Origin of the sequence: Sphingomonas sp. S2M10 (assembly GCF_012650175.1) — a bacterium.
GTDB lineage: Bacteria > Pseudomonadota > Alphaproteobacteria > Sphingomonadales > Sphingomonadaceae > Sphingomonas.
Genome location: NZ_JAAILI010000008.1, coordinates 564,282 through 677,953 on the forward strand (window position 1 = coordinate 564,282; position 113,672 = coordinate 677,953).

The 113,672-nt window shown below is 67.1% G+C and carries 101 protein-coding genes (1 of these 101 only partly in view); 48 read left to right on the forward strand and 53 right to left on the reverse strand.

The genetic code is table 11. From position 1 onward, the window contains the following. From ppdK to S2M10_RS04145, 3 genes are all read right to left on the reverse strand, one after another. Window positions 1-1,668 carry the 5' portion of a pyruvate, phosphate dikinase gene (gene ppdK / locus S2M10_RS04135; RefSeq protein WP_168844981.1) on the reverse strand. It extends 996 nt beyond the left edge of the window, so only the first 1,668 of its 2,664 coding nucleotides appear in the window; its start codon is at window positions 1,666-1,668; the stop codon falls past the left edge of the window. A 161-nt stretch (window positions 1,669-1,829) separates the two neighbouring features. Next, on the reverse strand, window positions 1,830-4,193 hold the full coding sequence (gene glyS, locus S2M10_RS04140; RefSeq protein WP_168844982.1) for a glycine--tRNA ligase subunit beta: 2,364 nt from the start codon (window positions 4,191-4,193) through the stop codon (window positions 1,830-1,832). A 114-nt stretch (window positions 4,194-4,307) separates the two neighbouring features. Continuing rightward, window positions 4,308-5,174 carry a glycine--tRNA ligase subunit alpha gene (locus S2M10_RS04145; RefSeq protein WP_168845117.1) on the reverse strand — a complete coding sequence of 289 codons (867 nt, stop codon included), beginning with the start codon at window positions 5,172-5,174 and terminating at the stop codon, window positions 4,308-4,310. A 317-nt stretch (window positions 5,175-5,491) separates the two neighbouring features. Here S2M10_RS04145 and S2M10_RS04150 point away from each other — a divergent pair, with 317 nt between their 5' ends. Next, complete coding sequence (locus S2M10_RS04150; RefSeq protein ID WP_168844983.1) at window positions 5,492-6,355, forward strand: TraB/GumN family protein; 864 nt, start codon at window positions 5,492-5,494, stop codon at window positions 6,353-6,355. 31 nt (window positions 6,356-6,386) lie between these two features. Here the strand turns inward: S2M10_RS04150 and S2M10_RS04155 are convergent, their stop codons facing one another. The 6 genes from S2M10_RS04155 to S2M10_RS22905 all read right to left on the reverse strand — a co-directional run bounded on the left by S2M10_RS04155 (window position 6,387) and on the right by S2M10_RS22905 (window position 11,585). Next, window positions 6,387-7,607, reverse strand: a complete 1,221-nt coding sequence (locus S2M10_RS04155) for an acyl-CoA reductase (RefSeq protein WP_168844984.1) — start codon at window positions 7,605-7,607, stop codon at window positions 6,387-6,389. A 32-nt stretch (window positions 7,608-7,639) separates the two neighbouring features. Then, the gene (locus tag S2M10_RS04160; RefSeq protein WP_168844985.1) at window positions 7,640-8,713 is read right to left on the reverse strand and encodes an acyl-protein synthetase; all 1,074 of its coding nucleotides are present in this window, start codon (window positions 8,711-8,713) and stop codon (window positions 7,640-7,642) included. An 83-nt stretch (window positions 8,714-8,796) separates the two neighbouring features. After that, entirely contained in the window at window positions 8,797-10,170 is a 1,374-nt protein-coding gene (locus tag S2M10_RS04165; RefSeq protein WP_168844986.1) for an AMP-binding protein, read from the reverse strand. A gap of 4 nt (window positions 10,171-10,174) precedes the next feature. Then, window positions 10,175-10,933 (reverse strand): SDR family NAD(P)-dependent oxidoreductase, encoded by a 759-nt coding sequence (locus S2M10_RS04170; RefSeq protein WP_211090833.1) that lies wholly within the window; start codon window positions 10,931-10,933, stop codon window positions 10,175-10,177. Then, entirely contained in the window at window positions 10,917-11,150 is a 234-nt protein-coding gene (locus tag S2M10_RS04175) for an acyl carrier protein (protein WP_093294009.1), read from the reverse strand. Before S2M10_RS04175 ends, S2M10_RS04170 begins: the two co-directional genes overlap by 17 nt. A 30-nt stretch (window positions 11,151-11,180) precedes the next feature. Then, a complete protein-coding gene (locus tag S2M10_RS22905; protein ID WP_282098012.1) occupies window positions 11,181-11,585 on the reverse strand; it encodes an acyltransferase in 405 nt (134 codons plus the stop codon). A 556-nt stretch (window positions 11,586-12,141) separates the two neighbouring features. Here S2M10_RS22905 and S2M10_RS04185 point away from each other — a divergent pair. From S2M10_RS04185 to S2M10_RS04200, 4 genes are all read left to right on the forward strand, one after another. Beyond that, window positions 12,142-12,744: a 50S ribosomal protein L25/general stress protein Ctc gene (locus S2M10_RS04185; RefSeq protein ID WP_168844989.1), complete on the forward strand. Its 603-nt coding sequence runs from the start codon at window positions 12,142-12,144 to the stop codon at window positions 12,742-12,744. A gap of 80 nt (window positions 12,745-12,824) precedes the next feature. Then, window positions 12,825-13,394, forward strand: a complete 570-nt coding sequence (pth, locus tag S2M10_RS04190; RefSeq protein WP_168844990.1) for an aminoacyl-tRNA hydrolase — start codon at window positions 12,825-12,827, stop codon at window positions 13,392-13,394. A gap of 80 nt (window positions 13,395-13,474) precedes the next feature. Continuing rightward, a complete protein-coding gene (locus S2M10_RS04195) occupies window positions 13,475-13,903 on the forward strand; it encodes an NIPSNAP family protein (RefSeq protein ID WP_168844991.1) in 429 nt (142 codons plus the stop codon). A 34-nt stretch (window positions 13,904-13,937) separates the two neighbouring features. After that, window positions 13,938-14,279 (forward strand): hypothetical protein, encoded by a 342-nt coding sequence (locus S2M10_RS04200; protein WP_168844992.1) that lies wholly within the window; start codon window positions 13,938-13,940, stop codon window positions 14,277-14,279. Window positions 14,280-14,333: 54 nt separating this feature from the next. Here the strand turns inward: S2M10_RS04200 and S2M10_RS04205 are convergent, their stop codons facing one another. Then, complete coding sequence (locus tag S2M10_RS04205; RefSeq protein ID WP_168844993.1) at window positions 14,334-15,371, reverse strand: transferrin-binding protein-like solute binding protein; 1,038 nt, start codon at window positions 15,369-15,371, stop codon at window positions 14,334-14,336. Window positions 15,372-15,562: 191 nt separating this feature from the next. Here S2M10_RS04205 and ychF point away from each other — a divergent pair, with 191 nt between their 5' ends. Then, on the forward strand, window positions 15,563-16,660 hold the full coding sequence (gene ychF / locus S2M10_RS04210; protein WP_168844994.1) for a redox-regulated ATPase YchF: 1,098 nt from the start codon (window positions 15,563-15,565) through the stop codon (window positions 16,658-16,660). A 130-nt stretch (window positions 16,661-16,790) separates the two neighbouring features. On the opposite strand, the gene S2M10_RS04215 is transcribed toward ychF, so the two are convergent. Both S2M10_RS04215 and S2M10_RS04220 read right to left on the reverse strand, forming a co-directional pair. Beyond that, the gene (locus S2M10_RS04215; protein WP_168844995.1) at window positions 16,791-17,132 is read right to left on the reverse strand and encodes a response regulator; all 342 of its coding nucleotides are present in this window, start codon (window positions 17,130-17,132) and stop codon (window positions 16,791-16,793) included. Between the two features lie 9 nt (window positions 17,133-17,141). Then, window positions 17,142-18,581: a PAS domain-containing sensor histidine kinase gene (locus S2M10_RS04220; protein ID WP_247650601.1), complete on the reverse strand. Its 1,440-nt coding sequence runs from the start codon at window positions 18,579-18,581 to the stop codon at window positions 17,142-17,144. A gap of 218 nt (window positions 18,582-18,799) precedes the next feature. Between S2M10_RS04220 and S2M10_RS04225 the strand changes: the two genes are divergently transcribed. Further along, window positions 18,800-20,563, forward strand: coding sequence for a methyl-accepting chemotaxis protein (locus S2M10_RS04225; protein ID WP_168844996.1), 1,764 nt, complete (start codon window positions 18,800-18,802; stop codon window positions 20,561-20,563). Between the two features lie 19 nt (window positions 20,564-20,582). On the opposite strand, the gene S2M10_RS04230 is transcribed toward S2M10_RS04225, so the two are convergent. After that, a complete protein-coding gene (locus tag S2M10_RS04230; protein WP_168844997.1) occupies window positions 20,583-20,981 on the reverse strand; it encodes a MerR family DNA-binding protein in 399 nt (132 codons plus the stop codon). Between the two features lie 58 nt (window positions 20,982-21,039). Between S2M10_RS04230 and S2M10_RS04235 the strand changes: the two genes are divergently transcribed. From S2M10_RS04235 to S2M10_RS04260, 6 genes are all read left to right on the forward strand, one after another. Next, the gene (locus S2M10_RS04235; RefSeq protein ID WP_168844998.1) at window positions 21,040-21,798 is read left to right on the forward strand and encodes a glutaredoxin; all 759 of its coding nucleotides are present in this window, start codon (window positions 21,040-21,042) and stop codon (window positions 21,796-21,798) included. 3 nt (window positions 21,799-21,801) lie between these two features. Beyond that, window positions 21,802-23,124, forward strand: coding sequence for a hypothetical protein (locus tag S2M10_RS04240; RefSeq protein WP_247650602.1), 1,323 nt, complete (start codon window positions 21,802-21,804; stop codon window positions 23,122-23,124). A 48-nt stretch (window positions 23,125-23,172) separates the two neighbouring features. Further along, window positions 23,173-24,441 (forward strand): ectonucleotide pyrophosphatase/phosphodiesterase, encoded by a 1,269-nt coding sequence (locus S2M10_RS04245; RefSeq protein ID WP_168844999.1) that lies wholly within the window; start codon window positions 23,173-23,175, stop codon window positions 24,439-24,441. A gap of 42 nt (window positions 24,442-24,483) precedes the next feature. Further along, window positions 24,484-24,933, forward strand: a complete 450-nt coding sequence (locus tag S2M10_RS04250) for a MaoC family dehydratase (RefSeq protein WP_168845000.1) — start codon at window positions 24,484-24,486, stop codon at window positions 24,931-24,933. A 222-nt stretch (window positions 24,934-25,155) separates the two neighbouring features. After that, window positions 25,156-26,370, forward strand: coding sequence for a hypothetical protein (locus tag S2M10_RS04255; protein ID WP_168844539.1), 1,215 nt, complete (start codon window positions 25,156-25,158; stop codon window positions 26,368-26,370). A gap of 37 nt (window positions 26,371-26,407) precedes the next feature. Continuing rightward, window positions 26,408-27,112, forward strand: coding sequence for a hypothetical protein (locus tag S2M10_RS04260; RefSeq protein ID WP_168845001.1), 705 nt, complete (start codon window positions 26,408-26,410; stop codon window positions 27,110-27,112). Between the two features lie 111 nt (window positions 27,113-27,223). Here S2M10_RS04260 and S2M10_RS04265 read toward each other — a convergent pair whose 3' ends face one another. The 5 genes from S2M10_RS04265 to petA all read right to left on the reverse strand — a co-directional run bounded on the left by S2M10_RS04265 (window position 27,224) and on the right by petA (window position 30,933). Beyond that, entirely contained in the window at window positions 27,224-27,559 is a 336-nt protein-coding gene (locus S2M10_RS04265; protein WP_168845002.1) for a hypothetical protein, read from the reverse strand. Between the two features lie 94 nt (window positions 27,560-27,653). After that, the gene (locus S2M10_RS04270; protein WP_168845003.1) at window positions 27,654-28,196 is read right to left on the reverse strand and encodes an adenine phosphoribosyltransferase; all 543 of its coding nucleotides are present in this window, start codon (window positions 28,194-28,196) and stop codon (window positions 27,654-27,656) included. Beyond that, window positions 28,196-29,032: a cytochrome c1 gene (locus tag S2M10_RS04275; RefSeq protein ID WP_168845004.1), complete on the reverse strand. Its 837-nt coding sequence runs from the start codon at window positions 29,030-29,032 to the stop codon at window positions 28,196-28,198. Before S2M10_RS04275 ends, S2M10_RS04270 begins: the two co-directional genes overlap by 1 nt. A 14-nt stretch (window positions 29,033-29,046) precedes the next feature. Further along, window positions 29,047-30,336 (reverse strand): cytochrome b/b6, encoded by a 1,290-nt coding sequence (locus S2M10_RS04280; protein WP_168845005.1) that lies wholly within the window; start codon window positions 30,334-30,336, stop codon window positions 29,047-29,049. 12 nt (window positions 30,337-30,348) lie between these two features. Beyond that, window positions 30,349-30,933 carry a ubiquinol-cytochrome c reductase iron-sulfur subunit gene (gene petA, locus S2M10_RS04285; protein WP_211090834.1) on the reverse strand — a complete coding sequence of 195 codons (585 nt, stop codon included), beginning with the start codon at window positions 30,931-30,933 and terminating at the stop codon, window positions 30,349-30,351. A gap of 204 nt (window positions 30,934-31,137) precedes the next feature. Between petA and S2M10_RS04290 the strand changes: the two genes are divergently transcribed. Genes S2M10_RS04290 through S2M10_RS04300 form a run of 3 tightly spaced genes read left to right on the forward strand, consistent with a single transcriptional unit; the run spans window position 31,138 to window position 33,021 of the window. Further along, window positions 31,138-31,581, forward strand: coding sequence for a tRNA (cytidine(34)-2'-O)-methyltransferase (locus S2M10_RS04290; RefSeq protein WP_348770532.1), 444 nt, complete (start codon window positions 31,138-31,140; stop codon window positions 31,579-31,581). Then, complete coding sequence (gene hemF, locus S2M10_RS04295) at window positions 31,578-32,420, forward strand: oxygen-dependent coproporphyrinogen oxidase (RefSeq protein ID WP_168845007.1); 843 nt, start codon at window positions 31,578-31,580, stop codon at window positions 32,418-32,420. The genes S2M10_RS04290 and hemF overlap by 4 nt, the downstream gene beginning before the upstream one ends. A gap of 4 nt (window positions 32,421-32,424) precedes the next feature. After that, window positions 32,425-33,021, forward strand: coding sequence for a GNAT family N-acetyltransferase (locus S2M10_RS04300; RefSeq protein ID WP_168845008.1), 597 nt, complete (start codon window positions 32,425-32,427; stop codon window positions 33,019-33,021). On the opposite strand, the gene S2M10_RS04305 is transcribed toward S2M10_RS04300, so the two are convergent. After that, window positions 32,988-33,731: a hypothetical protein gene (locus S2M10_RS04305; protein ID WP_168845009.1), complete on the reverse strand. Its 744-nt coding sequence runs from the start codon at window positions 33,729-33,731 to the stop codon at window positions 32,988-32,990. The genes S2M10_RS04300 and S2M10_RS04305 overlap by 34 nt on opposite strands. Then, window positions 33,728-34,552, reverse strand: a complete 825-nt coding sequence (locus S2M10_RS04310) for a glycerophosphoryl diester phosphodiesterase membrane domain-containing protein (RefSeq protein ID WP_168845010.1) — start codon at window positions 34,550-34,552, stop codon at window positions 33,728-33,730. Before S2M10_RS04310 ends, S2M10_RS04305 begins: the two co-directional genes overlap by 4 nt. 100 nt (window positions 34,553-34,652) lie before the next feature. On the opposite strand from S2M10_RS04310, the gene lipB reads away from it, so the two are divergent. The 3 genes from lipB (at window position 34,653) to S2M10_RS04325 (ending at window position 36,487) form a co-directional block, all read left to right on the forward strand. Beyond that, entirely contained in the window at window positions 34,653-35,297 is a 645-nt protein-coding gene (gene lipB, locus S2M10_RS04315) for a lipoyl(octanoyl) transferase LipB (RefSeq protein WP_168845011.1), read from the forward strand. Between the two features lie 104 nt (window positions 35,298-35,401). Then, window positions 35,402-35,629: a hypothetical protein gene (locus S2M10_RS04320; RefSeq protein WP_168845012.1), complete on the forward strand. Its 228-nt coding sequence runs from the start codon at window positions 35,402-35,404 to the stop codon at window positions 35,627-35,629. 207 nt (window positions 35,630-35,836) lie between these two features. Then, entirely contained in the window at window positions 35,837-36,487 is a 651-nt protein-coding gene (locus S2M10_RS04325) for a hypothetical protein (RefSeq protein ID WP_247650604.1), read from the forward strand. A 40-nt stretch (window positions 36,488-36,527) separates the two neighbouring features. On the opposite strand, the gene queE is transcribed toward S2M10_RS04325, so the two are convergent. The 8 genes from queE to S2M10_RS04365 form a co-directional block, all read right to left on the reverse strand. Next, a complete protein-coding gene (queE, locus tag S2M10_RS04330) occupies window positions 36,528-37,160 on the reverse strand; it encodes a 7-carboxy-7-deazaguanine synthase (protein WP_168845014.1) in 633 nt (210 codons plus the stop codon). Further along, a complete protein-coding gene (gene queC, locus S2M10_RS04335; RefSeq protein ID WP_168845015.1) occupies window positions 37,157-37,849 on the reverse strand; it encodes a 7-cyano-7-deazaguanine synthase QueC in 693 nt (230 codons plus the stop codon). Before queC ends, queE begins: the two co-directional genes overlap by 4 nt. Window positions 37,850-37,995: 146 nt before the next feature. Beyond that, window positions 37,996-38,424: a hypothetical protein gene (locus tag S2M10_RS04340; protein ID WP_348770528.1), complete on the reverse strand. Its 429-nt coding sequence runs from the start codon at window positions 38,422-38,424 to the stop codon at window positions 37,996-37,998. An 80-nt stretch (window positions 38,425-38,504) separates the two neighbouring features. Continuing rightward, window positions 38,505-39,431 (reverse strand): Hsp33 family molecular chaperone HslO, encoded by a 927-nt coding sequence (locus S2M10_RS04345; RefSeq protein WP_168845016.1) that lies wholly within the window; start codon window positions 39,429-39,431, stop codon window positions 38,505-38,507. Between the two features lie 598 nt (window positions 39,432-40,029). Then, a complete protein-coding gene (gene argF / locus S2M10_RS04350) occupies window positions 40,030-40,947 on the reverse strand; it encodes an ornithine carbamoyltransferase (protein WP_168845017.1) in 918 nt (305 codons plus the stop codon). A 148-nt stretch (window positions 40,948-41,095) separates the two neighbouring features. Next, window positions 41,096-42,292, reverse strand: a complete 1,197-nt coding sequence (locus S2M10_RS04355) for an aspartate aminotransferase family protein (RefSeq protein ID WP_168845018.1) — start codon at window positions 42,290-42,292, stop codon at window positions 41,096-41,098. 119 nt (window positions 42,293-42,411) lie between these two features. After that, window positions 42,412-43,827: a patatin-like phospholipase family protein gene (locus S2M10_RS04360; RefSeq protein WP_168845019.1), complete on the reverse strand. Its 1,416-nt coding sequence runs from the start codon at window positions 43,825-43,827 to the stop codon at window positions 42,412-42,414. Window positions 43,828-43,931: 104 nt separating this feature from the next. Continuing rightward, on the reverse strand, window positions 43,932-44,771 hold the full coding sequence (locus tag S2M10_RS04365) for an ABC transporter permease (RefSeq protein WP_168845020.1): 840 nt from the start codon (window positions 44,769-44,771) through the stop codon (window positions 43,932-43,934). A gap of 52 nt (window positions 44,772-44,823) precedes the next feature. Here S2M10_RS04365 and S2M10_RS04370 point away from each other — a divergent pair, with 52 nt between their 5' ends. Further along, window positions 44,824-45,543, forward strand: coding sequence for a GcrA family cell cycle regulator (locus tag S2M10_RS04370; RefSeq protein ID WP_168845021.1), 720 nt, complete (start codon window positions 44,824-44,826; stop codon window positions 45,541-45,543). 77 nt (window positions 45,544-45,620) lie between these two features. Here the strand turns inward: S2M10_RS04370 and S2M10_RS04375 are convergent, their stop codons facing one another. Together S2M10_RS04375 and S2M10_RS04380 are read right to left on the reverse strand one after the other, a co-directional pair. Continuing rightward, window positions 45,621-46,190 (reverse strand): ankyrin repeat domain-containing protein, encoded by a 570-nt coding sequence (locus S2M10_RS04375; RefSeq protein WP_168845022.1) that lies wholly within the window; start codon window positions 46,188-46,190, stop codon window positions 45,621-45,623. A gap of 64 nt (window positions 46,191-46,254) precedes the next feature. Then, a complete protein-coding gene (locus S2M10_RS04380) occupies window positions 46,255-47,871 on the reverse strand; it encodes a catalase (protein ID WP_282098022.1) in 1,617 nt (538 codons plus the stop codon). Between the two features lie 215 nt (window positions 47,872-48,086). Here S2M10_RS04380 and parE point away from each other — a divergent pair, with 215 nt between their 5' ends. Further along, window positions 48,087-50,063 (forward strand): DNA topoisomerase IV subunit B, encoded by a 1,977-nt coding sequence (gene parE, locus S2M10_RS04385; RefSeq protein ID WP_168845023.1) that lies wholly within the window; start codon window positions 48,087-48,089, stop codon window positions 50,061-50,063. Window positions 50,064-50,121: 58 nt separating this feature from the next. Then, window positions 50,122-51,399 (forward strand): hypothetical protein, encoded by a 1,278-nt coding sequence (locus S2M10_RS04390; RefSeq protein WP_348770529.1) that lies wholly within the window; start codon window positions 50,122-50,124, stop codon window positions 51,397-51,399. Between the two features lie 9 nt (window positions 51,400-51,408). On the opposite strand, the gene S2M10_RS04395 is transcribed toward S2M10_RS04390, so the two are convergent. Beyond that, the gene (locus tag S2M10_RS04395; protein ID WP_348770530.1) at window positions 51,409-53,361 is read right to left on the reverse strand and encodes a TonB-dependent siderophore receptor; all 1,953 of its coding nucleotides are present in this window, start codon (window positions 53,359-53,361) and stop codon (window positions 51,409-51,411) included. Between the two features lie 151 nt (window positions 53,362-53,512). On the opposite strand from S2M10_RS04395, the gene S2M10_RS04400 reads away from it, so the two are divergent. Further along, complete coding sequence (locus S2M10_RS04400) at window positions 53,513-54,670, forward strand: heparan-alpha-glucosaminide N-acetyltransferase domain-containing protein (protein WP_168845025.1); 1,158 nt, start codon at window positions 53,513-53,515, stop codon at window positions 54,668-54,670. Here S2M10_RS04400 and S2M10_RS04405 read toward each other — a convergent pair. The 3 genes from S2M10_RS04405 to S2M10_RS04415 are packed head-to-tail and all read right to left on the reverse strand — an operon-like array spanning window position 54,665 to window position 56,275. Further along, the gene (locus S2M10_RS04405; protein WP_168845026.1) at window positions 54,665-54,925 is read right to left on the reverse strand and encodes a hypothetical protein; all 261 of its coding nucleotides are present in this window, start codon (window positions 54,923-54,925) and stop codon (window positions 54,665-54,667) included. The two genes, S2M10_RS04400 and S2M10_RS04405, sit on opposite strands and share 6 nt — an antisense overlap. Continuing rightward, a complete protein-coding gene (locus S2M10_RS04410; protein ID WP_168845027.1) occupies window positions 54,904-55,443 on the reverse strand; it encodes a GNAT family protein in 540 nt (179 codons plus the stop codon). The genes S2M10_RS04405 and S2M10_RS04410 overlap by 22 nt, the downstream gene beginning before the upstream one ends. 1 nt (window position 55,444) lies before the next feature. Continuing rightward, window positions 55,445-56,275: a TIGR00266 family protein gene (locus S2M10_RS04415; RefSeq protein ID WP_168845028.1), complete on the reverse strand. Its 831-nt coding sequence runs from the start codon at window positions 56,273-56,275 to the stop codon at window positions 55,445-55,447. 287 nt (window positions 56,276-56,562) lie between these two features. Here S2M10_RS04415 and S2M10_RS04420 point away from each other — a divergent pair, with 287 nt between their 5' ends. The 5 genes from S2M10_RS04420 (at window position 56,563) to mmsB (ending at window position 62,485) form a co-directional block, all read left to right on the forward strand. Further along, on the forward strand, window positions 56,563-58,059 hold the full coding sequence (locus S2M10_RS04420; RefSeq protein ID WP_168845029.1) for a CoA-acylating methylmalonate-semialdehyde dehydrogenase: 1,497 nt from the start codon (window positions 56,563-56,565) through the stop codon (window positions 58,057-58,059). Between the two features lie 185 nt (window positions 58,060-58,244). Next, window positions 58,245-59,390, forward strand: coding sequence for an acyl-CoA dehydrogenase family protein (locus S2M10_RS04430; protein ID WP_168845030.1), 1,146 nt, complete (start codon window positions 58,245-58,247; stop codon window positions 59,388-59,390). A gap of 259 nt (window positions 59,391-59,649) precedes the next feature. Further along, complete coding sequence (locus tag S2M10_RS04435; RefSeq protein ID WP_211090872.1) at window positions 59,650-60,687, forward strand: enoyl-CoA hydratase/isomerase family protein; 1,038 nt, start codon at window positions 59,650-59,652, stop codon at window positions 60,685-60,687. Window positions 60,688-60,699: 12 nt separating this feature from the next. Further along, entirely contained in the window at window positions 60,700-61,476 is a 777-nt protein-coding gene (locus S2M10_RS04440) for an enoyl-CoA hydratase (protein WP_168845031.1), read from the forward strand. A 133-nt stretch (window positions 61,477-61,609) separates the two neighbouring features. After that, the gene (gene mmsB, locus S2M10_RS04445) at window positions 61,610-62,485 is read left to right on the forward strand and encodes a 3-hydroxyisobutyrate dehydrogenase (protein WP_168845032.1); all 876 of its coding nucleotides are present in this window, start codon (window positions 61,610-61,612) and stop codon (window positions 62,483-62,485) included. Window positions 62,486-62,641: 156 nt separating this feature from the next. Here mmsB and S2M10_RS04450 read toward each other — a convergent pair whose 3' ends face one another. Beyond that, window positions 62,642-64,660, reverse strand: coding sequence for a thioredoxin family protein (locus tag S2M10_RS04450; RefSeq protein WP_168845033.1), 2,019 nt, complete (start codon window positions 64,658-64,660; stop codon window positions 62,642-62,644). Window positions 64,661-64,739: 79 nt separating this feature from the next. On the opposite strand from S2M10_RS04450, the gene S2M10_RS04455 reads away from it, so the two are divergent. Next, the gene (locus tag S2M10_RS04455; RefSeq protein ID WP_168845034.1) at window positions 64,740-66,377 is read left to right on the forward strand and encodes an alkaline phosphatase family protein; all 1,638 of its coding nucleotides are present in this window, start codon (window positions 64,740-64,742) and stop codon (window positions 66,375-66,377) included. 142 nt (window positions 66,378-66,519) lie between these two features. Here the strand turns inward: S2M10_RS04455 and S2M10_RS04460 are convergent, their stop codons facing one another. Continuing rightward, window positions 66,520-67,431: a right-handed parallel beta-helix repeat-containing protein gene (locus tag S2M10_RS04460; protein WP_247650605.1), complete on the reverse strand. Its 912-nt coding sequence runs from the start codon at window positions 67,429-67,431 to the stop codon at window positions 66,520-66,522. A 116-nt stretch (window positions 67,432-67,547) separates the two neighbouring features. Here S2M10_RS04460 and S2M10_RS04465 point away from each other — a divergent pair, with 116 nt between their 5' ends. From S2M10_RS04465 to S2M10_RS04475, 3 genes are all read left to right on the forward strand, one after another. Further along, window positions 67,548-68,984 (forward strand): circularly permuted type 2 ATP-grasp protein, encoded by a 1,437-nt coding sequence (locus tag S2M10_RS04465; protein WP_168845035.1) that lies wholly within the window; start codon window positions 67,548-67,550, stop codon window positions 68,982-68,984. Between the two features lie 184 nt (window positions 68,985-69,168). Then, a complete protein-coding gene (locus tag S2M10_RS04470; RefSeq protein WP_211090873.1) occupies window positions 69,169-70,104 on the forward strand; it encodes an alpha-E domain-containing protein in 936 nt (311 codons plus the stop codon). Continuing rightward, window positions 70,104-70,913: a transglutaminase family protein gene (locus S2M10_RS04475; RefSeq protein ID WP_168845037.1), complete on the forward strand. Its 810-nt coding sequence runs from the start codon at window positions 70,104-70,106 to the stop codon at window positions 70,911-70,913. The genes S2M10_RS04470 and S2M10_RS04475 overlap by 1 nt, the downstream gene beginning before the upstream one ends. 115 nt (window positions 70,914-71,028) lie before the next feature. Here S2M10_RS04475 and S2M10_RS04480 read toward each other — a convergent pair whose 3' ends face one another. Next, window positions 71,029-71,811, reverse strand: coding sequence for an arginyltransferase (locus S2M10_RS04480; RefSeq protein ID WP_168845038.1), 783 nt, complete (start codon window positions 71,809-71,811; stop codon window positions 71,029-71,031). Window positions 71,812-72,070: 259 nt separating this feature from the next. Beyond that, window positions 72,071-73,357: a glycosyltransferase gene (locus S2M10_RS04485; RefSeq protein WP_168845039.1), complete on the reverse strand. Its 1,287-nt coding sequence runs from the start codon at window positions 73,355-73,357 to the stop codon at window positions 72,071-72,073. Between the two features lie 136 nt (window positions 73,358-73,493). On the opposite strand from S2M10_RS04485, the gene S2M10_RS22910 reads away from it, so the two are divergent. Continuing rightward, window positions 73,494-74,357 carry a class I SAM-dependent methyltransferase gene (locus S2M10_RS22910; RefSeq protein WP_168845040.1) on the forward strand — a complete coding sequence of 288 codons (864 nt, stop codon included), beginning with the start codon at window positions 73,494-73,496 and terminating at the stop codon, window positions 74,355-74,357. 10 nt (window positions 74,358-74,367) lie between these two features. On the opposite strand, the gene proS is transcribed toward S2M10_RS22910, so the two are convergent. The 5 genes from proS to S2M10_RS04515 all read right to left on the reverse strand — a co-directional run bounded on the left by proS (window position 74,368) and on the right by S2M10_RS04515 (window position 83,356). Then, entirely contained in the window at window positions 74,368-75,900 is a 1,533-nt protein-coding gene (proS, locus tag S2M10_RS04495; protein ID WP_168845041.1) for a proline--tRNA ligase, read from the reverse strand. A 55-nt stretch (window positions 75,901-75,955) separates the two neighbouring features. Further along, window positions 75,956-78,253 carry a hypothetical protein gene (locus S2M10_RS04500; protein WP_168845042.1) on the reverse strand — a complete coding sequence of 766 codons (2,298 nt, stop codon included), beginning with the start codon at window positions 78,251-78,253 and terminating at the stop codon, window positions 75,956-75,958. Window positions 78,254-78,323: 70 nt separating this feature from the next. After that, entirely contained in the window at window positions 78,324-79,988 is a 1,665-nt protein-coding gene (locus tag S2M10_RS04505) for an O-antigen ligase family protein (RefSeq protein WP_168845043.1), read from the reverse strand. Between the two features lie 10 nt (window positions 79,989-79,998). Continuing rightward, entirely contained in the window at window positions 79,999-81,297 is a 1,299-nt protein-coding gene (locus S2M10_RS04510) for an oligosaccharide flippase family protein (protein ID WP_247650606.1), read from the reverse strand. 61 nt (window positions 81,298-81,358) lie between these two features. Then, entirely contained in the window at window positions 81,359-83,356 is a 1,998-nt protein-coding gene (locus S2M10_RS04515) for a LamG-like jellyroll fold domain-containing protein (RefSeq protein ID WP_168845044.1), read from the reverse strand. Between the two features lie 263 nt (window positions 83,357-83,619). Here S2M10_RS04515 and S2M10_RS04520 point away from each other — a divergent pair, with 263 nt between their 5' ends. Beyond that, entirely contained in the window at window positions 83,620-84,573 is a 954-nt protein-coding gene (locus tag S2M10_RS04520) for a glycosyltransferase family 2 protein (protein ID WP_168845045.1), read from the forward strand. A 69-nt stretch (window positions 84,574-84,642) separates the two neighbouring features. Here S2M10_RS04520 and S2M10_RS04525 read toward each other — a convergent pair whose 3' ends face one another. After that, window positions 84,643-85,575 carry an EpsD family peptidyl-prolyl cis-trans isomerase gene (locus tag S2M10_RS04525; protein ID WP_168845046.1) on the reverse strand — a complete coding sequence of 311 codons (933 nt, stop codon included), beginning with the start codon at window positions 85,573-85,575 and terminating at the stop codon, window positions 84,643-84,645. A 136-nt stretch (window positions 85,576-85,711) separates the two neighbouring features. On the opposite strand from S2M10_RS04525, the gene S2M10_RS04530 reads away from it, so the two are divergent. Next, on the forward strand, window positions 85,712-86,758 hold the full coding sequence (locus S2M10_RS04530; protein WP_168845047.1) for a glycosyltransferase: 1,047 nt from the start codon (window positions 85,712-85,714) through the stop codon (window positions 86,756-86,758). Further along, complete coding sequence (locus tag S2M10_RS04535) at window positions 86,755-87,621, forward strand: glycosyltransferase (protein ID WP_168845048.1); 867 nt, start codon at window positions 86,755-86,757, stop codon at window positions 87,619-87,621. Before S2M10_RS04530 ends, S2M10_RS04535 begins: the two co-directional genes overlap by 4 nt. A gap of 54 nt (window positions 87,622-87,675) precedes the next feature. Here S2M10_RS04535 and S2M10_RS04540 read toward each other — a convergent pair whose 3' ends face one another. Next, window positions 87,676-89,016: an ATP-binding protein gene (locus S2M10_RS04540; RefSeq protein WP_211090835.1), complete on the reverse strand. Its 1,341-nt coding sequence runs from the start codon at window positions 89,014-89,016 to the stop codon at window positions 87,676-87,678. A gap of 145 nt (window positions 89,017-89,161) precedes the next feature. Continuing rightward, complete coding sequence (locus S2M10_RS04545; RefSeq protein ID WP_066719595.1) at window positions 89,162-89,413, reverse strand: XrtV sorting system accessory protein; 252 nt, start codon at window positions 89,411-89,413, stop codon at window positions 89,162-89,164. A gap of 393 nt (window positions 89,414-89,806) precedes the next feature. On the opposite strand from S2M10_RS04545, the gene S2M10_RS04550 reads away from it, so the two are divergent. From S2M10_RS04550 to epsI, 6 genes are read left to right on the forward strand one after another with little or no spacing between them, the layout of a single operon-like run. Beyond that, the gene (locus tag S2M10_RS04550; protein ID WP_168845050.1) at window positions 89,807-90,973 is read left to right on the forward strand and encodes an outer membrane beta-barrel protein; all 1,167 of its coding nucleotides are present in this window, start codon (window positions 89,807-89,809) and stop codon (window positions 90,971-90,973) included. Window positions 90,974-91,032: 59 nt separating this feature from the next. Then, the gene (locus tag S2M10_RS04555; protein WP_247650607.1) at window positions 91,033-91,887 is read left to right on the forward strand and encodes an SLBB domain-containing protein; all 855 of its coding nucleotides are present in this window, start codon (window positions 91,033-91,035) and stop codon (window positions 91,885-91,887) included. Window positions 91,888-91,921: 34 nt separating this feature from the next. Further along, the gene (locus tag S2M10_RS23070; protein WP_168845052.1) at window positions 91,922-93,262 is read left to right on the forward strand and encodes a Wzz/FepE/Etk N-terminal domain-containing protein; all 1,341 of its coding nucleotides are present in this window, start codon (window positions 91,922-91,924) and stop codon (window positions 93,260-93,262) included. Continuing rightward, window positions 93,262-93,972: a CpsD/CapB family tyrosine-protein kinase gene (locus S2M10_RS04565; RefSeq protein WP_168845053.1), complete on the forward strand. Its 711-nt coding sequence runs from the start codon at window positions 93,262-93,264 to the stop codon at window positions 93,970-93,972. Before S2M10_RS23070 ends, S2M10_RS04565 begins: the two co-directional genes overlap by 1 nt. A gap of 10 nt (window positions 93,973-93,982) precedes the next feature. Continuing rightward, entirely contained in the window at window positions 93,983-94,867 is an 885-nt protein-coding gene (gene xrtV, locus S2M10_RS04570) for an exosortase V (protein ID WP_168845054.1), read from the forward strand. Continuing rightward, a complete protein-coding gene (gene epsI / locus S2M10_RS04575; RefSeq protein ID WP_168845055.1) occupies window positions 94,851-95,561 on the forward strand; it encodes an exosortase-associated protein EpsI, V-type in 711 nt (236 codons plus the stop codon). The genes xrtV and epsI overlap by 17 nt, the downstream gene beginning before the upstream one ends. A 131-nt stretch (window positions 95,562-95,692) precedes the next feature. Here the strand turns inward: epsI and S2M10_RS04580 are convergent, their stop codons facing one another. The 3 genes from S2M10_RS04580 to S2M10_RS04590 form a co-directional block, all read right to left on the reverse strand. After that, window positions 95,693-96,814, reverse strand: coding sequence for a collagen-binding domain-containing protein (locus tag S2M10_RS04580; RefSeq protein WP_168845056.1), 1,122 nt, complete (start codon window positions 96,812-96,814; stop codon window positions 95,693-95,695). A gap of 218 nt (window positions 96,815-97,032) precedes the next feature. Continuing rightward, complete coding sequence (locus tag S2M10_RS04585) at window positions 97,033-98,427, reverse strand: HlyD family type I secretion periplasmic adaptor subunit (protein WP_168845057.1); 1,395 nt, start codon at window positions 98,425-98,427, stop codon at window positions 97,033-97,035. Continuing rightward, complete coding sequence (locus S2M10_RS04590) at window positions 98,424-100,610, reverse strand: type I secretion system permease/ATPase (protein ID WP_168845058.1); 2,187 nt, start codon at window positions 100,608-100,610, stop codon at window positions 98,424-98,426. The genes S2M10_RS04585 and S2M10_RS04590 overlap by 4 nt, the downstream gene beginning before the upstream one ends. A gap of 613 nt (window positions 100,611-101,223) precedes the next feature. Here S2M10_RS04590 and S2M10_RS04595 point away from each other — a divergent pair. The 6 genes from S2M10_RS04595 (at window position 101,224) to S2M10_RS04620 (ending at window position 107,252) form a co-directional block, all read left to right on the forward strand. Next, the gene (locus S2M10_RS04595) at window positions 101,224-102,636 is read left to right on the forward strand and encodes an exopolysaccharide biosynthesis polyprenyl glycosylphosphotransferase (RefSeq protein ID WP_168845059.1); all 1,413 of its coding nucleotides are present in this window, start codon (window positions 101,224-101,226) and stop codon (window positions 102,634-102,636) included. A 108-nt stretch (window positions 102,637-102,744) separates the two neighbouring features. Continuing rightward, the gene (gene rfbA, locus S2M10_RS04600) at window positions 102,745-103,623 is read left to right on the forward strand and encodes a glucose-1-phosphate thymidylyltransferase RfbA (RefSeq protein ID WP_168845060.1); all 879 of its coding nucleotides are present in this window, start codon (window positions 102,745-102,747) and stop codon (window positions 103,621-103,623) included. After that, the gene (gene rfbC / locus S2M10_RS04605) at window positions 103,620-104,186 is read left to right on the forward strand and encodes a dTDP-4-dehydrorhamnose 3,5-epimerase (RefSeq protein WP_168845061.1); all 567 of its coding nucleotides are present in this window, start codon (window positions 103,620-103,622) and stop codon (window positions 104,184-104,186) included. Before rfbA ends, rfbC begins: the two co-directional genes overlap by 4 nt. Window positions 104,187-104,189: 3 nt before the next feature. Further along, on the forward strand, window positions 104,190-105,254 hold the full coding sequence (gene rfbB, locus S2M10_RS04610) for a dTDP-glucose 4,6-dehydratase (protein WP_168845062.1): 1,065 nt from the start codon (window positions 104,190-104,192) through the stop codon (window positions 105,252-105,254). Beyond that, window positions 105,254-106,120 carry a dTDP-4-dehydrorhamnose reductase gene (gene rfbD, locus S2M10_RS04615; protein WP_168845063.1) on the forward strand — a complete coding sequence of 289 codons (867 nt, stop codon included), beginning with the start codon at window positions 105,254-105,256 and terminating at the stop codon, window positions 106,118-106,120. The genes rfbB and rfbD overlap by 1 nt, the downstream gene beginning before the upstream one ends. A gap of 223 nt (window positions 106,121-106,343) precedes the next feature. Beyond that, the gene (locus tag S2M10_RS04620; protein WP_168845064.1) at window positions 106,344-107,252 is read left to right on the forward strand and encodes a DMT family transporter; all 909 of its coding nucleotides are present in this window, start codon (window positions 106,344-106,346) and stop codon (window positions 107,250-107,252) included. On the opposite strand, the gene S2M10_RS04625 is transcribed toward S2M10_RS04620, so the two are convergent. From S2M10_RS04625 to gcvPA, 4 genes are all read right to left on the reverse strand, one after another. Next, a complete protein-coding gene (locus S2M10_RS04625) occupies window positions 107,227-107,856 on the reverse strand; it encodes a DUF938 domain-containing protein (protein ID WP_168845065.1) in 630 nt (209 codons plus the stop codon). The two genes, S2M10_RS04620 and S2M10_RS04625, sit on opposite strands and share 26 nt — an antisense overlap. Window positions 107,857-108,025: 169 nt before the next feature. Next, a complete protein-coding gene (locus S2M10_RS04630; RefSeq protein WP_168845066.1) occupies window positions 108,026-110,371 on the reverse strand; it encodes a DPP IV N-terminal domain-containing protein in 2,346 nt (781 codons plus the stop codon). Between the two features lie 232 nt (window positions 110,372-110,603). Further along, window positions 110,604-112,175, reverse strand: a complete 1,572-nt coding sequence (gene gcvPB / locus S2M10_RS04635; RefSeq protein WP_168845067.1) for an aminomethyl-transferring glycine dehydrogenase subunit GcvPB — start codon at window positions 112,173-112,175, stop codon at window positions 110,604-110,606. After that, a complete protein-coding gene (gene gcvPA, locus S2M10_RS04640; RefSeq protein WP_168845068.1) occupies window positions 112,172-113,530 on the reverse strand; it encodes an aminomethyl-transferring glycine dehydrogenase subunit GcvPA in 1,359 nt (452 codons plus the stop codon). The genes gcvPB and gcvPA overlap by 4 nt, the downstream gene beginning before the upstream one ends. Window positions 113,531-113,672: the final 142 nt, after the last annotated feature.

Sequence of the window (113,672 nt, forward strand, 5' to 3'; positions counted from 1 at the left end):
CGGCGTCTCGGCATTGGCGCGGACCTTGAGGCGGCGGACCTCGTCGGCCCAGGTCATCAGCGTGCCGAAATCGCCCGACAGCTCGGGCTGCACGGTCGGCACCTGGCCGGCCATGACTTCGCCGGTCGCGCCGTCGATGGTGACCATGTCGCCCTCGCGAACTTCCCGGTCGCCGACGCGCATCACCTTCTCGCGCGCGTTGATCGACAGGCTGCCCGCGCCCGATACGCAAGGGCGCCCCATGCCACGCGCGACGACCGCCGCATGGCTGGTCATGCCGCCGCGCGCCGTCAGGATGCCGCGCGCCGCGTGCATACCGTGGATGTCCTCCGGGCTGGTCTCCACGCGGATCAGGATCACCGAATCGCCGGCATTGGCGCGCTTTTCGGCCGTGTCGCTGTCGAACACCGCGAGGCCCGAGGCGGCGCCCGGCGACGCCGGCAGGCCCTTGGTCAGCACGTCGCGCGGCGCCTTGGGATCGAGCGTCGGGTGGAGCAGCTGGTCGAGCGCCGCCGGATCGACGCGCAGGATCGCCTCCTCGCGGGTGATCAGCCCCTCATTCGCCATGTCGACCGCGATCTTGAGCGCCGCCTTGGCGGTGCGCTTGCCGCTGCGGGTCTGCAGCATCCACAGCTTGGCGCGCTCGACGGTGAACTCGATGTCCTGCATGTCGCGGTAATGGGTTTCGAGCCGGTCGAACACCGCCGCCAGTTCGGCGTACACTTCCGGCATCGCCTCTTCCATCGAGGCGGGCTTGGCCCCTGCTGCCTCGCGCGCGGTCCGGGTCAGGTACTGCGGCGTGCGGATGCCGGCGACGACGTCCTCGCCCTGCGCGTTGATCAGGAACTCGCCATAATAGGCGCGCTCGCCGGTGGAAGGGTCGCGGGTGAAGGCCACGCCCGTCGCCGAGGTGTCGCCCATATTGCCGAACACCATCGCCTGCACGTTCACCGCCGTACCCCAGTCGGCGGGAATGTCGTTGAGGCGGCGATAGACCTTGGCCCGCTCCGACTGCCACGAACCGAACACCGCGCCGATCGCGCCCCAGAGCTGGTCGTGCACGTCCTGCGGAAAGGGCTTGTTCCACAGCTCCTCGACGATGCTCTTATACTCGGCGACCAGCGCCTGAAGGTCGCCGGCCGACAGCTCGGTATCCAGCGTGAAGCCGCGATCTTCCTTGGCGATCTCCAGCGCTTCCTCGAACCGGCCGTGGTCGAGGCCGAGCACCACATCGGCATACATCTGGATGAAGCGGCGATAGCTGTCCCAGGCGAAGCGGTCGTCGCCGCTGGTCGCGGCCAGGCCCTGCACCGTCTGGTCGTTGAGGCCGAGGTTGAGGACGGTGTCCATCATCCCCGGCATCGACACGCGCGCGCCCGAGCGGACCGAGACCAGGAGCGGATCGCCCGCATCGCCGAACTGCTTGCCGGTGATCGCGGCGATATGCGCGATGCCGTTGGCGACCTCGGCCTTCACGCTCTCGGGGAAGGTCTCGCCTTCCTCATAATAACGCGTGCACATCGCGGTGGAGATGGTGAAGCCCGGCGGCACCGGCAGCCCGATCGATGCCATCTCGGCAAGGTTCGCACCCTTGCCGCCGAGCAGATTCTTGTCGCCCGCACCACCGTCCGAAACACCACCGCCGAAGCGGTACACATATTGCGTCATTCTGATCCCCTTCCGATCGAAGCGCCCCGTCAAGACAGAAAGGGCGCTACCGCAGGTGCGAAGAAGGCGGAACCGCTGACTACGTTGTCGGTATCCGATTATTTCGGGACGATGGCAGTTTCAAGCCAATTCACGGGATATTAATCGTACAATTAAGCCCCTCAACCTTCGATCTTGGCGAAGTCCGCCACCTTGTGCACTGCGTCACGCATGCGCGCCAGCAGGGCCAGGCGCGCGGCGCGCTTGGCGGGATCGGCGTCGTTGACGGTCACCTGGTCGAAGAAGGCGTCGATCGGCGCGCGCAGGATGGCGAGCGCGGCCATGGCATCCTCGAACTTCTCGGCTTCGATCGCGGCGGTTGCCTTGGGCTCGGCCGCGTCGAGCGCTGCGGCGAGCGCCGCCTCGGCGGGTTCGGGGGCGGGGTTGACGGCGCCGGCTTCCCATTCCTCCTTCTTGAGGATGTTGGCCGCGCGCTTGTAGCCGGCGAGCAGGTTGGCGCCGTCCTCGGTGCCGACGAACGCCTGCAGCGCCTTCACCCGCGCGAGCAGCCGAACGAGATCGTCCTCCCCGCCGAGCGCGAACACCGCGTCGATCAGGTCGTGGCGGACACCCGCTTCGCGCTGCTGGACCTTGAGGCGGTCGGCGAAGAAGTCGAGGAGCGAGATCGCTACTCGCTTGTTCCTGATCGCTGCGCGAATGAAACCCTTCTCCCAAAGCTCAGCCGCCTCCTGCCCGTAAGCAGAACGAACCTCGTCGCTTGTCTTTTTGTCCACTGTTCCAGAAGCTTCGAGGAAAGCAGCTATTTCATCCCGCCGCGCATAAGCCTCCGAAGAGGGCCATTTGGCTTGCACCATGGTAAATTGACGGGCGTGAACCATAATCGCGTTTCGGAGATTAAGCCGCACACCGTTATCAAGAAGTATTGCAATGATCGCTATACTCGCCCGGCGTAGAGCAAACGGATCCTTAGACCCGGTCGGGAGGAGATCCTCTAAGAAAAATCCGACCAGCGTATCCAGCTTGTCCGCCAGCGCCACCGCCACCGTCACCGGATCGGTGGGGACGTCGTCGCCCTGCCCGACCGGCTTGTAGTGGTCGCGGATCGCCGCGGCGACCGCCGGGTGCTCCCCTTGCGCGGCGGCGTAATAGCCGCCCATCAGGCCCTGCAGCTCGGGGAACTCGCCGACCATGCCGGTGACGAGGTCCGCCTTGGCAAGCCGCGCGGCACGTTCGGCGAGGGAAGCAAGATCCTCCCCGGCACGGGGAGGGGGACCGCCAGCCGCAGGCTGGTGGTGGAGGGGGGGCTCAGCAGAGGACGCCGCCTGTGGGAGCCCCCCTCCACCATCGGCTGGCGCCGATGGTCCCCCTCCCCGTTCCGGGGAGGATCGAACCACCCCACTCTCCACCAGCCACCTTGCCAGCTTGGCCACGCGTGCGACCTTGTCGGCCACCGTGCCCAGCTTCTCGTGGAAGACGATCTTCTCGAGTTTCCCCGCCTGATCGGCGAGCGGCACCTTCAGATCGGTCTCGTAGAAGAACCGCGCATCGCTCAGCCGGGCCGCCAGCACCTTCTGGTTGCCCGCGACGATCTTATCACCGCCATCGGCCGCGTCGATGTTCGCCACGCAGACGAAGGCATTGGCGAGCTTGCCCTCGGAATCGCGGCAGACGAAATATTTCTGGTTCACCCGCGCGGTGAGCTGGATCACCTCGGGCGGCACCGCCAGGAAGGCCTCGTCGAACCGGCCGAGCAGCGGCATCGGCCATTCGGTCAGCCCGGCATTCTCGAACAGCAGGCCCTCATCCTCGATCAGGCTGAGACCGGCCTTCTGCGCCGCCATCTTGGCGCCCAGCGCGATGATGTTGCGCCGCTCGGCACCGTCGACGATGACATGGCACGCCCGCAGCTTCTCGACATAATCGTCGGCCGAGCCGATCGTGATCGTACCCGGATGGTGGAAGCGATGTCCCACCGTCGCCGCACCGCTCGTCACGCCGGCGATCTCGCAGGGCACCACGTCGCTGCCGAACAGCGCGACGATGCCCTGCAGCGGGCGCACCCAGCGCGGGCTTTCGGTGGAGAGCGACGGCGCGCCCCAGCGCATCGACTTGGGCCAGGGGAAGGCGCGGATGATCCGAGGCAGAATAGCCGCGAGCACGTCCTTTGTCGGACGGCTGGGTTTCTGCCGCTGTACAAAGTACGTGTTCACACCCTTGGCATCTGGGCGCTCGAATAGCTCCTGACGCGTGGCGCCCGTTTTCTTCAGAAATCCTTCGATCGCAGCATCGGGAGCGCCGACTTTCGGCCCCTTGTGTTCTTCGAATTCGGCTTCCGTGGCCGCCGCAAGCCCGCGTGCGATAAGCACGAGGCGCCGGGGCGTCGCATAAGTCGTCACTTCGCCTTGGTGAAGACTGCCTTCGGCACGTATCTCGGTTTCATACAGCCAGCGAAGATCCTCCCGCGCCTTTTCCTGCATGCGCGCCGGGATTTCCTCCGAGCGGAGTTCGAGAAGAAAGTCAGTCATGGGCAATTCCAAGTGCACCGGCGTTGCCAAGTGCGCAGTGTTGGAGAGCGAGCCGCTTGGGGCTCTGGGCTCCTGCTTCCGCAGGAGCACGAAGGGGGAAGCGGCGGCTAGGCATCACGCCGTCCAGCCGGGGTACGCGGCTTCCCATTCGGGAGTCTTCTTCTCGATCCACGCCGCACAAGCCCCCTTCGCCAGATCGCGCACCCGGCCGATATAGGCCTGGCGCTCCGCCACCGAGATCACGCCGCGCGCGTTCAGCAGGTTGAAGATGTGGCTCGCCTCGATCGCCTGTTCATAGGCCGGGATCGGCAGCTTGGCCTCCAGCGAGCGCTCGCACTCGGCCGCGGCCTTGCGGAACAGGTCGAACAGCGCGTCGGTATCGGCGATCTCGAAGTTCCACGTCGACATCTCGCGCTCATTCTCCAGAAACACGTCGCCATACGTCACGCCCGCGTCGTTGAAGGCGAGGTCGTACACGCTGTCCTTGTTCTGGATGTACATGGCGAGGCGCTCGAGCCCGTAGGTCAGCTCGCCCGCGACCGGCTTGCAGTCATAGCCGCCCATCTGCTGGAAATAGGTGAACTGGGTGACTTCCATCCCGTCGCACCACACTTCCCAGCCCAGGCCCCAGGCGCCGAGCGTCGGCGATTCCCAATCGTCCTCGACGAAGCGGATGTCGTGCTTGGTAAAGTCGATGCCGATCGCGGCGAGGCTGCCGAGGTACAGCTCCTGCAAGTCGGGCGGGCTCGGCTTCAGGATCACCTGATACTGGTAATAATGCTGGAGCCGGTTGGGGTTCTCGCCATAGCGGCCGTCGGTGGGGCGGCGGCAGGGCTGGACGAAGGCGGCGTTCCACGGTTCCGGCCCCAGCGCGCGCAGCGTGGTGGCGGGGTGGAAGGTGCCGGCACCCATGCGCATGTCATAGGGCTGCAGGATCAGGCAGCCGCGCGTGCTCCAATAGTCATGGAGCGTCAGGATCATGCGCTGGAAGCTGAGAGGTTCGGACAAAGCTGGTCACCCTGTAAGGTTTGGGCGTCGCTTTGGCGCAGGCCGCGGAGGGGGTCAACCGGGGGCCATGGCGATCCCCTGCGGAGCAGACAACGCCGTCGCTCTCGTCCCAATCCACCGTCATCCCCGCGAAGGCGAGGATCCATTGGCGCTGAAGCCGAAGTTCCTGCCCCCAGCGTCCTGGCGAATGGATTCCCGCCTTCGCGGGAAGGACGATGGAATGTAAGACGCCACCGCAGACCCGAACGCAGGATCGTTGAACTTGGCCGCGCCCTCGCCCACAAGGCCGCATGTTCCGCGCGCTCCTCCTCGCCGCCCTGTTCCTCCTCGGCAGCTGCGGCGCAGCCCCCCGCGAGGCAAAGCCCGCGCTGTGGGCGGTGCGCGACGGCGACACGACCGTCTATCTGTTCGGCACCGTCCATCTGCTCCGCCCGGACCTGCGCTGGTTCGACGGCCCGGTGCGCACTGCGTTCGATGCCAGCGACACGCTCGTCCTCGAACTGGTGATGCCGCCCGAGGCGGAAACCCAGGCGCTGCTCGACAAGCTCGGCCGCACGCCCGGCGACCCGACCGTCGCCGCCCTGCCCGCCCCCGAGCATGCCAGGCTGGAAGGCGCGCTCCGCCAGGCCGGGCTCTCGCCGCAGTCGCTCGACCGCGACGAGCCATGGCTGGCCGCGCTCACCCTGTCGCTGCTGCCGCTCCAGAAGCTAGGCTATGACGATGCGAGCGGGGTCGAGCAGGTGCTGCAGGCCGCGGCGACGAAGACGGGCAAGCAGGTGGCGGGGCTGGAGACCGCCGAAGAGCAGTTCGGCTATTTCGACCACCTCTCCGCCGCCGCGCAGGGCCGCCTGCTCGGCGACACGCTGACCGGGCTGCCGGAGACCGGCGCCAATATCGACGCCGCGGTCGCCGCCTGGAGCAAGGGGGATGCCGATGCGCTGGCCCAACTACTGAACGCCGATCTCGCGCCCAATCCGGAGCTGCGCGACACGCTGCTGCTCCGCCGTAACCAGCGCTGGGCGGCGTGGATTCAAGGCCGCATGCAGCGCCCCGGCACCGTGTTCGTCGCGGTGGGCGCAGGCCATCTCGCCGGCAGCGAGAGCGTGCTGGCGATGCTCGCCAAGGCCGGGCTGAAGGTCGAGCGGCTCCAGTAAGCAGCAGCCCGCCTGCCGCCCGCCCCGGCGCTCAGTCCTGCGGCGCGTCGATCACCACGATGCGGGTGAGCGAGGTCAGGAAGTCGATCCCGTCCCAGATCGCGTTGAAGTTCAGCGCGTGGCCGAACGGCACGATCCGGTCGATCCCCTGCGGCTGCGCACCCAGCAGGAACGTCTGCCAGTCGCCCTTGGGCACGCCGAAGCTGGCGACCGTCTGCCAGTTGCGGCGCGCGCTGGCCCCGAGTTCCTCCAGCGCCGCGACATGGAATTCGCGGAAGAAGCCGCCGCCGGTGCCGTTGGGCTCGCCCAGCAGCGAAATCGGGCAGCGGACGACGCTGATGAAGTTGGTCTCCAGCGGCACCACGCTGGCACGGACGCTCACCGCATTGTCCTGCTCGGCGAGCAGCTTGGCGACCGCGCCGGCATCTTCCCAGCCGAGATTCGCCTCGCGCGCGCCGGCTTCGACATGGTGCCAGAAATCGGTGCTCGCCGCCGCGATATCGTCCGCAGACCCGCGCCAGACCAGCGCGCGGGGGGACGAGCAGGCCATCTGGCCGAACCACAGCGAGTCGTTGACGAAGTCGCGGGCGAGCGTAGCCTTGGTATCGCTGCCCAGCCAGGCCTTGGCGTCGACCACCGCGAGCGAATATTTGTTCGGGAAGGTAAGCTCGGTGCCGCCTGGCGAGAGCGGGCTCTTGCGGATCAGCTCCACCGTGCCGTCGCCGCCCCACACGACGCGGACGTCGCAGTGGCGCGAAAAGGCATCGGTGATCGACTGGTCATGCTCGTAGCGGACGATACCGATGATCCCGCGCAGCCGCTCGCTCGACGCCTCGACCACCTGCTTGAGGATGTCGTTGAGCAGGTCCGACTGCTGCGCCGCGCGCGACGACATGCGCACCAGGTTCACATTGCCGGCGAGCATCGACAGCAGCAGCGAATAGACGAAGATCGTGTCGACATTGGACGGTGCGATGTGGAACGCCAGCCCTCGGGCGAGCCGCAGCGCGTCCGGGTACTGCGCGTCGAATCGGTCCTTCATCCGCTTGATGTTGGCGCCGCGTGCCCAGAAGCCGAGCGCGACCAGCTCCGGATGGCGGCGGGCCTGCGGGCTGGCCATCAGCGCCTTGCCCAGCCGCTCGATGAACTCGATCACCGCCGGATCGAACGGGGCGAGCGGGCGCTGCGCCAGCAAAGCGTCGATGTTCGCGCCCTCGGGAACGACGAACCGCACTTTGTCGAGACTGTTCATAGCTTGGCACTCACTCGCATGGTTCGATCGGGTCACTGGTTGCTGGCGAAGGTGTCGCTGCAGCCGCGCACTTCGGCCTTGGGCAGGCGGCCATGGACCGCGAAATACTTCCCCTTGCGGCCACAGGCGCAATCGTCCTCGCCGAGCAGCGTGCCCTGGTCCTCGGTCAGCAGCGAATGGCCGGGATAGCTGCGCGGCAGCACCGAGACGACCTGGATCACCCCGGTTTCGCCGATGTCGCATTCGCTCCAGTCGACCGGACGGCGGATCACCACGTCGGCGAAGACCGGCGCATGGAGATGCCCCGCCTCGCACTCCACGAAGATCGAGCCGGTCTGCTCGACCATGCCGTAGAAATTATGGACGCGGCCGAACCCGGCCAGCTCGCTCGCGCGCTGCTTGAAGTGCTCGTTGGAGACCTTCTCGGCCTCCAGCTTCTTCCAGCCACCCGAATGGATCAGGATCGCGTTGTCGAACGGCAGCTTGCGGCCCGACTGCTCGAGCTGCTGGATGAAATAGCGCCACACCATGAAGGTGAAGCCGAAGGCGAAGATCGGCTGGCCGGCATTGGCGGCGGCGAAGGTCTCCAGCGCCTCCCAGTCCAGCTCCATCGTCTCGTCCTTCAGCGCGAAGACGTGCTGGCGGCCGAAGGTCATCATGCCCAGGATGCCGGCACCCCGCGCGCTGAAGGTCCGGCGATCCTTCACCACGCTGGGATGATCGATGATCAGCATCGGCAGCCGCTTCGGCCCGATGAACGAGGTCATGATCTTGGTCAGCGCGCGGGTCTGCAGCCGGGCAGTATCGGCGTCGAGGAAGATCCGCGAGGGGCGCTGGCCGGTGGTGCCCGACGAGGTCATCGTCTTGAACACCTGGTCCTGCGGCACCGAGGACAAGTCGTGCAGCTTGAACATGCTCACCGGGATCAGCGGCGCATCGGCCCCGCCCGGCAGGTCGCCCGGGCCATAGGCGTCAAGGATCGCGCGATAGCCTTCGCATTCGGTGCCGTGGAACGCCGTCAGCTCGCGCAGCTCGGCCTGAAGCAGCGCATGCTTCTCCGCCTTGGGGAGGTCGTAGACGGGAACCTCGAAAAAGGACTCAATCATCGCTTCAACTCCTTTTTCCGCACCGACAACGCTATCGGCCCCGACACCCGGCCGATATCTGGCGTCGGCCAGGGCTGTTCAAGTCACGCAGGCTTCGACGCCTGCTCCCATGCCGCCTGCAGCGCCGCCGCCGTCACCTTGCCGGAGGCGGTGCGTTCGACAAGACCGCCGCTGCGCACCTCGATGCCGCGCGGGGGCAGCGAGAAGGCATCGACGATCGCCTTGCGCACCTCGACCGGATCGAGGCTGCCATGAATCAGCACCTGCAGCTTGTCGTCGGCGCCGAAGCAGAACACCTCGGCCTCGGGCGTGGCGATGCGGCGCTCGACCTCGTCGAGGTTCACGCGCAGGCCGAACACCTTGAGGATCCGCGAGCTGCGCCCGACGATCCGGAGGAGGCCATCCTCGCCCCGCTGCGCCAGATCGCCGGTGGACAGCACGCCGCCCAGCTCGTCACCCTTGGCGAGATCGGCGCGGTCGAGCGCATAGCCCATCATCACCGCGGGACTGTGGATCCGCATCTCGCCGGTCTCGCCCGGTGCGGCCGACGTCCCGTCGTCCTTGACCAGATCGATCGTCACGCCGGGGATGGCGACGCCGATCGCATCCGGATGCGCCGCGGCATGTTCGGGCGGCAGATAGGCGACGCGCGGGCCGGCCTCGGTCTGCCCGTACATCACGAAGAACTTGCGATCGGTCCGCGCCGCCCAGTCACCGAAGAAGGACACGACGCGCGGATCGAGCCGTCCGCCTGCCTGGGTTAGCGTCTTGAGGCTCGGCAGGCTCAGCTTCTCCTCGCCGAAGCGGCGGAGCGTCGTATAGTGGAACGGCACCCCGGCGATCGAGGTCGCTGCGTGCTGGCGCAGATCGTCCCAATAGCCGGGCTCCATCACCGTCTTGCGGGTGACGCAGATGCAGGCGCCGACGGAGAGGTGCGAATGGATCACCGACAGGCCGTAGGAATAGCTCATCGGCAGATGGAGCAGCGGCCGCTCGTCGGCGGTCAGCGCCAGATACTCGGCGATGCTCTCGGCATTGGCGGTGATGCCGGCGAGGCGCTGGCGCACCAGCTTGGGCGAGCCGGTGCTGCCCGAGGTGGTGAGCAGCAGCGCGAGATCGGCATGGAGCTCGGCCGGAGGCGCATCGGTGACGGTCACGCTGCCCGCCACCGGATCGACGATCGCGTTGGGCTGGTAGACCGCATAGAGCTGCTCCGACAGCAGCTCGGAAAGATCGGCTTCCAGGAGCAGCGGCACATGGCCCGCGTGGAGCAGCGCCACATAGGCGGCGATCGATTCGGCCGAGACGCTGCACCGAAGCACGACCAGCGACCGCGCCGCGGGCAGGCCCGCGATCAGCCGCTGCCCGAGCGCGAGCGTCTCCGCATAGCTGAGCACCCGATCGCCATCGGCGATGCAGGGATTGCCGGCAAATTGCTGGAAGACCCGATCGAACATGCGCCTAGACCATCATCCCGCCGTCGACGCCGATCACCTGGCCGGTGATATAGGCAGCGGCATCGCTGGCGAGGAACACGCTGAGGCCGGCCACATCCTCGGGGGTACCGAGGCGGCCCATGCCGATCGACGACACGGTCTCCTGGCGCTTCTCCTCCGACAGCCCCTCGATCAGCGCCGTGTCGATCGCGCCCGGCGCGATGGCGTTGACGCGGATCTGGCGAGCGGCGAATTCCTTGGCGAGGCTCTTGGTCACGCCGATCACGCCGGCCTTGCTGGCGGCATAGACCGCCTGGCCGGCAAAGCCCTGCGCGCCCATGATCGAGGTGAGGTTGATGATCGACCCGCCGCCGTTGCGCGCCATCAGCCGCGCCGCATATTGCGAGGCGACCAGCACCGAGCGCAGATTCACCTGATAGGTCTCGTCCATCATCTCGACCGAGGCCATCTCGATCATCGAGGCCTTGAGGATGCCGGCATTGTTGACCAGCACGTCGAGGCGGCGATCGGCCTTTTGGATGGTCCCGAAGGCCTGCTTGATCGCCGCCGGATCGGCGACGTCGAAGTACAGCGCGCGCGCCTCGCCCGCGCCGAGCGCGTTGAGCGTGGCGAGGGTCGCATCCAGTGACCCTTCGGTCCGCGCCGCGAGCAACACGGTGGCGCCGGCCTCGACCATGCTCTTGGCGATCGCCGCGCCGATGCCGCGCGACGCCCCGGTGACCAGGGCGACGCGGCCGGCGAGCAGGTCAGGCCTCGACATCATATTTCTTGAGGATTTCGCGAATGGTGCCGACGCTCGACATCGCGACGATGTCGTCGGTGTCCAGCATCACGTCATAAGCGGCTTCCAGCTCCGCGATCAGCGCCATGTGCGCCACCGAGTCCCACTCGGGGATCGAGTTGTACTTCAGATCGTCGGTGATGGCGGAGCGATCGAGCATCAGCGCGCGCGCAACGATTTCGTGCAGGTCTTCGGCCATATTTAAATCCTTGGTGCGTAGAGAATGAAATTATGCCGCGGCGCCAGGCGCCGCGGCTGTGGCCGGAGCGGCAGCAGCATCGGCGCTCGCGCGCGACAGGATGAGGCCCCACTGCCCGGTAACGATGCCTTTTTCCATCACGCGCGCGGGATTGCCGCCGGCGAGGCAGCCATCGGGGATGTCGCGCATCACCACGCTGCCGGCGGCGATGATGCAGCCGTCGCCGATCTTTACGCCCGGGAAGATGATCGAATGCGCGCCGATCTGGCACCGCTCGCCGATCACCGTCTTGAGATGCATCCGGCGCACGAAATCGTGCGTCAGGATGGCCGCGCCGAAGCTGACCGCCGTATCCTTACCGATCCAGACGCCGTCCGGATGGGCCTTGTCCAGCTTCGAGGACAGTGAGATCGCGCAGCCCTCGGCGATGTGCATGCCCCAGAAGTTGTTCAGATATAGCCGGTAGATCTCAACCGCATAGCGCCTGAGCTTCCGCCGGATGAGAGCCGCAGCCCCGAATTTTGCCATCTTAATCCCCCGAGCGCCATGTCACCCAATCAACCCTCGCTGCCGTCGATCGATTGGCCCAGATCACCACAAAACCGTTCAAGCCGCCCCCACGCCACAACGCACATGCACAAGGACTGCAAACGACCGCGCCTCGCCGCTCTTTTAGTCAGCGACCTTCCACTGCCGCAAGCGCCCATGTTGATCAATTGGTATCTACTTGCGCATTTACCCTTGGAATGTGACCGTTCGTCGTAACGGTTCAGCACGCCACCTGGGGGCAGCGGGCGGCGTGATATAACACCTGAAACCTTCTTCGGCTCCCGGAAAATGCTGCGTCGCACCATTAGCACTTCCCGGGGTGGGACGATATTGCGATTTCTCCGCACTTCCGTTATAGGCGCGCGCTTGCCGTGGCAGGGTCATCCCTGGAGGCCTGCCGCTGCATGCACGTTGAAACATTTAGCGCATTGGAAATCGACACATGAGCGACACGCTTACGCTGTCGGCCGAAACGCGCGACCGGGCTGGCAAGGGAGCCTCCCGGGCGCTGCGTCGTGAAGGCCGCGTCCCCGCCGTCATCTATGGCAACAAGCAGGATCCGCTGAGCATCCACGTCAACGAGCGTGAGCTGCAGAAGCTGCTGAACACCGGCCACTTCTTCAATTCGGTGATCATGGTCAACGGCGAGCGCACGCTGGCCAAGGACGTCGCCTTCGACGTCGTCACCGATCGTCCGCTGCACGTCGATTTCCTGCGCATCTCCGAGCACGCGACCGTCACCGTCGAAGTGCCGATCGTGTTCGTCGACGAAGACGAGGCCCCCGGCCTGAAGCGCGGCGGCGTGCTCAACGTCGTTCGCCACGAGCTGGAGCTGGTGGTCGACGCGGCAGAGATCCCTGACCAGATCGAGATCTCGGTCAAGGGCCTCGAAGTCGGCGATTCGCTGCACATCTCGGCCGTGACCCTGCCCAAGGGCGCGACCCCCGCGATCACCGATCGCGACTTCACCATCGCCACCGTCGTCGCGCCGTCGGCGCTGAAGTCGAGCGAAGGCGAAGCGGAAGCCGAGTCGGCCGAGGGCTGATCGGCCTTCCCTTCACAGGTTCAAAAGATCGCCTCCGCACCCTAGGTGCGGGGGCGATTTTCTTTTTGGGAGTGTAGGTGATGCAGCTATGGGTGGGTCTCGGCAATCCGGGGCCGCAATATGCGATGCACCGCCACAATGTCGGGTTCATGGCGCTGGACGCGCTGGCCGAGGTGCACGGCTTCTCCGCGCCCAAGAAGCAGTTCCAGGGCTGGACCCAGGAAGGCCGGATCGGCACCGACAAGGTCGTGCTGCTCAAGCCCGGCACCTTCATGAACGAAAGCGGCCGGGCGGTGCGCGCGGCGATTGATTTCTACAAGCTCGCCCCGGAGGACGTCACCGTATTCCACGACGAGCTCGACCTGTTGCCGATGAAGGTCAAGGTGAAGCGCGGCGGCGGCACGGCCGGGCATAACGGCCTGCGCTCGACCGACGCGCATCTCGGGCCCGATTTCCGCCGGGTGCGGCTGGGCATCGGCCATCCGGGGCACAAGGACCGGGTGACCGGCTATGTGCTGGGCAACTACGCCAAGACCGAGATCGAGCCGCTCACCGACATGCTGGGCGCGATCGCGGCGGAGGCGTCGTGGCTGGCGGCCGGCGACGATGTCCGCTTCATGAACGAAGTGGCGCGGCGGATGCAGGACTGAGCGGGCACGCCTGTCACGTCGCGGTGGAGCGGGCGCGGCCTTCGTGGCATCCTGGACCGACCTCGATGAAGGAATATCCGATGCGCCTCGCCCTCCCCGCCCTGCTCGCCCTCCTGCCCATCGCCGCGCCCGGGGCGGCGCAGACCGCCACCCCGGCGCAGCAGCCGGTGTACGAGCTGCGCATCTACTATCCGGCGCCGGGCAAGGCCGAGGCGCTCAACGCCCGCTTCCGCAACCACACGCTAAAGCTGTTCGCCAAGCACGGGATGCGCAACATCGCCTATTGGAACGAGCTGCCCCGCGCCGACGCGCCGGACGGCCGCGTGGTCTATGTCCTCGCCTATCCCAGTCGCGCAGCGCGCGAGGCGGACTGGAAGGCATTCGGCGCCGATCCCGAATGGCAGAAGGTGGTCGCCGAGTCCGAGGCGAACGGCAAGATCGTCACCAAGGTCGAGAGCATCTTCATGACGATGGCCGATTATTCGCCGCCACTCGCCGCTCTCCGGTGAGCGGCCCCCACCCCGTCGATGCGTTGATGGCGCGGTGAGGCCGGGCGAGGCCTTCGGCACGATCGCGGCGCTGGCGCTCGCCGGCTGTGGAGGCGCGCAGATGCCGTTCGACAGGGCGGCCTGGGCGGCCGAGCGGGGCAACTATGATGGCGAAAGCCGCCGGGGCGCGATGGTACTGCAGCTCGGCGGTGCCGGTATCGTGACCGGCGCATCGCGCAAAGCCGTGCACACGCTGCTGGGCAACCCCGATTCGACGGGCTCGGCAGCCGACATCTATTATCTCGGCCGCAGCGCGACCGGGCCAAGCTTCGAAATTTACCGCATAGACTATGACGCCGCAGACAAAGTGCAGTCTGCACAGATCCGGCGCGGCTGATCACCGCATGAACGGAAAAGGGGCCCGGTTTCCCGCGCCCCTCTTCGTCTGGGCTTATTGCTGCTTCACGCCGACGACTTCACCGACGATGCGGGTATCCGCTCCGTTGATCGTGCCCGCGGCACCGAAGACCATGCCCATGTTCACGCCCTTCGAGCCGTAGAAGGAACCGGCAACCGTGCCGGTCACGCCGTTGCCGCCCGAAAGGCTGCCGCTGAACTGGTTCTGGCTGATCGGAATGCCACCCTGTACGGTCAGCGTCACATAAGCCGTCGCCGCGCCGCTGGTGGGCACCGTCGTCACGTTGAGCGTCGTGGTCACCAGGCCTGTGGCAAAGTTCACCGTCACCGTTGCCGTGCCGCCGACGCGGTTCAGCGTGGTGGCGTTATTGGCGACGCTCACCGCGCGGCCGACAATGCGGGTGGTGTAGGTAGCCGTGCCCGTGGTCGGCATGTCGTAGGACAGCGTCGGATAGCCCCAGACCGAATAGGTCAGGCGCTTCTGACCGGTGGTCGAATCGCCGCGCCACCAGTTGGCATAGCTCAGCACGGTCAGCTGGCTGAGCAGGCTGTCGCTGGTCACCACCGCAGGCGTGGTGCTGGTAGCGGTACGCACGCCAAGGTTGTTGAGCACCTCGAGCTGGGTGAAATTGCCCGGAAGTGCGCCGGTGGCGGTGCTCACGCTGCGATAGACGAACTCGGTGACCGTCGGGGAGGCCGTCGTCACCACGTTGGTGCTGGTGAAGCGCGATTCCTCAGAGGCCTCGTCCATCACGAAGGTGCCGGCGGAAAGATCCGCGGTGGCGGCAAGCTTCACGCGACCCGTCGGGGTCTGCGTTTCGGTCGCGACAGCGCTGAGCGTCACCGCCGAGGTGGCCGGATCGCCGGTATAGTTGGTCGTCGCGTTCAGCGTGTTGAACTCGGTCGCGGTCGTCAGCGGGAAGGCGGTATAAGTCGGCGTCGGCGACGGAGTGGGCGTCGGCGAGCTGGTCGGCGTCGGCGTGGGCGTCGACGAGGAGTCGTCGCCGCCGCTGCAGCTTGCCAGCGCGGCCGCAGCCGCGGCAGTGCCCAGAATGACATAACGGCGAATCATACGAAAACTCCTCGAGAACCTGCGCGCGACAGGAAATGACTTGGCCCCCTGTACCGCAGGTGAACGGGCCTGCGTCAAGGCTAGACGCGCGGATGGTTGCGTCGCACTGGAAAAAGCCGCCGCCTACGCGTATCGAGCGCCGCATATCGCCGGCGCGCCCGCCGGCCCCTTCACGACAGGATCGAAATACAATGGGTTTCCGTTGCGGCATCGTCGGCCTGCCCAATGTCGGCAAGTCCACGCTTTTCAATGCGCTGACCGAGACGGCCGCGGCGCAGGCGGCCAATTATCCGTTCTGCACGATCGAGCCGAACGTGGGCAACGTGGCAGTCCCCGACCCGCGCCTCAACAAGCTGGCGGATATCGCCGGCTCGCAGAAGATCATCGAGACCCAGCTCGGCTTCGTCGACATCGCAGGCCTGGTGCGCGGCGCCAGCAAGGGCGAAGGGCTGGGCAACCAGTTCCTCGGCAACATCCGCGAGGTGGACGCGGTGGTCCATGTGCTGCGCTGCTTCGAGAATGACGACATCCAGCATGTCGACAACAAGGTCGATCCGATCGCGGATGCCGAGACGGTCGAGACCGAGCTGATGCTCTCCGACCTCGAAAGCCTCGAGAAGCGCGTGCCCAACCTCGCCAAGAAGGCGGCGCAGGGCGACAAGGAGGCCAAGGCGGCCGCCTCGGTGCTCGGCCAGGCGCTCGACCTGCTGCGCGACGGCAAGCCCGCGCGGCTGACCGTCCCCAAGGACGAGGACGAAGCCCGCCATCTGCGCCTCGCCCAGCTGCTCACCGCCAAGCCGGTCCTGTACGTCTGCAACGTCAACGAGGAAGACGCGGCGAACGGCAACGATCTCTCTGCAAAGGTGTTCGCCAAGGCGGCGGCCGAGGGCGCGCAGGCGGTGGTCGTCTCGGCGGCGATCGAGGCCGAGATCGCGACGATGCCGCTCGACGAGCGCGGCGAGTTCTTGGGCGAACTCGGGCTGGAGGAGACCGGGCTCGCCCGCGTGATCCGCGCCGGCTACACGCTGCTCGACCTGCTGACCTTCTTCACCGTCGACCCCAAGGAAGCGCGCGCCTGGACCGTCCATCGCGGCGCCACCGCGCCCAATGCGGCGGGCGAGATCCACAGCGATTTCGAAAAGGGCTTCATCCGCGCCGAGACGATCGCCTATGACGATTTCGTCGCGCTGGGCGGCGAAGCCAAGGCGCGCGAGGCCGGCAAATTGCGCGCGGAAGGCAAGGCCTATGTCGTCCAGGATGGCGACGTAATGCACTTCCTGCACAGCTGAGGACATTCATAAGCCCCTCCTCCTTGGAGGAGGGGTTGGGGGTGGAGGTATTCCAGAACGGCTGCTGGTCTCGGTGAGACACTGCCCCACCCCAACCCCTCCCCTGAAGGGGAGGGGCTCGCATTGCTCCCTACCCGCACGCCTTCACGATCAGCATCGCGAGATGCTCGCGCAGGAACGGCTTGGCCAGCACCGGTCGCTCGCGATAGGCGCCTTCCAGCCCCAGCGCGCCATAGCCGGTGGCGAAGGCATAGGGGATCGCGCGCTCGGCCAGAATATCCGCCACCGGGAAGGACCGATGGCCGTCGAGATTGACGTCGAGGATTGCCAGATCGGCCTCCACCCGCCGCGCCGCCTCCAGTGCCTCGGGCAGCCGCATGGCGATCTCCACCACCTCATGGCCAAGATCCGCCAGCATGTCCTCGATCAGGAAGGCGATCGTCATCTCATCTTCGACGATCAGGACACGCACGGCACGATCCTATTCCACGGTGACGGCAGCGAGCGACGCCTCTACGGTACAGCGCAGCCCCTCGGGCTCAAAGTAAAGCGTCACCTTGCCGCCAAGTTCCCCCGCCAGGCCACGTTCGATTAACCTTGATCCGAAACCGCGCCGCGACGGTGCCGCGACCGGCGGCCCGTTTCGCTCCCGCCATTCCAGCCGCAGTTGCTCCTGCTTGAGCGACCAGGCGATCTCCACCCGACCAGTGTCGTTCGACCAAGCGCCATATTTCACCGCGTTGGTGGAAAGCTCATGCATCGCCAGCGCCAGCGCCAGTGCGGTCTTCGGCGAGATCCGAACGTCCGTCCCGGTCAGCATGCAGCGCGCCGGATCATGCTGGTGCGGCCGCACGGCCTGATCGATCGCCTCGCGCAGCGACGCACCTGCCCAGCGCTCGCCGGTGAGCAGGTCGTTCGCCTGGGCCAGCGCCACCAGCCGCGCGGCAAATTGCTCCTGCGCCACCGCCATGTCGGGCGCGGCGCGGAAGGTACGCATCGCGATCGCCTGCACCATCGCGAGCGTATTCTTCACCCGGTGGTTGAGCTCGTTGATCACCAGCCGCAGATGCTCGTTGGTGCGCCGCTGCTCGGTTATGTCCGAAGCCGCGCCGAACCATTCGACCAGCGCGCCGCCCTCGTCGGTGAGCGGCACCGCGCGCGAGGCGACCCATCCGATGCTGCCATCGGCCTGATGCACGCGGTGTTCCAGTTCGAGCGGTTGGCGGGTCGCCACCGCCTCGGCGATCGCCGCCTGGACCCGCTCGCGATCCTCTGCGGCGATATAGGCGTCCATCCATCCGGGCAGCGTCTGGCTGGCATGGGCCAGGAAGGTGCCACCGTCGAGGTGAAGCAGCTCCGACCAGTCGGGGCTCATCCGGTATATCGCGTCCGAGGTCGCCTCGACGAAGGCACGCAGCCGTCCTTCGCTCTCGCGCAGCTGGCGCTGGGCGAGCACCTTCTGGGTCGTCTCGACGACAATCGCGATCACCCCCGCCGGCGTTCCCGATTCATCGAGCACCGGCGAATAATCGAGGTTCATCCACACCGGCTCCAGCTTGCCGCGCCGCTGCAACGCCAGTTCCTGATCGCGATAGGCCAGCGTCCGGCCGCTGAGACCGGTGCGCATAACATGATCGTTGAAGTCCGCGATTTCGGACCAACCCTCGCGCACCTTCGATCCCAGCAGTGCCGGGTGCCGGCTCCCGGCGAATTCGGAATAGGCGTCGTTGTAGATCATCACGCCGTCTTCGCCCCACAGCAGCACGATGGGCACGGGTGAAAGCAACAGCATCTGGGTGACGGACTTCAGGCTCTGCGGCCAGATCGCAAGCGGCCCGATCGAGGTCGCGCCCCAATCGAAATCGCGGATCATCTGTCCCAATTGCCCCCCGCCGATCGGGTAGCCCGCATTGCCCATCATGCTCCTCCACCTTGCGGATCGCGCCGTCCCTCGGCGCAACACACAATGTTTCCTGCCCGCCATGGTTCATTCCGGCCGCGCCGGCGAGAATCGATGTTCTTCAAAGCGTGTCGTCGCGGAGGGCATCACAACAAAATGCACAACGCTGCCCGCAACGGGCTGGAAATAATCCTACAATGGGCCCGTTACGGGGGCAGTACGCGCTCGGGGGGACACGCATGACGATTACCGCGCGGGTACGCAGCGGCGCGATCGCGCTGATTCTGCTTCTGGGCATTGCCTTCGCCGTTTCGGCGTGGCGCATTCACGCCATTCGGATGGGCGGGCCGATGCACCGCGCATCGATGCAGATCGCCGATCTGAACGCTGATATCCTGCCGCCGCCGGAATATATCATCGAGCCCTATCTGGAAGCGACGCTGCTGCTCGATCACCCCGAGCGGCTGTCCACTGCCCGTGCGCGGCTCGTGGAACTGCGCAAGCAATATGACGATCGGCACAGCGTCTGGGCCCAGTCCGACCTGCCCGATCGGCTGAAGCGCGCGATCCTTGCCGATACGCACACACCGGCAATGCGCTTCTGGCAGGAGGCGCAGGGTCCGTTTCTCGCCGCCATCGCCGCGAACGATCTCGCTGGCGCGCGGCGCAGCTATGCCCAGCTGACCGAGGCCTATGACGCGCACCGCAAGGCCATCGACGCGCTGGTCAAGGCCACCGGCGAGGAACAGGCCGCGTTCGGCGACCGCTCTTCCCAGTCGCTCGGCGTATCGCTCGGCGTGCTGGCGGTGCTGGCGCTGGCGCTGTTCGGGACGATCGGCTGGTTCGCCTGGTGGCTGATCGGGCAGCTGGCGCGGCCGCTGTCGCAGGTCGCCCAGGCCACCACCACGCTGTCGCGCGGGCAGGACATCGCGGTCCCCTATCGCGACCGGACCGACGAACTGGGCGAGATCGCCCAGGCGGTTGCGCGCTTCCATGGGGCGGCGCGCAGCCGCGCCGAGATGGACGCCGCGCATCTCGCCGAGCAGGAACGCGTCGGCGAGATGCTCGCCGCCGCGCTGGCCGCGCTGGAAAAGGGCGACCTGCGCCACCGCATCACCACCGTTTTCCCGGGCATGTACGAGCCCGTGCGCCTCAGCTTCAACCGCGCTGCCGGCGCCCTGTCCGCGATGCTGCGTACCGCGATCATGAGCGCGCGCAACATCGGCACCGGCTCCGGCGAGATCGCCACCGCCTCGGAGGATCTTGCCCGCCGAACGGAAGGGACCGCGCACTCGCTGCAGGAAGCCAGCAGCGCGATCCAGCTGATCGAGAACCGCCTGAAGAGCAGCAGCCAGTCGGCCGAGACGACGATGGCGCGCGCCGAGCAGGCAGGGGCCGCGGTGCATGCCGGCCGCGGCACCGCGCAGAATGCCGCCGCGGCGATGAACAACGTCTCCGAACGCGCCGACGCCATCGACACCGTCGTCGAGGGGCTGGACAAGATCGCCTTCCAGACTCGCGTCCTTGCCATGAACGCGGCGGTGGAGGCAGGCCGGGCCGGCGAGGCCGGGCGCGGCTTCGCGGTGGTCGCCGATCTCGTCTCTGCCCTCGCGCTGCGTGCCGAGGAAGAAGCGAAGCGCGGCCGCGAGTTGATCAACGAGACGCAGGTCGACGTCGCCCGCGCCGCCAGCGAGGTGCGCGCCGTCGATGTCGCGCTTGGCGAGATCGTGCAGGATTTCGACGGCGTGCAAGCACTGCTCCAGGCGCTGCGCGAGGACAACCATTCGCAGGCGAACGCCATTTCGGAAATCACGCGCACGGTGATGGAGATGGAAGCCGCCACCCAGCAGAACGCAGCGATGGTGGAGCAGACCTCCGCCGCTGCCCGTTCGCTGGACAGCGAGGCAAGCCTGCTGCTCCGCAATGCCGAGGCCTTCCGCGTGGAGGAGGACACCCCGGCGCGCAGGCAGGCCGCTGCCCCCGCCTTGGCGGTGGTGCACTGAGAGCCGGGGACCGCCTCCCCTATCCCTCGAACGCCGTGAGGATCGGGCACGGCCCGGCGCTGCCCGATCCGCATTCCCGCGCCAACCGCGCCAGCCCCTCGCGCGCCTGCACCAGCTCGGCGATCTTCTCGTCCAGCGCGCCGATCCGCGCCTGCGCCAGCTCGCGCGCCCGGGCGCGATCATCGGTCGCGTCTAGTTCGAGCAGTTCGCCGATCTCCTCCAACGTGAATCCGGCCGCCTGCGCCGAGCGAATGAAGCGCAGCCGCCGCACCGCCTCCTCGCCGTATCGGCGCACCCCCGAATCCGGCCCGCCGCCGCGCGCCGGCGTGGCGAGCAGCCCGCGGCGTTGATAGTAGCGCACCGTCTCCACCCCTACCCCGCCGGCATCGGCAAGTTTTCCAATCGTAAGCTGCGACATCGCTTGACTCCGTACCATGGTACGGAGCCTATAGCGGCAGCGGAGCCAAGGAAAGCCCATGCCATCCGCCGCGAACAAGACCGCAATTCTCTATCGCATGGTGCAGGGCGCGCATGTCTGCCCCTGGGGCCTGCGCGCCCTGCACCTGCTGAAAAGCCACGGCTATACCGTGGACGATCGCCACCTCACCACCCGCGAGGAAACCGATGCCTTCAAGGCACGGCATGGCGTGGCGACCACCCCGCAGATTTTTGTCGGCGAGCAGCGGATCGGCGGGCACGACGATCTCCGCCGCTATCTCGGCCGGAAGCTCCGCGACCCCAAGGCGAAGACCTACCGCCCGGTGATCGTGCTGTTCGCCATCGCCGCGCTGATGGCGCTCGCCGCCTCTCGAGCCGCCTATGCCACGCCGTTCACGCTGCGAGCGGGCGAATGGTTCGTCAGCTTCTCGATGTGCCTGCTGGCGATGCTCAAGCTGCGCGACGTGTCCGGGTTCGCGACGATGTTCCTCGGCTACGACCTGCTCGCCCGCCGCTGGGTGCCCTATGCCACGATCTACCCTTTCGCTGAGGCGACAGCGGGGCTGCTGATGACCGCCAATGTGCTGCCCTGGTTCTCGGCGCCGCTCGCACTGTGCGTCGGCGGGATCGGTGCGGTTTCCGTGTTCAAGGCGGTCTATATCGATCGCCGCGACCTCAAATGCGCCTGTGTCGGCGGCGACAGCAACGTGCCGCTCGGCTTCGTGTCGCTCACCGAGAACCTGATGATGATCGCGATGGGCCTCTGGATGCTCATGCGCACCGTACCGGGAGCCTGATCGTTGCGTACCGTCTTCACCGCTCTTGCCCTGCTCGCCCCGCTGCCCGCCTTCGCGCAGGAAGACCACAGCATGCACGACATGGCCGGCATACCCGCCGAACCCACCCCCCAGGACCATGCGGCGATGGGCCACACGATGTCCGGCATGACGACGAAGCAGCCCATGGCGATGATGCGCATGGGCGGCTCCGACCATGCCGCGGGCGGCTCTGGTACGTCGCTGCTCCCGCAGGCCGACGGACCGATGCGCGGGGTGATGCTGAGCCATGGCGAATGGATGGTGATGGCGCACGGCTATCTCTGGGGCGTCTACACCGATCAGGGCGGCAAGCGCGGCAGCGACGCGGCCTTTGTCGAATCGATGGCAATGCTCAGCGCCACGCGCGATTGGGGCAACGGCACCTCGCTCCAGCTGCGCGCGATGGGCAGTCTGGAGCCCGCAATGGGCCAGCGCGGCTATCCCAACCTGTTCGCCAGCGGCGAAACCGCCAACGGCATGCCGCTGGTCGATCGCCAGCATCCGCACGATCTGTTCATGGAACTGACCGCGCGCATCGACACCCAGGTCGCGCCGGATACCAAGCTGTTCGTCTATGGCGGCCCCGTGGCCGAACCGGCACTCGGCCCCAGCGCGTTCATGCATCGGCGCTCGGCCCGCTATTTCGCGCTCTCCCCGATCGCGCATCACTGGTTCGACAGCAGCCACATCACCTATGGCGTGGTCACCGGCGGCGTGCAGGCCGGACGCGTGCAGCTGGAAGGCTCCTGGTTCAACGGACGGGAGCCCGACGAGCATCGCTGGGACATCGATCCGATCAAGCTCGACAGCTGGAGCGTCCGCGCCAGCTGGTCGCCCAGCGATCGCTGGGTGGCACAGGTCTCGACCGGGCGGCTCAAGAACCCCGAGGTCACCCACCAGGGCGAGGACGAGCAGCGCACCACCGCCAGCCTCCATTACAGCACCGGCAAGGTCTCCGCGATGGTCGCCTATGCCGCCAAGCACCGGCTGCCGGGGCCAGTGCTGAGCGCGTTCACGGCGGAGGCGAACTGGGACGTCACCAGCCGCCACAGCCTGTTCGGTCGCGTCGAGAATGTCGCCAATGACGAGCTGTTTCCCGATCACGACTCCCCGTTGCATGACCGCAAGTTCCGGATCACGCGGTTCGAAGGGGGCTATGCCTATCGAATCCCGCTCGCGCACCAGACCGAGCTGGCGCTGGGCGGATCGGTGGCGGCCTATGCCAAGCCGAGCGCGCTCGACGCCGCCTATGGCAAGGCGCCGGTGAGCTATACGCTGTTCGCGCGGCTGGCGCTCGGGCGGTAAGGGCGCCCCGGTCTTCCCCCCGCAACAATCCCGGCGCATGGAGCCGCCATGCGCTGGACCACCCGTATCGCCGCCGCCGCCCTTATCGCGATCCTTCAGGCGTGTGGCACGCCGCCGCTCCAGGCCCCGCCCCCGCCCCCCGCGGCGCTCGAAGCCCGGCCCGCGGTGACGATCCTGATCTCGATCGACGGCTTTCGTGTCGACTATCTCCAGCGCGGCGCCACCCCCAATCTCGCCCGGCTCGCCGCGCAGGGCATCAGCGGCCCGATGCGGCCAAGCTTCCCGAGCAAGACCTTCCCCAATCACTGGACGCTGGTGACGGGTCTGGTGCCGGACCATCACGGCATCGTCGGCAACCGGATGGAGGACCCCGCCCGCCCTGGCGAGACCTTCACCACCGCCAGCGACGCGCCCTACTGGTGGAACGCCGCTCCGCCCATCTGGGTCGAGGCGGAACGTGCGGGCATCCGCACCGGCACGGTGTTCTGGCCCGGCGCCAATGTCGCCTGGGGCAGCACGGTACCCCGGCCCGATCACGGCGACTATGCCGGCGGCACGCGTCCGCGTGATTGGCTGCAGTATAATCAGGCGGTGAACGATACCCAGCGGGTGGATACGGTACTCGACTGGCTGCGCCGACCGGCGGGTAGCCGCCCGCGCTTCGTCACGCTTTATTTCGATCGGGTCGATGTCGTTGGCCATGCCCAGGGGCCGGATTCGCCTCAGGTGACGCAGGCGGCCGCCGAAGTCGATCAGCGGATCGGCATGCTGGTCGACGGGCTGGCAGCGCTCCACCAGCCCGCCAACATCGTCGTTGTCTCCGACCATGGCATGTCGGAAACGAGCGACACCCGCGTAATCCCGCTCGGCCTGCCCAGGGACAGCTACCAATTGATCGAAGCCGGACCCTTCGCCGCGCTCACCCCGCTGCCCGGCAAGGAAGCGCTGGTCGAACAGACACTGCTCGGCCGCCACCCGCACATGGAATGCTGGCGCAAGGGGGAGATCCCGGCGCACTTCCGCTACGGCAAGAACCCTCGCATCGCCGCGATCTTCTGCCTCGCCGAACCACGCTGGACGATCGCCGAGAAGCTGCCCGCCGCGCCCTTCACGCGCGGCGAGCATGGCTATGACAATCGCTCCGCCGACATGGCCGCGCTGTTCGTCGCTGCCGGCCCGGCCTTCCGCCACGGCACGGTTCCGGCGTTCGACAATGTCGATATCGCCCCGCTGCTGCGAGACCTGATCGATTTGCCGCCCAAAACGGGGCTGGACGGCAACGACGCACCGTTCAGAGGGCTGCTCCAGCCGCGCTGAAAGCGCTTGCCAGGGAAAGGTTTCTGATCGAAACTCGTCATCATGCGCTATTTCGACGATATTCAGCCCGGCGATCGCGCCAGCTTTGGCCGCTATGAGGTCACCCGCGACGAAGTGCTCGATTTCGCCCGAAAATATGATCCCCAGCCCTTCCATTTATCGGACGAGGCGGCGGCTGCCACGCATTTCGGCCGACTGGCTGCAAGCGGCTGGCACACCAATGCGATGACGATGGCGATGCTGGTCGCACACTATCAGGAGGAACCGATCGCCAGCCTGGGCGCAGCCGGAATCGACGAACTCCGGTGGCTGAAGCCCGTGTTTCCGGGCGACGTGCTTCGTTGCGAAACCGAGGTGTTGGAGGCCCGCGCCTCGCAAAGTCGACCGGAAATGGGCATCGTTCGCAGCCGGCTGACCACGTTCAACCAACAGAACGAGCCTGTCCTGACCTTCATCGCCAACGCCCTGATCGCCCGGCGCAAGGAGGGCTGATCCGACCCGACCGAGCTGCTCGCCGCTGGGCAGCGTGGAAGGGCAGATCAGGGCCGAGGCCCGCGCATTCAAAGGAACGGAACCGCCACCCGGGCACGTTGAAGCCCGGCGGCGTCCACCGGCAGCGCCGGTGCCGAATCCCCGTCTAAACGATCCGTTGATGGGCCGCCCGCGCCCGCTGTCCTACACCGTTGGCCCTGAACGGGAGCGAGGGACAGGGCCATGAATCAAGCCGCCGGGGTACAGTCGAGCACCGATACCGCCACCGCCATTCGTGCCGCTAGCCCGCCGCTGCCCGCAAGCGCGCTGGTCCGCGCCGCCACCGATCCGCGCACCGGCACGGTCGACACGCGCCAGCTCGCGCAATTGCTCGTCGATGCGGGGCGCAGCGATCCCGGCAAGGCCAATGCCGCCTACCGGGCGATCGAGCAGCAGTTGTCGATCGCCGATCGCGCGCGCCTCGCACAGGATACGCGTGCCGAAGGCACACGGCAGAGCGACGCGGTGCGGGGCCCCTCGATCACGGGCGCGGCGCAGGGCGCGCTGGGCCGCGGCAACCATGTCGCGGCACAGGGAAGCGCGATCGCTGCCCAGGGAACGCGCGCGCTGGTCGAAAACCCCATCCTTTCCATCCAGTGGGAAAACACCCGCAGCGCCTGGACGAACGATGTCGGGTTCTCCCAGCCACTGCAGGACGCGCTGCGCAGCGCCGGAATCGCGATCAATCCGCCCAATCTCGTGCCGCCCGCCGGCAGCGTCGGCCCGCTCTCCGGTCACACCCCGGCCCAGGCCAACAACCGCAACGGCGCGGCTGCCGAGCAGTCGATCGCCGCACGGCTGCGCAGTCAAGGCTACACGGTCACCACCGCGCCGGGGACGGCGAACGCCGTCCAGAATGGTACCCGCATGGTCGACGTGGTCGGCACGCGCGCCAGTGCCGATCCGCGGATGCACGAGCGGATCGAGATCGAATCCAAGGTCGGCCGCACCAGCTACAGCGGCCCCGCGGGAAGATCGGCAACCCCGCAATATGAGGTGGCGAAGGATGCGGAACGGCTCGCCGCCAACCGCGCCGCGCGCACCGGCGGCCTCGCGATGGAGGCGCGCGGGGCCACGCTGGCCGGGGGCGGCAAGCTGCTGGCCGGGATCGGCCGCGTCGCCCGTCCGGTCGGGCTCGTGCTGGATGCCGTCGAGGTCGGCACCGCGTTTCAGGCCGACGGCAACCGTATCGGCCAGCACACCGGGCGCGCCGCATCCGGCCTCGTCGGCGGTGCGCTTGGCGGATGGGGCGGGGCAACGGCCGGTGCGGCAATCGGCACCGCGATCTTCCCGGGCGTGGGTACGGTCGTCGGCGGCGTTATCGGCGGCATCGGCGGGGCGCTGGGCGGCGACACGCTGGCGCGCGGAGCCTTTGACGCGATCAAAAGCTGGTGGTGAGCCTGACAGGCGCTGTTCCGGGCGATACAATGCGGGGATGACAGGCTTCTGGGACAGGCTGCGCGGCAAGGGCACCGGTGGGCAGGGCGCCGACGATCCACTGCGTCGTCTGTTCGGCGGCTATCCGGTGAACCTTCAGCCGCATCAAGGGCCGCCCGAATCCTTGCGCGCCGCGCAGCAGGAAGAGATTCTCGCCGCCTTTTTGCGACGCCGCGAACATCGCTTGGCGGTCCTGCTCGAATTTCTCGACGGCCATGGCATCTCGGCGGCCCCGCTGCTCGATGCCGCAGGGGACGGAGCCGCTGCCGCAGGCGCTATCGATTTCTGGCTGAACGCTGCCTTGCCGCGCCGCGCCTTCTCTATGGTTTCGGGCGACCCGCAGCCCAACCCCGATCTGCGTGCGTTTATCGCCGGCGATCGCGCAGCCGATGGCGGCTATTACAGCTTCCTCGACGATCTGGGGCTGCTGGAAGGAGAAGCGATCCGGCGGCGGGATCGGCGCTTCGACTGGGCGATCAACCAGTTGCCCGAACAGGCCGAACTCGACAGCTACGGGCGCATCTGCCTCATCAAGCCCGGCACGCTGGACTGGCCCCCCCTCGCGCTGGACGTGCCCGTACATCTGCTGTCGGTCTGCCACGCCAAGATGGCACCAAATGGAGACTCCACCGGCCACCGCTTCGGCGAGTTGCTAGCGGGCGCCCTTGCCGGCGCTTTCGATCCGGGCGGTACCGCACGCTGAGCGTGCTCCGCCGACCTGCGGCGTGGCCGCCCGGCGCGAGCGATGAGGTTGGCTGCAGTATCACCGGACAAAGGGTGACAACCACCAGCCACCTCACCAACATATCAACGGCTATCGGCGGCGCCAGCCTCCGGGGCGCCCGCGGAAGTCCCGCCAGTTGCTCCGCCACCGCTGATCGCCGCGCCACGCCCCGCGACGTTGCTCCCAATAGGCGCGCTGGCCGCTGTTCCACGCGTGACGATGCCGGTAGCGATCATATACATAGGCGCCGGTGCCGGGATAATAATAGTCGCCGTACCAGCCCCAGTACGGGCTGCCATATCCGCTGCCATAGCCGACAGCAACGCGCGAGCCGCCATAGCCATAGCCGTCGTCCATGCAACCGCCCAGCACCGCGGCGCCGCCGAGCAGGGCCGCCCCGAATATCGTCCTCACACCAATGTGCATTGGTAACGCTCCTTCACAGGAGGCGGTCGGCAGGGCTATGCCCCAGGCCGAACCCCTCGGGCGAAGAAGCGCGCAGGAGAGGCGGCGGGTTCCGTCAGTGCCCCTCGAAAGCAACGAGCGCCGAGACGTTGATCCCGTCGCTGCGCAGGGCATCGGCACCCCCCAGATCGGGCAGGTCGACGACGAAAGAAGCCTGCACCACTTCCGCGCCCGCCTTGCGCAGCAGCCGCACCGCCGCGCGCGCCGTGCCGCCGGTGGCGATCAGGTCGTCGACCAGCAGCACGCGGGCGCCGGGCACCAGCGCATCGGCGTGGATCGCGATCCGGTCGGTGCCATATTCAAGCGCATAATCCTCGGCGATCGTGGCGCCGGGCAGCTTGCCGTCCTTGCGGATCAAGAGCACGCCGGTGCCCAGCCGCACCGCCAGCGCCGCGCCGAACACGAAGCCGCGCGCCTCGACGCCGGCGACCAGGTCGACCTTGCCGTCCACCTGCGCCGCCATCTTCTCGATGGTCAGCCGCAGCCCCTCGGGGTCGAGCAGCAGCGTGGTAATGTCGCGGAACTGGATCCCCGGCTTCGGAAAGTCGGGGATCGTGCGGATGCGACTACGGATGTCTTCGTTCTGCTGGTTGTCCATCAATGCTTCATGCCGCGCCAAACCGTGAGGTACGCGCCATAGGCGAGCCCGGTGGCAAACAGCAAGAAGATCACGACCGCGAGACCCGCCTGGTGCCGCTTCTGCAGCGTCGGCTCGGCCGTCCACACCAGGAAGGCGGCGACGTCCTTCGACATCTGGTCCACCGTCGCGCGGGTACCGTCGTCATACTGGACCTGGCCCTCGCTGGTCAGCGGCGGCGGCATGGCGATGTTGAGATTGGCGAAATAAGGATTGAAGTGCATGCCCTCGGGCGTCTTCGTCGCCTCCGGGAACCGCGCCGCCTTGGCCGGATCAGGCTTTTCGCCATAGCCGGTCAGCAGCGAATGGACATAGGCCGCGCCGTCGTGCCGCGCCTTGGTGATCAGGCTGAGGTCCGGCGGATTGCCGGTGGCGGCGTAATAGACCTTCGGGATGCGATCCGACGGCAGATTGTCGCGCTCGCCCCAGGTGCCGGCCTTCTCGTCGAACACCGGCTGCTTGACCGCCCATTCCTTGGCGATCTTCTTCACCTGCGCCTCGCTATAGCCGAGGTCGCCCAGGTTGCGGAACGCCACCAGGTTCAGCGAATGGCACGCCGCGCACACTTCCTTGTACACCTTGAACCCGCGCTGGAGCTGGCCCAGGTCGAACTTGCCGAGCGGCCCGTTCGAGGCGAGTTCCAGCTCCTTCGGATGCTTGTGCAGCGCCTGTTCCGCGGTTTCCTTCGGCGGCTCCTGGATCAGGCCGGTGATGCTGCCGATCAGCGCCAGCAGCAGCACGAACACGAAGCCGGCACCGATCAGGAACTTGATCGAGCGAAAGAAGATCGACGTCATGGTTCCCGGCCCCCTTATGCCGTCGCCGCGGTGGCGGTGATGCGCGATCCGCCCTCGCCCTTCAGCACCGCCTCGGTGATCGAGTTGGGCAGCGGGCGCGGCGTCTCGATCCGCGAGATGATCGGCACGATGATCAGGAAATGCGCGAAATAATAGGCCGCCGCGATCTGGCTGATGATCACGTACTTCGGCTCCGCAGGCGAACCGCCGCACCAGCCGAGGATCACGACATCAAGGACCAGCAGCCAGAAGGCGATGCGATACATCGGCCGGTAATGGGCCGAGCGCACCGGCGAGCGATCCAGCCAGGGCAGGAAGAAGAGCAGCAGGATCGAGCCGAACATCGCCAGCACGCCCCACAGCTTCGCATCGAGGATGAAGTCCGCGGTGAAGGCGCGCAGGATCGCGTAGAAGGGCCAGAAATACCATTCGGGCACGATATGCGCGGGCGTCGAGAGCGGGTTGGCGGGGATGTAATTGTCCGGATGGCCCAGAAAATCGGGATAGAAGAAGATCAGCGTCGAGAACAGGATCAGGAACACGCCTACCCCGAAGCCGTCCTTGGCGGTGTAATAGGGGTGGAAGGGCACCGTATCCTGCTCGCCCTTCACCTCCACGCCGGTGGGGTTGTTCGACCCCGGAATGTGCAGCGCCCAGATGTGCAGGATGATCACGCCGGCGATCACGAAGGGCAGCAGATAGTGGAGCGAGAAGAAGCGGTTGAGCGTCGCGTCATCGGGCGCATAGCCGCCGAGCAGCCACACGCGCACCCAGTCGCCCACCACCGGGATCGCCGAGAAGAAGCCGGTGATCACCTGCGCGCCCCAGAAGCTCATCTGCCCCCAGGGGAGCACATAGCCCATGAAGGCGGTGGCCATCATCAACAGGAAGATGACGACGCCGAGCAGCCACACCATCTCGCGCGGCGCCTTGTACGATCCGTAATGGAGCCCGCGGAAGATGTGGATATACACCACCACGAAGAACATGCTGGCGCCGTTGGCATGGGCGAAGCGCAGGAACCAGCCCGCGTTCACGTCGCGCATGATCGTGCCGTTCACCGATTCGAAGGCGCCGGCGGCCGAGCTGTGGAAATGCATCGCCAGCACGATGCCGGTGACGATCTGGATCACCAGCGAAAGCCCGGCGAGGATGCCGAAGTTCCAGAAGTAATTCAGGTTGCGCGGCACCGGGTACCCGGCACCGATCGCATTATAGACGAACCGCGGCAGCGGCAGCCGATCGTCCACCCATTTCATCACCGGGTTCTTCGGCTCGTAATGGCGCGCCCAGGGAAAGCTCATCCAGGTCTCTCCTCACCCAACAACGACGACCGTGTCGGACGTGAAATTATATTTTGGTACTTCGAGATTCTTCGGCGCCGGACCCTGGCGGATACGGCCCGCAGTATCATAGGCCGAACCGTGGCAGGGGCAGAAATAGCCGCCGAACGGCCCCTTGTTCTCGCCCTCGCCCGCGCCCAGCGGCACGCAGCCGAGATGGGTGCACACGCCGAGCGTGATCAGCCAGTTCTTGTGGCCCTCCGCCGTGCGCTGCTCCAGCGTCTGCGGGTCGCGCAGGCTGGAGACCGGCACCGCATCGGCCTGGGCGATTTCGGCGGGAGTCAGGTTGCGGACGAACAGCGGCTGCTTGCGGAAGCTGGCCTTGATCGCTTGGCCCGGCTCGATCGCCGCGAGATTGACCTCGGTGGTGGACAGCGCCAGCACGTCCGCCGACGGATTCATCGAGTTGACGAGCGGCAGCACCACCACGCCTGCCCCCACTGCGGCCACCGACGCGGCCGCGTAGGTGAGATAATCGCGACGACGGGGATTCTCGATGATTTCGCCGCCTGGGCCTATGGTCTGATCGGGAGTAACGCCTTCTTCAAACGTTGCCATGCTCTAGCCCTTGCACTTCGGAACTCTTCCGCGAGAAAGCCGCGGAGAGAGGAACGCGGACGAAACGAAGCTCAGTGCCGGCCGGGTTTCCGGTGGCTATCCCAAGTTTGATAGACGGCGCGATGCAGCTTTGCCAACAGGGTTTTTCATCTTCTCGTCTCCAAGGCCTTAATGTTGCACTGCAAAATGACTTCCTCCGCCACGATCCGCATCGCGTTGTTCCAGCCTGAAATTGCAGGGAATGTCGGCACGATCTTGCGGTTGGCGGCATGCATGGGGGTGGCCGTAGACCTTATCGAACCTATGGGTTTTCCCTGGGGCGATCGCGCCCGCAAACGCGCCGCGATGGACTATGCGCCCGAGACGGTCCGCCACGCCGACTGGGACGCCTTCGAAGCGCGGGTGCCCGGCCGTCTGGTGCTGTTCACCACCCGTGGCGGCACCCGTCTGCCGGAGGCCCGCTTCGAAGCGGGCGACACGCTGCTGTTCGGCGCCGAGAGCAGCGGCGTGCCCGATTTCGTCCACGCCCGCGCGGATGCCGGAGTACGGATTCCGCTCCGGCCGGAGCTGCGCTCCTTGAACCTCGCCGTTGCCACGGGCATCGGGCTGGCCGAAGCACTACGCCAGACGGAAGGATTCCCGGAATGATCGAGCTCGACGAACAGCAGCAGCGGGCGCGCGCCTGGTTCGAGGGCCTGCGCGATTCGATCTGCGGCGAATTCGAGGCGATCGAGCGCGAGGCCGGCTCCGACGCGACGTTCGACTATCTCGCCTGGGAACGCAGCGACGCGAGTGGCGCCCCCGGCGGCGGCGGCGTGCGCGGGGTGATGAAGGGCCGGGTGTTCGAGAAGGTGGGCGTCAACGTCTCCACCGTCGGCGGTGCGTTCGAGGGCGATTTCGCCAAGACCATCCACGGCGCGGGCGAGGATCCCAGCTTCTTCGCCACCGGCATCAGCCTGGTCGCACATATGGCCAACCCGCATGTTCCCGCCGTGCACATGAACACGCGGTTCCTGACGACCACCAAGCGCTGGTTCGGCGGCGGCGCCGATCTCAACCCGCCCTTGCCCTATGCCGAGGACACTGCCGACTTCCACGCCCGGCTGCAGGCCGCCTGCGACGCGCACGATCCGGCCTATTATCCCCGCTTCAAGGCCTGGGCGGACGAGTATTTCTACATCCCCCACCGCCAGGTGCATCGCGGCGTCGGCGGCATCTTCTACGATCACCTGGAAGGCGATTGGGAGGCGGATTTCGCCTTCACCCAGGATGTCGGCCGCGCGTTCCTCGACGTCTATCCCAAGCTGGTGCGGCGGCGGATGCACCAGCCGTTCGACGCGGCCGATCGCCAGCGCCAGCTCGAATGGCGCGGCCGCTATGCCGAGTTCAACCTGATCTACGATCGCGGCACGCTGTTCGGCCTCAAGACCGGCGGCAATGTCGATGCGATCCTGATGAGCCTGCCGCCGATGGCCGCCTGGAGCTGACCCCATGGGCCTGTTGCCCGTCGCCGACGATCACCTCGCCACCATCGTCACCGCCCTGGAAATGCGGGAGAGACCCAAGCCCCGGCCGCAGCCGCCCGCACCCTTCCGGCTGGTCCACTGGCCCGCGCCGGACAGCGACAAATATCGCGCGCTGTTCCGCCGGGTGGGCGGGCCGTGGCTCTGGTATTCGCGGCTGGTGATGGACGAGGCACGGCTGCGCGGCATTCTGGAGGATCCGCAGGTGCTCGTTCACGCCGTCACCGATCGCGCCGGCGTCGAGCTCGGCATGCTCGAACTCGACTTCCGCACGCCCGCTACCTGCGAACTTTCCTATTTCGGGCTGGTGCCGGAAATCACCGGCAAGGGCCATGGCGACTGGCTGATGGGGCAAGCGCTCGCCTTTGCCTGGCGAAAGGACGTCACGCGGGTGGGCGTGCACACCTGCACGCTGGACCATCCCGCCGCGCTGCGCTTCTACCGCCATCACGGCTTCGTGCCGGTCAAGCGCACGATCGAGACCTTTCCCGATCCGCGCCTGCTCGGCGTGCTACCGGCGGAAGCGGCGCCTCACATTCCCCTGCTCGGCTCGGTCGCGCGATAGGCGGCGACGCGGAGGATCACCAGCGCGGTCCAAACCACCGCGCCGATCGCCGACAGCAGCAGATAGCCCAAAAATTCCGGCACCACGCCGCCGCCCAGCGCCGTCGCGATCAGACCGGTGACGATGCTCGCCACCGCCATCGCGCCGATGCCGCCGGCGAACACCATCGCCGCGACGAGCAGGAACAGCAGCCAGGTCATCCCGCCGCTGCGCAGCCAGCCCTGCTTGAACGCCTCGATCAGCCCAGCCCCGGGTCGCGCCGCGTAGGCGGGGGCGACAAGCCAGGTCCGCGCGAACAGGAACAGGCCCGGCGCGATGAACAGCGAGAAGCCGAGCTGGAAGCCCAGGCTTACCGCCACCTCGATCGCCAGGAAGGGGAACAGCCGCCGCAGCGTCTCCCCCAGCACCTGCCCCAGGGTCTGACCGCCGCCACGCAGATACAGGTTGAACAGCGCGAAGATGCCGTAGTCGACCGCCAGATAGGCCAGCATCAGCGGCACGACATTGGCTTCGACGAACTTGCGGTAGAAGGCGAGCAGCGCCGCCTGATCGGACAGCGATTCGATCTGCGGCGCCCCCTGCGCCAGCAGCAGCAGGAGGCCGAGGCTGGGCAGCAGGAAGAACATCCCGGCGACCGGCAGCACCAGCGTGCGCTCGCGCTGCCACAGGATTTTGGCGTCGGCGAACAGGCCGGCGAGGCGCAGCGTCATGCCCGCCACACCGAATCGGCGGTCGTCAGCGCGGCATAGAGCCGTCCCTGAAAGGCGGCCAGCAGCACCATCACGATCGCCTGCACGCAACTGGTCGCGATCGTGGTCAGCACGAAGGCGGTGGTCACGCCCTGCCCCCCGCCGGCCAGCAGCGTGAAGACCGAGCCGAACACGGCCTGCGCGGCGAGCTGCGCGATTCCGCCGATCATGCCGAACAGCAGCAGCATGCCGAAGATCCGCCAGCCATGCTTGCGGGTAAGCACCCAGGAGCGGCGGATCGCGCCGAACAGCGCGTCTTCGCGCAGCACCACCGGGCTGACCAGGATCAGCCGGGTGAAGGCGAACAGCGCCACCGGCAGCAGCAGCAGCACATACAGCGCGACTAGGCTCGAGGTCCGGGGATCGACGACGACGGCACCCGCCCGCCCCGCCGCGATCGCCGCCAGGTCATAGCCGCCCGCCGCGAGGATCACCGCCACCGGCAGCATCGCCAGCGCCGCCGCCAGCCCCAGGACGATCGAGACGAGGATCGCTGCCGGCAACCGCCGCAGCGCCAGTCGCCCCGCGCCCGCAAAGCGCTCCTCGCCGGTCGCCAGCGCGATGACGGCAAGCGATCCCCAGATCGAGGGCAGCGACAGCAGCAGCACCAGCGCGCCCAGCCCCCAACGGGCACCACTGCCTGCGGTCAGGGCCAGCGCCTGCGCGCAGTTGCCGGCCACGCCCGGCACGACGAATGCCGCCAGCGCGATCGGCAGCAGCACGCCGAGCCGCTCTCCGGCGAAGGCGGCGGTCCGATCCCAGACGATACCCATTTTTGCCATGCGGCGAAGTCCTTGCGTGAGGGGCCCCGGGTGTTAGCCGGGGGGCGCCGCCTTGCCAATGCTTGCCTTGCGGCCCGGAAGGGCGCAATCGGCGGCGATCATGCACGATACCATCGAATGGCGGGTCGAGCCCCGACCGATCGACTATGCCGAAGCCCATGCCGCGATGGAGGCGCGCGCCGCCGCCGTGACCGCGCGCACCGCCCGGGAACTGGTCTGGCTGCTCGAGCATCCACCCGTCTACACCGCCGGCACCAGCGCCGATCCCGCCGAGATGCTCGACCAGCGCTTTCCCGTGCACCGCACCGGGCGCGGCGGGCGCTATACCTATCACGGCCCGGGCCAGCGGATCGGCTATGTCGTGCTGGACCTGCGCGACCGGCTGCGCGACGTCCGCAACTATGTCCATGCGATCGAAGGCTGGGTGATCGCGGCACTGGGCGAATGCGGCATCGAGGCGTTCCGCGCGCCCGGCCGCATCGGCATCTGGACGCTCGATCGTGGCGTCGAGGCCAAGATCGGCGCGATCGGCGTGCGAATCCGCCAATGGGTGACGCTACACGGCTTCGCGATCAACCTCGATCCCGATCTGACCCACTTTACCGGCATCGTGCCCTGCGGAATTGCGGAATTTCCGGTCACCAGCGCTGCCGCCCTGGGCAAGCCGATTGCGACGGACCGCTTCGATGCCGCCCTCCAGGCCACATTTTTGCCATTTTTGGACGGTCTGGATCGCGCGGGATAAATTCGAGTCTTGAGGGTGTCCCCCGAACCGTCTAATGTCCAGCACGGTTTGGGTATTAACGGCGTACAAGCGTCGTCCAAATCCATTATCTAGGGAGCTATTACATGCGTGCAGTCCTTTCGAAGATCGTTGCTGGTTCGATGATCGCCGGTGCGGCCCTCCTGGCCTCGGCGTGCACCAACAACGAGACCACCAGCGTCAACAACACCACCGAAGTCGTGGCTCCGGAAAACACCACCGACGCTTCGGTCACCAACGTTGACGTCGCCGCTCCGGTCGACAACGGCATGATGGCCGACAACGGTGCGATGAACGCTTCGAACGCGATGTAATCATCGCGCTTCGGCGTGAACTACGAAAGGGCCGTCCGGGCGACCGGGCGGCCCTTCTCGTTTCCGCCGCCCCCACGCCTTCCCGCACGGCACGGATCGTCGCGTTTGGAAAAAAGGGGCTTGGGCGACGAATCGAAACGCCCTAACGAACATTCCTCATAGCGGTATCAAGAGGATGGGATGCTCGGTCGGCGTATCACTTTGGGCATGGCTGCCCTCGCGGCATTGTGCGTTTCGGCGCCTGCTTCGGCGCAATTCTTCTTCAAGCCGGTGGATCTCTCGGCGCCGCCGGTCACCGGCAACGAGCCCGGCATGATTGCCCAGGCGATGCCTGGGGCTTCCCCCGCCGAGCTGCGCGCGGCGCTGGTCTGGAGCCTGCGCGCCGCGCTCAACGTTGCTGCATTGCAATGCAAGTTCGAGCCGACACTCCTCGCCGATGACAACTATGTCGCGGCTCGCAAAGATCATGATGACGAGTTCAATAAAGCATACGGTACGCTTGAGAAATATTTCCTAAAAACCGCGAAGACCAAGAAGGCCGCACAGAACGCGCTCGACGTGTTCTCGACCCGCGTCTATTCGAGCTTTTCCACCGTCTCCGGACAGCTGTCTTTCTGCCAGACGGCGGCCTCAATCGGCCAGGACGTGGTGTACGCACCGCGTGGAACGGTGGGCGACGTGGCGATGCGCCGCATGCGTGAGCTGCGCGAGAGCCTGAAGGCCTGGGGCGAGCAGCATTTCCGCACCCGCCGGACCAATTTCGTGTGGCCGGTGCTGCGCCCGCTCCCGCAGTTCGGCGAGGAGAAGTGCTGGCGCAAGGGCGAATATCAGCCGCGCAAGTGTGGATCCTTGGGCTAAATCAACAAAGGGGTGGCGGAAACGCCGCCCCTTTTCCTTATCAGCGCAGGCCCAGCAACTTGTGGGTCTGCAGCGTCAGCCGCCAGCGCGGGCGCTCCATCGCCACCGCGATCGCCGCACGCATATTGGCTTCGGCCTCGGCACTGTCCATCGGCTGGATCAGAAAATGGGCGAAGTCCCAGCCCTCGATCGCATCGATATCGGTTCCCGGCTGCGGCCAGACCAGCTTGAGCTCGTCACCGCGTCGCTGCACCACCATGCTCCCCGCCTTGGGGCTGATGCACACCCAGTCGATGCCGGGATGCACCGCCAGCGTGCCGTTGCTCTCGATCGCGATGCGGAAGCCGCGGGCATGGAGCGCCTCGACCAGCGCATCGTCGATCTGGAGCATCGGCTCCCCGCCGGTGAGCACGACGAAGCGCTGGTCCTCGCCGGCACCCCAATGGCCCTCCACCGCCGCCGCCAGCGCCGCGGCATCGGCAAACCGACCGCCGCCCAGTCCGTCGATCCCGACGAAATCGGTATCGCAGAAGCGGCATACCGCCGTCGCCCGATCCTCCTCGCGGCCCGACCACAGGTTGCAGCCGGCGAAACGGACGAACACCGCCCGCGCACCGGCATTGACCCCCTCCCCCTGCAGGGTGAGGAACATCTCCTTGACGGCGTAGCTCATGGGTGGACGGCGTAGCGGGTCGGATCGGGCAGCCCGGCTTCCTCGAACCCGCGCGACCGCAGCCGGCAGCTGTCGCAGAGCCCGCAGTGGAGCCCTTCGGGGGTCGGATCGTAGCAGGACCAGCTGAGCCCAGCATCGAGCCCCAGCCGCGCCGCCTCGCGGACGATATCGGCCTTGCTCATGTTCTGAAGCGGCGCCTGGATGCGGAAGGGCTGGCCCTCTACGCCCGCCTTGGTGGCGAGTTCGGCGAGCTTCTCGAACCCGGCGATGAACTCCGGGCGGCAATCGGGATAGCCCGAATAATCGAGCGCATTGACGCCTATATACAGGTCGCGCGCACCCGCCGCCTCGGCCCAGCCAAGCGCGAGACTCAGGAAGATGGTGTTGCGCGCCGGCACATAGGTGACCGGAATGTCGCTGCCGACGCCGGTCTTGGGCACATCGATATCCGCGGTGAGCGCCGACCCGCCGAACGCGCGCAAATCGAGCGGCAGCACGACGTGGCGCTCGGCGCCGAGCAGCGCGGCGATCTTGGCGGCGGCGTCCAGCTCGACCTTGTGGCGCTGGTTATAGTCGATCGACAGCGCCAGCAGGCGGTGGCCGTCCTCACGGGCACGCGCGGCGGAGACCATGGAATCGAGTCCGCCCGAAACCAGGGCGATGGCAATGCTTTGAGTCATCGGCGGCATGTAGGCGCTCAGGCCGGCAAAAAAATGGCCGCCCCCGAAGGGACGGCCGGAAAGGATAGAAATGGGAAAACCAAACCAGGGAGAGACACCTCCCTGGCACCCCATCCTTGTACGACCGAAGGGTTAACGAATGGTAACCGGCGGGTTCAGGAACATTCGCCAACGCGCTTCGCGTCATAGGTCTCCGAAAAGGGCTGGCCGTCGATCACGCCCTGCATCTCCACCGTCACCTGGCGCGGCGTATCGACAGTGAGGCGGGTGAGCATGGTGCCGTGCCCGGTGCAGGTGGTGCGTACCGTCGCGCGGCTGGAGGCGCTTTCCATCAGCACATGCTGGCACGGCGTGGTCACGCGCTCGGGCCGCAGGATCTGATAGGGATCGCGAAGGCAGATGCTGCGCTCGCCGCCCTCGGTGTCGCGCACGGCCCATTTGCCCTTCTGGACGATGTTGAGCGCGGGCACGTCCACCGCCCGGTGCGCCGCCGGACGCGGCTGTTGCTGCGCCGCCGCGCCCGCCGTCACCAGTCCCAGGCCCGCGACCGCCGCGAAAAGCACCCACGCCACTCGTTTGCTCACCCGTTCAAACTCCACTGTCGGCGGCGGCACCGCTCCCACGGCCCGTACACCTAGCCTCATATCATGGGAGCATTACGGCTTTACAACGACGGCGGAACGAAATCGGCAAGCGCGACCGGGAACTGCTTGGAGCAGAAGGCGCAATCGACCTTGATCACGCCGCCCTCGTCGGCCATCGCCGCGCGCTCTTCCTCCGGGAACTTGGCGAGCACCTGCTGGATATATTCGGCCCCGCAGCGGCAGCCGCGCGACAGATCATGCCCGGCGAGCATGCGCACCTCGCTCTCCTCGTTGAACAGCCGCCACACCAGCCCTTCCAGCGGGATCGCCGCATCGGCCAGCTCGTCGGCACCCATCGTGCCGCCCAGCGCCTCGACATGCTGCCATTCCGGATGGTCGAGCCGCACGTGCAGCCGCTCGCGCCCCACCTCGCCCTCGGGCAGATGCTGGAGAAACAGGCCGCCAGCGATCACCTTGCCGGTCGTCTTGTCCTTGTGCACGCCCAGCCGCACCAGCGTCGGGATCTGTTCCGACTGGAGGAAGTAGCTCTGCGCCGCCTCGGCGATCGAAGCGCCCTCCAGCGGCACGATGCCCTGATAGCGTTCGTTGGTGAGCGCCTGGTCGAAAGTCACCGCCAGATAGCCGCCGTTGAACAGCGCGCTGAGCGACGGGTTCTTGCCGAGCTGGCTCAGCCGCTTGGCATCGAACTGCACATAGCCGCGCAGCTCGCCATTCTTGTAGTCGCACACCATCAGGCTGACGATGCCGCGCTGGGTCTGCGCCTGGAGCGTCATCTGCCCCTCGGCATCCTTGAGTGTGCTGCCGAGCAGCGCGGTGAGGGTCAGCGCCTCCGCCAGCAGCTTCTCGATCGGCGCGGGATAGGCATGCGCCGAGAGGATCTCGTTCAGCACCGGCCCCAGCCGCGCGACGCGGCCGCGGACATGGCGCTGGGGAATGGCGAAGCCGGTCACGCGATCGAGATCGGCGGCGGGAACGGGGTGAGTCACGTCAAATCTCCGGCATTCGCTTGCGGCCGCGAGAAGTCGGGGGACTCCGCGCGTTCGGACGAACGCATTGTCTGGGTTCGGGTGCGTAGATAGGGGCTTGCGGGCGGGAAACAATGTGGGGGCTCTGCGGCAGCGTGCGACAGCCCGTCCCTTATCGGCCAGCCTGCGCAGCCTTCACAAGCGCGCCGCCGATGCCGCGCGCGCCAAGGCCGACGACGACTTCAAGAACGAGGCCCGCAGCGCAAGTCCGCGAGCGCAAGTGCGCACTGCGCCGCAAGGCCCCCGAGCATCGCGACGAGGATCTTCGGGAAGGCGGCGACCGGCGGTCGGCGGAACAGCCGCTGGCCTCGGTCGAGCAGGCGGTCGGCGCGCTGCCGATGGCCGATATCGCCGCGGTCAGCGCACTGGCTGGGATCTCAAGCCCTTCCCGCCTTTGGTACTGCACCTCCCCCCCCTCGACGGGGGAGGATAGCGAAGCTTGCCGCTTCAGCGGCTAGCATAGCTTGGAGAGGGTGAGCGGTTGCGCAGCACCCGCGCGATTTGCGGAACGCACATCGCCCCCTCTCCCTCCCCACCCTTGCGGGGGAGGGAGAGAACATCAAATCTGCCCGAAGCACCAGCGCAGTACCGACTTCTGCGCGTGCAGCCGGTTCTCCGCCTCGGGCCAGATCAGCGATTGCGGGCCGTCGATCACAGCGTCGGTCACTTCCTCGCCGCGGTGGGCTGGCAGGCAGTGGAGGAACTTCGCGTCGGGCTTGGCGGCGGTCATCAGCGCCTCGTCGACCTGGAAGGGCATCATCGCCGCGAGCTTGGTCTCGGCATGCGCCTGGCCCATCGAGATCCAGGTATCGGTGACGATGATGTCGGCGCCTTCCACCGCCTCGCGTGCGGTGCCGACCACGCGGGCGCGGCCCTTGCCCTTGGCCACCTCGGCATCGCTCGGCTGATAGCCTTGCGGGCAGGCGGCGACGACGTCGAACTGCATCAGCCCGCCCGCTTCCATGATCGAGGCGAGCACATTGTTGCCGTCGCCCAGCCAGGCGACCTTGAGGCCGGGCAGCGCCTTGCCGCTTTCGAGGATGGTCAGCAGGTCGGCCATGATCTGGCAGGGATGCGAGGCATCGGTGAGGCCGTTGATCACCGGCACGCTGGCATATTTGGCCATGTCGATCACCTTCTGGTGATCGTCGGTGCGGATCATGATCGCGTCGACATAGCCCGAGAGCACGCGCGCGGTATCGGCGATGCTCTCGCCGCGGCCGAGCTGCATCGAGCCGGCGTCCATCACGATGCTGGTGCCGCCGAGCTGGCGGATCGCCATGTCGAACGAGACGCGGGTGCGCGTGCTGTTCTTCTCGAAGATCATCGCCAGCACATGGCCGGCGAGCGGGGCATCGGCGTCGGGCTTGCCCTTGGGCCAGCCGGCACGAGCCTGCTTGCGGGCCATCGCGTCGTTGAGCATCGCCGCGATCGCGTCGGGGCCGGCATCGGTGAGATCGATAAAGTGGCGGGTCATTACATCCTCCCCGGCACGGGGAGGGGGACCGCGACGCGGAGCGTCGGGGTGGAGGGGCCCCTCCACCAGCGACGCCCCTTGCGGAGCCCCCCCTCCACCATGCTTCGCATGGTCCCCCTCCCCGTCCCGGGGAGGATCGGTTCAGTCCTCAGGCCGCAGCCGCCGGTGCGAAGCTGCGCGCACCCGCGCTCAGCTTGTCGACCGCCTCGGCGATGTGGCTCTCGTCGATCACCAGCGGCGGCAGCACGCGGAACACATTCTCGCCCGCCGCCACGGTCAGCAGCCCGTGATGGTCGCGCAGATGGGCGACGAAGTCGCGGCTCACCACCGTGTCCTTCATCTTGATGCCGAGCATCAGGCCCTTGCCGCGAATCTCCTCGAACAGGTGATCATGGTTGGGGAGCAGCTGCTCGAACGCCTGGCGGAGACGCTCGCCCATGCGGGTGACATGCTCGAGGAAGCCGGGTTCCTCCATCACATCGAGCACCGCCATGCCTGCTGCCATCGCCAGCGGATTGCCGCCATAGGTGGAGCCATGCGTGCCGGCGACCATGCCCTTGGCCGCTTCCGCGGTGGCGAGGCAGGCGCCGAGCGGGAAGCCCGCGCCGATGCCCTTGGCCGAGGTCATGATGTCGGGCGTGATGCCGTAATGCTCATAGGCCCACATCTTGCCGGTACGGCCATAGCCGCACTGGATCTCGTCGAGGATCAGCAGCAGGCCGTGCTCGTCGCAGGCCTTGCGCAGGCCCTGGATGAACTCGGGCGTGCCGGCGGTCATGCCACCCTCGCCCTGGATCGTCTCGACCAGGAAGCCCGCGGTCTCGTCGTCGATCTTGGCGATCGCACCTTCGAGATCGTTGAACGGAACATAGTCGAAGCCCGGCAGCAGCGGCTCGAACCCGTCGCGCATCTTGCCCTGGTCGGTCGCCGAGATCGCCCCCAGCGAACGGCCGTGAAAGGCGTTCTTGAAGGTGATCAGCTTGTGCCGCTGCGGATTGCCATTGGCATAATGATAGCGGCGCGCGACCTTGATCGCGCACTCGATCGCCTCGACGCCCGAATTGGTGAAGAACACCGTGTCGGCGAAGCTGTGCTTCAGGATGCGTGTCGCCAGCGCCTCGCCCTGCGGGGAGCCGTAGAGATTCGACACATGCATCAGCGTGGCGGCCTGGTCGGCGATCGCCTGCACCAGATGCGGGTGGCCATGGCCCAGCGCGTTGACGGCGATACCGGCGGCGAAATCGAGATAGCGTTCCCCTCGTTCCCCGATCAGGTAGCAGCCCTCGCCTCGCACCGGCCGCACACCGCACCGCGGGTAGACGGGCATGAGCGGGGTGATGGTCATGGGAACGATACTCCTTACGAGAAAAAGAGGTGGGAAACTCCAGAAACGCAAAAGGGCGACCTATCCGGGCCGCCCTCTCGCATAATTAGAGCCGCTTGGGCCCGCAGGTCAACCTGTCTCTAGTGCGGGCGTGCGGCGCTGTGATTCCATTGCCGCGCAACGCCGCGCGAGCGGCCGTAATCGGCGGTGCACGCCATGTACCAGGGATAGAATTGCAGCGGTTTGGCCTGGGCGTCGATCGCCTGCCATGCGGCGCAGCTCTTGCCGTTGAACACATGGTCGTCCGGTGCCTGCCCGCCAGGGATGCCGGCGTTGCTGAGATAAGCCATGTCCAGCCCGCCCCGGGCGATGCCGAGTTCCTCCACCTGCGCAGCGGAGAAGCGATAAACCTGCGTCTCCATCAGGTCGACGGCGCGCAGCGCGGCGGTGACCGCCGACCAGCGCTGCGTCGGCTGGCCGGTGCCGCTCCACGGCCCCACCGCCATCGTGGTGTTGACCAGCAGCGTCACCTGCGCACGCCCGTCGTCACCGGCGCCCCGCAGCGCCGCCGTCACCGGCTCCAGGAACATGCCGAAGCGCGCGCCGCCGTCCATGTACATCTCCGTGCTGCGCGCGGTCTGCAGCGTGATCGGCGGGACGCCCGGCGGCACCGAGGAGGAGGCGAGCATCGCATCGACATAGCAGCCCTGCAGCCGCGCCAGCTCGGTCGGCGAATCGGTGGCGAGCGTGCGTGCGGCCAGCTCGGTCATGTCGATGCCATAGCCTTCGCCGTCGTCGAGGTTGCTCACGCCCACGAACAGCTGGCGCTTCTGGTCCCGCCATTCGCGGCCCACCGCCTGCAGCGTGCCGATGGTCATGATCTTCAGCAGCCGCGCGCGCAGCGGCGCGAAGCTCGCGGTCGATCCCTTCAGCACCACGCCCAGCGCCGCGCCGCCGCTGCGCTTGCGCAGCAGATCGGCCTCGCTCGCGATCGAATAGGCGAGCACCAGATCGCCGACGTTCGAGCTGCCCGGCTTCACCACCAGCCCGGTAGCGCCCTCCTTGCCGGACATCGGACCGTCGACCCAGCCATAGTCGGTGCGATCCGCCGGTACGGGCTGGTTGGCGAGGAACAGCAGCGTGCTCTGGAGCGAGCCGGTGCTGACGCCGGTGACAATGTCCCAGCTGGGCAGCGTGCCCATGCCGTAGAAGAAGCCCGCGCCGAACGCGCCGTGCTGGCCGCCGCCGCTCAACGCCAGGAACTGGTCGACCGGGGCTTCGGCGCGGCTCGCCTGCGCGGCCCCCAGCAGCGTCACCCGCCGGGCGCGGCGCTCGCGCAGCATCTCGCCCAGCCTTGCGCTCGCCGCATCGCCTGCCTGCGCGCCGGCGGCGCCGAGCGCGTCGAGTCGGAGTGGGGCCTGCCGCCAGCGCGGGCTGACGGTGAGCGGGACGACCTGATAGTTGCACCCGAGGATCGGCTTGGGACGCGGCTGACTACAACCGGCCAGGAACAGCCCGGCCGCGACCAGCAGCCCGAACGAATCGAGAAAACGCATGTGATGCCCCCACGACAGCCTGATTCCGCCCCCGCGGAACCTTCGGCCGTGGTAGTATGCACCGAATGATTAGTATTCCGTAATGGTTTTACGGCGGATCCGGTTCAGCTTTTGATCTTCCAGCCTCGCCGCAGCAGCGCGTAGCAGAACAGTCCCAGCACCACATCCAGCGTCAGGATCACCAGGCTGCCGATCAGGATCGGCGAATCGGCGACGCCCAGAAAGCCGAAGCGGAACCCGGAAATGATGTAGAAGAACGGGTTGGCGTGGCTGATCGCGCGGAACACCGGCGAGAGGTTCTCGACCGAGTAGAAGGTGCCCGAAAGCAGCGCGAGCGGCGCCACGACGAAGTTGGTCACCGCCGCGGCATGGTCGAACTTCTCCGCCCAGATCGAGGTGAGAACCCCCATCAGCGCAAGGAACAGCGAACCTAGAAAGCCGAACCACAGCACGGCCCAGAAATGCGCGGGCAAGACGTGGACGCCCCACAAGGCCATGGCGAGCCACACGGTCCCGCCGACGCAGAAGGCGCGCGTCACCGATCCGCCCGTCAGCGCGGCCAGCATCTCGCCGGTGGAGAGCGGCGGCATCAGATAATCGACGATCGTGCCCTGGATCTTGCCGACCAGCAGCGAGAAGCTGGCATTGGCAAAAGCGTTCTGCAGCATGCCCATCACGATCAGCCCGGGCGCGATGAAATCGGCATAGGGGATGGCGACGCGGTCCAGCACCACCACGCGCCCGCCGCCGCCCAGCGCGACCGTGAAGATCACCAGATATAGCAAGGTGGTAACCGCCGGTGCCCACACCGTCTGGAGCTGCACCTTGAAGAAACGGCGCACCTCCTTGATATAGAGGGTGCGCAAGCCTCCCCAGTTGACGTTGCGAATCACCGGAACGCCCGGCTCGGGAAGCTGTGAACCGATTTCGGGGTGGCTGCTCATGGCGCGATCGCGTACCCGCTGACGCCGCCGCCCGCAAGACGAAGGAACCGAAGTGAGCTGGACCGACGAGCGTATCGAGACGCTGAAGAAGATGTGGGACAGCGGCCTGACCGCGACGCAGATCGCCGAGGAACTGGGCGGCGTGTCGCGCAACGCGGTGATCGGCAAGGCCCACCGCCTCGGCCTGCCCTCGCGTCCGTCGCCGGTGAAGTCGAACGAAGCCAAGGCCGCGGCCGCCCCCGCCGCGCCGGCCGAACCCAAGCCCGCGGCCGCGCCGAAGCCTGCCGCCCCCGCTCCCGCCGCGCCGCGTGCCCAGGCGGCGACGCCGGCGCCGGCACCCCGCCCGGCGCCCCCTGCACCCGCTGCGGCTCCCGTGGACGATTCGGATATCGATGACGATGCCGCCGAGCCCGCGACGCCGCGCACCCCCCAGCCCGTGCTGCGCTCGGTCGGCCCTGGTGGCTTTATCCGCCAGAATCCGGGCGAGCAGGCTCCGCCCAGCGCCCCTGCCCCGCCGCGCCGCCTCGTCCCCGCCAAGCCGAGCGAGGCGATCGCCGGCAAGACGACGCTCCTCGATCTGAACGACAAGATCTGCAAATGGCCGCTCGGTCATCCGGGCGAGCCGGACTTCCATTTCTGCGGCGAAAAGGTGAACCCGGGCTTTCCCTATTGCGTCGAGCATTGCGGCCACGCCTATCAGGCGCAGCTGCCCCGGCGCGACCGGCGCCCGGCCCCGACCATGCCGTTCGGGGGCACGCCGCGCCCGCGCTAAGCCGCAGCGCCAGACAAGCAAAAGGGGCTCGCACCGGGAAGGGTGCGGGCCCCTTTTTCATGCACTGGGAACCGGGGTCAGCGCGGCGCGAGCCGGTCCGCAAGGCCGGCATTGCCCTGCGCCGCCGCCACGCTGGCGGCCGTCCGCCCGCTGGCATCGGCAATCGCCGGATCCGCACCCGCCGCAAGCAGCAGCTCGACCTGGCGGGCCCGCCCGAACAGCGCCGCCATCATCAACGCGGTCTGCCCCGCCTTGTTGCGGGCATTGACGTCGCAGCCCGCCTTGAGCAGCCGTGCCGCGATCGCGTCGTCGCCCTTGAAGGCCACGCCCATCTGCGCGGTGTTGCCCTGGCCGCCGTCGGCGAGGCACGGATCCGCGCCGGCGGCGATCAGCGCCTCCAGCGCCGCCGCCTGGCCATTATAGGCGGCGAGAATCGCGGGCGTGAAGCCGCGGGCGTCGCGGGCATTGGGGTCCGCCCCCAGCCGTACCAGCCCAGGCACCAGATCGGCCCGGCCGGCGCGCGCCGCATCGAACAGCAGCGCCTGGCGACGCTCGGGGGACGGCAGCTCGGTCGCCGCCGTCTGGGCAGCGGCCATCGGCGCCGGAGCCATCACCGCCCCGGCCAGCAGAAACAACAGGGTACGCATCCCATGACTCCGATAGCGCGAATGCCCGGGCCGGTACGTGCCGGCCCGGGTCTTCGGGGGGACCTCAGTTGGCGGCGAGCTGCTCGGCATGGGCCGCGCGATACTCGGCGACCGCCTTCTCCACCTCGGCCAGCGGCACGTTGACCGCCTTGGCGAGCCGCGTGCCATAGTCCTTGTCGGCCTGGTAGAAGTAGCTGACCATGATCGTCCGCGTGCGCGGCGACACGACCTTGCCCAGATCGCCCGACAGGTTCTTGATCAGGTCCGCCTTCTCCGCCGCCGGCAGCGCGCGGTAGAAGACGCCCGCCTGGGCGAAGTTATTGGTCTTGGCGATCGGCTTGGCGGCGACCATGGCGTCCACCGCATAGGTGGAGGCGCCCGCCTCTGCCGGGGTCGTCTTGGGTGCCAGCGCGGCGGGGAAATAATTCACCCGCGAGGCACGGCCGGAGGCGTTGAGCTGGCCGTCCTGGCTGTTGTTGACCACCGTGACCCGCGGCTTGTTCACCGGCAGCGCCAGCGCGTTGGCGCCGATGCGATAGCGCTGGGTGTCGGCATAGCTGAACAACCGCCCCTGCAGCATGCGATCGGGCGAGGCCTCGATGCCCGGCACCATGTTCGACGGCGCGAAGGCGGACTGTTCGGTCCATTCGAAGAAATTGTCGGGCACCTTGTTCAGCGTCATCTCGCCGATCTTGCGGAACGGCACGCCCAGCCACTCCTTGGTGTCGTCGAACGGATTATAGTCGAGCTTGGCGAAATCCTCAGGCCGCATCACCTGCACCATCAGGTCCCAGCTCGGATGATTGCCCTTGGCAATCTCGGTGTAGAGATCATGGGTGTGATAGTCGAACGCCTGCGCGCCCGCCTGCGCCGCGGTGAGGTTGTGGACGCCCTGGCGGCTGATCCAGCGGAACTTGGCGAACACCGTCTCGCCCTTGGCGTTGACCAGCTTGAAGGCATGGACGCCGTTGCCGTCCATCGTGCGGTACGAGGCGGGCGTTCCCAGGTTCGAATAGAGCTGGGTCAGCATGTTGGTCGATTCGGGCGTGGCCGAGAAGAAGTCGAAAAAGCGGTTCGGATCCTGGCGATTGGTGGCCGGGTCGGGCTTCAGCGAATGCACCATGTCCGGGAACTGCATCGCGTCGCGGATGAAGAAGATCGGCAGGTTGTTGCCCACCAGATCCCAATTGCCCTGATCGGTGTAGAACTTGGTTGCGAAGCCGCGCGGGTCGCGCAGCCATTCGGGGCTGTCCTTGCCGTGGATCACGCTGGAGAAGCGCACGAACACCGGGGTTTCCTTGCCCGGCTGGAACAGCGACGCCTTGGTGAGATCGGAAAGGTCGGCGGTCGCGCGAAACACGCCGTGCGCGCCGGTGCCGCGGGCGTGGACGACGCGCTCGGGCGTACGCTCCCGATCGAAGCGCGCCAGCTTCTCGATCAGATGCGAATCCTCGAGCAGCACCGGGCCGAGATCGCCCGCCGCCTTGGAATTGCGGTTGTCGCCCACCGGGGCGCCATTGTCGCGGGTCAGCACCGGCGCGGCGCCGGATTCCGCCTGGATGGGGGTATCGGCCTGGGCGCTGACCGGCGCCGGGCTGGTGGTCATGCGGGTGGAGACCTGGGTCTCGGTCTGGGCGGCCGCCACGGCAGGCACGAGGGCGCCGCCGAGCAACGCGGCCATCGCCGCGCCGCTCCGGGTGGAACGAAGCATGAGGAAACTCCCTTTTCTGGTCGGCGGCGGCGCGTCGGGCGCACCGCATCACCTGAAGACATCTATGCAGGCACGAGGATACGAAGGGGAAACGCAAAGACGCGTTCACAGAAATCGAGCGGACCGCTCAGCGCAAAGGAGTCGCCAGCTTGCACGGCGCGCCCCGCACCCCCTATACGTTCCGCATGTCCGAAGACCTCTTCGCTGCGCCCTCCGTCCCCTCCGGCACCTATGACGCCTCGTCGATCGAGGTTCTCGAGGGGCTCGAGCCGGTGCGGCGGCGCCCGGGCATGTATATCGGCGGCACCGATGAGCGCGCGCTCCACCATCTCGCCGCCGAAATCCTCGACAATGCGATGGACGAAGCGGTCGCCGGCCACGCCAACCGCATCGAGGTGACGCTCGCCGCGCCCAACCGCATCACCATCGTCGACAATGGCCGCGGCATGCCGGTCGATCCGCATCCGCGCTTCCCGGACAAGTCGGCGCTCGAGGTGATTCTCTCGATGCTCCACTCGGGCGGCAAATTCTCGGGCAAGGCGTACGCCACCTCGGGCGGTCTGCACGGCGTCGGCATCTCGGTGGTCAACGCGCTGTCGGTGGACACGGTGGTCGAGGTCGCACGCGACAAGCAGCTCTATCGCCAGCGCTTCAGCCAGGGCCAGACGCTGGGCCCGCTGGAGAAGATCGGCGGCACGCCTAACCGGCGCGGCACCAGCGTCGCTTTCACCCCCGATCCCGAGATCTTCGGGGAGATGCTGTTCAAGCCGGCGCGGCTGTACAAGCTCGCCCGCTCCAAGGCCTATCTGTTCGCGGGCGTCGAGATCCGCTGGAAGTGCGATCCCAGCCTCATCACCGACGATACGCCCGCGGAAGCCGTGTTCCAGTTCCCCGGCGGCCTCGCCGACCATCTGAAGGAGCAGGTCGGCACGCGCGAATGCGCCACCGCCGATTTCTTCGCGGGCACCCAGGAATTCCCGGATGCACAGGGCCGCGTCGAATGGGCGGTCGCCTGGCCGCTGTGGAGCGACGGCAGCTACAGCTGGTACTGCAACACCATCCCGACGCCCGACGGCGGCACCCATGAGCAGGGCCTGCGCCAGGCGCTGGTGCGGAGCCTGCGCAGCTTTGCCGATCTGGTCGGCAACAAGAAGGCCAAGGACCTCAACCCGGACGACGTGGTGACGGGCTCCGAGGTGATGCTGTCGGTGTTCATCCGCGAGCCGCAGTTCCAGAGCCAGACCAAGGACCGCCTTACCAGCCCCGAGGCGACCGCGCTGGTCGAAAAGGCGATCCGCGACCATTTCGACCATTTCCTCACCGACAATATGGAGCGCGGCAAGGCGCTGCTCGGCTATGTGCTGGAGCGGATGGACGACCGCCTGCGCCGCAAGCAGGAGCGCGAGGTCAAGCGCAAGTCGGCAACCTCGGGCCGCAAGCTGCGCCTGCCCGGCAAGCTGACCGACTGTTCGGCGGACAGCCCCGAGGGCACCGAGCTGTTCATCGTCGAGGGCGATTCGGCCGGCGGCTCGGCCAAGCAGGCGCGCGACCGCAAGACCCAGGCGATCCTGCCGATCCGCGGCAAGATCCTCAACGTCGCCAGCGCGACCTCGGCCAAGATCCTCGCCAACCAGGAAATCGCCGACCTGATCCAGGCGCTGGGCTGCGGCACCCGCAAGGATTGCGACGCGACCCAGCTGCGCTACGAACGCATCATCATCATGACCGACGCCGATGTCGACGGCGCCCACATCGCGACGCTGCTGATGACCTTCTTCTTCCAGGAGATGCCGGATCTGGTGCGCAAGGGGCATCTCTACCTCGCCCAGCCGCCGCTGTACCGGCTGACGGTGGGTTCCAAGAGCCTCTACGCCCGCGACGACGCGCACCGCATCGAGATCGAGAAGACGGCGTTCAAGGGCAAGAAGGTGGAGGTCAGCCGGTTCAAGGGTCTCGGCGAGATGAACCCCAACCAGCTCAAGGAAACGACGATGGACCCGGCGACCCGCGGCATGCTGCGCGTCACGCTGCCCCAGGAATATGAGGAGCGCGCAGGCGTGAAGGATCTGGTCGACCGGCTGATGGGCAACAACCCGGCGCACCGGTTCGCCTTCATCCAGGAAAATGCGGCACGGCTGGACGAAGAGGTGATCGACGCCTGAGAGCATTCCAATCTGTCGACGCGATGAAAGACCATCGACATCGGTCCGTTCCGGCGCCGTGCACCGAAGCGACCAAGGTCGACAGCTACGTTTTTTTCATGATGTAGTGGGCGAGCGTATCCGTATCGGGAGGAGCAGTATCATGCGGTTCCCTTTGTTGACGGCTGCAGGCGCTCTTGTCTGCGCTGCACCTGCCGCGGCGCAGACTGCGCGGGACGGCTCCGATATCATCGTCACCGCAACACCGCTCGACCAGACAGCGCGGCGGCTTGCCGAATGCCTGGCCAGGAACTGTCCGCCGAAAGAGGATATCGACGCGTCGCTGGCTCATGCCGAGAACCAGTTCGTCGCTGGCGATTATGCTGGCGCGCGGGGTACCCTGTCCAAGGCCGTCCGTCGCAACAATGGCTATCGCCGCGTGCTGCCCGTGGAGGTGTCCGATCTCCAGCGCGCCTACGGCCGCATGATCGATGTGGGCGGCCGGCCCGATGTCGCGCGAATCCTCCAGATCGATTCGCTGGACACCCTCAAGGAGGGACTCGACGGCGATGATCACCGTGTATTCCTGCAGCGGGCGCTGGTCGCGGATCAGTTCGCGCAGAATGGCCGGTGGCGCGCTGCCGAGGACATCTATGCCCAGATCGAACGCAAGGCAGCGGCGGCGGGATTGCCACAGGTGTCTGCCTATGCGTTGCTGCGGAGAGCAAATCTGCTTGGCGCACTTGCCGCAAGCGACGAAATGTACGCGCCACGCTACCGCGCGTTGTTGAACCGGCTGGAGAAGCTTCCGGGCGATGCCTTGACGCGGTACCGCCTCGCAGCGACGTTGCTTCGCGCCAAGGATGCGGCGCAACGCCACGACGATACCGCGCTGGAAGCGATTGTCGCAGGCATCGATGCGACCAGGTTCGCACAACCCCATCTGCTGTATGCGCCGACGATCGTTCTTGGCAGAACCAGTCCGAGTCAATTGCCGGAGAGCGGCGCGACGGTTCCGCCACAATGGGCGGATTTCAGGATTACGATCGGGCAGAATGGACGCGTCGAAAGCGCCGAAATCCTGCGCCAGTCGCCGCATCTGGAGCAGCGCTGGATTCGCGAGGTTCGCAACAGCATCGTGCATCGGCGCTACACGCCCTATACCGGGGACCCGACATCCGCGCCGGCGACGCGCATCGAGCGTTTCTCGTTCGTCCAGGATTGGGCGAACAATGACCATCCCATGTCGCGCAGCTCCCGGATCCGAGGCCAGAAGGCCGATGTCCGCGTGGCCTGGATCGACCTGACCCCCACCGACACCCCGCCCGCCGCCGCCCCAGGCAATGCCGGGACCTAAGCGTCCCCCTCAATAGCCGATCCGCAGCGATGCCCGCACCGTGCGCGGCGCGCCGGGATAGACCCACAGGCTGCTGTACGAGCTCATCGCATAGTGCGCGTCGAACAGGTTGTCGGCCTCCAGCCGCACGCTAACCCGGCGGGAAAAGGCGTATTCCGCGGCCGCCTTCACCTTGACATAGGCGGGCAGCACCAGCCCGCTGCCGTCAATCGCGCCGGTGCGGTCGCCGACAGTGGCCACCCCGCCGCTCACGGACGGCCCACGCCCGTCCGCGTCGAGGAAGCGGCCGAGCAGGAACACCGTCCCGGCATGGGTCGGCACATCGAGCACGCGGTCCGTCGCGAAGCTGCGGTCGAGCGTGCGGGCGTGGGTCCAGGCGTAATTGGCAACGATTTGCCAGTTGCGGCCGAGCCTGGCCGATCCGTCCAGCTCGATGCCATGGCTGCGCAGCTGGCCGACCGGCGCGTTGAAATTGGGATCGACGGGATCGTTGGTCAGGATGTTGCGCTTTTCGATAGCGAACCAGCTGACCGACACATCCACCCCCGGCAGCCGCGCCGAAGCGCCGAGCTCATAGCCCTTCCCCGTTTCGGGCGCGAAGCCGCCACCGTCACGCCCCGTCCCCGAATTGAGCACGAAGTTCTCACCCCAATTAGCATGGAGCGCGAAGCGGGGGTCGAGCCGGTATTGCGCCCCCACCCGGAAGTGCACCGGATCGTCCACCGCTCGCCCCACCGCGCCGGTGCGGGCGTTGGCGATGCGCTGGCGATAGGGATCGTAGCGGACCGCGCCGCTCAGCGTCAGACGATCGGTGACGTCCCACAGATCCTGTACATAGACCGTAGCCGCCCAGCGCTTCTCGCGATTGTCGACGGAGGGCGCCAGCGGCAGCGCGGTGCCACCATATACGGGCGCGAACACGTCGATCGCATAGGGCGCCGCCGCCGTCGGATTCCGGCGGAGTAGCAATTCGTGATAATCGAGGACATAGCCCTTCACGCCGAAGCTCAGCCGGTGCCGGGCGACGCGGCCGGTCAGCTCCATCCGGGCGGAGACGTCGTCGACGGTGTAGCCGCGCTCCCGCCGCTGGCGCCACAGGCTGGTGCCGACCAGTCGCGACTGGTCCGCCGAAAAGCCGTTCAAAGAGCCGGTGCGCCATGCGACGCCGCCGTTCAGCGCCCAGCCGCCGCCGAGCGTCACCTCCCCGGTCAGTTGGTGCCGCTCATTGCGGAAGCGGGTGACGCCGTTGGCGGGCTCGCCGAAATAGCGGTTGCGCGGCAGTGCGTTGGCATCGCCGCCGATGGCGGGCAGGCCGCGATCGAACGGCGTGTCGAAGCGGGTGATCTCGCCGACATAGGTCAGCTGCACGCCGTCCGCCGGCCGCCAGAGGAGCGAGGGCGCGATCGCCCGGCGCTTCAGCGTCACGAAATCGCGCCAGCCGTCGCTGTCCTCCACCGCGCCGGCCACCCGCACCGCCAGCGTGCCGGTGAGCGGCTGGTTGAGATCGAGCTCGACCCGTTTCGTGTCGAACGTGCCATAGCTCAGCGTTGCGCTGCCCGTTGCGATGAAGCCCGGCGTCTTGCTGACCAGGTTCACCCGCCCGCCCGGATCGGCATCGCCGAACAGCGCGCCCATCGGGCCCTTGAGGAGTTCGATCCGCTCGGTCGTCGCAGGGTCGCGCGGCGGCGCCATGCCGCGATTGGCGACAAAGCCGTCGACATAGAATTCAGCGCCGCCGTCCGGCGTGCCCAGAAAGCCGCGGATCGCGAAATTGTCCATCACGCCGCCGCGGTTGTTCTGGTTGCTGACGCCACTGACCAGCTCCAGCGCATCCGCAAGGCGATAGGCTCCGGCGGCGGTGAGCAGGTCGCGCTCCAACACGCGGCTCGATCGCGACATGCGCTCGGTGGCGGGATCGGCAGAAAGCGTGCGATCGCTGTGCTGCTCGCGCGTGCCGAGCACGACGATTTCCTGTCCGGCAGGATCAGCATCCGTTTCCCGGTCGTCAGCCGCCGCCGGAAAAATCGCAGCGAGCGAAAACAAGGAGGCCGTGGCGAATGTTGCGCGCAAGATGGGTTGCCCTTTTTGTGATGTTGTATCATTTCGCTGCAACATGAAGCGTACATTGTCAACCGAGGCCGGCGTGCCTGGCCGTCCCCGCATCCGCTCAATCGACGCCCTGCGCGGGCTGGTGATGTTGCTGATGCTGGTCGATCACACCCGCGAATTCTTTTATGCACGGGTGCCGGTGCCCGATCCGCTCACGCCCGGCACGCCGACCGCGCTGTTCGTCACCCGACTGACGGCGCATTTCTGCGCGCCGGTGTTCGTCTTCCTCACCGGGCTGGCGGCATGGCTCTATGCGCGCTCGCGCGGCGGGGCTGCCGCGGCGTCCGACTTTCTGTGGAAGCGCGGGCTGTTCCTGGTGGTGCTGGAACTGACCGTGGTCAATTTCGCCTGGGGCTTCGATCTCACCCCGGCGATCCTCTATTTGCAGGTGATCTGGGTGATCGGGCTGTCGATGCTGGCGCTGGCCGTAATGGTGCGCCTGCCACGCCCTGCCCTGATCGCGCTGGGACTGGCGATCGTGCTCGGTCACAATCTGCTCGACAGCGTGCATGTCGCGAGCGAGCCGGCCCACACGCTCTGGGCGGTGCTGCACGAGCGCACGATCCTCGATCTGCCCTGGGGCGGACGTCTGCGGATCAGCTATCCACTGCTCCCCTGGATCGGCGTCATTGCGCTCGGCTATGCGCTGGGGCCGTGGTTCGCGCCCGAGGCCGACGCCGCTGCGCGCCGGCGCAAACTGGTGACGACGGGCCTTGCCGCTCTGGCGCTGTTCGTGCTGCTGCGCGCGACCAATCTTTATGGCGATCTCCACCCCTGGCGTGCAGGCGCGAACGCGCTCGGCACCGCGCTGCAGTTCGTCAACCTCACCAAATACCCGCCCTCGGCAGACTTTGTGCTGGCGACGCTGGGCGTGGGGCTGATCGTGCTTGCGGCATTCGAGCGGTTGCCGCAGCGGATCGCGGAACTGCTCGCGGTGCTGGGCGGCGCGCCGCTGTTTTTTTACCTGTTCCACCTCTACGTGCTGAACGGCCTTAACCGGGCAGGTCGCCTATTGCTCGGCGTGGAAGGTCCGGTGAGCGTGCCGAACGTCGTCGCGTTGTGGCTGCTGGCGGCGGCGATCGCGGTGCCGTGCTGGTTCGCCACCCGCGCCTTTGGCCGGATCAAGCGGCGGAGCGACGCCTGGTGGATGCGCTACCTATAGCTCGCCGCGCATCCGCCGCTGGTGGTATTTCACCCGCACGGTGATGCCGAGCACCATCAGGAAGAAGGCGAGCCCCAGCACCGCCGCCGGCACCGCGATCGGCATCGGCCACACCTTCGCCCGCAGCGCCGCGAGCAGCGCGCCGAGCACCGCCAGCCATACCGCCCCCATCCGCAGCGGCCGCGCGATCTGCTTCAGCTCGGCCTTATAGGCGGCGCGTTGGGCAGGATCGTTCAGGTTCGGCGGGGTCGGCATGTCCAGTCTTCCTTGAGCAGCCCGTAGAGCGTGGTGTCGCGGATACCGATATGGGTTTCCCATTCGGCGCGCAGCACGCCCTCCAGCCGGAAGCCCAGCCGTTCGAGCAGCCGGCGCGAATACACATTGTCCGGGTCCGTGTCCGCAAAAACCCGCCGGTGGTCCTCGGTGAGAAACAGCCAGTCGAGCACTGCGGTCAGCGCCTCGTCCGCGATCCCCCGCCCCCAGTGCGGCCGCGCGAGCAGATAGCCGATCTCGCTGACCGCCGGCCGCTTCTCGCCCACCGCGACATAGCCGATCGCGATGTCCTCATCCGCAAGCGTGATCGCCCAGACCCGCCAGGCCGGATCGCCGCGCGCCAGGCTGGCGCGGGTCTCGTCGAGGGTACGGTGGGGCGCGTGACTCCACCAGGTCATCAGCTCTGGGTCGGACAGGCTGGGGAACAGCGCCTCGGCATCGTCCACCGTGCGCGGCCGCAGGCGCAGCCGCGCGGTGGCCAGCACCGGGGTTTCGGACATCTCAGCGATTGCCGCCGATGAAATCGCCCAGGCCGCCCAGCACCGAACCTTCGCCGCGATTCTGCCCGCCGCCCATCGCCGCCGCCATCATTCGCCCGGCCAGCCGCGCGAAGGGCAGCGACTGGATCCACACCTTGCCGGGCCCGCGCAGCCGCGCGAAGAACACGCCCTCGCCGCCGAACACCATGCTGCGCACGCCGCCGACCGAGACGAGGTCGAAATCCACCGATGGCGTCAGCGCCGCGAGGCAGCCGGTATCGACATGGAGTTCCTCGCCCGGCGCCAGTTCGCGCTCGACGATCGCGCCGCCCATCTGGACGAACACCCAGCCGTCGCCGTCGAGCCGCTGCATGATGAAGCCCTCGCCGCCGAACAGCCCGGTCATCACCCGGCGCTGGAAGGCGATGCCCATCTGCACGCCCTTGGCGGCGGCGAGAAAGGCGTCCTTCTGGCAGATCAGCGTGCCGCCGACATCCGCCAGCCGCAGCGGCACGATCGCGCCCGGCACCGGCGAGGCGAAGGCGACGCGCGCCTTGCCGCTGCCCTGGTGGGTGAAGACGGTGGTGAACAGCCCCTCGCCGGTGACCAGCCGCTTCCCCGCGCCGAGCAGCTTGTCCATGAAGCCGCCGCCGGCGTTGCTGCCGTCGCCGAACACGGTTTGCATCACGATCGGCGCATCCTTCCACACCATCGCGCCGGCCTCGGCCACCGCGCTTTCGCCGGGATCGAGTTCGATCTCGACGAACTGCAGCTCCTGGCCCTTGATCTCGAAATCGATGTCGTCGGCATAGCCTTCGCGGCGCGTGTGCGACCAGGGGCTCATCGGCGGCATGGGCGTCTCTCCTGCGTGTGTTGCAGCGGCGTACTACACCAAAGCCGATGGGGAGCGGAAGCCTCCCCACGCGCCCGTCGTCATTCCCGCGCAGGCGGGTATCCATGTGCCAGGACGCCTGGGATGGCGCCGCGCGGTTCACATCAATGGATCCCCGCCTTCGCGGGGATGACGACGGGTCGGGTGGGAGGAACACCCTCCGGGGTGACATGCCGGACGCGCTGTGTCATTGCGCAACTTAATTACAAGGCATGAGTCGGCGTCCAGCCGATCCGCAGGAGAGTATGATGCGTGTTATCGATCATGTGATCGTCGGCCATTCCGGCGGCGGCGCGGGCCGCATGTCGGACGTTTTCGATCCCAATAGCGGCGCCGTGCAGGCGCAGGTGGCGCTCGGCACCGCTGCCGATCTCGACCGCGCGGTGGCCGCCGCGATGGCCGCCCAGCCCGGCTGGGCCGCGACCAACCCGCAGCGCCGCGCCCGGGTGATGTTCCGCTTCAAGGAGCTGGTCGAGGCGAACATGGACGCGCTCGCCCACATGCTCTCCGCCGAGCATGGCAAGGTGATCGCCGATTCGAAGGGCGACATCCAGCGCGGGCTCGAGGTGATCGAGTTCGCCTGCGGCATCCCGCACGCGCTCAAGGGCGAGTACACGCAAGGCGCCGGCCCCGGCATCGACGTCTATTCGATGCGGATGCCGCTGGGCATCGGCGCGGGCATCACCCCGTTCAACTTCCCGGCGATGATCCCGATGTGGATGTTCGGGGTGGCGATCGCCTGCGGCAACGCCTTCATCCTGAAACCCTCCGAGCGCGACCCCAGCGTGCCCGTCCGCCTCGCCGAGCTGATGCTGGAAGCCGGCGCGCCGCAAGGCATCCTGCAGGTGGTGCAGGGCGACAAGGAAATGGTCGATGCGATCCTCGACCATCCGGCGATCGGCGCGGTGAGCTTCGTCGGCTCGTCGGACATCGCCCATTATGTCTATCGCCGCGGCGTCGAGGCGGGGAAGCGCGTCCAGGCGATGGGCGGCGCCAAGAACCACGGCATCGTCATGCCCGATGCCGATCTCGACCAGGTGGTGGCGGACCTGTCCGGCGCGGCGTTCGGCTCGGCGGGCGAGCGCTGCATGGCGCTGCCCGTGGTGGTGCCGGTCGGCGACAAGACCGCCGATGCCCTGCGCGAAAAGCTGATCCCCGCGATCGAGGCACTGCGCGTAGGCGTCTCCACCGACGCCGAGGCGCAGTACGGCCCGGTGGTCAACGCCGCGCACAAGGCCCGGGTGGAAAACTGGATCCAGACCGGCGTCGACGAAGGCGCCGAGCTGGTCGTCGACGGCCGCGGCTTTTCGCTGCAGGGGCACGAGAACGGCTTCTTCATCGGCCCGTCGCTGTTCGACCGCGTGACCCCGGCGATGAAGAGCTATCAGGAGGAGATTTTCGGCCCGGTCCTTCAGATCGTCCGCGCCCCCGATTTCGAGACCGCGCTGCGCCTGCCGAGCGAGCACCAATATGGCAACGGCGTCGCCATCTTCACCCGCAACGGCCACGCCGCGCGCGAGTTCGCCGCCCGGGTGAATGTCGGCATGGTCGGCATCAACGTGCCGATCCCGGTGCCGGTGGCGTACCACAGCTTCGGCGGCTGGAAGCGCTCGGCGTTCGGCGACGTCAACCAGCACGGCATGGAAGGCGTCCGCTTCTGGACCAAGGTCAAGACCGTGACGCAACGCTGGCCCGACGGCGCACCGGACGGCAGCAACGCCTTCGTCATCCCGACCATGGGGTGACGAGGGGTGGCGGGTTTCCCCTCGATCCTCCCCGGCACGGGGAGGGGGACCGCGCGGCGCAGCCGCGTGGTGGAGGGGGGGTCGCCACACCGGCATCCCTTGCCGAGCTCCCCCTCCACCATGCTTCGCATGGTACCCCTCCCCGTTCCGGGGAGGATCTCTTCCGATCCAACACGGCTGAACCCATGACCCACCAGTTCGACCTCACCGACGACCAGCGCCAGATCCAGGAGATGGCGCAGAAGTTCACCGCCGATGCGATCACCCCGCATGCGGCCGAGTGGGACGAGAAGCACGTCTTCCCGCGCGACACGATCAGGGCCGCCGCCGAGCTCGGCTTCGCGGCGATCTACGTGTCCGAGGAATCGGGCGGCATCGGCCTCGGCCGGCTGGAGTCCGCGCTGATCTTCGAGGCGATGGCCTATGGCTGTCCGTCGACCAGTGCGTTCATCTCGATCCACAACATGGCCGCCTGGATGATCGATCGCTTCGGCGCGCAGGCGGTGAAGGACAAGTATCTCCCCAGCCTCGTCACCATGGACCGGCTCGCCAGCTACTGCCTCACCGAACCCGGCTCGGGCTCGGACGCCGCGGCGCTCAAGACGCGGGCGGTCCGCGACGGCGACCATTATGTCGTCAGCGGCACCAAGCAGTTCATTTCGGGCGGCGGTGAGAACGACCTCTATGTCACCATGGTCCGCACCGGCGAGGACGGCCCGAAGGGCATCTCGGCGCTGGTGATCGAGAAGGACATGGCGGGCGTCAGCTTCGGCGCGCAGGAGCGCAAGCTCGGCTGGCATTCGCAGCCCACCGCCCAGGTGAACTTCGACTCCGTCCGCGTGCCGGTCGAGAACCTGATCGGCAGCGAAGGCGAGGGCTTCCGCATCGCGATGATGGGGCTGGACGGCGGCCGGCTCAACATCGGCGCCTGCTCGCTGGGCGGGGCGCAGCGCTGCCTCGACGAGGCGGTGCGCTACACCCAGGAACGCAAGCAGTTCGGCAAGGCGATCGCCGAGTTCCAGAACACCCAGTTCACCCTCGCCGACATGGCGACCGAGCTGGAGGCCGCGCGCGCGCTGCTCTACCTCGCCGCCGCAAAGGTGACCGCAGGTACGCCGGACAAGACCCGCTTCGCCGCGATGGCCAAGCGACTCGCCACCGACACCGGCTCGGCGGTGGTTGACCGCGCGCTGCAGCTGCACGGCGGCTATGGATACCTCATGGACTATCCGATCGAACGCTTCTGGCGCGACCTGCGCGTCCATTCGATCCTCGAGGGCACCAACCAGGTGATGCGGATGATCGTCGGCCGCGATCTGCTGAAGGATTGAGGCGGAAAATGCTTTCCTACAGCACCGCGTTTATGCTTTGTTCGCCCCTGTCCGGCGCGCGGACCAGGAAGGAAGCCGGGTTGATGTCGCTTTCCCGGAACTTTCGGAACTTTCGCCCCCAGATCCTCCCCGGCACGGGGAGGGGGACCGCGCGGCGCAGCCGCGTGGTGGAGGGGGGCCGCCACACCGGATTTCCTTGCTGCGCTCCCCCTCCACCATGCTGCGCATGGTCCCCCTCCCCGTTCCGGGGAGGATTTTGCTGATGGACATCCTCACCGCCATCGACGGTCCCGTCGCCCGTCTCCGTCTCAACCGCCCCAAGGCCCTCCACGCGCTCGACACCGCGATGTGCCAGGCGATGCTCGACGCGCTCGACGCCTGGGAGAAGGATGACGCCGTCCACATCGTCCTGCTCGACCATGCCGAGGGCCGCGGCTTCTGCGCCGGCGGCGACATCCGCATGATCGCGACCAGCGGCGCGAGCGACGGCACGCAAGCGGCGGACTTCTTCCGCACCGAATACCGGCTCAACCACCGGCTGTTCACCTATCCCAAGCCGATCGTCGCCTTCGCCGACGGTATCGTGATGGGCGGCGGCGTCGGCATCTCGCAGCCGGCGCGCTACCGGGTCGCGACCGAGAACACCAGGTTCGCCATGCCCGAGACCGGCATCGGCCTGTTCCCGGACGTCGGCGGCGGCTGGTATCTCTCGCGGCTGCCGGGGCGGATGGGCGAGTATCTGGCGCTGACCGGCCACCGGCTCGACGGCGCCGAATGCCTCGCGCTCGGCCTCGCCACCCACTATTTGCCGGCCGAGGCGCTGGCCTCCGCCAAGGCGCAGATCACCACTGCGCCGGACAAGGCGCTGGCGATCCTCGACGACCTGTCGATCGAGCCGCCGATCGCCGAGATCCTCGCCCACTATGCCGATATCGACCGGCTGTTCGCGGGCGACACCGTGGAAGCCATCTTCGCCGCGCTCGACGCCGAGGACAGCGAATGGGCCGCCGCGACGCTCGCCACGCTGCGCAGCAAGTCCCCGCAGGCCTGCAAGGTTTCGCTGCGCATCGTCCACGAGGGCCGCAATATGCCCGATTTCGCAGCGGAAATGGCGCAGGAATATGCCGTCGCCAGCCGCGTCTGCCGCCTGCCCGATTTCGCCGAGGGGGTGCGCGCGGTGATCGTCGACAAGGACAATGCGCCGCGCTGGTCGCCTTCTACCCCGGAAGCGGTGGACAGCGCCGCGATCGATGCCATCTTCGCCCCCCTGCCGCCCGCGCAGGCTTGGGCGCCCTGAACGGAGAACGCCATGTCTTCCTACGAAACCCTTCTCGTCGAGCAGCGCGGCGCGGTGACGCTGATCACGCTCAACCGGCCCAAGGCGCTGAATGCGCTCAACAGCCAGATGCTGACCGAACTGCTCGAGGTGATGCGCGCCTTCGATGCCGATCCGTCGCAGGGCTGCGCGGTGCTCACCGGCAGCGAGAAGGCCTTCGCCGCCGGCGCCGACATCAAGGAGATGCAGGCACAGGGCTTCGCCGACATGTACGGCCATGACTTCTTCGCCGGCTGGGACGCCTTCACCCGCACCCGCAAGCCGATCCTCGCGGCGGTATCTGGCTATGCGCTGGGCGGCGGCTGCGAAGTGGCGATGATGTGCGACTTCATCCTGGCGGCAGACACGGCGAAGTTCGGCCAGCCCGAGATCAAGCTGGGCGTCTCGCCGGGCATGGGCGGCTCGCAGCGGCTGACGCGTGCGGTTGGCAAGGCCAAGGCGATGGAAATGTGCCTCACCGGCCGGATGATGGACGCCGCCGAAGCCGAACGCGCCGGGCTGGTCAGCCGCATCCTGCCTGCCGCCGAACTGGTCGAGGAAGCGGTGCAGACCGCCGCGACGATCGCCGCGATGCCGCCGCTGGCGGTGAAGGCCAACAAGGAGATGGTCAACGCGGCGTTCGAGACGAGCCTCGCGCAGGGCGTGCAGTTCGAGCGCCGCCTGTTCCACGCGCTGTTCGGCACCGAGGACCAGCAGGAAGGCATGACCGCGTTCGTCGAGAAGCGTCCGGGGAACTGGACCGGGCGTTGAGGCACTGAACCACTCCCCCTCCCGCACGCGGGAGGGGGCCGGGGGGTGGGCCCCCGGCATCCGCGACACCATCGCTTGTGGAGAGGGAGCGCCCACCCCCAGCCCCTCCCGCAAGCGGGAGGGGAGTACCTGAATGGCACGCGTAGCATTTATCGGCCTCGGCAACATGGGCGGCGGGATGGCGGCGAACCTCGCCAAGGCCGGCCACGACGTCCGCGCCTTCGATCTGTCCGCCGAAGCACTGGAGCGCGCGAGGAAGGCCGGCTGCCTGCCCGCCGCCAATGCCGCCGAGGCGATCGCCGGCGCCGAGGCGGTCGTCACCATGCTGCCCGCCGGCGCCCATGTGGAGGCGCTCTACACCGAGACGCTGCTCGACCATGCCGAGGCCGGTGCGATCCTGATCGACTGCTCGACGATCGACGTCGCCACCGCCCGCCGCGTCGCCGAAGCCGCGACCCAGCGCGGGCTGCTCGCGGTCGACGCGCCGGTGTCGGGCGGGATCGCCGCGGCGACGGCCGGCACGCTCACCTTCATGGTCGGCGGCGCGGTGGCGGCGTTCGAGCGCGCCGAGCCGTTCCTCGAGGACATGGGCAAGGCCGTCATCCATGCCGGCGCCAGCGGCGCGGGCCAGGCGGCGAAGATCTGCAACAACATGATCCTCGGCGCGACGATGGTGGCGACCTGCGAGGCCTTCGCGCTCGCCGAGAAACTGGGGCTCGACCAGCAGCGCTTCTTCGACATCGCCTCGGTCTCCTCGGGCCAGAGCTGGTCGATGACGAGCTATTGCCCGGTCCCCGGCGTCGGCCCGGAAACCCCAGCGGATCGCGACTATCAGGGCGGGTTCGCAGCACCCCTGATGCTCAAGGACCTCAAGCTGGCGCTGGAAGCCGCGGCGAGCGTCGGCGCGCAGGTGCCGATGGGCGAACGCGCCGAGCAGCTCTACGCCGCGTTCGTCGCAGGCGAAGGCGCAGGGCTCGATTTTTCGGGGATCATCAAGACGCTGCGGTGAGGGGGCTCATTGGCTACACCGCTTCCGCACCTACCGCGTCATCCCCGCGCAGGCGGGGATCCATTTGCCAGGACGGTTCGGCGCCTTCCGCGACGCACAGGCCAATGGATCCCCGCCTGCGCGGGGATGACGGTAGGCGGATGGCGAGCGAGCCCCTCACCCGCGCTTGGCCCGGCTCGCCAGTAGATCCTGGGTCAGGACCTGCGGCAGCACCTCGGGGGCGTCCTGTCCCGGCTTGTACCAGAGGTATAGCGGCACCCCGGCGCGGTTATGCGCCTCGATGAATCGGCCGAGCGTCGCGTCGCCACTGGTCCAGTCGCCGACCAGCACCGCGACCTTGCCGTCCGCCAGCGCCCGCTCGACCGCGGCGGTCTCGATTACCGCCTTCTCGTTGACCTTGCAGGTGAGGCACCAGTCGGCGGTGAAATAGGCAAACACCGGCCGGCCCTGCGCCCGCAGTTCGGCGAGGCGGGCCTCGCTGAACGGCTCGGCCCCGGCCATGGCGGCGGGTGCGCTCGCCGCGACCGGGCGGACCAGCGCCACGCCGCCCAGCGCCAGCAGCACCAGCGGCAGCGCCGGCAGCCAGGCGCGGCTCCGTCCCCTCGCCTGCCGAGCCCCCGCCCACCACAGGCCTAGCGTCGCCAGCAGCGTCGCGGCGAGCCCGATCGTCATGCCGTCGACGCCTGCCTGCTTGCCCAGCACCCAGGCAAGCGCCAGCGCGGTGAGGAACATCGGGACCGACAGGATGTGCCGCATCGTCGCCATCCAGGCACCCGGCTTGGGCAGCCTGCGCCGGAACGCCGGGACGAAGCCGAGCAGCAGGAAGGGCAGCGCGATGCCGAGCCCCAGCCCGCCGAAGATCGCCAGCCCGGCGAACCAGGGCAGTACCAGCGCCGCGCCCAGTGCGGAGGCCATGAACGGCCCGGTGCACGGCGTGGCGATGAACGCCGCCAGCGCCCCGGTGGCGAACGCACCGCCATGCCCCGTGCTCGCCGCACGGTTGACGAAGGCCGGCGTGGTGATCTCGAACAGCCCGGCCAGGTTGAAGGCGATGGCCGCAACCAGCAGCAGCAGCACCAGGATGACGCGCGGATCCTGCAGCTGGAACGCCCAGCCCACCGTCGCCCCCGCCGCGCGCAGCCCGAGCAGCAACCCGCCCAGCGCGAGGCACACCGCCACCACGCCTGCGGTATAGGCAAGCGCCTCGGCCCGCGGGCTGCCTTCGTCGTTATTCGCCTTGGCGAGGCTCAACGCCTTGAGGCTGAGGATCGGGAAGACGCAGGGCATGACGTTGAGGATCAGCCCGCCCAGCACCGCTGCGAAGAAGGCGCCGATCGCCGCCAGCCACAGCGTCGCCGCCGGCTTGGCCGCCGCAACGGTGCCAGGCTTGGCGGTGACCAGGAGCCCCTGCCCGTCGATCGCCAGCACGCCTTCCAGCGCCACCGGTGCGGCGCGGGCCTTGGTTTCGAGCACCAGCCGGTCGCCATCACGGGTGACCGCCTGCGGTGCGGCATAGTCGACGGCATTGGCGGTCAGCGGATAGAAATACACGTCCTTCGCAGTCGCCCCCGCCGGATAGGGCACCGCGATCCGCAGCGTGCCGCCCTCCGCCTGGAACGTCGCCGGCATGCTCAGCGGCTTGGGCAGCTTCGCCCGCCAGCCATCGAACTTTGCCCGCGCCGCTGGGTCGATCGCACCATCGCCGATGGTGAGGCTCGTCTCCAGCTCGGCCTTTTCCGGCACGCACAGCGTATCGGTGCACACGAGGTAATCGAGCTTCAACTTCACCGGCAGCACGCCCCTGGCATCCGCCGGGATATGCAGCGTCGTCAGCCGGACGAAGGTGCCTTCGTACACATAGTTCATCAGCCCGGCGATCAGCAGCCGCTGCGGCACCGGATAGCGAAACGCATCGGCGGCGGCCCCCGCCGGCAAAGTCCAGTGCGCCTCGGCCGGCAGGCCCGCATCGCCAGGATTCTGCCAATAGGCGTGCCATTTCGGATCGGGCGTCGAGACCAGCGCCAGGCTAACGTCGCTCCCCGCTTTGGGGTTCGCCGTTTCGGCCACCAACTCGCTGCGGACATGGGGACCCTTGGCGAATCCTTGCGCCATTGCGGGCACCCCGTGGCCGAGGAGCAGCAGGAGCGACATCAAAGCGAAACGGAGCTGGGCCATGGCGCCGTCCTTGCCCAGTTCGCCCCGTTCGACAATAGCTGGGTGTACCAACGTCCACCCGTGCCCGGAGCCGGCCCGAATGAAACTGCTTGCCCCCCTTGCCGCCCTAGCGCTGGCTGCCTCCCCTGCCCTCGCCCAGCAGAGCGCGCCTGCGCCTGCCGTGCCGGCCACCCCGCCCAAGCTGGTGGTGGTGATCTCGGTTGACCAGTTTTCGGCCGATCTGTTCGCCGAATATCGTGCGCAGTTCACCGGCGGCTTCGCGCGGTTGATGGCCGGCGCCGTCTTCCCCTCGGGCTATCAGAGCCATGCCGCGACCGAGACCTGCCCGGGCCATTCGACGATCCTCACCGGCGATCACCCGGCGCGCACCGGCATCATCGCCAATGACTGGATCAGCTTCGCTGCGCCGCGCGCCGACAAGACGGTCTATTGCGCCGAGGACGAGTCCGTGCCGGGCAGCGATTCGAACCACTACACCGTTTCCGACAAGCATCTGAAGGTGCCGACGCTGGGCGAGTGGATGAAGCAGGCCGATCCGCAGTCGCGCGTCGTCTCAGTCGCAGGCAAGGACCGGGCCGCGGTGATGATGGGCGGCCACAAGGTCGACGAGCTCTGGTGGTGGGACGGCAAGGCGTTCGTGTCCTATGCCGGCCGCACCGCGCCCGAGGCGGTCACCCGGATCAACGCCGCGACCACCGCGCGCATCGCCGAGGCACAGCCCGCGCTCGACCTGCCGGCGTTCTGCGCCCCCCGCAGCCGCGCCATTCCGCTCGGCGGCAACAAGACCGTCGGCGACGGCCGCTTCGCGCGCGCTGCCGGCGACGGCCGGGCGTTCCGCGTCTCGCCCGAGTTCGACGATGCAGTGCTGGCGCTTGGCGCCAAGCTCGCCACCGACATGAAGCTCGGCCAGCAGGGCCATACCGACCTGCTGATCCTCGGTGCTTCGGCAACGGATTATGTCGGCCACAGCTATGGCACCGAAGGCAGCGAGATGTGCCTGCAACTGCTCTCGCTCGACCAGACGCTGGGCCGGCTGTTCGACGCGCTGGATCGCACCGGGGTCGACTATCAGGTCGTGCTGACCGCCGACCATGGCGGCCATGACCTGCCCGAGCGCCACCGCGAACATGCCGCGCCCACCGAGCAGCGCATCACCGCCGATGTCACCACCACCAGCATCAGCCGCGCGCTGGCGGGCAAGCTGGGGCTGACCGGCCCGGTGCTGGTCGGCGGCCCGGCGGGCGACGTGTATGTCAGCCCCTCGGTCCCGCAGGCCAAGCGTGCGGCGGTACTGGCCGAGGCGGTGAAGCTCTACACTGCGAACCCGCAGGTGCAGGCGGTGTTCACCCGCGCCCAGATCGAGGCGACGCCGATCGTCCATACCCCGCCCGAGACCTGGAGCCTGATCGAGCGCGCCCGCGCCTCCTATGATGCGCAGCGTTCGGGCGACCTAATCGTCGCGCTGAAGCCACGGGTGACGCCGATCCTCGATCCGGTGGGCGGCTATGTCGCGACGCATGGCAGCTTCTGGGACTATGACCGCCGCGTGCCGATCCTGTTCTGGCGCAAGGGCATGACCGGCTTCGAGCAGCCGCTGTCGGTGGAGACGATCGACATCGCGCCCACGCTGGCCGCGCTGATCAAGGTGCCGGTGCCGGTGGCGATCGACGGGCGCTGCCTGGATCTCGATGCGGGTGCGGCGGATAGCTGCAAGTGATCAAATCCTCCCCGGCACGGGGAGGGGGACCAAGACGCGCAGCGGCTTGGTGGAGGGGGAGCGCAGCGAGGGAGTCCGGTGCGGAGAGCCCCCTCCACCACCGCCTTCGGCGGCGGTCCCCCTCCCCGTGCCGGGGAGGATCTTAGCGCTTCTCGAACGCGCGCATGCCGGTGAGCCGGTTGTTCGCCACCGTGATCCGCCCGCCGGAGAGGTCCGCCACGAACGCCGGGTTGGCCGGTGCCCCCGGCGCAAGACCGGCGATATTTTCCTCCACCCGCAGCCCGTCGGTCGGATAGGTCCGCGCCTCCGCCGCGACGACGATCAGCCCCGAGCGGTTCTCCTTCGCGGCCCCTTGCACGAACATGTTCTGCGCGATGACCCCCGTGCCGCCTTCGGAAAGGTCGATCATGTAGTTGGTCTTCCGCCCCGCGCTGTCGTCGAAGCTGTTGCCGGTGATCGCCACCCGGCGCGCGCGCAGCTTCACATAGTGCCCGCCGGTCCCGCGCTCGAAGCGGCTATGGGTGATCGTCACCAGCCCGTCGACCGACAGATACACCGAATGCGCGCAGTTGGGCGATTCGTCGCATTGGCCCAGCCCGGCGAAGCTCGAGCGATCGATGGTGATGCTGCGCACCGTCGGGTGCCCGCCGCCCAGGATGCCCTCCTGGCTGTCGAGAAAGGTCGAGCGGGTGACGGTCAGGTCGCCCATCTCGATGCGGATCCCCGCGCCGTTGCCGTCGCGCACGCGGAACTTCCGGAAGACGACGCCGTCCACCGTCGCCCCGCGTCCGCGCAGCACGAACGCCGCCTTGTCCTCGCACACGGTCCGCTCGAAGATCGCGGCGCCCGGCCGCACCGCCTTGTAGGTGATCCGCCCGGCCGCCTGCACCACGCACTGGTGGTAGGTGCCCGGTGCGATCAGGATCGTCGCGGTGCCGTCGCGCACCGTGGCGACCGCCGCGTCGAGCGTGGCAAAGCCCTGCCCCGTCTCGGCAATGGTGAAGGGCATGGCGACGGCGGCGAGGGCGAGCGGGAGCGACATCGCCGCGATCATGCCAGCCGCCGGTTAAAAATCCGCAGCGCGCAATCTTGCAACATTCTCGGCTTGTGCGCCGCAACGAAGCATTGCAGCATGCATCCAATCGGACACTCGGGCATTTGGGAGCTTCGATGGGATCACTGGAGGCGTTCGACGAGATTTGGGGGCATGGCGGTCCGGAAGCGCCGCGCGCGGCGTTCACCGCACTGTCGCAATGGATTGCGGACACGCCCCCCGAAGAGCTGCAACGCCGCCAGCAATCCGCCGAAGCCGCCTTCCGCCAGCTGGGCATCACCTTCGCCGTCTATGGCGAAAGCGACGCCGCCGAGCGCATCATCCCCTTCGACATCGTGCCACGCCTGTTCCTGCGCCACGAATGGGAGACGTTGAGCGAAGGGCTGGTCCAGCGTGTGGAGGTGATCAACGCCTTCCTCGAAGACATTTACGGCGCGCGCCGCATCCTCGACGAAGGCATCATCCCGCCCGAATTGATCCTGCGCAACGAGCAGTTTCGCCCCGAAGTCGCCGGCATCCGCCCGCCGCACGGGGTATGGGCGCATATTTGCGGGATCGACCTGGTGCGCACCGGCGCGGACGAATTCTACGTGCTGGAGGACAATGCCCGCACGCCCTCCGGCGTCTCCTACATGCTGGAGAATCGCGAGGCGATGATCCGGCTCTGCCCCGAGCTGTTCCGCGATTTCCGCGTGGCACCCGTCGACAGCTATCCGGACATGCTGCTGGAGACGATGCGCTCGGTAGCACCCTCGGGCCGGGCGCGGCCGGTGTGCGTCGTGCTGACGCCGGGGCATTTCAACTCGGCCTATTACGAGCACAGCTTCCTCGCCGATTCGATGGGGGTCGAGCTGGTCGAGGCGGCCGATCTCGTGGTCGACGACGACGTCGTCTATATGGAGACGATCGCCGGCCGGGTGCGTGTGGACGTGATCTACCGCCGCATCGACGACGACTTCCTCGATCCCCTGGTGTTCAAGCCGGACTCGCTGCTCGGCGTGCCGGGGCTGATCGCCGCGTACCGCGCGGGCAATGTCGCGCTGCTCAACGCGCCGGGCAACGGCATCGCCGACGACAAGGCGATCTACAGCTACATGCCCGAGATCGTCCGCTTCTACTCGGGCGGCGAGGCCAAGCTGCCCAATGTCGAGACTTGGCGCTGCCGCGAGCCCCAGGCGCTCAAGTACGTGCTCGAGCATCTGCCCGAGCTGGTGGTGAAGCTGGTCGACGGATCGGGCGGCTATGGCATGCTGGTGGGGCCGACCGCTACGAAGGAGCAGATCGAGACCTTCCGCGCCGCGCTGATCGCCGAGCCGCACCGCTATATCGCGCAGCCTACCCTCGCGCTCTCCACCGTGCCGACACTGACCGAAAAGGGCCTTGCGCCGCGCCATGTCGACTTCCGCCCCTTCGTGCTGACGGGCAGCGACAAGGTGCGCGTCGTCCCCGGCGGCCTCACCCGTGTGGCACTGCGCGAGGGATCGCTGGTGGTCAACTCCAGCCAGGGCGGCGGCACCAAGGATAGTTTCGTGCTGCTGGGGGATGCGGCATGAGGGCGGTGCTCTTCTTCAATCCTCCCCGGAACGGGGAGGGGGACCATGCGAAGCATGGTGGAGGGGGATCGCAGCGAGCAATGCCCTTGCGGAGCCCCCCCTCCACCACCGCCTGCGGCGGCGGTCCCCCTCCCCGTGCCGGGGAGGATCTGAAGGCCCTAACTCGGGAAGCATGCCCATGCTGATGCTCTCCCGCACCGCCGCCGCGCTCTACTGGCTCGGCCGCTATGTCGAGCGCGCGGACTTCATCGCGCGGCTCGTGGAAGCGACGATCCGCCTCGACGCGCTTTCCGCCCGCCCCGCCGGGGAAGCCGCGTGGCAGAGCGCGCTCACCGTCAGCTACACCGACGAGCTCTTCGCCGCGACCGGCCACCCCGCCACCCAGGCGCATGTCGCGCGGTTCCTGACGCTGGAGGCCGACAACCCCGGCTCAATCACCCGCTGCCTGGAGATGGCGCGCAACAACGCCCGCGCGGTGCGCACCGCGCTCACCCGCGAGGCCTGGACCGCGATCAACCGCGCCTGGTGGCTGTTCGCCAACCGCGCTTCTACCGGCGGCGCCACCGAGACACTCAACCTGGTCGAGCAGGTCAAGGGCGAGACGCGCGGCTTCGAGGGTGCGATTCACCGCATGATGCGCAACGAGGCGACGCTGCTGATCCAGCTCGGCGCCGCGATCGAGCGGGCGGACAACACCGCGCGGCTGGTCGACGTCAAATACCATCTGCTGCTGCCGGCGGGCGAAAGCGTCGGCGGCGCGGTGGATCGCGACCAGTGGACGACGATCCTCCAGACCGTTTCCGCGGTCACCGCCTATCGCTGGCTTTATTCGGAGGGGCTGCGGCCGGACAACGTCATCGACCTGCTGGTCAGCCGCGCCGAGCTGCCGCGCAGCCTGGCGGCCTGCGTCGAGGAAAGCGTGATGCTGCTCAGCCAGCTCGCCAAGCGCACCGGCCTCCAGGGCGAGGCCGATCGCATGGCCCGCGCCCGGCTCGCCCGCGTCCAGAAGGCGCGCACGCCCGACATCATCGTTGGTGGCCTGCACGAATATCTTGAGCGTTTCATCACCGAGAACGCGCTGCTGGACGGCGCGATCGCTCGCCAGTTCCGGTTCCTCTGATGCGCATCGCCGTCGAACATCGCTCCATCTACCGCTTCACCCAGCCCCAGGCACGGATCGTGCAGATGCTGCGCCTGACCCCGTGCGACACGCAGCATCAGACGGTGGTGAGCTGGATGGTGGGCGTCGATTGCGACGCGCGTCTGCGCGACGCGGTGGACGGCTATGGCAATGCCGTGACGATGCTCTATGCCGAAGGACCGATCGAGACGATCGAAGTCGCGGTCACCGGTGAGGTGCTGACTCAGGATAACGCCGGCGTGCTGCGCGGCACCGCCGAGCCGCTGCCGCCCGCCCTGTTCCTGCGCACCACGCCCCGCACCGCACCGAGCCCTGCGCTCGCCGCGTTCGCAGCGGACGTCAGTGCGGGTACCGCGGATCCGATCGAGAAGCTCCACCGGCTCAACCAGGCGCTGCACGCCCGTTTCCGCTGCGTGCCCGACGTGCCGGACACGGGCCTGACCGCAGCGGAGGCCTTTGCCGGCAAGGCCGAGGCCTCGCGCGACGTTGCGCAGATGTTCGTAGCCGCCGCGCGGACTCTGGAGGCCCCGGCCCGCTACGTCTCCGGCTATCACCTGAACGATACCCAGCAATGCGCGCCGCACGCCTGGTGCGAGGCCTGGCTGCGAGGGCTGGGCTGGGTAGCGTTCGATCCCGTCACCGGCATGTCGCCCGACGACGGCTATGTGCGGGTTGCGGTAGGGCTTGATTCAGAAGGTGCCGCCGCCGTCGCCGGCCACCGCATCGGGCATGGCGAGGAACAACTCGCCGTCGATCTGCATGTCGATCGGCTGGGGAACGAAGAATAAACTTCCCCGCTGGGAGGGAAATTCAGAGTCACCGCCGATGCATCGGCACCTGAACGACGAGCAGTGTTTCGGCCGGATGCGACGCCCTGCCCCCAGGAGGAGGAGCGCGGCCCTCTCAGGCGAGCGTCGCCGCCATTGCAGTCGGCATGGCGCCAACCGCGTTCTCGTCGTCGAGCAGCGACCAGCCCGTCGGCCCCAGCACTTCGATCGGGCGGTAGCGCGTCTTGTATGCCATGCGCGCGCTACCCTTCACCCAATAACCCAGATAGACATAGGGCAGCCCCGCCGCGCGCGCACGCAGGATGTGGTCCATGATGATGTAGTTGCCCATCCCCGGGCGCGCCTCGTCATCGGTGACGAAGAAGCTGTAGATCATCGACAGGCCGTCGCCCTGCTGATCGGTGATGCACGCGCCGACCAGCCGGCCGCGCTCGCCGTTCACCGATGGCTCGCGATATTCAACGACGTAGGAACTGACCGGCGACTGTTCGACCATATCGGCAAAGTCGCTCTCATCCATCGCCGCCATGCCCCCCCCGGGGTGGCGCGAATCGAGGTAGCGCTTGAGCAGCTCGTACTGTTCGCCCGTGGCCCAGGGCTTGCAGGCGGTAACCTCGAGGTCGCCATAGCGCTTGAGCAGCTTGCGCTGGGTAGCGTTGGGCTGGAAGCCCTCCGTGACCACGCGAACCGAAGCGCAGGCGGTGCAGCCCGCGCAGCTCGGCCGATAGGCGACTGACTGGCTGCGGCGAAAGCCGATGCGGCTCAGCGCGTCATTCAACTCGCCGGCATGCTGGCCGGAGAGTTCGGTGAAGATCTTCCGTTCCTGACGGCCGGGAAGGTACGGGCAGGGCGACGGGCTTGTCACGAAGAAACGCGGGAATCGAGATAATGCGGTCACCGCTCAGCCGTCCTCTGCTCCATCGGGCCGTCCCGATCGGCCCCTCTTACGCCGTTATGGGGTTGGATTTGGATGATGAAAAGCGCGTTTACCATCAATCGGGGCCATTCCCGCGCGGTCTGGTTTCCCGAGTGACGCGGAACGGGACGATTCGACCCCATGGTAACCATCTATCGTCGCGAGGCGGCACCGCGCACGGGCGCGAATGCCATACCGCTTCCCGGGCGCACAGCCCGCGACTCGATTCGCGCCGCGTTGGTCAGCAGCCGATCGGGCCGAGCCCCAATGCGTCCAGTGCCTGGTCGACGCCGTCTTCCGCCCGGATCGCCGCCCCCGCCCGGCGCGCACGTCCGGCGATCGCGGAATCCGCCAGCAGCCGCGAGATCGCCGTCGCCGCGCGCCTACCCGTGTAGCGCCGCTTGGGCAGCGCCATGCCAAGTCCGGCGCGCACGATCCGCGCGGCATTGTCGAACTGGTCGCCGAAAATCGGGCAGACGAGCTGCGGCACGCCGGCGCGGATCGCCTGGCCGGTGGTGCCGATGCCGCCATGGCCGATCACCGCGGCGGCGCGCGGGAAAAGCTGGGAGTGCGGAGCGTAGCCCTCAATGAGCACGGTGTCCGTGCCAAGGTGCCGGTGCTGCGCCAGCAGATCCTCCCCCACCAGCAGCACCGCGCGTCGTCCCAGCCTGCGCGCCGCCTCGACACTGGCTGCGTAGAAGCCGTCCTCGGCATAGACCGCCATGCTGCCCAGCGTGAAGACGAGCGGCGGCGGTCCCGCCTCAAGAAAGCGCTGCAACGCGTCGGACAGCCCTTGCCCCGCGAATCCGCCATCATAGAAGACGAAGCCGGTCTGCCGGAAGCTCGACGGTGCGTCGCCGGGCGCGGGTGCGAAGGGCGGTGACCACAGCCCGATCGCGCAGTCCACCGCCAAAGGTCCGGCGAGCAGTTCGTTGCCTGCGAAGGGCGGCGCGCCGGCGGCTTCGCGCATCGTGGCGAACGGCCGCAGCCCCGCCGCATAGCGCCGCTCGGCCGCGCGCAGCAGCGGCCGCACCGCGCCCGCGCCGAACCAGCGCCGCAGCGTGACCAGCAGCGTCTCACCCCGCGTCAGCACCGGCGGATCCTCGGCCGAGAGCAGGGTGATCGGCTGGAGCAGCGCCGAGGCGAGCGGCACCCCCGCCGCCTGCGCCGCGATCCGCGCATGGATCGAAAAGCTGCTGGCAAGCACGAGATCCGCGTTCGCGACCACCGGCTTCAGGTCGGCCAGCGTCACCTCCGCATAGGGAACCAGCACCCGGTTGATGATGAAATCGAAGTCGACGGCAATCGCCCGCGCGATCGCACCTTCGTCCATGCCGGTATCGGCGATCAGCTGCGCACCATCGGGACGGATGGGATGGAATTCGATACCATGCCGCTCGGCGATTCCCCGCACCGCTTCCGCACCGGCGAACACGGGCACATGCCCCCGCGCCTGCATCCCCAGCGCCAGCGCGATGAACGGGTGCACGTCGCCCAAGGTACCGAGTGTCGCCAGTAGTACGCGCATCGCATTCCCCCTTTTTGACCGGTCCCTGCGACGGCTCGGCACCCTGCCCAAGGAAACAGCGCCGCGGCCCCCGGCCACCGGCCTGATCCCCTATAATGAATGCGACGCTAATACACGTTTTTGCGGAGCAATTGTTGTGGCACCCGGCACCTTCATCGAACCCGACCTTCGCTTGGCGGACAGCCCCGACCCCAACGCCGCACTAGGCATCCCGGTATCGCACCATCACCATTATCGCTACGCCTCGCATCTCGCGGGCCGCAGCAGCATCTTCGACAGCATCATCGCGCGGCTGGGACAGCTTGACTATCCGTTCGATGACCAGTGCACGCTGCAATATTATTTCGACATCGTCCGCGTGCTGCGGGATTTTGCGGGCGAGTTCGGCCGGGTGGTTGAAGTCGGCACCTATATGGGCGGCTCGTCGGGCTTCCTCGCCGGTTGCATTAGCCGCTTCGACTATGATCTCGACCTGATCGATATCGACGCGCGCCGGCTGCGTTCGGCCTATGAGCGCGTGCGTCGCAGTTTCCCCGAATCGATCCACCGCGTCCGGATCTTCCACGGCGACCTACCGACCTATGTCGCGCGGGTGCTGGCGCAGGAGGAATCGGGGAAGGTGCTGGTCCATCACGATGGATCGCACAGCTTCAACCAAGTGGTGAAGGACATGGCTTCGTTGTTCTTCGTGCGCGACAAGCTGCTTGCCGTCATCGCGCAGGACACCAATCTGCGCGGCGGCATTCATGGCGACATCTTCGTGGATCTGGCGCTGTACGCTGTCTTCGGCAGCGAGGTACGCTATGCGCCGATCGGGACGGCCTGCGAGGCGCACGAAGCGCGTACGCGCCCCGACCCGGACACGGGACTGTACTTCCTGCCGGGCGTCCCCGAGGGGGTGGTGATACCGATGGCGAGCAACAGCTTCCACTATCCCCACCCGCATATGACGTTGGCGGAGATCCTCGGCGACAATCAGGCGGCTTCAAACACCGCCTGATTGTCGCGCCTCAATACGCCCGCGCGACCAGGATGCGCTCGACCGCGGGCTTGCCGGTGAACAGGCAGGTGCCTTCCGCTGGTGCCGCATCGCCCGGCACGTTGCGGAAGGTCAGCTTTAGCGCCTTCAGGCGCTCGACCACCGCATCCAGCTCGGCGCCGGTCGGCTTGGCCCAGCTGACCTCGGCCCAGCCGGGGAACTTCTCCGAATCGGCGAACATCGCGGCCAGCGTCTCGAAATCGGTCACGTCGCGGCGGATGCTGGTCTCCAGCCGGTCGCGCGCGTCGAGATAGAGGCCCTGCTGAATGCTCTCGAGGATCGCTGCGGCCTGCGCCACGAAGTCCGCGCGCGGCAGGATCTGCGAGTCGAGCTTGCCGTCCTCGCGATACAGCTTGTCGCGCCGGATCACCGAGACGTTGCCGCCGGCGACGTCACGCCCGCCGACCTCGATCACGATCGGCGCGCCCTTCTTCACCCAGCCCCAGCGCTTGGTCTGTGCCTTGACCGCCTTCAGGTCGAGCAGCGCGCGCACCGGCTCGCCCAGCGCGGTCAGCTTGGCGAGCTCGGCCTGGAGCGATTTGCAGTATTCGATCGTCGCTTCGTCCTCGGGCTGGTCGCGCAGCATCGGCACGATCACGACCTGCCACGGCGCCACCATCGGCGGCACGCGGAGGCCGTCATCGTCGCCGTGCACCATGATCAGCCCGCCGATCATGCGGGTGGAGACGCCCCAGCTGGTCGTCTGCGCCAGCTCGAACTGGCCTTCCGAATTCTGGAACTTGATGTCCTGCGCCGAGGAGAAGGTGGTGCCCAGGAAGTGCGAGGTGCCGGCCTGCAGCGCCTTGCCGTCCTGCATCATCGCCTCGATCGAGAAGGTCGATACGGCGCCCGGGAACCGCTCATTCTCCGGCTTCTCGCCCGCCACCACCGGCATCGCCAGGCAATCCTCGGCGAAGCTGCGATAGACCTCGAGCATTTTCAGGGTTTCTTCCTGCGCCTCTTCCACCGTGGCGTGGGCGGTATGCCCTTCCTGCCACAGGAATTCGGCGGTGCGCAGGAACATGCGGGTGCGCATTTCCCAACGGACGACGTTCGCCCATTGGTTGATCAGCACCGGCAGGTCGCGCCAGCTCTGCACCCAGCGCGACATCGCCGCGCCGATCACCGTCTCCGAGGTGGGGCGGACGACCAAAGGCTCTTCGAGCTTCGCCTCGGGATCGGGGACCAGCCGGCCGTCCTTCTGGACGAGGCGGTGATGGGTGACGACCGCCATTTCCTTGGCGAAGCCGTCGACATGCTCGGCTTCCTTCTCGAAATAGGACAGCGGGATGAACAGCGGGAAATAGCAATTCTCATGGCCGGTCGCCTTGATGCGATCGTCGAGCAGGCGCTGGATGCGCTCCCAGATGCCATAGCCCCAGGGCCGGATGACCATGCAGCCGCGCACGCCCGAATCCTCGGCCATGTCGGCTTCGCTGATGACGGTCTGGTACCATTGCGCGAAATCGCCATCGCGCGTGACGGAAAGGGCGTGCTTGATCATGGGTGAAGCGCTTAGCGCACGGGCGCGCCGACGCAAGGGCCGGCACGCGGCCGGCTTATCGCGCGACCGCACCCACGGGCGACTCCGCGTCAACCGGATTGCCGAAGCTGTCGAACGGGATCAGCGGCTTGCGTCCCATGCGCAACTGCCCGGAGAAAGGCTGGTAGCGTTCCTCCTGCCCGAACTGCAGCTGTGCATCACGCGCCCGGCCGAACTTGCCGCGCACGCTGCCGCGCAGGACATGGGCGTGCTCGATCCGCAAACCCCAGCGCGGCAGCTCGCCGGTATCGGAATCGATGCGGCTGCATAGGTTGAAGAGCTGGACATGGTTGCGATGGCCGTGCCCCGGGAACTTGTTGCGGAAGCTAAGGCAGAGCGGCTGGCTGAGGAAGCTGTTCTGCGCGAGCAGGAAGTTGCGGTGCCCATGCTGGAACTGCCCCATTTCCGGGGTGCTGCCGGTCTTGCGGAGAATGGAGAGCGCCATCACGAAGTCGGTCACCGCCTTCGATCGCGCGATGGGCACGTTGGCCTGATCGGCACTGAACGGATCGAGCAGCACGCCCGAGCCGCTGGCCATGTCGAAGCTCTTGACGATGCGATACTCGCCGGACTGCGGACCGCCCTGCAGCTGAAGCAGATCGTCGGGCAGAATTTCGTTCTGCCCGGCTGCGCTCGAGACGCGGAAGGCGGTGCCGGTGGCAGTGATCACCGTGCCCGGCTGCAGGGCCACCCAGCCTTGGGTGAGGAACAGCTGCGCCGTCGGCCCTTCGGCGCGGTAGCGGAAGATCGTGAGATTGTGCATGCCGCGCTGGCCCGGCCGCACGACACCGCCCTGCTGCATGAAATCGACATGCCAGATGCGGTAGCACATGATTTCGTCGCCTGGCTTCAGCGGGGCGGCCATCGAGCCCTCCACGACAATGCGACGCGCCGGCGGATCGGACAGCACAAGTGCACGCGGCTTGCCGCCCGCCGCAGCGCCGGACTCGACGCGAACCTGCAGGTCCCACTCCTTCTTCAGCGCGGCCATGCCGCCCATATCACGCACGGTGATGACGGTGTTGCCCTGTCCGTCTCGCGCCACCGTATCCACGGTCAGCGTGGCCGGCAGATGAAGCCGCAGGGAAGCAGGCTCGCCGATCACCGCATCATAGCCGTCGATCACGACATCGTCATAGCCCGAGCCGCCCTGTAAGCTGTCGGTCGTCAGCTTTGCGGTCACGTTGCGGAAGAGGCGCGGGCCTATCGTTGCAGCCGCGTCGAACAGCGTTTCCAGCAGATAGAAGCCCATCCCGGCATAGGGGAAGATGGGGAAGATGTCCCATTGCCGCGGATCGCCGTTGCTGATGTTCAGGCCCATGCTCCGGCCCGTCGCATCCTTGTCGCCGTACATGCGACCGCGATCGAGCAACTGGCAGCCGAAAAAGCCGACTTGGGTAGTCCGAGCGCCCATGATCCTGGGGATCTTCGACAGATCGATGGTCACCGCATGGAAATGCACTCGCCGGGCGTTGATGATCCAGCGAGCATCAGGAAGATAACGATGGGTTCGTGTGACCATCACCTGATCGGCACGGAGGCCTTCGGCCGGCTTCACCTCGATCGCTCGAACATTCTCGATTCGGCGTGTGCCGGGGAGGCTGTTGCGGTCTTCGACGTAGCGGCCGGGACGTGCCAGAATCAGCAGCCCACCATCGCCCACGCCCCGGTCGCACAGCCCGCGACCGATCGTCTTCCATGGCGCGGATTTGGTCCCAGCGGCGCCATCGTCGCCGGCAATCGGATCGACGAAACGCGTGGGGCGCTCGGCATCCAGGCTGCGATCCACGTTGATCACCAGCGGCAGTTCAATCCGCCGCTCCAGCCCGTGCTCGCCCCGCAGATAGCAATACAGGATCGCGTCGCCGGCGGTTACCGCCCCTTCGCCCGCCCCGATCTCTACCGAGAAACCGATCGACCCCTGCGGCACCATGCGGCCGTCATACAGTCGAACCGGCGTCTGGTTGACGCTCCATTCGGTTACGGTGACGGTGTTGCCTTCCAGGTAGAACACCGCTTCCTTGAAATAGTTGATCTCGCTGCTGTCCGCCGGCTGCGGCGGCAGGCCAAGCGCGGTGATGCGAATGCCCTCGCCATGGACCCACTGCCCCGGCGCAGCGGAAAAGCCGCCGGTGAAGCGCTCGTCAGGTACCAGCGTGCCCAGCGGCACGTCGCTTTGCGCAGGCGCCGTGCCGCCGCTGCCCGCCACGCCCTTCCAAGCGCGCCCCGGCCGCAGGACGCCCGGCTTGCCGCCCGTGGCCGAATGGGCCGTGCTCGCCGCGCCGGAACAGGCCGCGGGAACAAGCGAACTCATCAGCAGGCCACCCAGGGCGCCCCTTCGCGTGGCATCGATCACAGGCTTCTCCAGAATATTTTGGCCGGGCTCAGGCCCTGCGATGCGCAGCCCCTCCCGCGCCCTTGCGAGCGCCGGGAACCCAGCCCGCGAGGCGCTTGGCCGAATAAAGCGTGCCCAGCGCAAGCGCGAACAGAGTCGTGAACAGCGGGTCGTTGTCGTTCTGCGCCAGCACGATGCGGGTGGTCACCAACACGATCAGCGCGCTCGCGATCGCGAACTCTGCCGGATAGGCAGCAATGCGGTCCCGCAACCCTGCCCGCACGAGTTCGAAGGTCGAGAACAGGATAACGACCATGTAGCTCATAAAGGCGAAGATTCCATAATCCGCCGCCAGCGCCACCAGTCCAAGGTCGATCGTCAGGAAGCCTTGCGGCGTCTGATAGTTGATCGCCCGGGCGCCCTGCCCCGGCCCGTAGCCGAGTATCGGGCGCTTGGCGATCACCGGAACCGCCATGTGGAACTGGATCCCGCGCGCATCAGTGCTCGCCTGTGCCACGCCGCCGCCTACCACGCGGACGCGCAACGCCGGCACGAACAGCACCGCCAACCCCAGCAAGACGAGGAACGCGGGATACATCATCGTGGCCGAGATACCGAGCAGATCACTGCGTCCGTTCCGCCAGCGCCGAACGCCCCACAACAGCCCGAACAAAGCATGCGCCACCAGAAAGCCCACCATCGCCAGGCGCGCGGTTGACAAAACGGCGGAATAGAACACCGCAAGGTCAAACGCCGCCCAGAAGATCCGTGCCGGCCAACCGCTTGCGTTCATCAGCTTGTAGAGCACGAACGGCGTGGCTAGCGCGAGCAGCTCGCCGTAGGACAGCGCCGTGGTGTAGGTGGTGACGACGCGGTACCAGCCGCGGATGGTGGGCGCGGTTATCTGCTGCAGCGTCTCTTCATCGATCTTCAGGAAGCCGGGTATATGCCCGACCCACAGGATGTGCTGCGCACGCGACTCAAACAGGCCGATTACCATCAGCACCGCAACGGCGATCAGCAGACGGTTGGTGAACCACTTCACGTCCTTTCCGCCAGGCCCGAACACCCACAATGCCGCGAAGCATGCCGCGGTCGAGGTGAAGGCAATGTTCACCCACCGCCCGATCGACACCGCCGGATTGACCGAGGCGATGGCCGCCAGGGCCTGCAGCACAAAGAAAGCGATAAGGCACCGCGCGATCAGCGGGTAAGCCTGCAGCACGTCCGACATGTCCCGCCGGAACTGCCGGGACGTAGAGACGCAGATCAGCAGCAGCAGCGTCAGGAATAGGCCCACCAGGCGGCGCAGTGAGATCCAGGGAAGCCCCCCGACCGATACGGCGAGGTAGTTGGGCCAGCAGATCGTGACGAAGAGGAAGGCGCTGACGCTGTAGACGAGCAAGCGTGTCGGCGCGGCGGGAGCCTCGGGCAGCGCCCAGACCACGAGTAGCGCAAGCAGCCCTAGCGGGGCCGCCGCAACGATCAGCAGCGAGGGTGGCAGGATCGCGCAGGAAAGGCCGTAGATGACCGCCGCGAACAGGATACCGAGGACCAGACCCAACCGGCGCGCGGCGATGGCCCAGCCGGGCAGTTGCTTATGATAGACGGGCAGGACGTCCCGCCCGGGACGCAGCAGCGCCCGAAACGGGGCGCGCAGATCTGGCGGCCCGAGCCTGAAACTCGTTTTCGAACGCCGCATCGCGCCTGCCAACCAAGCCTCCTTAAAAAATCGAAACACCGAGGCGCCGGACCGCGATCATGGACGCCAGCCTCAGGAACAGCAAGGGTCCAAGGATGGCGATGGCCGCGCCCAGGGCGCCATAGGGCGGAATAAACAAAAGCGCGAGCACGGTGCCGATGACCGCCGAAATGGTTGTCAGCACCACCGTCAGGCGTTCGCGGCTGGCCATGGTCAGCACACTGCCGCTGGAGGCGAACACCAAGCTAAACACCTGGCCCAGCACCATGATCTGCATGGCCGTCGCACCCGCGGTGAACTGCGCCCCGAAAATCCGCATAATCCAGGTCGGTGCGACCAACACTGCGATCGCCAGTGGCGTCGAGGCGACCAGCAGGCCGATGATGGTGAGGCGCAGGACCCGACCAATCCGCTTGAGGTCACCCGCCTGATAGGCGACGGCGAACACAGGCTGCAGGATCGTCTCCGATGTGGTAGAAAACAATTTCAGGGTGGCGGCGATCTGGTAGCCGACCCGGAACAGGCCAGCTTCGGCGGGCCCATGAGTGGCTGCGAGCAGGATCGTCGCGAACCAGTCCGTGAACAGGTTGTTAGCGTTGGCCACTAGGATCAGGAAGCCGGGCCGCACCAGCGATTCGGTGAGCGGCTCACGCGGCTGCCACGATTGCACAGCGCGGCGGTACAGATAGGTCGCAAGCACCGCGGTAACGATCCAGCCGCCGAGATACAGCTGCGAGGGGAATACGGCACTCACCGGCAAACCCATCACCAGCACCACCGCAAGTACCAGGCTACCGATCGAGGTTGTCAGCGGGCCGTCGATGAACTGCGACATGCCAATCCACTTCACCCCACGCAGCACGGTTGAGATCAGGCGGCAATAGACCATGATCGGGATGATCAGGGATAGGATCATCAGGCTTTTCGCGATCGCCGGGCTACCGATCAGATCGACGGCAATCTGCCAGTGGAAGATAACGATGATGGTGGCCAGCGAAATGCCGGCGGCGGTGCCGATCCGAATGGCGTGCCGCGCCGCGGCGCGGGCGCTGCCGGTGCGCTCGTGCGAAAGGTGGACCGACACCGAACGAACGAGGATGGCGTCCAGCCCAAGCAGCGAGAGGGTGACACACATCTGCACGGTGGTGAGCGAGGTGCCGAAGGTGCCGACACCCGCCGCGCCCGCAATGCGGGCGAGCAGCCATGTAAACAGGAAGCTGGTGGCGGCTCCGAGGCCTTTGACCCCGAAGCCCATCACCATCTGGCCGCGCACGCCGCGCAGATGAGCCTTTTGAACTTTCAAAGCGAGCGCCCCCAGCAAGATGCCCCGCGCTTACGGCAAGCCTCGGCGCGCGGCAACCCGCCCGGGGGCGACCCGTTTTTTACACGTGGTACAGTTCGAGCGCTGCGAAGCGCGAGGCGGTGAGCGACGAGAAGGACGTGCTGCCCGCCGAGAGCGTCCCGGTCCCGCTCGCGCCGGCCAGCGCGGCCGCCAGCGGCGACGGCGACGCCGCCGAGGTGCCGAACGCGCCGGCAAGGCTGAGCGTCGCCGGCGAGGACATCACGCCGCCCCAGCTGTTGTTGCCGCTCAGCAACGCGGCACTTTCCGCCACGCCCTTGGCAACCATCACCTTCAGCGTCTCGGCCGCCTTGGCGGTGTCGGTCACCGTGCTGCTGGTGTTCAGCGCGACGATCTGTGCCGCGCTATAGGCCGTGTCGCGGATCTCAATGTCGCCGACCGACCCGCTGAATGCGGTGAAGAACGGATCGCCGACATAAAGGCCCCAGGACTCCACCTTGCGGGTAGAGCCGGACATTGTCGCCGTGCCGCGCGCAACGCCGTCCACGTACAGCGTCGCCGAACGGCGGGTGCTGTCGTAGCTGAGCGCGATCTTGTGCGTCGCGGTGTCCTTGATCTGCGCGCCCTTGGTAACCAGCGTCGAGGTTACGCCCGCATCGTTGGTCATCGTGAACGCCAGCTCGCCGTCTGCGCGCAGGCTCACGCCCCAGCTCTTGTAGATGCCGATGATCTGGCCGACGGACGCCGTCACGCCCGAACGCTTCATGTCGAAGTTCAGCGTGAAGGCCGAAAGCCCGAACAGCTGCCGCGAGGTGCCGCGGCTCAGTTCCAGGCCGGAGCCGGTCTTCACGTTGAGCATGTTGTTGCTGATCGCGCCGGTGGCCAGTGCCTTGACAGGATCGTCGGTGCTCCAGCCGGAAGTATCGACCACGCCCTGAGCGTTGAAGTTCAGATCGAGCAGCAGCTTGGGGCCGGCGGCGGGAACCAGCGCCGCCGCTACCTTCTGCGCGTTGACCTCTGCCGCCATCGCGCTGCCGGCTACCGGTGCATAGCCGATCCCCGGCACCATCAGGCCGTACACGGTTGCCTTGGCAACCTTGTTCAGGTCCGTGATGCTGCGCATCACCGCCGGGTTCTTGATGAGTTCAACATTGTTGCTGGTGGTGATGTTGTTCGTGCCGCCCAGCATGATCTCGTCGGTCAGGTTGTTCGTCACCGTGCCGGTCACGTCCTCGACGCGGATCCAAGTCGATTTCTCGTCCGGCGCGGAGAGGATCGTGTTGGAGTCGATCGTCACCCCCACGCCGTTCTTCACGTTGATCCCGTGATACCAGCCACTCAAATAGACCAGGTTGTTTTTGATCGTGACGTTATTGTACTGCATGCCGATCTCGTCGCTCAGGAAGAGGCCCTGAGTCCCGCGACCGCCGCCCTGCAGCACGACATTGTTGGAGATCGTCACGTTCGAGCTGCCGACCGTCGTACCGGTCGTCATGAACTGCACGGCGTCGGGATGCTCGTCGCCTACCGGATACAGACCCTCGAACTTGTTGTTGTCGATGACGACATTGGTCATTTGCGCGAAGTTGGTGTGGTCACGCCGATTGTCGTGGAAATAGTTGTTCTGCACCAGCATGTCGGTGCCGTTACGAACCGAGAAGCCAATGACATAGTGATCGAACGAGGAGTTGATGACCTTGTTGCCCGTGCCATCCCTCATCCAGAGGCCGGTGCCGAGCGCGTTGCTGGGATCGCCGCTGCCGCCGCTGAACCGGACGCCATCGATAGTGATGTCGCGGGAGGAGATGATCTGGTTCGCCACTTCGAACTCGCTGGCCGGCGTCGTCGTGCGGATGACATCCAGGCCCTTGAGCGTGAGGTTGCTGCTGGCGTTTATCTTGACCGAACCGATCACCGCCTTGTTATTTGGGTCCTGCGACGTGATGGTAATGTTCGCAGCCGGGTTCAGGCCGTACACGAAAAGCGACGTGTAGGTCCCGGGCGCCAGCAAGATCGTGTCGCCGCTTTTCGCGGCCTTGATCGCGGCATCTAGTTCGGTCTGGTTCTTGACAACCGGCATGTTGCATTACCCTTACAGTTACTGGTCGACCCCAAATCGACACACGATTCCCTCGCTGCAAAGAGTCCCACAAGGCCATGAAATAGTAGTGTAATTGCGTGGTGTAGAAGTGCTTAACGGCCAACCGTGGCCCGCGCCTGCCCCGCGCCCGCATACACTCGCCAAGCGTCCATATTGCAGGTGCGAGAAGAAAGCTGGCGGAGCACCGCTTCCGGAGGGCGCGGCGGGTCGACGCACCGCGGCTTTGGCGGTAGAGACGCGACATGGGAAACGAAGAATCGCCGCAAGTCTCCGTGTTCGTGGTCACCTACAAGTCGACCCGCTACATCCGGCAATGCGTCGCCGGAATTGCGAACGCAGCTGCGGAATCTTCGTATGAAATCCTAATGATAGACAATGGCGATGGCGATACCGAGGCGGTGGCGCGCGCCGAGCTGCCGCAGGTCAAGATCGTACCCTCCGAAGGCAATATCGGCTTCGGCGCCGGCAACAATCGTTGTGCACTGCACGCACGCGCGCCGCTGTTCATGCTGGTCAATCCGGATGCGGTGCCGCAGGCCGGTGCGATCGACCGGCTGGTCGCGCTGGCGCACGCTACGCCCGACGCAGCCGCCTGGGGTGGACGCTCCTATGATCCGGCGGGCAACCTCGACAACGCCAATTACCTGGCGCTCCCGACCCCGGCCGACTTCATCCGGTTCACCGTATCGAGCAAGAGCCTGCGTCGCGGCGGCCTGCCGCCCAGCGCCACCACGCTGGGCGAGGTCGACGTGCTCAACGGCGGCTTCATGATGGTGCGCGCAGATGTCTGGCACGAAATCGGCGGCTTCGATGAGAGCTTCTTTCTCTATTCGGAAGAAGTCGATCTGTTCAAGCGTATCCGCGACCGCGGCTACACCGTTCTCGTCGATCCCGACGTGAAGGTTACGCATGACTCGGGCAGCGGCAACGCCTTGTCGCCCCGGCGCATGATGCACATGACGATCGGCCGGATGCATTATGCGCGCAAGCATTTTGGCAAGTCGGGCGTGATGGTGGCGGGCTGGGGCATGTGGATCGCGGCGCTGCGCTATGCCGCGTTCGGTGCGCTGATGGCGAAGCTGCTGCCCGGCCAGCGCGAGCGGTTCACCAAGATCGCCAACGCCTGGACGCCGATCGTCCGCGAACGGCAGCGCTGGTGGCACGGCTATCGCACAGGACACGAAGGCCGCGGCTGACGCGGCACGTGCCCGCGAGGCACGGCGCGTAAAGGGGTGGAAGCGCCGGCACCCACCCCCCTTCTCGCATTACTGGGTCACGTTCTCCGCCGGGACCGCGCTCGGGGCGGTCGGCGCGGTTGGCGCCGGAGAGGTCGCGGGCGCGTTCGACGCACCGCCGTTCAGCTGCGGCGGCGCGCCATAGCCGGGCTGATATTTGACCGTCGCGCGCGCCTTCTTGAGCCGCTCGTTGAGCTGGGCGTCGGCCGCCTTGCTGAAGCGCTCGTTGCGCAGCGCATTGGCCGCCAGTTCGCGCGCCTGATCGGCGGGCAGAGGCTGCACCGTCGTTGCGGTGATCACGTTGGCGGTGAGGCCCTGCTGGGTCGGCAGGATGAACATCTCCGCGGCCGGCAGCGCGGCGATCTTGCCGGCAATCTCCGCGGGCATCGCCGCCGTGTCCAGCTGGGTCGGCGCACGGCGGAACTGCACGCCGTCCGCGGTCAGCTTGGCGGCAAGCTGGTCCAGCGTCTTCAGCGGCGCGAACTGCTTGAACTTCTCGGCCGAGCCGGGCGGCGGGAAGACGATCTGTTCGACGGTGTAGATCCGGCGCTGTGCGAACCGGTCCGGATGCGCCGCCTGATACTGGGCGATCTCCGCCTCGGTCGGCTGCGCAATGCCGCCCGCGATCTTGTCGCGCAGCATGGTGGTGAGGATCAGCTCGTCGGCGCGGCGCTCCTGGATCAGGAAGGCAGGCGTCTTGTCCAGCTTCTGCTCGCGCGCGATTTTGGCGAGAATCTTGCGCTCGATGATGCGCTGCAGCGCGAGCTGCTCGGCGAGCTTGCGATCGGTACCCTGGGGCACGGACGAGGCCTGCACTTCGGCATTCAGCTCGAAAATGGTGATTTCCTCACCGTCTACGCTGGCGACGACCTGCCCCTTGTCGAGCGCGCCGCCCTTGCCGCCGCATCCGGATACGGCCAGCGCGGCCGCAGCCGCCGCCGTCACCAGGAACCATTTCTTCATGAAAACCTCCCCGTCGCCGCGGAATTGCGCGCGACACAAACTTCTACTTGAACCTATTCGGGCGGGCGGGCATCCGCAATAGTGTTGGCAGTGCAGCATGGCTCCCGCCGGGAGACAGATGGTGCGAGGGGGACAGATGGCAGACTCGACCGCGACGGAACGAAATGCGACGAAGCCGCTGAAGATGTGTCTGGCAGCCTCGGGCGGCGGCCATCTTCGGCAAATCCTCGATCTGGAATCGGTGTGGAAGGAACATGACTATTTCTTCGTAACCGAGGATACCGCGCTGGGCCGCAGCCTGGCGGAGAAGCACCCGGTCGAGCTCGTCGAGCATTATGCGATCGGCCAGGCCAAGCTGGGCCACCCGCTGCACATGCTGGGCGGCGCCTTGCGCAATTTCCGCCAGAGCCTGTCGATCGTCCGCCGGCAGAAGCCCGATGTGGTTATCTCGACCGGCGCAGGGGCGGTGTTCTTCACCGCGTTGCTCGCCAAGTTCGCAGGTGCAAAATTCGTCCATATCGAGAGCTTTGCACGCTTCCACCATCCCTCCGCCTTCGGCAAGATGGCGAAGGGCGTCGCGACGATCACCTTCGTGCAGTCTGCCGCGCTCAAGCAGACCTGGCCCGATGCGGAGCTGTTCGACCCGTTCCGGATGCTCGACACGCCGCGCCCGCCCAAGCAGGAACTTACCTTCGCGACCGTCGGCGCCACCCTGCCCTTCCCGCGGCTGGTGCAGGCGGTGCTCGATCTGAAGCGCGCCGGCGGCCTTCCGGGCAAGCTCGTGCTGCAATATGGCGACCAGGACTTGGCGGACCCCGGCATCCCGGACGTCGAGATCCGGCGAACCATCCCGTTCGACGATCTCCAACTGCTGCTGCGCGATGCGGACATGGTGATCTGCCATGGCGGTACCGGCTCGCTCGTCACCGCACTTCGCGCCGGTTGCCGGGTCGTCGCCTTCCCGCGCCGCTTCGATCTCGGCGAACATTATGACGATCACCAGGAGGAGATCGCGCAGACCTTCGCCGATCGCGGCCTGCTCCAGGCGGTGCGCGACGAAAGCAAGCTCGGCGAGGCCGTCGCGGCTGCCAAGGCGGCCGAACCCAAGCTCGCGACCACCGATCAGACCGCGCTCGCCAACCGGCTGCGCCAGTTGCTCGCGACCTGGGGGGCCAAGCGATGAGCGCGCCCCGGATCAGCGTCGTCCTGCCCCATTACAACGATCTGCAGGGCCTCGCCCTCTGCCTCGATTCGATCGATCGGCAGACGCTCGACCGCGACGCCTATGAAATCATCGTCGGCGACAACGCCTCGCCCTGCGGCGTGGCGGCGGTGGAAGCCGTGGTCGCCGGGCGGGCGCGGGTGGTGACGGTCACCGAAAAGGGCGCCGGCCCGGCCCGCAACGGCGCCGCGGCGCAGGCGCGCGGAGAGATCCTCGCCTTTATCGACAGCGACTGCGTGGCCGAACCCGGCTGGCTCGCGGCCGGCGCGGCGATGGTGCAGCCGGGCACCTTCATCGGCGGCCACATGTTCGTGCTGCAGCCGGAGGGCAAGCTCACCGGCAGCGCCGCGGTCGAGCTGGCGCTGGCCTTCGACAATGAAAGCTATGTCCGCAATTCGCAGTTCACGGTTACCGCGAACCTGTTCGTGATGCGCGCGGATTTCGAACGGATCGGCGGCTTCCGCACCGGCGTGTCGGAAGACATCGAATGGTGCAATCGCGCCGTCCGGATGGGCATGAAGATCGATTATTGCGGCGGCGCCTCGGTCGGCCACCCACCCCGGCCGGATTGGAGCGCGCTCCTCAAAAAGACCCGCCGGATCCAGCGGGAGCTGTTCCTGCTGAGCCTGGAGCAGCCGCGTGGTCGCCTGCGCTGGGTCGCGCGCTCGGCGATGCAGCCGGTATTCATTCCCGGAGATTATGCGCGAATCCTGCGCACGCCGGGAACCAAGGGCGCGCGCGGCCGGGCGATGGGAGCGTTGATCGCGCTCCGCCTTTGGCGCGGCGGCGCTGGGCTGCTGCAGGCGATCGGCGTGTCGATCTGAGCTATTCCTGGGGCGAGAGAGGCGATCGCCTCCCTCGCCGCAGCGAAAGCATCGTCAGGCGGTGGCCAGCACGTCTTCCAGCGTGCCGCTGTCCAGCCGCAGGCGCCCCACCATCAGCCACAGATAGATCGGCAGCGTGTCGTCACTGAAGCGGAAGCGGCGCTCGCCGTCCTGCACTTCGGTGTCCAGGCCCAGCTGAGTCGTAAGGCCTGCGAGTTCCTGCTCCACCTGCTGCGCCGTCACGGTCGCGCCGGGCAGCAGATCCACCACCGCGCGCCCGCCGAACCAGCCGTCGACCGAACGCGAGGCTTCGCCCAGCGCGGCGAGGAGCGGATCGTAGCGGCCACCGACGAACTTGCGCATCTCCGCCACGGTCCGCGGCGACATCCGCCCTTCCATCTCGACGATCGCCGAATCGAGCGCGCGGCGCAGATGGCCTTGATCGACGGTCAGCCGGCCCTGATCGAGCGCCTCCACCGCCGCGTGGTGGCACAGCAGCCGCGCGAAATAGGGCGAACCCAGCGCCAGAAGATGGATGATCCTGGTCAGGTTCGGATCGAACCGCACGCCGGACGCCGTTTCGCCCAGGCCAATCATTTCCTGCACTTCGCTCTCCTCCAGCCGCGGCATCGGCAGGCCGATGACGTTGCGGCGGATGGACGGCACATAGCCGATCAGTTCCTGGAGGTTGGAGGCAACGCCAGCGATCACCAGCTGGACACGCGCGGAACGGTCCGACAGATTCTTGATCAGTTCGGCGACCTGCTGGCGGAAGGCAGTGTCTTCCACGCGGTCATACTCGTCGAGGACGATCAGCACGCGGGTGCCAGTGATGTCGGCACACAGGTCCGCCAGTTCGCCGGCGCCAAAGGCCCCGACGGGCAGGCGGTCGGCCAGGCTACCGCCGCTCTCCGCCTCGCCGGCGTTCGGCGCAACTTCACGGTGAAACAGCAGCGGCACGTCCTGCAGCACCGCGCGGAAGAGCTCCGGGAATTTGGCGTTGGCGCCGCACGTCGCGTAGCTGACGATGTAGCTGCTCTCCCGCGCGACATCGGCGAGGACATGCAGCAGCGAGGTCTTGCCGATGCCGCGCTCGCCATAGAGCACCACATGGCTGCGCTGGCTCTCGATCGACGAGATCAGCCGCGCCAGCACGCCAAGGCGGCCCGCGAAGCTCGAACGATCGGCGACGGGCTGGGTCGGCGTGAAATAGGTCGACAGCGCGAAACGGGCGCGAGTGATCTCCCGCCGCTCCTCGCGCAGCCGATCCAGCGGCCGGTCCAGCGCAGAGGCCCGGAAGGTCGGGAAGTCGGGTCGGGTGCGGCTGCCGCCATGCGCGTCCCGGTGCGGCACCACAGTCGCGGCGATCGGGAAATAGCCTTCGTCGTCAGGCATGTCGCGGCGCCCGAAAGGCCACAAGAACTTCAGCGCGGAACCTAAAGCCACTCGATCACCTCTTAATAAATCCGCCGGCGGAAAACCGCGGCCACCCCGGGCTCGTGCCTCCGGGCATCCTCTTCGCGAATCGGCAGCGCCTTGTTCAGCGGCGCTTGATGAACTCGTACGGCTTGATCACGAACGCGATATACGCAAGCACCAGCAGGATCGTGAGGATCGCGAAAACGTGGTAGTTCTCGTTCCCCAGATAGTTCGCTACCGCGCACCCTATTGCCGGCGGCAGATACCCGATCATTGTATCGCGGACAACCGAGTCGGCCTGGGAACGTTGCAGAAAGATAACGATCAGGCCGGCGAATATCGCAATAGTGACCCAATCATAGGGCGTCTGCATGCATGTCCTTTCCATTCGCCGTAGGAATCAAATGATTTCCCGCGTCGTTCGCACCTGCACTAGCAGCGCCGGGCGCAACTCGCTAGATGCCCGAAGATGTGATAAGGCACCGTTAAGCAACCACCGCCTCGAAATGGGAGTTTGCGCCTGGCTCGACGCTACCTGCATGGGGAGCGGTCGGGGGACAGAGTCAGGGCAGGTTCCGGCGCCTTTGCCAAGGCGTTGTCCGGTTGCTTGTACAGGAGGCCATTGATAATGAAGCGAGCACCCGGGGGGACCATCGTGCAACCACACGACATTCGACAGGCTGAAAAACCGCGCCTTTCCGGGCGTATCGCACTGCCGTGCCGCATCGTCGCGCTTTTCGCGACTGCAGCATCGGCGCAGCCGGCCTTGGCGCAACGCAACGCCTTCACCAGCCGCCCGAGCGGCGCCGAGCGGCAGATCGACGTGCGGGCGACCGCCAGGATCGAATATAACGACAACGTCGTCGTCAACGACCCGCGGATCAGCCAGGGCAGCAGCACGGACGATCTCATCGGCTCGCCGTCGCTCGATCTGAACGTCGTCCTGCCGCGCGCGACCGGCACCACCTATCTGGCGGGCTCGATCGGCTATCAGTTCTACAACAAGTTCACGAGCCTGAACCGCGAGAACATTTCGCTCACCGGCGGCGCCGACCAGCGGCTTGCCTCGTGCCTGGTGCACGGCGAAGTCGGCTATCAGCGCCGGATCAGCGACCTCTCGAGCCTGTACGTGCTCGATGCAGCGAACAGCTTCAACAATACGGAGGAATCCCGCCGCTACAGCGCCGACATCGGGTGCGGCGGTCCCTATGGCCTGCGCCCGGCGGTCGCCTATTCGCGCACTGAGGTCCGCAACAGCCTGGCGGTGCGCGAATATGCGGATTCGAATACCGACACCGTCACCGCCCAGATCGGCCTGCAATCGCCGTCGCTGGGTACCATCTCGCTCTTCGGTCGTTATTCAGATAGCGTTTACATCAATCGCCGGCCTGTCGTCGGCAGTGCCGGGCGGGATGGCCTGAAAAGCTATGCCGTGGGCCTGCAGCTGGAACGCAGCGTGTCCAGCCGCCTGAATCTGCGCAGCTCGGTGAACTACAGCAAGGTCGATCCCAAGCTGCCTGGCACCAACAGCTTTTCCGGCATCGGCTTCGACCTTTCGGCGCTGTACAATGCCGACCTGTTCACCGTCCGGCTCACCGGATCGCGGGCGCCCCAGCCCTCGGTGATCTACTTTACCAGCTACGAGATCCTGACGGCCCTTTCGGGGACGATTTCGCACGATCTCTCCAGCCGCACCAGCGTGTCGCTCACCGCGTCGAGGACCTGGCGCGAATATGCTGCGTCGTCCCTGTACCCGGATGCCCCAAATTCGGGCAACGACAACATGTTGTCGATCGGTGCGAATGCGACGTACAATGCCACGCGGCGCCTGCGGTTCGTGCTGGGTGCGGGCTATGACGAACGGACGTCGAATATCCGGCTTTTCAAATACCACGCCAAGCGCATCAATTTGACGACTTCGCTGGCGCTCTGACAAGGGCCGTATCCATGTACGACAAAAGTAGGTTGATGTTTGTTTCCGCGCTCGCCGGCATGACCGCTCTCGCGGTTCCTGCCGCGGCGCAGATTGCCACGCCGGCGCCGTCGCGCCCGCGCGCTGCGGCGCCCCGTCCCCTGCCCCAGCAGCAGGCGGCGGAGGCTCCGGTTCAGACGAGCACCTCGCCCGCGCCGATCCCCTCCGGATCGGCGCCGGAAGGCTACAAGATCGGCGTCGACGATGTGCTCGAGGTCGACGTGCTCGGCCAGAGCGACTTCAAGACGCGTGCCCGCGTTCAGTCCGACGGCACGATCACCTTGCCGTATATCGGTGCCATCCCGGTCAAGGGCGAGACGTCGGTGTCGCTCGTCAAGAAGATCGAGGGGTTGCTGAAGGCCGGCGGCTATTACGCCAAGCCGATCGTCAGCGTGGACATCGTGAACTTCGTCAGCAACTATGTGACGGTGCTGGGCCAGGTCGGCACGGCGGGGCTGCAGCCGGTCGATCGCGGCTACCACGTGTCGGAGATCATCGCACGTGCCGGCGGGCTCAAGGCCGACGCCGCCGATCACGTCGTGCTCACCCGCGCCGACGGCACCAGCCGGAAGCTCGACTACAAGAAGCTTGCCCAGGGCGGCCCCGAGGACGACCCCAGCGTCGCAGCCGGAGACAAGGTCTTCGTGCCCGAAGTGGAGCGTTTCTACATTTATGGCCAAGTGAACGCGCCTGGCGTATATCCGATTCGAACGGACATGACGCTGCGCCGTGCGGTCGCGCAGGGCGGCGGACTGGCGCCCGCCGGCTCGATCAAGCGGGTCAAGGTCACGCGCGATGGCCAGGAGCTCAAGTTGAAGCTGGACGATCCGATCAAGCCCGGCGACACGATCGTCATCGGCGAGCGGTTGTTCTGATCTAGGCAATGTTGGCAGCTGACGAGGCGCACCAGTGAATATCGTACAATTTTTCCGCATTCTCTGGGCGCGCCGGTGGATCATCCTCCCGGCGTTCCTCGTCTGCGTCGCCACCGCCACGATCGTGGTGCAGTTCCTGCCCGAGCGCTATCGGGCGACCACGCGGCTGGTGCTCGACACCTTCAAGCCGGATCCGGTGACCGGACAGGTGATGAACTCGCAGTTCATGCGCGCCTATGTCCAGACCCAGACCGAGCTGATCGAGGATTACGGCACCGCCGGCCGCGTCGTCGACGAACTGGGCTGGGCCAATGATCCGGCGAACATCGCCGCGTTCAATGCCTCGACTGCGGCCAGCACCGGCGATATCCGCCGCTGGCTGGCCAACCAGATCATCCAGAATACCGATGCGAACGTGATCGAGGGGAGCAACATCCTCCAGATCTCCTATTCGGACGGCTCGCCCGAACGCGCGGAGCGGATCGCCAACCTGATCCGCACCGCGTTCCTCGCCCAATCGCTCTCGGCCAAGCGGGCGGCGGCGGCCAAGTCGGCCGACTGGTATGCGCAGCAGGCCGAATCGGCCCGCCAGGCGCTGCTCGCCGCGGTCGAGGCGCGCACGGCCTATGTGAAGAAGTCGGGCATTGTCCTCACCGATACCGGCTCGGATCTCGACACTCAGAAGCTCGCCTCGCTGCAGGGCCAGGCGGCCGTGCCCGCGGCGCCGGCCCCCGGCGGCGGCATGGGCCCGGCGCAGCTCCAGCTCGCCCAGCTCGACCAGCAGATCCAGCAGGCCGCGACCAACTATGGCCCGAACCACCCGGCGTTCCAGGCGCTCCAGCGCCAGCGCGCCGTCGTCGCCAAGGCAGCCGCGCAGGAGCGCGCGCAGGCGGGTGGCGGCGCAGGCTCGGCGCAGAGCGTGCTCGAGAGCGCGGCCAACGCCCAGCGCGCCCGCGTTCTCGGCAACCGTCAGGACGTCGATCGGGTCGCCCAGCTGCAGCGCGACGTCACGCTGAAGCAGGACCAGTATATGAAGGCCGCGCAGCGCGTCGCGGATCTCCGCCTCGAGGCGAGCAGCAACGACACCGGCATGACGACGCTCAGCGAAGCCAGCGCGCCGGACAAGCCCTATTACCCGAAGGTGCCGATGATCATCGGCGGCGCCGCCGGCTTCGGCCTGGGCCTCGGCCTTCTCGTCGCGCTGCTCGTCGAGCTGCTCGGCCGGCGCGTCCGCAGCCCCGAGGATCTCGAATCCGCGGTCGATGCGCCGGTGCTCGGCGTGGTGCAGAGCCGCGCCGCGCTCGCCGCCCGCCTTCGCCGCGCCCATGAAACTCTCGGCGAAACCGCCGAATCGCACGGAGCTGCAGTAAACTGATGGACGCGATGACCACGCCCGAACCGCTGCCCGAAGGCGATCGTCCGAGCGCCGTGCCGACCACGCCGGATACGACCGGCGCGCTCGAATATCAGCTCGTGCTCTCCGATCCGACCGGCATCGAGGCGGAAGCCATCCGCGCGCTGCGGACCCGCATCATCGCGCAGCACCTGCGCGAGGGGCGCCGGGCGCTGGCGCTGTGTGCCGCCTCCGAGGGCGCCGGCTGCAGCTTCATCGCCATCAACCTCGCCACTGCACTCGCGCAGATCGGCATCAAGACCGCACTGGTCGACGCCAACCTCCGCGCGCCTTCGGTGGGGCCGGCCTTCGGCATCGACGCGGCCAAGCCGGGCCTTGCCGATTATCTGTCATCGGGCGAGGTCGAGCTTGCCTCGATCATTCACCCGACCGGGCTCGATCAGCTGTCTGTCATCCCCGCCGGCCATGTCGAGCACAGCCCGCAGGAACTGCTCTCTTCCGAACAGTTCCGCGACGTGACGACGCAGTTGCTCCGCGAGTTCGACATCACCATCTTCGATACCACGGCGTCGAACACCTGCGCGGACGCGCAGCGTGTCGCCAATGTCGCCGGCTATGCGATGATCGTCGCGCGCAAGGACGAGAGCTATATACGCGATGTAAATACGCTGACCCGTACGCTGCGCGCCGACCGCACCAACGTCGTTGGCTGCGTGCTGAACGGATATTGATTTGGACCATATGACTGCGACCGCTTTCGAGCGGCAGCGAGGCAGGACGGGAGGCGGCTATTGGTTCGCCGTCGCCGGCCTGCTGGCGCTGGCCATCCCCACGTTCGTCACCCTCGGCCGCCAAGTATGGAGCGCCGAGGGCGGCGTCCATGGGCCGATCGTGCTCGCCACCGGCATCTGGATGCTGGCTCGCCAGCGCAGCGCGATCGAGGCATTGCGCGCACCGGGCAGTCTCGCGCTCGGCACGCTGTTCCTCCTGCTGTCGCTGCTGGTCTATTCGCTGGGCCGCATCTTCGACTTCATCAGCATCGAGGCGTTGGGCCTGGTGGCCGCGGTAATCGCCGCGGGCTATCTCTATTTCGGCGGGCGCGCCCTCCGCGCGGCGTGGTTCCCGGTGCTGTGGCTGCTGTTCCTGGTGCCGCCGCCCGGCTGGGCGGTCGACCGGGTCACCGCACCGCTTAAGGAGTTCGTCTCCTATGCCGCGACCGGATTCCTGTCCTGGCTGGACTATCCGATCCTGCGCCAGGGCGTGACGCTGTTCGTCGGCCCCTATCAGCTGCTGGTGGAGGATGCCTGCTCCGGCCTGCGCTCGCTCTCCAGCCTGGTCGTGGTGACGCTGCTGTACATCTACATCAAGAACAAGCCGTCCTGGCGCTATGCGCTGTTCATCGCCGCGCTGGTGATTCCGGTGGCGGTCGTCACCAACACGCTGCGCATCATCATCCTGGTGCTGATCACCTATCATCTGGGCGACGAGGCGGCGCAGAGCTTCCTCCACGTCTCCACCGGCATGGTGATGTTCGTGGTCGCCCTGCTGACCATCTTCGCGATCGACTGGATGGTTGAGCAGGCCCAGCTGTTCCTGCGTCGGAGGTCCCATGTTCAACCGGCGTGACCTGCTGATCGGCGGCGGCTGCTTCGCCGCGGCCGGCGCCTCGCTCGGCCTCAAGCCGCGTCGCCGGATGGACCTGCTCGGCGCGACCAAGCTCGACGCGCTGATGCCCAAGGCATTCGGCGCGTGGAGGGCCGAGGATACCGGCGCGCTGATCGCGCCGCCGCGCGAAGGCAGCTTGGAGGACAAGCTGTATAACCAGGTCGTCAGCCGCGCCTTCTCGCGACCGGACGGCGTCGCGGTGATGCTGTTGATCGCCTATGGCAATGCCCAGACCGATCTGCTGCAGCTCCACCGGCCGGAGGTCTGCTACCCCTTCTTCGGCTTCACCGTGCTGGAGAGCCACGCGCAAACGATCCCGGTGGCCGATCAGGTGGCGATCCCAGGCCGGGCGCTGACCGCGACCAACTACAACCGCACCGAGCAGATCCTCTATTGGGCCCGGGTCGGCGAATATCTGCCACAGTCGGGCAACGAGCAGCTGATGGCGCGGCTGAAGAGCCAGATGGCCGGTTGGATCGTCGACGGCGTGCTGGTTCGCATCTCCACCGTCGCCAGCGATGCGGCCGAGGGACTTGCCGCCAATCTCGATTTCGCCCGCGAGCTGGTCAAGACGCTCGACCCACGGGTGCTGCGGCCGCTGCTCGGCACGCAGATGACGGCGGCGATCGAGCCACACCACCGCGCCGGCGCCTGAACGCAAAAAGGGGGGGCGCCGGCGTCCCCCTTCTTCTATTCCGATCCTCCCGTAGCGGAGAGATCCGCCTCAGCCGGGATACGGGCGGAAACCGGCAGCGCGATCCGCGCTGCCCGGCACCCGGCTCGGCCTTAGCGCGCGACCGTGCGCACGTGCCGGCGGCGGCGCACCACCGCGCCCAGCGCGCCGAAGCCGAAAAGCAGCATTGCCCACCCAGCCGGTTCGGGCACACCCGAAGGCGGCGGCAGGAAGCTGTCGGTGCCGTTGTACGTGCCCAGATGGATCTCGCCGTTCAGCGTGAAGTTGCGCGCGACGATGCTGCCTTCCAGCGCGCTGCTGTTCGAGACGCTGGCGTTGGGCGCCAGCACGCTGCCGTGGAAGCCCTTCAGCGACAGGCTCTGCGCCGTGTTGAAGTTCCAGATCACCGACTGGTTGAGCAGCTTGCTGTTGAGGTTGCCCTGCTCGACCAGGTTCGTGCCCAGCACGTTGATGATCGTGGTCACGCCGCTGGGCATGCCGGTGAACAGCGTGTCGAAATTGGCGTTCTGGTTCTCGAACGCCGCCTCGCTCATCGTGAACACGGCGACGCCGTTCTGCGCACCCGAATAATCGAGCGCAGTCGCCGTCGAGGTGATCGTGGCGAGCGACGGCATGGCTGCCAGCAAGTTCGACAGCCCGGTCAGGTTCGCCTGCAGCGACCCCATCTGCACCTGCAGCGCCGCCGCCACGTCGTTCGCGCCGCCGGCGGCGAGGCTGGTGTCCTGCACCGCGCCGTTCAGGCCGCCCACTGCGGTGCCGCCATAGCGCACGCTGTTATTGTTGATGTTGAACGAGGACGTGAGGTTGCCGCCCGCGATCAGCGCGCCGTTGACCCCGCCGGTCGTGTTGAAGTCCATCGCGCCGACATTGCCGCCGACGCGCGCGGTGGTGCCGACAATGCCGTTGGCGCCGTTCTGATAGCCCGCCTTGAGGCGGAACGATCCGGTGGCGTTGCCCACCACGCTCAGCACGTCGAAGGACGACGTCGCGGCGCCCTGGCTGCTGTTGCCGATGCCGAAATTGGTGAAGTTGGCGGCGACGAGCGTGCCGACGAAGGTGCGCCCCTCCACTTCCTGGCCGTTGGTGGTCAGCGTGTCGAACACCACCAGGTTCAGTTCGCGCAGTGCCTGCAGGCCGGCGGCGGGATCAGGTGCGGCGGCAGCGGGCGATGCGGCGAGCGCGGCGGCAAGAGCCGCGATGGAAAGCAGACGCATGGGTTCCCCTCCTCGAACGAAGCCCAGGCTCTTCCCCATGAAGATGGCCGTGCGGCTTTGGTGCGAAGACGGCCGCCTAACGTGGTTCGCGCACTAGAAATATCTGCAATATCTGATCAATTTCCTATTATGACACGAGCGGGACAGATGCATTGCAGTTTTACGGAATTGCCGGCGCACGCCCATCCCGCGCGCCGGCAATGTCTCAAGGTTCCGGATTACCGCTCGTGCAGCGCGTCGCTTCCCGTTTCCAGCACCGGGCCGACCAGATAGCTCAGCAGCGTCCGCTTGCCGGTCACGATATCGGCGCTGGCGATCATGCCCGGGCGCAGCGGCACCTGGCCGCCATGGGCGACGACATAGCTGCGGTCGAGCGCGATCCGCGCCTTGTAGACCGGCGGCTCGCCTTCCTTCACCTGCACCGCCTCAGGGCTGATCCCCACCACCGTGCCGGGGATCATGCCGTAGCGGGTATAGGGGAACGCCTGAAGCTTCACCTTCACCGGCATGCCGGTGCGGACGAAGCCGATGTCGCTGTTGGCCACCATCACTTCGGCCTCCAGTCGCGCCTTGTCCGGCACCAGCGAGAGGAGCGGCTTGGCGCCTTCCACCACCCCGCCCTCGGTATGGACCTGGAGCTGCGAGACGGTACCGCTCACCGGCGCGCGAAGTTCGCGGAACGAGCTGCGCAGCGTTGCCTTGGCGACATCCTCGCTGCGCGCGCGTATCTCGGCTTCGGCCTTCACCAGCTCCTGCAGCACCTGCGCCCGCGCCTCCTCGCGCGTCTTGGCAGAAAGGCTGCTGGCGCTGTGCGACTGCTGGCCGAGCTTCGCCACCGAAGCGCGCGCGGCGCTCAGGTCCTGCCGCTCGGCGATCAGCTGACGGCGCAGTTCGACGACGCGCAGCTTGGAAACATAGCCCTTGGCGGCCATCGCCTCGTTGGCGGCGACCTGCTGCTCGAGCAGCGGCAGCGCCTGTTCCAGCTTCTTCACCTGTGCCTGCGCCTCGGCGGCAGCGGAGACGGCGGCGCCGCTGTCCGAACGGCCGCCGGCATAGGCCGCTTCGATCTGCCCGAGACGCGCGCGGGCGAACTCGCGATGCGTCGCCGCCTCGGCCGGGCTGGCCCCGGCGGGTGCCGCGAAGCGGAAGCCCTTGCCGTCTAGCGCATCGATGATTGCCTGGTTGCGCGCCGCATCCAGCTGCGCGGTGACCAGCGCCACCTTCGCCTGCGCTGCCTCGGCCGCGCTCATCGTCGGGTCGAGCGTGATCAGCACCTGCCCCTTCGCCACCTTCTGCCCCTCGCCCACCAGGATACGGCGGACGATTCCCGATTCGGGCGACTGGACGATCTTGGTCTCGCCGATTGGTGCGATCCGCCCCTGCGTCGGCGCGATCACGTCGACGCGTCCGATCGCCAGCCAGGCGGTGGTGATCGCCAGTCCCGCCAGCATCACCTTCGCGGTGAGCCGCGCAGTGGGCGACACCGGCCGTTCGATGATCTCGAGCGCGGCGGGCAGGAAGGTGGTATCATAGTCAACGGTGCGCGCAGGGAGCACGGTGCCGCGGATCCGCGACAGCGGGCTGCGACGGCCCATGGTGACGACGGCGTTCATGCTGCAATCTCCCCATAGCCGCCCTGGCGGCGGTGCAAGTCGGCATAACGGCCGCCCAGGCGCAGCAGTTCGTCATGACGGCCACTCTCGACGATGCGGCCTTGTTCGAGCGTGATGATCCGGTCGCAACCGCGCACCGCCGAGAGGCGGTGGGCGATGATGACGAGCGTGCGGCCGGCGGAGATCGCGCGCAGATTGTTCTGGATCAGCTCCTCGCTCTCGGCGTCGAGCGCCGAGGTCGCCTCGTCGAACACCAGGATGCGCGGATTGCCGACCAGCGCGCGCGCAATGGCGAGCCGCTGGCGCTGACCGCCGGAAAGATTCACACCACGCTCGACGATCTCGGTGTCATAACCGCGCGGCTGGCGCAGGATGAAGTCGTGTGCGCCCGCCAGCGTTGCCGCCGCAACGACGTGCTCGAACGGCATCGCCGGGTTGGAAAGCGCGATATTCTCGCGGATCGTGCGGCTGAAGAGGAGGTTCTCCTGCAGCACCACGCCGATCTGGCGACGCAGCCAGGCCGGATCGAGCTGCGCGATATCGACCTCGTCGACGAGCACGCGGCCGTTGCTCGGCAGGTTGAGGCGCTGGAGGAGCTTGGCCAGCGTAGACTTGCCCGAGCCCGACGAGCCGACAATCCCGAGCGAGCTGCCCGCCGGGATATCGAGCGTGATGTCGCTCAGCACCGGCGGCTGGTCCTCGGCATAGCGGAAACTGACATTCTCGAAGCGGATCGCGCCGTGCAGCGTCGGCAGGGTCGCCGCGGAGGCGGGACGCGGTTCGACGGGATGGTTGAGCACGTCGCCCAGCCGCTCGATGGCGATGCGCACCTGCTGGAAGTCCTGCCACAGCTGCGCCATGCGAATCACCGGGCCCGAGACGCGCTGCGCGAACATGTTGAACGCCACCAGCGCGCCGACGCTCAGCGCGCCGCCGATCACCGCCTGCGCGCCGAAGAACAGGATCGCGGCGAAGCTCAGCTTGGAGATCAGCTCAATCGTCTGGCTGCCGGTGTTGGCGGTGTTGATCAGCCGCTGCGACGAGGCGGTATAGGCGGCGAGCTGACGCTCCCAGCGGTTCTGCCAATGCGGCTCGACCGCGGTCGCCTTGATCGTGTGGATGCCCGAGACGCTCTCGACGAGCAGCGCGTTGCTCGCCGAGCTCTTCTCGAACTTGTCCTCGACTCGGGCGCGCAAGGGTCCCGCGACGCTGAACGAAACGATCGCGTAGAGCACCAGCGACACCAGCACGATGCCCGAAAGCATCGGCGAATAGACCAGCATCGCGGCGAGGAAGACCAGCGTGAACAGCGGATCGACCATCACGGTGAGCGAAGCGTTGGTGAGGAACTCGCGGATCGTTTCGAGCTGGCGGACGCGGGTGACGGTGTCGCCCACCCGGCGCTTCTCGAAATAGGAAAGCGGCAGCGCGAGCAGATGGTGAAACAGCCTCGCGCCGAGCTCGACGTCGATCTTCTGCGTCGTCTCGGTGAACAACCGGGTCCGGATCCAGCCCAGCGCCACTTCCCAGATCGAAACCGCCAGAAAGGCGAAGGCGAGCACGCTCAGCGTACTCATGCTGTTGTGAATCAGCACCTTGTCAATCACGCTCTGAAACAGGAGCGGCGCGGCGAGCCCGAGCAGGTTGAGCGCCAGGGTGATCCCCAGCACTTCGAGGAACAGCTTGCGATACCGCATGAACTGCGCGGTGAACCAGGAGAAGCCGAATCGCAGCGGGCGCCCCGCCACCGCACGGGTGGTGAGCAGCACCAGCGTCCCGGACCAGATCGCGTCCAGCCCGTCGCGATCCACCTGCTCCGGCGCGTGGCCCGGCCGCTGAATGATAACGCCGTGCTCGGTCAGCCCGCCAATGACGAACCAGCCGTCCGGCCCGTCGGCGATGGCGGGCAGCGGCTGGCGAGCGAGCCCCCCGCGCGGCACGTCGACGGCCTTGGCACGCACGCCCTGCTGGCGTTTGGCGAGCAGAATCAGGTCGTCAGCGGTCGGCGCCTCGGCATGCCCCAGCGCATGGCGCAGCTGTTCGGGCGTGATCACGATGTTGTGGACGCCGAGCAGCAGCGACAGCGCCACCAGCCCGGAATCGCGCAGCTCGGCCTCGCCCTGGGCGGCCGCCGGGCCGGCAAAGGCGTTCTGCAGGGTGGCCTGCATCTCGTCGCGTGTCATTTCCGGAACTCTGCCTCCATGGCGCTACTAACCGCCGCCATGATGAAGAAGGCTGGTAAAGACTCGATTAAGCGAGAAGTTTCTGTGGTTTATGCGTAGCGCGAAACCGGCGGGTCGAACGCCGCCGCTGACGGACGCGGCAGGCACGGGCGCGAGCTCGATTAGACGATCTTAACACCGGAACGCGTAGGGACTCGCGCTTCAACCGCGACGGACCGAGGGAAATTTACGGTGCACCGCAGCAATTTGCTGTCAAAATCGCGCTGCAAACGCGAACAGAACCCGGATCTGGCGGACAAGGCGGCGACCGCTCCCCTTGATCATGCCATAAAGTTGCGGATACACGACTGCCGGTCGCATTCCGGTCGAAAAACGACAAATAATGTTGCGTTTGAGGGGATATTTGGCCGGGGGTCGCGCGTATGTGCGGATTGGACCTTTGTCTTGGCCAACAAAGCAGGGGTGCGATCTTGTTGAGTCCGGGTCCCAAAAACGTACCGTGCGCCGAAAACGGAGACTTTCGGATAGCCGCTCGTCCCATTATAATGCAGTGCAACAGGCCGAATCGGCCGCTGTCAGCGTACAGATTCCGTTGAAGGAGCCCGATGAGGCCATGAACGCTTTCGAAGCACAGCGCGCCTTTGAGGAGCAACTTCGGGCGCACGCCCGAATCGATCGGGCGGACGCTCCCGTCTGGCGCCGTTCGACGCTCCGCATGATCCTCTATACCGAGCTTCTCCTGCTCGACAGCATCGCGATCCTGGCAGCCTTCTACATCGCCGCTTGCACGCGCGACGGGAATTGGCTGTCGCTCGCGGGAATCAATGTGGGCGTGTTCCTGCTGCCGATCACGCTGGGCACGGCGCTCGCCAGCGGCACCTATTCGCTGAACTGCCTGCGCTACCCGGTCAGCGGCGTGAAGAATATTGTTTCCGCCTTCTTCTTCTCGATCTTCGTGGTGCTGCTCGGCAGCTACCTGCTCACCGCCGAACTGCCGCTCTCGCGCTTCCAGCTGGGTGAAGGTGCGGTCCTGTCGCTCGTCTTCCTGATGATCGGCCGTCTGCTGTTCCGCCGGCACGTTCGCGCGGCGACCGGGGGCAAGCTGCTCGACGAGCTGGTGATCATCGACGGCGTGTCGCTGGACGTGGCGGGCAACGCTGTCGCGCTCGACGCGCGAATCATCAACCTGTCGCCGAACCCGCGCGATCCCCAGATGCTCCACCGACTGGGCACCACCGTGATCGGCTTCGATCGCGTGGTCGTCGCCTGCACCGAGGAACATCGGGCGGTGTGGGCGCTGCTGCTCAAGGGCATGAACATCAAGGGCGAGATCCTCGTACCTCAGTTCAACGCACTCGGCGCGATCGGGGTGGACTCGTTCGACGGCAAGGACACGCTGGTCGTTTCGCAAGGCCCGCTGAACATGCCGAACCGGGCCAAGAAGCGCGCGCTCGATCTCGCCATCACCGTGCCCGCCGTTCTGGCGCTGGCGCCGCTGATGGTGATCGTCGCAATCATGATCAAGATGGAGAGCCCGGGGCCGGTATTGTTCGCCCAGGACCGGGTCGGCCGCGGAAACCGGCTGTTCAAGATCCTGAAGTTCCGCTCGATGCGCGTGGCGCTGTGCGATGCGAACGGCAATGTCTCGGCCAGCCGAGACGACGACCGCATCACCAAGGTCGGCCGCTTCATCCGCAAGACCAGCATCGACGAGCTGCCGCAGCTGCTCAACGTGCTCCGCGGCGACATGAGCGTGGTAGGCCCGCGCCCGCATGCGCTCGGCTCGCGCGCCGCGGACCATCTGTTCTGGGAAATCGACGAGCGCTACTGGCACCGTCACACGCTGAAGCCGGGCATGACCGGCCTTGCGCAGGTCCGCGGCTTCCGCGGCGCCACCGATCGCCGCGTCGATCTGACCAACCGCCTCCAGGCGGACATGGAATATATCGATGGCTGGGACATCTGGCGCGACGTTACCATCCTGTTCAAGACGCTGCGGGTGATCGTGCATTCCAACGCATTCTAACGCACCTCGGCGCCAATCATCACATCAGCGGATTGACATCCGCGTCACTTCCGCATTTGTCGTTTCGTAATCGTTGCGGGCGTTGCCCGCCCCATGGGGGATCATTGAATGAAGGGAATCATCCTTGCGGGGGGCAGCGGCACGCGCCTCTACCCCGCAACGCTGTCTATCTCGAAGCAGCTGCTTCCCGTTTATGACAAGCCGATGATCTTCTACCCGCTGTCCGTGCTGATGCTCACCGGCATCCGCGACATCCTGATCATATCGACACCGCGCGACCTGCCGATGTTCCAGGCGCTGCTGGGCGACGGGTCGGCGTTCGGCATCAATCTCAGCTATGCCGAGCAGCCGTCGCCGAACGGCCTTGCCGAGGCGTTCATCATCGGCGCGGATTTCGTCGGGAACGATCCCAGCGCGCTGATCCTCGGCGACAACATCTATCATGGTGAAAAGCTGGGCGAACGCTGCAAGGCAGCCGCCGAACAGGCGTCGCAAGGCGGCGCCAATGTGTTCGCCTATCATGTCGATGATCCCGAGCGCTACGGCGTGGTCGCCTTTGACCCCGAGACCGGCGTCGCCACGAGCGTCGAGGAAAAGCCTGCCAATCCCAAGTCCAACTGGGCGATCACCGGCCTCTATTTCTACGACAAGGACGTCGTGGAGATCGCCAAGTCGATCCAGCCCTCGGCGCGCGGCGAGCTGGAAATCACCGACGTCAATCGCACCTATCTCGAACGCGGCGACCTGCACATCACCCGGCTGGGCCGCGGCTATGCCTGGCTCGACACCGGCACGCATGACAGCCTGCACGAAGCCGGCTCGTTCGTCCGAACGCTGGAGCATCGCACCGGCGTGAAGATCGCCTGCCCCGAAGAAGTAGCCTTCGAGAGCGGCTGGCTTGATGCCGATTCTATTCTCAAGCGCGCCGCCGGTCTCGGCAAGACCGGCTACGCCGCCTATCTCCGCAAGCTGGTGACTGCAGCATGACCCAGGTCCATCACCACGAGCTGTCCGGCGTGATCGAGTTCACGCCGCCCAAGTACGGCGATCATCGCGGCTTCTTCTCCGAGGTATTCAAGCAGTCGGTGCTCGATGCCGAGGGCGTCGAGGTCCGCTGGATCCAGGACAATCAGAGCTTCTCCGCCCAGCCCGGCACAATCCGCGGCCTGCACCTGCAGGCGCCGCCCTTCGCCCAGGCCAAGCTGGTGCGCGTGCTGCGCGGCGCGATCTACGACGTGGCGGTCGACATCCGCCGCGGCTCGCCCACCTATGGCAAATGGGTCGGCGTCGAGCTTTCGGCGGAAAAGTGGAACCAGCTGCTGGTCCCCGCCGGCTATGCGCACGGCTTCATGACGCTCGTCCCGGATTGCGAGATCCTCTACAAGGTCAGCGCCAAATACGCGAAGGACGAGGAAATGGCGATCCGCTGGGACGATCCCGACCTCGCCATCACCTGGCCGGACATCGGCGTGGAGCCGGTGCTGTCCGAAAAGGACGCGGTCGCAACCCCGTTCGCCGAGTTCAACACACCCTTCTTCTATCAGGGCTGAGCCATGCAGCAGCAGACCTTCCTCGTCACCGGCGGCGCCGGCTTCATCGGCTCGGCCGTGGTGCGCCATCTGGTCCGCCAGGGTGCGCGCGTCATCAATCTCGACAAGCTCACCTATGCCGGCAATCCGGCCTCGCTGACTGCGATCGAGAACGCGCCCAACTACCGCTTCGTCCATGCCGATATCGCCGACACCGCGACGATCCTGCCGCTGCTGCGCGAGGAACAGGTCGATGTCGTGATGCACCTCGCCGCCGAAAGCCATGTCGATCGTTCGATCGACGGCCCCGGCGAGTTCATCGAGACCAACGTCGTCGGCACCTTCAAGCTGCTCCAGGCGGCGCTGCAATATTGGCGCGAGCTGGAAGGCGAGAAGCGCGACGCGTTTCGCTTCCACCACATCTCCACCGACGAGGTGTTCGGCGACCTGCCGTTCGACAGCGGCATCTTCACCGAAGAAACGCCCTATGATCCCTCCTCGCCCTATTCGGCGTCGAAGGCGGCGAGCGACCATCTGGTGCGCGCTTGGGGTCACACCTATGGCCTGCCGGTGGTGCTGTCGAACTGCTCGAACAATTACGGTCCGTTCCACTTCCCCGAAAAGCTGATCCCGCTGACCATCCTCAACGCGCTCGAGGGCAAGCCGCTGCCGGTCTACGGCAAAGGCGAGAACATCCGCGACTGGCTGTACGTGGACGATCACGCCAAGGCCCTGGCGACCATCGCGACGACCGGCAAGGTTGGCCAGAGCTACAATGTCGGCGGCCGCAACGAGCGGACCAATTTGCAGGTGGTCGAGACGATCTGCGACCTGCTCGACCAGCGCATCCCGCTGGCCGACGGCCGCAAGCGCCGCGAGCTGATCACCTTCGTCACCGATCGTCCCGGCCATGACCGTCGCTATGCGATTGACGCGACCAAGCTCGAGACCGAGCTAGGCTGGAAGGCCGAGGAGAATTTCGACACCGGCATTTCCGCGACCATCGATTGGTATCTCGACAATGAATGGTGGTGGGGCCCGATCCGCTCCGGCAAATATGCCGGCGAGCGCCTGGGCCAGACGGCCTGATGCGCATCCTTGTCACCGGGCAGGGCGGTCAGGTCGCCCAGGCGCTGGCCGAACAGGCAAAGGGCCACGAACTGGTGTTCGCGGCGCGTCCCGACTTCGACCTCTCAAAGCCGGAGACGATCGAAGCCGCGGTGGCACGGATCCAGCCGGAGCTGATCGTCTCGGCCGCCGCCTATACCGCGGTCGACAAGGCCGAGAGCGAGCCCGAGCTGGCGATGGCGATCAACGGTGACGGCCCCGGCGTGCTGGCGCGCGCTGGGGCGAAGATCGGCGCGCCGATCATCCATCTTTCGACCGACTATGTGTTCGACGGCAGCCTCGACCGCCCCTGGCGCGAGGATGACCCCACCGGCCCGCTTGGCGTCTATGGCGCCACCAAGCTGGCGGGCGAGCAGGCGGTGCAGGCGTCGGGCGCGGCCCACGCGGTGATCCGTCTCGCCTGGGTCTACAGCCCGTTCGGCGCCAATTTCGTCAAGACGATGCTGCGCCTCGCCGAGACGCGCGATTCGCTGAACGTCGTCGAGGACCAGCGCGGCTGCCCGAGCTCGGCGCTCGACATTGCGACGGCGATCCTCAAGGTGGTCGAGCATTGGCAGCGCGAGAGCGGGAACAGCGGCCTTTATCACTTCGCCGGCGCGGGCGAAACGAACTGGGCCGAGTTCGCTCGCGCGATATTCGCAGAAAGCGCGAGGCATGACGGTCCGACCGCCGATGTCACCGGCATCCCGACTTCGGGTTACCCGACGCCTGCCCAGCGCCCGTCCAATTCGCGGCTGGATTGCACCCGCTTCGCCGAGACCTTCGGCTATCGCGCGCCGCCGTGGCAGGAGTCGCTCGCGGTGGTGGTGAACCGCCTGCTCGGCTGAGCCGCGCGGCTCAGCGGACGACGATCCGCCGCGCCACGCCCTCGCCGATCCGGGCTGCGGCGGCGGCCCGAAGGTGCAGCCCGTCCCACTGGGGCGGCACGGCCAGCCCGTGGAGGAACGACGCTACGCGCCCCGCCCATCAAATCCTGCAAATCAAGTCGACGTAGCGAAAGTCGAGTGCAAAGGGTTGCCGGGCCAGGGGCTTGCCCGTAACGCAGGCCGCGTGCCCGAAGCCCGACCCGATCGCATCGCCACCGGCCTGGCGCTCCGCCTCTTCGCCATCGCCTGCATGTCGACGATGTCGGCGCTCATCAAGATGTCGGAACTGCGCGGCGCCTCGCTGATCGAGACGATGTTCCACCGCCAGCTCTGGGCGGTGCCGCTGGTGACGCTGTGGGTGGCGATGGGACCGGGACTGCACTCGCTCAAGACCCAGCGCTTCGGTGCGCACGTCTGGCGCACTGCGGTGGGCCTCACCGGCATGATCTTCACCTTCGGCGCGGTAATCCTGCTGCCGCTGGCCGAGGCGCAGACCTTCCAGTTCACCGTGCCGATCTTCGCGACGTTGCTCGGCGCGCTTATCCTCGGTGAGCCGACCGGCTGGCACCGCTGGGGTGCGGTGATCATCGGCTTTGTCGGTGTGCTGATCGTCGTCCAACCGGGACAGGAGGCGATCCCGATCTTCGGCGCGTTCGTGGGCCTGATGGCGGCGCTGTTCGTCGCGATCGTCGCGATCACGCTGCGCCAGATCGGCCGGACGGAGAGCGCCGGCACCACGGTGTTCTGGTTCTCCGTGCTGTCGGTACCGGTGCTCGGCGCCATCTACGCCTTCCACTACAAACCCCATGACGCCGAGACCTGGGCGATCCTGATCGCCACCGGCCTTGTCGGCGGCGTCGGCCAGCTGGCACTGACCGGCGCGATGCGCTTCGCCCCCGTATCGACGGTGGTGCCGATGGACTATTCGGGTCTGATCTGGGCGACGCTCTACGGCTGGTTGCTGTTCAACGTGTTCCCGAGCTTCTCGACCTGGCTCGGCGCACCGGTGATCATCGCGAGCGGGCTCTACATCGTCTATCGCGAGCACAAGCTGGCGCGCGGCCAGGCTAGCTACGCCGAATCACAATTATGAGGTTGTTGGCGGGCATCGCCACCCGCCGATCGAACACCAGCCCCTCCGCTGCCGCCGCCGCCACGACATCGTCCAGCAGCCGCAGCCCCCAGGCCGGGTTGCGCGCGCGCAGCGACTGGTCGAACGCCTCGTTCGAGGGTGCGGTGGCCACGCCCGCCTCGCGATAGGGCCCGTAGAGAATCAGCGGCGCGCCCGACGGCAGCAGCCGCCCCGCCCCCGCCATCAGCCCCAGCGTCGCCGCCCACGGGCTGATATGCACCATGTTGATGCAGAGTATCGCATCGGCGTGCGCCACCGGCCAGCGGGCCGCAGCCGCGTCAAGCGCCACCGGCGGGCGGACATTGGCCAGCCCGTCGCACCACGACGCGATCGAGGCGAGCGCATCGGGGTCAGGGTCGCTCGGGTGCCATTCGAGCCTGGGGAAATGCTCGGCGAAATAGGCGCAATGTTCGCCGCTGCCGCTCGCCACTTCGAGCACCGCGCCGGACGCGGGCAGCAATTCGCCCAGCATCGTCGCAATGGCAGCACGATTGCGCAGCGTTGCGGGGGCGTGGCGCCGCACGCCTTCGGGCGGGGCGAGCCAGCTGCGCTCGCGGTCGCTCATGCCGCCCCCGCCCGCGCCGGGGCAACGGGGTCGGCGAGGCGTGCGGCGATGCGGTAGCGGCTCGGGTGCGGCGTATCGAACGGCATGCGGGTCCCCTTTGGGAGGCGATGCAGTGCAACATAAGGGCAAGTGCGGCGGCGTCAAAATGCCGCCGCGCCTGGCTCAGGCGTTACTTGCCGGACTCGGGCCTCACGATGCTGAACTGGTTGGGCGGGGTAGCGCCCATCAGATGCTCGACAAAATAGTCCCAGCGGCGCCGCATCATGTAGTTGGATTGATCGCCATAGCCGTGGCGGGCGCGTGGAAACAGGATCAGATCGAAATCCTTGTTGGCCTTCTGCAGCGCATCGACGACCAGCAGCGTCGACGACACCGGCACATTGTCGTCGAGCATCCCATGCGCGAGCAGCAGCTTGCCCTTCAGATTCTTGGCGATGTCCTGATTGGCCTGCAAATCATAGTTCGTCTTGTCGCCGTTGCGCTCCAGCAGGCCAAGATACTTCTCGTAGAAGTCGTCCTCATAGTTGCGGTTGTCGTGGTTGCCGCTCTCGGCGATGCCGACCTTGAAGAAATCGGGATAGAGGAACATCGCGGTCGCAGTAGCATTGCCGCCGCCCGAATGGCCCCAGATGCCGACGCGGTCGGTGTCGATCCAGCGATAGCGCGTCGCGAGGTCCTTGATGCCGCTGGCCTGGTCGGGCACCGCCTGCTTGCCCATGTCGCGATAATAATGGTCCTGGAAGGCCTTGGAGCGCCGCGGCGTCCCCATCGCGTCGATCTCCACCACGGCGAAGCCGAGCTGCGCCAGCGCATTGGCATCTCCATAAGAGGCGGAGAATTGCCGCGAGGGGATCGTCCCCATGAACGGGCCCGGATAGACATAGTCGATCACCGGATAGGTGCGCTGCGGATCGAGCCCCGCCGGCTTGAACAACAGGCCATGGCACAAGGTCTTGCGGTCGCTGCACTGAACGGCGATGCTTTCCGGCGCCTGCCAGCCTGCCGCCTTGAGCCGGGTCACGTCGCCCTTCGCCAGTCGCTGGACGACCGATCCGTCTGCGCGCCGCAGCACCGCCGTCTGCGGTTCCTGCGGAGTCGAATAGATGTCGACGAAATAGCGCCCGTCACTGGACGGAATCGCGATATGATCCTGCTTCTCGGGGGTCAGCAGCTTCGGCGCCCCGCCCTTCAGGTCGATCGCATAGATGCTGCGATAATAGGGATCCGTGCCCGGCTCGCGCCCGACGCCCGCCACCAGCATCTTGCCGCTGCGCTCGTCGATGAAGACCGGGTGGTCGACATTCCACTGCCCCTGCGTCACCTGGCGGATCAGCGTGCCGGTGGCGGCGCTGTAGAGATAATAATGGCCCCAGTCGTCGCGCTGCGACCACCACAGGATCTCGCCGCGCTCGGACAGATAGCGCCAGTTGATCCCCTCGTCATTGTAGCCGCTGTCGAACCAGGTCGGCACCGTCTCCGTGAACAGGTCGCGCACTGCGCCGCTGGCGGCATCCGCGATGCGCACGGTCTCTACCTTGTGGTCGCGCGAGGTCGACACGAAGGCGAGCGTCTTGCCATCCTTGGCCCATTGCATGTCCTGCGGGCCCTCGCCGCAGACCACGTCGTCGCACAGCGAGGAGCGATGCGGCTCCGCCGGCATCTTGAGGCGGATGACCTGGCCAGCGTCCACATCGACGATGACGCGCTGGATCTGGATGATCTCCTTGTCGCCGACGAACGGGTATTTCCACGTCTCGACCTCCGAATGGCCGACCTGGGTGGTGGTGGTGGAGAAGTCGGCCACCTTGCGCTGGTCCTGCTGGAACGTCGCCAGCTTGCTGGAGTCCGGAGACCAGATCACGATTGCCTGATCCGAATGCTTCCAGCCGGCATTGTCCGTCGCGTAGCCGAAGTCCTTAACGCCATCGGTGGTCAGCTGTCGCTCCGCACCCGTCGCCATGTCGCGGACCCACAGATTCCAGTCGCGGACGAACGCGGCGCGCTTGCCGTCGGGTGAGAGCACCGCGTCGGCCGGGCCCTGCTGCGCCAGATAGCCCGCAAGCTGCCCGGCGCTCGGCGCTGCCGACTCCTTGCAGCCATAGGGCTGCACCAGCGCGCAGGTATAGCGCTTGCCGCTGACGCTGAGGACCGCGCTGTTCCGGGCGAGATCCGGCGCGAAATCGCCGATGGCCAGCTTCGCCGGGTCCTGCGTCTTCAGCCCGGCCGCGTTGAGCGAGGCGAGCAGCGCCTTCGTTTCGAACGCCGCCTTTTTCGTCCGCTTGGCAGCATCGACCAGCAGGATCGTCGGCACGCCGTGATCGGTATCGACATACCAGAAATGCCGCGCGTCGATCCAATGCGCCGAACGCACCGCGTGATCGACCAGCGGCGCCGTCCACGGGCCCAGCTGGTGCATCGCGCGGCTATAGTCGGCGTCGGTCAATACCGGCCGTTGTTGCGCGGTCGCGGTGCCGGCGGTCAGGGAAGCCAGGAGGCAACAGGCGATCAGGCGCATCGAGAGACTTTCCGAAGGAGAGGATCCGGCCATCCGCAGGACAGAAGGTCTTCGGCACGTCACCGGCCCCCCGCGCGGGCCCGGCGCGATGCGCACGGGCGCAACCTGTATGCAGAGCGCTGACAGGGATCGCAATAGCCCCGGCACCCTCCCCAAAACGCAAGACGCCGGCTGGAAGCGGGGGCTTCCAGCCGGCGTGTGCGACCCTCTCGGGGGGTAACGGGTGGGGCGCTTACTCGGCCGCTTCGGCGGGTGCTGCGTCCTTGTAGGCCAGCACCGGCTTGCGCGCGGCGAGCGTCTCGTCGAGCCGGCGGCGGGGCGCGAAGTGCGGTGCGCTCTTCAGCGCCGCCTCGCCCTGCTTGGCCTTCGTCGCGACATTGCGGAACGCGCCGATGAACTGGTCCAGCGCCGCCTTGCTCTCGGTCTCGGTCGGCTCGACCAGCATCGCGCCGTGGACGACCAGCGGGAAATACACCGTCATCGGGTGATAGCCCTCGTCGATCAGGCCCTTGGCGATGTCGAGCGTCGAGAAGCCCTCGGGCAGGCCCTTGTCGCTGAAGATCGCCTCATGCATGCACGGGCCGGTCTTGCCGAAGGGCGCGTCGAGCACGTCCTCCATCGCGCGCAGCACGTAATTGGCATTGAGCACCGAATCCTCGGCGACCTGGCGCAGGCCGTCGGCACCGTGGCTGAGGATATAGGTCAGCGCGCGGGTGAACATGCCCATCTGGCCATGGAAGGCGGTCATGCGGCCGAAGGTGCCGGCATGATGCTCCTCGGCATTCTCTTCCTCGACGATGCGATAGCCGTCCGCGGTCTTCTCGACGAAGGGCAGCGGGGCATAAGGCGCCAGCGCCGCCGACAGCACGACGGGGCCCGAACCCGGGCCGCCGCCGCCATGCGGGGTGGAGAAGGTCTTGTGCAGGTTGATGTGCATCGCATCGACGCCGAGGTCGCCCGGGCGCACTCGGCCGACGATCGCGTTGAAGTTGGCGCCGTCGCAATAGACATAGCCGCCGGCCGCATGGACCGCGTCGGAAATGTCCTTGAGGTCCGGCTCGAACAGCCCGCAGGTGTTCGGGTTGGTGATCATCACGCCGGCGATGTCCGGCCCCAGCCGCGCCTTGAGCGCCGCCACGTCGACCCGGCCTTCCGGCGTCGCGGGGATGTCCTCCACCGCGAAGCCGGCGAACGCCGCCGTCGCCGGGTTGGTGCCGTGTGCGCTCTCCGGCACCAGCATGATGCGGCGCGCGGTCTCGCCCTTGGCGTCGAGCGCGGCGCGGATCGCCAGCACGCCGCAGAGTTCGCCGTGCGCGCCGGCCTTGGGGCTCATCGCCACCGCCTGCATGCCGGTGAGCGTGATCAGCCAGTGCGCGAGCTGGTCGATCGCCTCCAGCGCGCCCTGCACGGTGTCGACCGGCTGGAGCGGGTGGATGTCGGCGAAGCCCGGCAGGCGCGCCATCCGCTCGTTGAGGCGCGGATTGTGCTTCATCGTGCAGCTGCCCAGCGGGAACAGGCCGAGGTCGATGGCATAGTTCTGGCGGCTGAGGCGGGTGTAATGGCGCACCGTCTCCGGCTCGGACAGGCCCGGCAGGCCGATCGCCTTGGAGCGCTCCATGCCGGCGAGGCGCGACTTGCCCGCGGGGGCCTCGCCGAAATCGACCCCGGTGGTGTCGGTGGAGCCGATCTCGAAGATCAGCGCCTCTTCCAGCATCAGCGCGCGGTTGCCGGTGAAGGTGGCGGCGTCGCTTTCGCCCGCCTGCGGCGTGGTGGGGCGCCGGCCCGACTGGTTGATCGTGCTCATGCCAGCACCTCCTCGAGTGCGGAGGCAAGCGTCTCGACGTCCTCCTCCGTGGTGGTTTCGGTGACCGCGACGACGAGGCCGTTCTGGAGCTCCTCGACGCCCGGATAGAGGCGGCCGAGCGACACGCCGGCCAGGATGCCCTTGTCGGCCAGCTGGCGGACGACCGGACGCGCTTCCTTCGACAGCTTCAGCGTGAATTCGTTGAAGAACCGGTCGGTGACCAGCTCCACCCCGTCCACTTCGGCCAGGCGATCGGCGGCGGCGCTGGCGCCGACATGGTTCAGCTCGGCGAGCTGGCGCAGGCCCTTCTCGCCCAGCAGCGTCATGTGCACCGACATGGCGAGCGCGCACAGCACCGAGCTGGTGCAGATGTTCGACGTCGCCTTTTCGCGGCGGATATGCTGCTCGCGGGTGGACAGCGTCAGCACGAAGCCGCGCTTGCCGCTGGCGTCCACCGTCTCGCCACAGAGGCGGCCCGGCATCTGGCGGACCAGCTTTTCCGAGCAGGCGAACAGGCCGACATAGGGCCCGCCGAACTGCAGGCCGACGCCGAGCGACTGGCCCTCGCCGACGACGATGTCCGCGCCCATCTCGCCCGGCGCCTTGATCGCGCCCAGCGCCACCGGCTCGGTGACGACGGCGATCAGCAGCGCCTTCCTGGCGTGGCAGGCCTCGGCGAGGGCCGACATGTCCTCTATGCGGCCGAGAATGTCGGGATACTGGACGACGACGCACGAGGTGTCGGCGTCGATCGCATTGATCAGGTCGAGCGTGTCGGGCTCGGGGCTCAGCGTCGGCAGCGACGTCACCAGCTGGTCGCCGGTGAAGCGCGCCATCGTCTTGGCGACCGAGACATAATGCGGGTGCAGGCCGCCCGAGAGGATCGCCTTGCCGCGCTTGGTGACGCGGCGCGCCATCGAGATCGCTTCCCAGCACGCGGTCGAACCGTCGTACATCGAGGCGTTGGCGACGTCGCAGCCGAGCAGCCGGGCGATCTGGCTCTGGAACTCGAACATCATCTGCAGCGTGCCCTGCGCGATTTCCGGCTGGTAGGGCGTGTAGGCGGTGAGGAATTCGCCGCGCTGGATGAGGTGGTCGACCGAGGCCGGCACATGGTGGCGATAGGCCCCTGCCCCCAGGAAGAACGGCGCCGAGCCGGCGGCAAGGTTCTTGGCGGCCAGGCGCGACATATGGCGTTCGACCGCGAGTTCCGACGCATGCATCGGCAGCCCGGCGATCGGCCCGCTCAGGCGGGCGCTTTCGGGCACGTCGACGAACAGATCGTCGATCGACTGGGCGCCGATCGTGCCAAGCATCGCCTGACGGTCGGCCGGGGTAAGGGGCAGGTAGCGCATCGACTGTCCTACTCCCCTCCCGCGTGCGGGAGGGGTTGGGGGTGGGCGCCCGCCATCCGCGGGCCTTTCGGTTTGGGGCGAGCGTGGGCCCACCCCCTGCCCCCTCCCGCAAGCGGGAGGGGGCAGGGGGTGGGCCCACGCT

Coding starts and splice junctions, on each gene's coding strand:
- glyS (WP_168844982.1), bottom strand. CDS start 4,193: ATGACTGACTTTCTTCTCGAACTCCGCTCGGAGGAAATCCCGGCGCGC.
- S2M10_RS04145 (WP_168845117.1), bottom strand. CDS start 5,174: ATGATCCTGACGCTCCATGACTATTGGAGCACGCGCGGCTGCCTGATC.
- S2M10_RS04150 (WP_168844983.1), top strand. CDS start 5,492: ATGTTCCGCGCGCTCCTCCTCGCCGCCCTGTTCCTCCTCGGCAGCTGC.
- S2M10_RS04155 (WP_168844984.1), bottom strand. CDS start 7,607: ATGAACAGTCTCGACAAAGTGCGGTTCGTCGTTCCCGAGGGCGCGAAC.
- S2M10_RS04160 (WP_168844985.1), bottom strand. CDS start 8,713: ATGATTGAGTCCTTTTTCGAGGTTCCCGTCTACGACCTCCCCAAGGCG.
- S2M10_RS04165 (WP_168844986.1), bottom strand. CDS start 10,170: ATGTTCGATCGGGTCTTCCAGCAATTTGCCGGCAATCCCTGCATCGCC.
- S2M10_RS04170 (WP_211090833.1), bottom strand. CDS start 10,933: ATGATGTCGAGGCCTGACCTGCTCGCCGGCCGCGTCGCCCTGGTCACC.
- S2M10_RS04175 (WP_093294009.1), bottom strand. CDS start 11,150: ATGGCCGAAGACCTGCACGAAATCGTTGCGCGCGCGCTGATGCTCGAT.
- S2M10_RS22905 (WP_282098012.1), bottom strand. CDS start 11,585: ATGCACATCGCCGAGGGCTGCGCGATCTCACTGTCCTCGAAGCTGGAC.
- S2M10_RS04185 (WP_168844989.1), top strand. CDS start 12,142: ATGAGCGACACGCTTACGCTGTCGGCCGAAACGCGCGACCGGGCTGGC.
- pth (WP_168844990.1), top strand. CDS start 12,825: ATGCAGCTATGGGTGGGTCTCGGCAATCCGGGGCCGCAATATGCGATG.
- S2M10_RS04195 (WP_168844991.1), top strand. CDS start 13,475: ATGCGCCTCGCCCTCCCCGCCCTGCTCGCCCTCCTGCCCATCGCCGCG.
- S2M10_RS04205 (WP_168844993.1), bottom strand. CDS start 15,371: ATGATTCGCCGTTATGTCATTCTGGGCACTGCCGCGGCTGCGGCCGCG.
- ychF (WP_168844994.1), top strand. CDS start 15,563: ATGGGTTTCCGTTGCGGCATCGTCGGCCTGCCCAATGTCGGCAAGTCC.
- S2M10_RS04220 (WP_247650601.1), bottom strand. CDS start 18,581: ATGATGGGCAATGCGGGCTACCCGATCGGCGGGGGGCAATTGGGACAG.
- S2M10_RS04225 (WP_168844996.1), top strand. CDS start 18,800: ATGACGATTACCGCGCGGGTACGCAGCGGCGCGATCGCGCTGATTCTG.
- S2M10_RS04230 (WP_168844997.1), bottom strand. CDS start 20,981: ATGTCGCAGCTTACGATTGGAAAACTTGCCGATGCCGGCGGGGTAGGG.
- S2M10_RS04235 (WP_168844998.1), top strand. CDS start 21,040: ATGCCATCCGCCGCGAACAAGACCGCAATTCTCTATCGCATGGTGCAG.
- S2M10_RS04245 (WP_168844999.1), top strand. CDS start 23,173: ATGCGCTGGACCACCCGTATCGCCGCCGCCGCCCTTATCGCGATCCTT.
- S2M10_RS04250 (WP_168845000.1), top strand. CDS start 24,484: ATGCGCTATTTCGACGATATTCAGCCCGGCGATCGCGCCAGCTTTGGC.
- S2M10_RS04255 (WP_168844539.1), top strand. CDS start 25,156: ATGAATCAAGCCGCCGGGGTACAGTCGAGCACCGATACCGCCACCGCC.
- S2M10_RS04260 (WP_168845001.1), top strand. CDS start 26,408: ATGACAGGCTTCTGGGACAGGCTGCGCGGCAAGGGCACCGGTGGGCAG.
- S2M10_RS04265 (WP_168845002.1), bottom strand. CDS start 27,559: ATGCACATTGGTGTGAGGACGATATTCGGGGCGGCCCTGCTCGGCGGC.
- S2M10_RS04270 (WP_168845003.1), bottom strand. CDS start 28,196: ATGGACAACCAGCAGAACGAAGACATCCGTAGTCGCATCCGCACGATC.
- S2M10_RS04275 (WP_168845004.1), bottom strand. CDS start 29,032: ATGACGTCGATCTTCTTTCGCTCGATCAAGTTCCTGATCGGTGCCGGC.
- S2M10_RS04280 (WP_168845005.1), bottom strand. CDS start 30,336: ATGAGCTTTCCCTGGGCGCGCCATTACGAGCCGAAGAACCCGGTGATG.
- petA (WP_211090834.1), bottom strand. CDS start 30,933: ATGGCAACGTTTGAAGAAGGCGTTACTCCCGATCAGACCATAGGCCCA.
- hemF (WP_168845007.1), top strand. CDS start 31,578: ATGATCGAGCTCGACGAACAGCAGCAGCGGGCGCGCGCCTGGTTCGAG.
- S2M10_RS04300 (WP_168845008.1), top strand. CDS start 32,425: ATGGGCCTGTTGCCCGTCGCCGACGATCACCTCGCCACCATCGTCACC.
- S2M10_RS04305 (WP_168845009.1), bottom strand. CDS start 33,731: ATGACGCTGCGCCTCGCCGGCCTGTTCGCCGACGCCAAAATCCTGTGG.
- S2M10_RS04310 (WP_168845010.1), bottom strand. CDS start 34,552: ATGGCAAAAATGGGTATCGTCTGGGATCGGACCGCCGCCTTCGCCGGA.
- lipB (WP_168845011.1), top strand. CDS start 34,653: ATGCACGATACCATCGAATGGCGGGTCGAGCCCCGACCGATCGACTAT.
- S2M10_RS04320 (WP_168845012.1), top strand. CDS start 35,402: ATGCGTGCAGTCCTTTCGAAGATCGTTGCTGGTTCGATGATCGCCGGT.
- S2M10_RS04325 (WP_247650604.1), top strand. CDS start 35,837: ATGGCTGCCCTCGCGGCATTGTGCGTTTCGGCGCCTGCTTCGGCGCAA.
- queE (WP_168845014.1), bottom strand. CDS start 37,160: ATGAGCTACGCCGTCAAGGAGATGTTCCTCACCCTGCAGGGGGAGGGG.
- queC (WP_168845015.1), bottom strand. CDS start 37,849: ATGCCGCCGATGACTCAAAGCATTGCCATCGCCCTGGTTTCGGGCGGA.
- argF (WP_168845017.1), bottom strand. CDS start 40,947: ATGACCCGCCACTTTATCGATCTCACCGATGCCGGCCCCGACGCGATC.
- S2M10_RS04355 (WP_168845018.1), bottom strand. CDS start 42,292: ATGACCATCACCCCGCTCATGCCCGTCTACCCGCGGTGCGGTGTGCGG.
- S2M10_RS04360 (WP_168845019.1), bottom strand. CDS start 43,827: ATGCGTTTTCTCGATTCGTTCGGGCTGCTGGTCGCGGCCGGGCTGTTC.
- S2M10_RS04365 (WP_168845020.1), bottom strand. CDS start 44,771: ATGAGCAGCCACCCCGAAATCGGTTCACAGCTTCCCGAGCCGGGCGTT.
- S2M10_RS04375 (WP_168845022.1), bottom strand. CDS start 46,190: ATGCGTACCCTGTTGTTTCTGCTGGCCGGGGCGGTGATGGCTCCGGCG.
- S2M10_RS04380 (WP_282098022.1), bottom strand. CDS start 47,871: ATGGCCGCGTTGCTCGGCGGCGCCCTCGTGCCTGCCGTGGCGGCCGCC.
- parE (WP_168845023.1), top strand. CDS start 48,087: ATGTCCGAAGACCTCTTCGCTGCGCCCTCCGTCCCCTCCGGCACCTAT.
- S2M10_RS04400 (WP_168845025.1), top strand. CDS start 53,513: ATGAAGCGTACATTGTCAACCGAGGCCGGCGTGCCTGGCCGTCCCCGC.
- S2M10_RS04405 (WP_168845026.1), bottom strand. CDS start 54,925: ATGCCGACCCCGCCGAACCTGAACGATCCTGCCCAACGCGCCGCCTAT.
- S2M10_RS04410 (WP_168845027.1), bottom strand. CDS start 55,443: ATGTCCGAAACCCCGGTGCTGGCCACCGCGCGGCTGCGCCTGCGGCCG.
- S2M10_RS04415 (WP_168845028.1), bottom strand. CDS start 56,275: ATGCCGCCGATGAGCCCCTGGTCGCACACGCGCCGCGAAGGCTATGCC.
- S2M10_RS04420 (WP_168845029.1), top strand. CDS start 56,563: ATGCGTGTTATCGATCATGTGATCGTCGGCCATTCCGGCGGCGGCGCG.
- S2M10_RS04430 (WP_168845030.1), top strand. CDS start 58,245: ATGACCCACCAGTTCGACCTCACCGACGACCAGCGCCAGATCCAGGAG.
- S2M10_RS04440 (WP_168845031.1), top strand. CDS start 60,700: ATGTCTTCCTACGAAACCCTTCTCGTCGAGCAGCGCGGCGCGGTGACG.
- mmsB (WP_168845032.1), top strand. CDS start 61,610: ATGGCACGCGTAGCATTTATCGGCCTCGGCAACATGGGCGGCGGGATG.
- S2M10_RS04450 (WP_168845033.1), bottom strand. CDS start 64,660: ATGGCCCAGCTCCGTTTCGCTTTGATGTCGCTCCTGCTGCTCCTCGGC.
- S2M10_RS04455 (WP_168845034.1), top strand. CDS start 64,740: ATGAAACTGCTTGCCCCCCTTGCCGCCCTAGCGCTGGCTGCCTCCCCT.
- S2M10_RS04460 (WP_247650605.1), bottom strand. CDS start 67,431: ATGATCGCGGCGATGTCGCTCCCGCTCGCCCTCGCCGCCGTCGCCATG.
- S2M10_RS04465 (WP_168845035.1), top strand. CDS start 67,548: ATGGGATCACTGGAGGCGTTCGACGAGATTTGGGGGCATGGCGGTCCG.
- S2M10_RS04470 (WP_211090873.1), top strand. CDS start 69,169: ATGCTCTCCCGCACCGCCGCCGCGCTCTACTGGCTCGGCCGCTATGTC.
- S2M10_RS04475 (WP_168845037.1), top strand. CDS start 70,104: ATGCGCATCGCCGTCGAACATCGCTCCATCTACCGCTTCACCCAGCCC.
- S2M10_RS04485 (WP_168845039.1), bottom strand. CDS start 73,357: ATGCGCGTACTACTGGCGACACTCGGTACCTTGGGCGACGTGCACCCG.
- proS (WP_168845041.1), bottom strand. CDS start 75,900: ATGATCAAGCACGCCCTTTCCGTCACGCGCGATGGCGATTTCGCGCAA.
- S2M10_RS04500 (WP_168845042.1), bottom strand. CDS start 78,253: ATGAGTTCGCTTGTTCCCGCGGCCTGTTCCGGCGCGGCGAGCACGGCC.
- S2M10_RS04515 (WP_168845044.1), bottom strand. CDS start 83,356: ATGCCGGTTGTCAAGAACCAGACCGAACTAGATGCCGCGATCAAGGCC.
- S2M10_RS04520 (WP_168845045.1), top strand. CDS start 83,620: ATGGGAAACGAAGAATCGCCGCAAGTCTCCGTGTTCGTGGTCACCTAC.
- S2M10_RS04525 (WP_168845046.1), bottom strand. CDS start 85,575: ATGAAGAAATGGTTCCTGGTGACGGCGGCGGCTGCGGCCGCGCTGGCC.
- S2M10_RS04530 (WP_168845047.1), top strand. CDS start 85,712: ATGGCAGACTCGACCGCGACGGAACGAAATGCGACGAAGCCGCTGAAG.
- S2M10_RS04535 (WP_168845048.1), top strand. CDS start 86,755: ATGAGCGCGCCCCGGATCAGCGTCGTCCTGCCCCATTACAACGATCTG.
- S2M10_RS04540 (WP_211090835.1), bottom strand. CDS start 89,016: ATGCCTGACGACGAAGGCTATTTCCCGATCGCCGCGACTGTGGTGCCG.
- S2M10_RS04545 (WP_066719595.1), bottom strand. CDS start 89,413: ATGCAGACGCCCTATGATTGGGTCACTATTGCGATATTCGCCGGCCTG.
- S2M10_RS04555 (WP_247650607.1), top strand. CDS start 91,033: ATGACCGCTCTCGCGGTTCCTGCCGCGGCGCAGATTGCCACGCCGGCG.
- S2M10_RS04565 (WP_168845053.1), top strand. CDS start 93,262: ATGGACGCGATGACCACGCCCGAACCGCTGCCCGAAGGCGATCGTCCG.
- xrtV (WP_168845054.1), top strand. CDS start 93,983: ATGACTGCGACCGCTTTCGAGCGGCAGCGAGGCAGGACGGGAGGCGGC.
- epsI (WP_168845055.1), top strand. CDS start 94,851: ATGTTCAACCGGCGTGACCTGCTGATCGGCGGCGGCTGCTTCGCCGCG.
- S2M10_RS04580 (WP_168845056.1), bottom strand. CDS start 96,814: ATGCGTCTGCTTTCCATCGCGGCTCTTGCCGCCGCGCTCGCCGCATCG.
- S2M10_RS04585 (WP_168845057.1), bottom strand. CDS start 98,427: ATGAACGCCGTCGTCACCATGGGCCGTCGCAGCCCGCTGTCGCGGATC.
- S2M10_RS04590 (WP_168845058.1), bottom strand. CDS start 100,610: ATGACACGCGACGAGATGCAGGCCACCCTGCAGAACGCCTTTGCCGGC.
- S2M10_RS04595 (WP_168845059.1), top strand. CDS start 101,224: ATGAACGCTTTCGAAGCACAGCGCGCCTTTGAGGAGCAACTTCGGGCG.
- rfbA (WP_168845060.1), top strand. CDS start 102,745: ATGAAGGGAATCATCCTTGCGGGGGGCAGCGGCACGCGCCTCTACCCC.
- rfbC (WP_168845061.1), top strand. CDS start 103,620: ATGACCCAGGTCCATCACCACGAGCTGTCCGGCGTGATCGAGTTCACG.
- rfbB (WP_168845062.1), top strand. CDS start 104,190: ATGCAGCAGCAGACCTTCCTCGTCACCGGCGGCGCCGGCTTCATCGGC.
- rfbD (WP_168845063.1), top strand. CDS start 105,254: ATGCGCATCCTTGTCACCGGGCAGGGCGGTCAGGTCGCCCAGGCGCTG.
- S2M10_RS04625 (WP_168845065.1), bottom strand. CDS start 107,856: ATGAGCGACCGCGAGCGCAGCTGGCTCGCCCCGCCCGAAGGCGTGCGG.
- S2M10_RS04630 (WP_168845066.1), bottom strand. CDS start 110,371: ATGCGCCTGATCGCCTGTTGCCTCCTGGCTTCCCTGACCGCCGGCACC.
- gcvPB (WP_168845067.1), bottom strand. CDS start 112,175: ATGAGCACGATCAACCAGTCGGGCCGGCGCCCCACCACGCCGCAGGCG.
- gcvPA (WP_168845068.1), bottom strand. CDS start 113,530: ATGCGCTACCTGCCCCTTACCCCGGCCGACCGTCAGGCGATGCTTGGC.